Source organism: Delftia sp. NA_296.1 (assembly GCF_052692095.1).
In genome coordinates, this window is record NZ_JBQZGF010000003.1 from 112,844 (window position 1) to 224,395 (window position 111,552).

104 protein-coding genes and 6 tRNA genes (2 of these 110 only partly in view) are annotated in these 111,552 nt (G+C 67.6%); 73 read left to right on the top strand and 37 right to left on the bottom strand.

Annotation, left to right across the window (positions count from 1 at the left end; genetic code table 11):
• From ACUTR7_RS08340 to ACUTR7_RS08425, 18 genes are all read left to right on the top strand, one after another.
• Window positions 1-1,117 carry the 3' portion of a hypothetical protein gene (locus ACUTR7_RS08340; protein ID WP_445608585.1) on the top strand. It extends 71 nt beyond the left edge of the window, so only the last 1,117 of its 1,188 coding nucleotides appear in the window; its start codon lies beyond the left edge, outside the window; it ends in the stop codon at window positions 1,115-1,117.
• A gap of 4 nt (window positions 1,118-1,121) precedes the next feature.
• The gene (locus ACUTR7_RS08345; RefSeq protein WP_013803269.1) at window positions 1,122-1,514 is read left to right on the top strand and encodes a hypothetical protein; all 393 of its coding nucleotides are present in this window, start codon (window positions 1,122-1,124) and stop codon (window positions 1,512-1,514) included.
• Entirely contained in the window at window positions 1,511-1,930 is a 420-nt protein-coding gene (locus ACUTR7_RS08350) for a hypothetical protein (protein ID WP_017406048.1), read from the top strand. The genes ACUTR7_RS08345 and ACUTR7_RS08350 overlap by 4 nt, the downstream gene beginning before the upstream one ends.
• 4 nt (window positions 1,931-1,934) lie before the next feature.
• Window positions 1,935-3,833: a hypothetical protein gene (locus tag ACUTR7_RS08355; protein ID WP_445608586.1), complete on the top strand. Its 1,899-nt coding sequence runs from the start codon at window positions 1,935-1,937 to the stop codon at window positions 3,831-3,833.
• Window positions 3,830-4,066, top strand: a complete 237-nt coding sequence (locus ACUTR7_RS08360) for a hypothetical protein (RefSeq protein WP_445608587.1) — start codon at window positions 3,830-3,832, stop codon at window positions 4,064-4,066. Before ACUTR7_RS08355 ends, ACUTR7_RS08360 begins: the two co-directional genes overlap by 4 nt.
• Before the next feature lie 339 nt (window positions 4,067-4,405).
• Entirely contained in the window at window positions 4,406-5,716 is a 1,311-nt protein-coding gene (tig, locus tag ACUTR7_RS08365) for a trigger factor (RefSeq protein WP_012204528.1), read from the top strand.
• A 135-nt stretch (window positions 5,717-5,851) separates the two neighbouring features.
• A complete protein-coding gene (gene clpP / locus ACUTR7_RS08370) occupies window positions 5,852-6,460 on the top strand; it encodes an ATP-dependent Clp endopeptidase proteolytic subunit ClpP (RefSeq protein WP_012204529.1) in 609 nt (202 codons plus the stop codon).
• 107 nt (window positions 6,461-6,567) lie between these two features.
• Window positions 6,568-7,830 (top strand): ATP-dependent Clp protease ATP-binding subunit ClpX, encoded by a 1,263-nt coding sequence (clpX, locus tag ACUTR7_RS08375; protein ID WP_012204530.1) that lies wholly within the window; start codon window positions 6,568-6,570, stop codon window positions 7,828-7,830.
• 120 nt (window positions 7,831-7,950) lie between these two features.
• Window positions 7,951-10,365 carry an endopeptidase La gene (gene lon / locus ACUTR7_RS08380; protein ID WP_012204531.1) on the top strand — a complete coding sequence of 805 codons (2,415 nt, stop codon included), beginning with the start codon at window positions 7,951-7,953 and terminating at the stop codon, window positions 10,363-10,365.
• A gap of 103 nt (window positions 10,366-10,468) precedes the next feature.
• A tRNA-Gly gene (locus ACUTR7_RS08385) sits at window positions 10,469-10,544 on the top strand.
• 67 nt (window positions 10,545-10,611) lie between these two features.
• Window positions 10,612-10,687 (top strand) — tRNA-Gly (locus tag ACUTR7_RS08390).
• 59 nt (window positions 10,688-10,746) lie between these two features.
• Window positions 10,747-10,822 (top strand) — tRNA-Gly (locus ACUTR7_RS08395).
• A gap of 43 nt (window positions 10,823-10,865) precedes the next feature.
• Window positions 10,866-10,939, top strand: a tRNA-Cys gene (locus tag ACUTR7_RS08400).
• 382 nt (window positions 10,940-11,321) lie between these two features.
• Complete coding sequence (locus ACUTR7_RS08405; protein ID WP_043824220.1) at window positions 11,322-12,086, top strand: M48 family metalloprotease; 765 nt, start codon at window positions 11,322-11,324, stop codon at window positions 12,084-12,086.
• Between the two features lie 149 nt (window positions 12,087-12,235).
• Window positions 12,236-12,311, top strand: a tRNA-Gly gene (locus ACUTR7_RS08410).
• A 98-nt stretch (window positions 12,312-12,409) separates the two neighbouring features.
• Window positions 12,410-12,500 (top strand) — tRNA-Leu (locus tag ACUTR7_RS08415).
• Window positions 12,501-12,829: 329 nt separating this feature from the next.
• The gene (locus tag ACUTR7_RS08420) at window positions 12,830-13,456 is read left to right on the top strand and encodes a DUF6806 family protein (protein WP_013803265.1); all 627 of its coding nucleotides are present in this window, start codon (window positions 12,830-12,832) and stop codon (window positions 13,454-13,456) included.
• Window positions 13,457-13,488: 32 nt separating this feature from the next.
• Window positions 13,489-14,100, top strand: coding sequence for a M48 metallopeptidase family protein (locus ACUTR7_RS08425; RefSeq protein WP_088165324.1), 612 nt, complete (start codon window positions 13,489-13,491; stop codon window positions 14,098-14,100).
• A 1-nt stretch (window position 14,101) separates the two neighbouring features.
• On the opposite strand, the gene murI is transcribed toward ACUTR7_RS08425, so the two are convergent.
• The 4 genes from murI to ACUTR7_RS08445 form a co-directional block, all read right to left on the bottom strand.
• Window positions 14,102-14,992: a glutamate racemase gene (murI, locus tag ACUTR7_RS08430; RefSeq protein ID WP_088165323.1), complete on the bottom strand. Its 891-nt coding sequence runs from the start codon at window positions 14,990-14,992 to the stop codon at window positions 14,102-14,104.
• Between the two features lie 58 nt (window positions 14,993-15,050).
• Window positions 15,051-15,638, bottom strand: coding sequence for a GNAT family N-acetyltransferase (locus ACUTR7_RS08435; protein WP_088165322.1), 588 nt, complete (start codon window positions 15,636-15,638; stop codon window positions 15,051-15,053).
• Window positions 15,635-16,267 carry a class I SAM-dependent methyltransferase gene (locus ACUTR7_RS08440; RefSeq protein WP_445608588.1) on the bottom strand — a complete coding sequence of 211 codons (633 nt, stop codon included), beginning with the start codon at window positions 16,265-16,267 and terminating at the stop codon, window positions 15,635-15,637. The genes ACUTR7_RS08435 and ACUTR7_RS08440 overlap by 4 nt, the downstream gene beginning before the upstream one ends.
• A 100-nt stretch (window positions 16,268-16,367) precedes the next feature.
• A complete protein-coding gene (locus tag ACUTR7_RS08445; protein ID WP_034391754.1) occupies window positions 16,368-17,921 on the bottom strand; it encodes a fumarate hydratase in 1,554 nt (517 codons plus the stop codon).
• Between the two features lie 313 nt (window positions 17,922-18,234).
• Here ACUTR7_RS08445 and fumC point away from each other — a divergent pair, with 313 nt between their 5' ends.
• The gene (gene fumC, locus ACUTR7_RS08450; RefSeq protein ID WP_013803259.1) at window positions 18,235-19,626 is read left to right on the top strand and encodes a class II fumarate hydratase; all 1,392 of its coding nucleotides are present in this window, start codon (window positions 18,235-18,237) and stop codon (window positions 19,624-19,626) included.
• A 64-nt stretch (window positions 19,627-19,690) separates the two neighbouring features.
• On the opposite strand, the gene ACUTR7_RS08455 is transcribed toward fumC, so the two are convergent.
• The 4 genes from ACUTR7_RS08455 to ACUTR7_RS08470 form a co-directional block, all read right to left on the bottom strand.
• Complete coding sequence (locus ACUTR7_RS08455) at window positions 19,691-20,590, bottom strand: alpha/beta hydrolase (RefSeq protein ID WP_088165541.1); 900 nt, start codon at window positions 20,588-20,590, stop codon at window positions 19,691-19,693.
• Window positions 20,591-20,720: 130 nt separating this feature from the next.
• Complete coding sequence (locus ACUTR7_RS08460) at window positions 20,721-21,947, bottom strand: multidrug effflux MFS transporter (protein ID WP_445608589.1); 1,227 nt, start codon at window positions 21,945-21,947, stop codon at window positions 20,721-20,723.
• Between the two features lies 1 nt (window position 21,948).
• Window positions 21,949-22,458 (bottom strand): MarR family winged helix-turn-helix transcriptional regulator, encoded by a 510-nt coding sequence (locus ACUTR7_RS08465; protein ID WP_445608590.1) that lies wholly within the window; start codon window positions 22,456-22,458, stop codon window positions 21,949-21,951.
• A 150-nt stretch (window positions 22,459-22,608) separates the two neighbouring features.
• The gene (locus ACUTR7_RS08470) at window positions 22,609-23,295 is read right to left on the bottom strand and encodes a DUF3334 family protein (RefSeq protein ID WP_012204543.1); all 687 of its coding nucleotides are present in this window, start codon (window positions 23,293-23,295) and stop codon (window positions 22,609-22,611) included.
• A gap of 139 nt (window positions 23,296-23,434) precedes the next feature.
• On the opposite strand from ACUTR7_RS08470, the gene ACUTR7_RS08475 reads away from it, so the two are divergent.
• Entirely contained in the window at window positions 23,435-24,073 is a 639-nt protein-coding gene (locus tag ACUTR7_RS08475) for a ParB-like protein (protein WP_445608591.1), read from the top strand.
• Window positions 24,073-25,698 carry a SulP family inorganic anion transporter gene (locus ACUTR7_RS08480; protein WP_445608592.1) on the top strand — a complete coding sequence of 542 codons (1,626 nt, stop codon included), beginning with the start codon at window positions 24,073-24,075 and terminating at the stop codon, window positions 25,696-25,698. Before ACUTR7_RS08475 ends, ACUTR7_RS08480 begins: the two co-directional genes overlap by 1 nt.
• Before the next feature lie 21 nt (window positions 25,699-25,719).
• Here ACUTR7_RS08480 and ACUTR7_RS08485 read toward each other — a convergent pair whose 3' ends face one another.
• Entirely contained in the window at window positions 25,720-26,706 is a 987-nt protein-coding gene (locus ACUTR7_RS08485; RefSeq protein WP_445608593.1) for a LacI family DNA-binding transcriptional regulator, read from the bottom strand.
• 135 nt (window positions 26,707-26,841) lie between these two features.
• Between ACUTR7_RS08485 and ptsP the strand changes: the two genes are divergently transcribed.
• Genes ptsP through ACUTR7_RS08500 form a run of 3 tightly spaced genes read left to right on the top strand, consistent with a single transcriptional unit; the run spans window position 26,842 to window position 32,122 of the window.
• Complete coding sequence (ptsP, locus tag ACUTR7_RS08490; RefSeq protein WP_445608594.1) at window positions 26,842-29,385, top strand: phosphoenolpyruvate--protein phosphotransferase; 2,544 nt, start codon at window positions 26,842-26,844, stop codon at window positions 29,383-29,385.
• Window positions 29,382-30,347 (top strand): 1-phosphofructokinase family hexose kinase, encoded by a 966-nt coding sequence (locus ACUTR7_RS08495; protein ID WP_445608595.1) that lies wholly within the window; start codon window positions 29,382-29,384, stop codon window positions 30,345-30,347. The genes ptsP and ACUTR7_RS08495 overlap by 4 nt, the downstream gene beginning before the upstream one ends.
• Window positions 30,348-30,370: 23 nt before the next feature.
• Window positions 30,371-32,122, top strand: coding sequence for a PTS fructose transporter subunit IIC (locus ACUTR7_RS08500; RefSeq protein WP_445608596.1), 1,752 nt, complete (start codon window positions 30,371-30,373; stop codon window positions 32,120-32,122).
• 45 nt (window positions 32,123-32,167) lie between these two features.
• Here ACUTR7_RS08500 and proX read toward each other — a convergent pair whose 3' ends face one another.
• From proX to ACUTR7_RS08520, 4 genes are all read right to left on the bottom strand, one after another.
• Window positions 32,168-33,214, bottom strand: a complete 1,047-nt coding sequence (proX, locus tag ACUTR7_RS08505) for a glycine betaine/L-proline ABC transporter substrate-binding protein ProX (protein WP_088165310.1) — start codon at window positions 33,212-33,214, stop codon at window positions 32,168-32,170.
• 110 nt (window positions 33,215-33,324) lie between these two features.
• Window positions 33,325-34,524, bottom strand: a complete 1,200-nt coding sequence (gene proW / locus ACUTR7_RS08510; protein WP_207444569.1) for a glycine betaine/L-proline ABC transporter permease ProW — start codon at window positions 34,522-34,524, stop codon at window positions 33,325-33,327.
• A complete protein-coding gene (proV, locus tag ACUTR7_RS08515; protein ID WP_141834109.1) occupies window positions 34,521-35,843 on the bottom strand; it encodes a glycine betaine/L-proline ABC transporter ATP-binding protein ProV in 1,323 nt (440 codons plus the stop codon). The genes proW and proV overlap by 4 nt, the downstream gene beginning before the upstream one ends.
• 742 nt (window positions 35,844-36,585) lie before the next feature.
• On the bottom strand, window positions 36,586-37,194 hold the full coding sequence (locus ACUTR7_RS08520; RefSeq protein ID WP_012204594.1) for a TIGR00645 family protein: 609 nt from the start codon (window positions 37,192-37,194) through the stop codon (window positions 36,586-36,588).
• A gap of 231 nt (window positions 37,195-37,425) precedes the next feature.
• Between ACUTR7_RS08520 and acs the strand changes: the two genes are divergently transcribed.
• Both acs and ACUTR7_RS08530 read left to right on the top strand, forming a co-directional pair.
• Window positions 37,426-39,426, top strand: a complete 2,001-nt coding sequence (acs, locus tag ACUTR7_RS08525) for an acetate--CoA ligase (protein ID WP_013803247.1) — start codon at window positions 37,426-37,428, stop codon at window positions 39,424-39,426.
• A 175-nt stretch (window positions 39,427-39,601) separates the two neighbouring features.
• On the top strand, window positions 39,602-40,084 hold the full coding sequence (locus ACUTR7_RS08530) for a hypothetical protein (RefSeq protein WP_013803246.1): 483 nt from the start codon (window positions 39,602-39,604) through the stop codon (window positions 40,082-40,084).
• A 103-nt stretch (window positions 40,085-40,187) separates the two neighbouring features.
• On the opposite strand, the gene ACUTR7_RS08535 is transcribed toward ACUTR7_RS08530, so the two are convergent.
• Entirely contained in the window at window positions 40,188-40,493 is a 306-nt protein-coding gene (locus ACUTR7_RS08535; protein ID WP_034398318.1) for a c-type cytochrome, read from the bottom strand.
• A gap of 106 nt (window positions 40,494-40,599) precedes the next feature.
• Here ACUTR7_RS08535 and ACUTR7_RS08540 point away from each other — a divergent pair, with 106 nt between their 5' ends.
• Both ACUTR7_RS08540 and ilvD read left to right on the top strand, forming a co-directional pair.
• The gene (locus ACUTR7_RS08540) at window positions 40,600-40,848 is read left to right on the top strand and encodes a TIGR04438 family Trp-rich protein (protein ID WP_013803244.1); all 249 of its coding nucleotides are present in this window, start codon (window positions 40,600-40,602) and stop codon (window positions 40,846-40,848) included.
• A 189-nt stretch (window positions 40,849-41,037) separates the two neighbouring features.
• Complete coding sequence (gene ilvD, locus ACUTR7_RS08545; protein ID WP_043819478.1) at window positions 41,038-42,897, top strand: dihydroxy-acid dehydratase; 1,860 nt, start codon at window positions 41,038-41,040, stop codon at window positions 42,895-42,897.
• 338 nt (window positions 42,898-43,235) lie between these two features.
• On the opposite strand, the gene bfr is transcribed toward ilvD, so the two are convergent.
• Window positions 43,236-43,712, bottom strand: coding sequence for a bacterioferritin (gene bfr, locus ACUTR7_RS08550; RefSeq protein ID WP_013803242.1), 477 nt, complete (start codon window positions 43,710-43,712; stop codon window positions 43,236-43,238).
• Between the two features lie 264 nt (window positions 43,713-43,976).
• On the opposite strand from bfr, the gene ACUTR7_RS08555 reads away from it, so the two are divergent.
• The 9 genes from ACUTR7_RS08555 (at window position 43,977) to ACUTR7_RS08595 (ending at window position 55,860) form a co-directional block, all read left to right on the top strand.
• The gene (locus ACUTR7_RS08555; RefSeq protein ID WP_063326635.1) at window positions 43,977-44,816 is read left to right on the top strand and encodes a p-hydroxycinnamoyl CoA hydratase/lyase; all 840 of its coding nucleotides are present in this window, start codon (window positions 43,977-43,979) and stop codon (window positions 44,814-44,816) included.
• Window positions 44,817-44,886: 70 nt separating this feature from the next.
• Window positions 44,887-47,049 (top strand): acetate--CoA ligase family protein, encoded by a 2,163-nt coding sequence (locus tag ACUTR7_RS08560; RefSeq protein WP_445608597.1) that lies wholly within the window; start codon window positions 44,887-44,889, stop codon window positions 47,047-47,049.
• A 106-nt stretch (window positions 47,050-47,155) separates the two neighbouring features.
• Window positions 47,156-48,526, top strand: coding sequence for a spinster family MFS transporter (locus ACUTR7_RS08565; RefSeq protein WP_445608598.1), 1,371 nt, complete (start codon window positions 47,156-47,158; stop codon window positions 48,524-48,526).
• The gene (locus ACUTR7_RS08570; protein WP_445608599.1) at window positions 48,523-50,313 is read left to right on the top strand and encodes an acyl-CoA dehydrogenase; all 1,791 of its coding nucleotides are present in this window, start codon (window positions 48,523-48,525) and stop codon (window positions 50,311-50,313) included. Before ACUTR7_RS08565 ends, ACUTR7_RS08570 begins: the two co-directional genes overlap by 4 nt.
• Window positions 50,314-50,422: 109 nt before the next feature.
• Entirely contained in the window at window positions 50,423-50,887 is a 465-nt protein-coding gene (locus ACUTR7_RS08575) for a MarR family winged helix-turn-helix transcriptional regulator (protein WP_034391791.1), read from the top strand.
• Between the two features lie 61 nt (window positions 50,888-50,948).
• Window positions 50,949-51,794 (top strand): prolipoprotein diacylglyceryl transferase, encoded by an 846-nt coding sequence (lgt, locus tag ACUTR7_RS08580; protein WP_225614206.1) that lies wholly within the window; start codon window positions 50,949-50,951, stop codon window positions 51,792-51,794.
• Window positions 51,795-52,026: 232 nt separating this feature from the next.
• A complete protein-coding gene (locus tag ACUTR7_RS08585; protein ID WP_373785507.1) occupies window positions 52,027-53,472 on the top strand; it encodes a malonyl-CoA decarboxylase in 1,446 nt (481 codons plus the stop codon).
• Window positions 53,473-53,568: 96 nt separating this feature from the next.
• Complete coding sequence (locus tag ACUTR7_RS08590) at window positions 53,569-54,567, top strand: Bug family tripartite tricarboxylate transporter substrate binding protein (RefSeq protein ID WP_012204613.1); 999 nt, start codon at window positions 53,569-53,571, stop codon at window positions 54,565-54,567.
• Window positions 54,568-54,705: 138 nt separating this feature from the next.
• A complete protein-coding gene (locus ACUTR7_RS08595) occupies window positions 54,706-55,860 on the top strand; it encodes an esterase-like activity of phytase family protein (protein ID WP_445608600.1) in 1,155 nt (384 codons plus the stop codon).
• A gap of 12 nt (window positions 55,861-55,872) precedes the next feature.
• Here ACUTR7_RS08595 and ACUTR7_RS08600 read toward each other — a convergent pair whose 3' ends face one another.
• Window positions 55,873-56,589 (bottom strand): GntR family transcriptional regulator, encoded by a 717-nt coding sequence (locus ACUTR7_RS08600; protein ID WP_013803234.1) that lies wholly within the window; start codon window positions 56,587-56,589, stop codon window positions 55,873-55,875.
• Window positions 56,590-56,628: 39 nt separating this feature from the next.
• On the opposite strand from ACUTR7_RS08600, the gene ACUTR7_RS08605 reads away from it, so the two are divergent.
• The 4 genes from ACUTR7_RS08605 (at window position 56,629) to ACUTR7_RS08620 (ending at window position 61,331) form a co-directional block, all read left to right on the top strand.
• Complete coding sequence (locus ACUTR7_RS08605; RefSeq protein ID WP_445608601.1) at window positions 56,629-57,378, top strand: enoyl-CoA hydratase/isomerase family protein; 750 nt, start codon at window positions 56,629-56,631, stop codon at window positions 57,376-57,378.
• 182 nt (window positions 57,379-57,560) lie between these two features.
• Window positions 57,561-58,529 (top strand): Bug family tripartite tricarboxylate transporter substrate binding protein, encoded by a 969-nt coding sequence (locus tag ACUTR7_RS08610; protein ID WP_012204617.1) that lies wholly within the window; start codon window positions 57,561-57,563, stop codon window positions 58,527-58,529.
• Window positions 58,530-58,546: 17 nt separating this feature from the next.
• Window positions 58,547-59,734: a CaiB/BaiF CoA transferase family protein gene (locus ACUTR7_RS08615; protein ID WP_445608602.1), complete on the top strand. Its 1,188-nt coding sequence runs from the start codon at window positions 58,547-58,549 to the stop codon at window positions 59,732-59,734.
• Window positions 59,735-59,777: 43 nt separating this feature from the next.
• Window positions 59,778-61,331 carry a malonate--CoA ligase gene (locus ACUTR7_RS08620; protein ID WP_445608603.1) on the top strand — a complete coding sequence of 518 codons (1,554 nt, stop codon included), beginning with the start codon at window positions 59,778-59,780 and terminating at the stop codon, window positions 61,329-61,331.
• A gap of 108 nt (window positions 61,332-61,439) precedes the next feature.
• On the opposite strand, the gene ACUTR7_RS08625 is transcribed toward ACUTR7_RS08620, so the two are convergent.
• The gene (locus ACUTR7_RS08625; protein WP_012204620.1) at window positions 61,440-61,883 is read right to left on the bottom strand and encodes a universal stress protein; all 444 of its coding nucleotides are present in this window, start codon (window positions 61,881-61,883) and stop codon (window positions 61,440-61,442) included.
• A 116-nt stretch (window positions 61,884-61,999) separates the two neighbouring features.
• Between ACUTR7_RS08625 and ACUTR7_RS08630 the strand changes: the two genes are divergently transcribed.
• The 9 genes from ACUTR7_RS08630 to ACUTR7_RS08670 all read left to right on the top strand — a co-directional run bounded on the left by ACUTR7_RS08630 (window position 62,000) and on the right by ACUTR7_RS08670 (window position 70,357).
• Window positions 62,000-64,432: a heavy metal translocating P-type ATPase gene (locus ACUTR7_RS08630; protein WP_445608604.1), complete on the top strand. Its 2,433-nt coding sequence runs from the start codon at window positions 62,000-62,002 to the stop codon at window positions 64,430-64,432.
• A 170-nt stretch (window positions 64,433-64,602) separates the two neighbouring features.
• The gene (gene ccoS, locus ACUTR7_RS08635) at window positions 64,603-64,740 is read left to right on the top strand and encodes a cbb3-type cytochrome oxidase assembly protein CcoS (protein WP_013803228.1); all 138 of its coding nucleotides are present in this window, start codon (window positions 64,603-64,605) and stop codon (window positions 64,738-64,740) included.
• 63 nt (window positions 64,741-64,803) lie between these two features.
• Window positions 64,804-66,240, top strand: coding sequence for a cytochrome-c oxidase, cbb3-type subunit I (ccoN, locus tag ACUTR7_RS08640; protein WP_063326627.1), 1,437 nt, complete (start codon window positions 64,804-64,806; stop codon window positions 66,238-66,240).
• A 19-nt stretch (window positions 66,241-66,259) separates the two neighbouring features.
• A complete protein-coding gene (gene ccoO / locus ACUTR7_RS08645; RefSeq protein WP_012204624.1) occupies window positions 66,260-66,892 on the top strand; it encodes a cytochrome-c oxidase, cbb3-type subunit II in 633 nt (210 codons plus the stop codon).
• Window positions 66,893-66,903: 11 nt separating this feature from the next.
• Window positions 66,904-67,041 (top strand): cbb3-type cytochrome oxidase subunit 3, encoded by a 138-nt coding sequence (locus tag ACUTR7_RS08650; protein ID WP_012204625.1) that lies wholly within the window; start codon window positions 66,904-66,906, stop codon window positions 67,039-67,041.
• Between the two features lie 27 nt (window positions 67,042-67,068).
• Window positions 67,069-67,986 carry a cytochrome-c oxidase, cbb3-type subunit III gene (gene ccoP / locus ACUTR7_RS08655; protein ID WP_012204626.1) on the top strand — a complete coding sequence of 306 codons (918 nt, stop codon included), beginning with the start codon at window positions 67,069-67,071 and terminating at the stop codon, window positions 67,984-67,986.
• A gap of 77 nt (window positions 67,987-68,063) precedes the next feature.
• Window positions 68,064-69,518 (top strand): cytochrome c oxidase accessory protein CcoG, encoded by a 1,455-nt coding sequence (gene ccoG, locus ACUTR7_RS08660; RefSeq protein WP_013803227.1) that lies wholly within the window; start codon window positions 68,064-68,066, stop codon window positions 69,516-69,518.
• A gap of 57 nt (window positions 69,519-69,575) precedes the next feature.
• Entirely contained in the window at window positions 69,576-69,890 is a 315-nt protein-coding gene (locus tag ACUTR7_RS08665; protein WP_012204628.1) for a FixH family protein, read from the top strand.
• Between the two features lie 179 nt (window positions 69,891-70,069).
• Window positions 70,070-70,357 (top strand): hypothetical protein, encoded by a 288-nt coding sequence (locus ACUTR7_RS08670; protein ID WP_013803226.1) that lies wholly within the window; start codon window positions 70,070-70,072, stop codon window positions 70,355-70,357.
• A gap of 81 nt (window positions 70,358-70,438) precedes the next feature.
• Here the strand turns inward: ACUTR7_RS08670 and fnr are convergent, their stop codons facing one another.
• The gene (gene fnr / locus ACUTR7_RS08675) at window positions 70,439-71,158 is read right to left on the bottom strand and encodes a fumarate/nitrate reduction transcriptional regulator Fnr (RefSeq protein WP_034391808.1); all 720 of its coding nucleotides are present in this window, start codon (window positions 71,156-71,158) and stop codon (window positions 70,439-70,441) included.
• 162 nt (window positions 71,159-71,320) lie between these two features.
• On the opposite strand from fnr, the gene hemN reads away from it, so the two are divergent.
• The 4 genes from hemN (at window position 71,321) to ACUTR7_RS08695 (ending at window position 77,324) form a co-directional block, all read left to right on the top strand.
• On the top strand, window positions 71,321-72,703 hold the full coding sequence (gene hemN, locus ACUTR7_RS08680) for an oxygen-independent coproporphyrinogen III oxidase (RefSeq protein WP_445608605.1): 1,383 nt from the start codon (window positions 71,321-71,323) through the stop codon (window positions 72,701-72,703).
• Between the two features lie 5 nt (window positions 72,704-72,708).
• Window positions 72,709-73,425 (top strand): sulfite exporter TauE/SafE family protein, encoded by a 717-nt coding sequence (locus ACUTR7_RS08685; protein WP_012204632.1) that lies wholly within the window; start codon window positions 72,709-72,711, stop codon window positions 73,423-73,425.
• A gap of 69 nt (window positions 73,426-73,494) precedes the next feature.
• Window positions 73,495-74,841 carry an HD-GYP domain-containing protein gene (locus tag ACUTR7_RS08690; protein ID WP_071954957.1) on the top strand — a complete coding sequence of 449 codons (1,347 nt, stop codon included), beginning with the start codon at window positions 73,495-73,497 and terminating at the stop codon, window positions 74,839-74,841.
• On the top strand, window positions 74,838-77,324 hold the full coding sequence (locus ACUTR7_RS08695) for a bifunctional diguanylate cyclase/phosphodiesterase (protein WP_013803222.1): 2,487 nt from the start codon (window positions 74,838-74,840) through the stop codon (window positions 77,322-77,324). The genes ACUTR7_RS08690 and ACUTR7_RS08695 overlap by 4 nt, the downstream gene beginning before the upstream one ends.
• Here ACUTR7_RS08695 and ACUTR7_RS08700 read toward each other — a convergent pair.
• From ACUTR7_RS08700 to ACUTR7_RS08710, 3 genes are all read right to left on the bottom strand, one after another.
• On the bottom strand, window positions 77,288-78,106 hold the full coding sequence (locus tag ACUTR7_RS08700) for a sulfite exporter TauE/SafE family protein (protein WP_445608606.1): 819 nt from the start codon (window positions 78,104-78,106) through the stop codon (window positions 77,288-77,290). The two genes, ACUTR7_RS08695 and ACUTR7_RS08700, sit on opposite strands and share 37 nt — an antisense overlap.
• Before the next feature lie 386 nt (window positions 78,107-78,492).
• Window positions 78,493-78,894: a cell division protein ZapA gene (locus ACUTR7_RS08705; RefSeq protein ID WP_012204636.1), complete on the bottom strand. Its 402-nt coding sequence runs from the start codon at window positions 78,892-78,894 to the stop codon at window positions 78,493-78,495.
• A 32-nt stretch (window positions 78,895-78,926) separates the two neighbouring features.
• On the bottom strand, window positions 78,927-79,136 hold the full coding sequence (locus ACUTR7_RS08710) for a hypothetical protein (RefSeq protein WP_012204637.1): 210 nt from the start codon (window positions 79,134-79,136) through the stop codon (window positions 78,927-78,929).
• Window positions 79,137-79,452: 316 nt separating this feature from the next.
• Between ACUTR7_RS08710 and ACUTR7_RS08715 the strand changes: the two genes are divergently transcribed.
• The 6 genes from ACUTR7_RS08715 to ACUTR7_RS08740 are packed head-to-tail and all read left to right on the top strand — an operon-like array spanning window position 79,453 to window position 84,956.
• Window positions 79,453-80,853, top strand: a complete 1,401-nt coding sequence (locus ACUTR7_RS08715) for a cobyrinate a,c-diamide synthase (protein ID WP_445608607.1) — start codon at window positions 79,453-79,455, stop codon at window positions 80,851-80,853.
• Window positions 80,850-81,443, top strand: coding sequence for a bifunctional adenosylcobinamide kinase/adenosylcobinamide-phosphate guanylyltransferase (locus tag ACUTR7_RS08720; protein ID WP_428143015.1), 594 nt, complete (start codon window positions 80,850-80,852; stop codon window positions 81,441-81,443). Before ACUTR7_RS08715 ends, ACUTR7_RS08720 begins: the two co-directional genes overlap by 4 nt.
• Window positions 81,440-82,318 carry an ABC transporter substrate-binding protein gene (locus ACUTR7_RS08725; protein WP_445608608.1) on the top strand — a complete coding sequence of 293 codons (879 nt, stop codon included), beginning with the start codon at window positions 81,440-81,442 and terminating at the stop codon, window positions 82,316-82,318. Before ACUTR7_RS08720 ends, ACUTR7_RS08725 begins: the two co-directional genes overlap by 4 nt.
• Before the next feature lie 41 nt (window positions 82,319-82,359).
• On the top strand, window positions 82,360-83,343 hold the full coding sequence (locus tag ACUTR7_RS08730; protein WP_445608609.1) for a FecCD family ABC transporter permease: 984 nt from the start codon (window positions 82,360-82,362) through the stop codon (window positions 83,341-83,343).
• Window positions 83,340-84,143 (top strand): ABC transporter ATP-binding protein, encoded by an 804-nt coding sequence (locus ACUTR7_RS08735; protein WP_445608610.1) that lies wholly within the window; start codon window positions 83,340-83,342, stop codon window positions 84,141-84,143. The genes ACUTR7_RS08730 and ACUTR7_RS08735 overlap by 4 nt, the downstream gene beginning before the upstream one ends.
• Window positions 84,144-84,158: 15 nt before the next feature.
• Window positions 84,159-84,956 (top strand): aminoglycoside phosphotransferase family protein, encoded by a 798-nt coding sequence (locus ACUTR7_RS08740; RefSeq protein WP_445608611.1) that lies wholly within the window; start codon window positions 84,159-84,161, stop codon window positions 84,954-84,956.
• Here ACUTR7_RS08740 and ACUTR7_RS08745 read toward each other — a convergent pair.
• Window positions 84,953-85,831, bottom strand: a complete 879-nt coding sequence (locus ACUTR7_RS08745; protein ID WP_013803214.1) for a MurR/RpiR family transcriptional regulator — start codon at window positions 85,829-85,831, stop codon at window positions 84,953-84,955. The two genes, ACUTR7_RS08740 and ACUTR7_RS08745, sit on opposite strands and share 4 nt — an antisense overlap.
• A gap of 160 nt (window positions 85,832-85,991) precedes the next feature.
• Here ACUTR7_RS08745 and ACUTR7_RS08750 point away from each other — a divergent pair, with 160 nt between their 5' ends.
• From ACUTR7_RS08750 to ACUTR7_RS08800, 11 genes are all read left to right on the top strand, one after another.
• Entirely contained in the window at window positions 85,992-87,335 is a 1,344-nt protein-coding gene (locus tag ACUTR7_RS08750) for an aspartate aminotransferase family protein (protein ID WP_445608612.1), read from the top strand.
• A gap of 71 nt (window positions 87,336-87,406) precedes the next feature.
• On the top strand, window positions 87,407-88,324 hold the full coding sequence (locus ACUTR7_RS08755; RefSeq protein WP_445608613.1) for an amino acid ABC transporter substrate-binding protein: 918 nt from the start codon (window positions 87,407-87,409) through the stop codon (window positions 88,322-88,324).
• A gap of 113 nt (window positions 88,325-88,437) precedes the next feature.
• Entirely contained in the window at window positions 88,438-88,683 is a 246-nt protein-coding gene (locus ACUTR7_RS08760) for a DUF6364 family protein (RefSeq protein ID WP_445608614.1), read from the top strand.
• Window positions 88,680-89,117, top strand: a complete 438-nt coding sequence (locus ACUTR7_RS08765; protein ID WP_445608615.1) for a TA system VapC family ribonuclease toxin — start codon at window positions 88,680-88,682, stop codon at window positions 89,115-89,117. Before ACUTR7_RS08760 ends, ACUTR7_RS08765 begins: the two co-directional genes overlap by 4 nt.
• 33 nt (window positions 89,118-89,150) lie before the next feature.
• Window positions 89,151-89,807, top strand: a complete 657-nt coding sequence (locus ACUTR7_RS08770) for an aspartate/glutamate racemase family protein (RefSeq protein ID WP_445608616.1) — start codon at window positions 89,151-89,153, stop codon at window positions 89,805-89,807.
• A gap of 63 nt (window positions 89,808-89,870) precedes the next feature.
• Window positions 89,871-90,440, top strand: a complete 570-nt coding sequence (cobO, locus tag ACUTR7_RS08775; protein WP_013803210.1) for a cob(I)yrinic acid a,c-diamide adenosyltransferase — start codon at window positions 89,871-89,873, stop codon at window positions 90,438-90,440.
• Between the two features lie 41 nt (window positions 90,441-90,481).
• Window positions 90,482-91,213, top strand: coding sequence for a 5,6-dimethylbenzimidazole synthase (gene bluB, locus ACUTR7_RS08780; protein WP_445608617.1), 732 nt, complete (start codon window positions 90,482-90,484; stop codon window positions 91,211-91,213).
• On the top strand, window positions 91,210-92,304 hold the full coding sequence (gene cbiB, locus ACUTR7_RS08785; protein WP_445608618.1) for an adenosylcobinamide-phosphate synthase CbiB: 1,095 nt from the start codon (window positions 91,210-91,212) through the stop codon (window positions 92,302-92,304). Before bluB ends, cbiB begins: the two co-directional genes overlap by 4 nt.
• A complete protein-coding gene (locus tag ACUTR7_RS08790) occupies window positions 92,301-93,344 on the top strand; it encodes an aminotransferase class I/II-fold pyridoxal phosphate-dependent enzyme (protein ID WP_445608619.1) in 1,044 nt (347 codons plus the stop codon). The genes cbiB and ACUTR7_RS08790 overlap by 4 nt, the downstream gene beginning before the upstream one ends.
• Window positions 93,331-94,836 (top strand): cobyric acid synthase, encoded by a 1,506-nt coding sequence (locus ACUTR7_RS08795; RefSeq protein ID WP_445608620.1) that lies wholly within the window; start codon window positions 93,331-93,333, stop codon window positions 94,834-94,836. The genes ACUTR7_RS08790 and ACUTR7_RS08795 overlap by 14 nt, the downstream gene beginning before the upstream one ends.
• Window positions 94,837-94,978: 142 nt before the next feature.
• Window positions 94,979-95,410 (top strand): hypothetical protein, encoded by a 432-nt coding sequence (locus tag ACUTR7_RS08800; protein ID WP_445608621.1) that lies wholly within the window; start codon window positions 94,979-94,981, stop codon window positions 95,408-95,410.
• A 94-nt stretch (window positions 95,411-95,504) separates the two neighbouring features.
• On the opposite strand, the gene ACUTR7_RS08805 is transcribed toward ACUTR7_RS08800, so the two are convergent.
• Window positions 95,505-95,915 carry a type II toxin-antitoxin system VapC family toxin gene (locus ACUTR7_RS08805; RefSeq protein ID WP_445608622.1) on the bottom strand — a complete coding sequence of 137 codons (411 nt, stop codon included), beginning with the start codon at window positions 95,913-95,915 and terminating at the stop codon, window positions 95,505-95,507.
• The gene (locus ACUTR7_RS08810; RefSeq protein WP_445608623.1) at window positions 95,912-96,181 is read right to left on the bottom strand and encodes a hypothetical protein; all 270 of its coding nucleotides are present in this window, start codon (window positions 96,179-96,181) and stop codon (window positions 95,912-95,914) included. The genes ACUTR7_RS08805 and ACUTR7_RS08810 overlap by 4 nt, the downstream gene beginning before the upstream one ends.
• Window positions 96,182-96,437: 256 nt before the next feature.
• Between ACUTR7_RS08810 and ACUTR7_RS08815 the strand changes: the two genes are divergently transcribed.
• Window positions 96,438-96,809 carry an oxidoreductase gene (locus ACUTR7_RS08815; RefSeq protein ID WP_445608624.1) on the top strand — a complete coding sequence of 124 codons (372 nt, stop codon included), beginning with the start codon at window positions 96,438-96,440 and terminating at the stop codon, window positions 96,807-96,809.
• Window positions 96,810-96,827: 18 nt separating this feature from the next.
• On the opposite strand, the gene ACUTR7_RS08820 is transcribed toward ACUTR7_RS08815, so the two are convergent.
• The 7 genes from ACUTR7_RS08820 to ACUTR7_RS08850 are packed head-to-tail and all read right to left on the bottom strand — an operon-like array spanning window position 96,828 to window position 104,457.
• Window positions 96,828-98,705 carry a TRAP transporter large permease gene (locus tag ACUTR7_RS08820; RefSeq protein WP_445608625.1) on the bottom strand — a complete coding sequence of 626 codons (1,878 nt, stop codon included), beginning with the start codon at window positions 98,703-98,705 and terminating at the stop codon, window positions 96,828-96,830.
• The gene (locus ACUTR7_RS08825) at window positions 98,702-99,724 is read right to left on the bottom strand and encodes a TRAP transporter substrate-binding protein (RefSeq protein ID WP_445608626.1); all 1,023 of its coding nucleotides are present in this window, start codon (window positions 99,722-99,724) and stop codon (window positions 98,702-98,704) included. Before ACUTR7_RS08825 ends, ACUTR7_RS08820 begins: the two co-directional genes overlap by 4 nt.
• Before the next feature lie 53 nt (window positions 99,725-99,777).
• Window positions 99,778-101,448 (bottom strand): acyl-CoA synthetase, encoded by a 1,671-nt coding sequence (locus tag ACUTR7_RS08830; RefSeq protein WP_445608627.1) that lies wholly within the window; start codon window positions 101,446-101,448, stop codon window positions 99,778-99,780.
• Complete coding sequence (locus tag ACUTR7_RS08835) at window positions 101,445-102,611, bottom strand: acetyl-CoA acetyltransferase (protein WP_445608628.1); 1,167 nt, start codon at window positions 102,609-102,611, stop codon at window positions 101,445-101,447. Before ACUTR7_RS08835 ends, ACUTR7_RS08830 begins: the two co-directional genes overlap by 4 nt.
• 28 nt (window positions 102,612-102,639) lie before the next feature.
• Window positions 102,640-103,485 (bottom strand): SDR family NAD(P)-dependent oxidoreductase, encoded by an 846-nt coding sequence (locus ACUTR7_RS08840; protein ID WP_445608629.1) that lies wholly within the window; start codon window positions 103,483-103,485, stop codon window positions 102,640-102,642.
• Window positions 103,482-103,910, bottom strand: a complete 429-nt coding sequence (locus ACUTR7_RS08845) for a PPC domain-containing DNA-binding protein (RefSeq protein ID WP_445608630.1) — start codon at window positions 103,908-103,910, stop codon at window positions 103,482-103,484. Before ACUTR7_RS08845 ends, ACUTR7_RS08840 begins: the two co-directional genes overlap by 4 nt.
• A complete protein-coding gene (locus ACUTR7_RS08850; protein ID WP_445608631.1) occupies window positions 103,903-104,457 on the bottom strand; it encodes a PCC domain-containing protein in 555 nt (184 codons plus the stop codon). Before ACUTR7_RS08850 ends, ACUTR7_RS08845 begins: the two co-directional genes overlap by 8 nt.
• A gap of 143 nt (window positions 104,458-104,600) precedes the next feature.
• On the opposite strand from ACUTR7_RS08850, the gene ACUTR7_RS08855 reads away from it, so the two are divergent.
• Entirely contained in the window at window positions 104,601-105,512 is a 912-nt protein-coding gene (locus tag ACUTR7_RS08855) for a LysR family transcriptional regulator (RefSeq protein WP_445608632.1), read from the top strand.
• Here ACUTR7_RS08855 and otnI read toward each other — a convergent pair.
• The 6 genes from otnI to otnC all read right to left on the bottom strand — a co-directional run.
• Complete coding sequence (gene otnI / locus ACUTR7_RS08860; protein WP_445608633.1) at window positions 105,472-106,269, bottom strand: 2-oxo-tetronate isomerase; 798 nt, start codon at window positions 106,267-106,269, stop codon at window positions 105,472-105,474. The two genes, ACUTR7_RS08855 and otnI, sit on opposite strands and share 41 nt — an antisense overlap.
• Window positions 106,270-106,304: 35 nt before the next feature.
• Window positions 106,305-107,588: a 3-oxo-tetronate kinase gene (otnK, locus tag ACUTR7_RS08865; protein WP_216293605.1), complete on the bottom strand. Its 1,284-nt coding sequence runs from the start codon at window positions 107,586-107,588 to the stop codon at window positions 106,305-106,307.
• Window positions 107,585-108,505 carry an L-threonate dehydrogenase gene (ltnD, locus tag ACUTR7_RS08870; RefSeq protein WP_445608634.1) on the bottom strand — a complete coding sequence of 307 codons (921 nt, stop codon included), beginning with the start codon at window positions 108,503-108,505 and terminating at the stop codon, window positions 107,585-107,587. The genes otnK and ltnD overlap by 4 nt, the downstream gene beginning before the upstream one ends.
• Window positions 108,502-109,485, bottom strand: coding sequence for a D-erythronate dehydrogenase (gene denD, locus ACUTR7_RS08875; RefSeq protein ID WP_445608635.1), 984 nt, complete (start codon window positions 109,483-109,485; stop codon window positions 108,502-108,504). The genes ltnD and denD overlap by 4 nt, the downstream gene beginning before the upstream one ends.
• A gap of 43 nt (window positions 109,486-109,528) precedes the next feature.
• Window positions 109,529-110,860: an MFS transporter gene (locus ACUTR7_RS08880; protein WP_043819407.1), complete on the bottom strand. Its 1,332-nt coding sequence runs from the start codon at window positions 110,858-110,860 to the stop codon at window positions 109,529-109,531.
• Between the two features lie 114 nt (window positions 110,861-110,974).
• Window positions 110,975-111,552, bottom strand: partial view of a 3-oxo-tetronate 4-phosphate decarboxylase gene (gene otnC, locus ACUTR7_RS08885; protein ID WP_310637580.1) — the 3' portion only. It continues 61 nt past the right edge of the window; the window shows 578 of its 639 coding nt (coding positions 62-639); the start codon falls outside the window, past its right edge; its stop codon occupies window positions 110,975-110,977.

Here is a 111,552-nt window from a genome sequence, read left to right on the forward strand (position 1 = left end):
CTTGGCCGGCAGCAAGATTGCCGTGCTCGACGCTTGCCTGGTCACGGGTTTCGGCCTGCGCGCGGCGACGCGCATCACGGTGGCAGCCGGCGTTGCCACGGTGGAGTTTTCGGTGGGCGCATCGCAGCCCCCCACGCCCGACAGCGTGCTGCTGATCGCCGGCGCCGCTCAGACCCTGCTCAACGGCGAGCAGCGCGTGACCGAGTCGTCCAGCGGTGTGTTCAAGTTCCGCACGGCCGCGCCCGACAGCGTGGACAACGGCACGGGCATCACGTTCAAGTTTGCGGCGCTGGGCTGGGCCAAACCGTTTTCTGGGACCAACCAGGCCGTGTATCGGTCCACCGATCCGCAGAGCTTGGGCATGTACCTCTATGTCGACGACCGCACAACGACCGCTGTATCCATGCGCGGCTACGAAAGCATGTCGGCCATCGACGCGGGGACCGGACCGTTTCCCAGCGCTGCGCAGCGAGCTGACGGCGCCTGGTGGGCCAAGAGCAATTCAGCGAATGCCAGCCCTACACGCTGGACGATTGTGGGTGATAGCCGGATTTTCTTCGACAACTCGGCACCAGCATCGCCAATCTCACCTACGAATACGGCGGGCGGGACGAGGGTATTTGGTGACTTGCTGGCATTGCGCAAGGCGGGGGATGCATACGCCTGTCTGATCTGTGGCGGCGTATCCCAGTCAAACGTCGTGAACACTCCCAACAATGGATCCATTGATTCGGCATCCAGTGGTTGGTACTTCTTGCCGAGGGCCATTACAGGTTTGGGGGGCAGCGTAGCCCCAGAGCTCAGGAGCTTTGCGTCAACCGGCGCCCCAGGATCTGGTTCTGACTCTGCGTTTGGAAATTTTCCGAGTGACGTTGACGGTGAGTTGAAACTCGCGCAGCTGTTTTTGAGCAATATGCCGGTTTCCGCCAATACGCCGCGTGCTGTAGTGCCGGGATACAGGTATGTGCCGCAGACGCAGGTAGCCCAGTATTTCGAGCGTGACTCGACATTGATCGAAGCCGTAAGCGGTCGCCGCCTCCTGGCCCTTCCGCATAGCTCCTCTGCATCCTCCCCGGCAGGCTTTGGCTTCATCGATATCACAGGGCCTTGGCGCTAACGGTATGGCCGAGTTGTCTTATCCAACCAGCCTGTTCCAGCCCACGGCAGTCGTGGGCCTGGGTGGGCGAGAACTTTACCGGGGCGCGTATGTCGTCCAGCGGCCTGGAGCGAGCCAACTGGACTACGTGCTGGGCGGCAACGGCCTGGGCCGCGTGCGCGGCCGCACAGTCGAGCAGGAAGACAAGAACAGTCCCAAGGTGCCTGTCTCGCGCCGCGTGCGTCTGTACCGCGACCGCGACGGCCTGCTGGTCCGCGAGGCCTGGAGCAACGCCCAGGGCGACTACGAGTTCGCGCGCATCGACAGCACCACCGCATACACCGTGCTCAGCTACGACCATGAGGGCGACTTCCGCGCCGTGGTCGCCGACCGCGTCACGCCGGAGGCCATGCCATGACACAGCGCAGTGTTGAAATCACGGTGCAGGCCAACGAGGCCCGCTTGCAGGGCCTGCGCGATCTGCTGCTGGACGTGGGTCCGGGCACGGCCTGCGTGCGCTTCTTTGCGGACGCCCAGCGGCCCGCCTTCGGCGAGCCCTCGGCCCTGCCCATGCTGGTGGAGCTGCCGCTGGCCAGACCCTGTGGCGAGATCGTGGCCGGCCGGCTGCGGCTGCTGGCCCGTGATGCGGCCGGCGCCATGATCCTGGAGTCCGGCATCGCCACCTGGGGCCGCGTCGTCTCGGCCAGCGGTGCGCTGGTGCTCGACGCGGATGTGTCGATCGAAGGTGGCGAGGGTCAGATCCAGATCCCGGACAGCACCCAGCTGTACGCGGGCGGCTATCTGACGCTGGCGCCGACCAGCTACATCGAGTAGCGCCATGGCACGCATTGAGCTGATCTTCCATCGCCCACGGGCCGCTGGCTCACCCAGCCAGATGGTGTTCGGCAACGAGGACGATTCGGGCCCGGGCTCGACTCAGGACGCAGTCGCACGGATGGCCATCCGGCTGCCGGGGACGAGCGTGGCCATCGGTGCCTTGCGTCGCAAGACCGCTGGCGCCGGCATTCGCCTTCCTGGGGCGCGCATGGCGCTTGGAGCGGCGTACCAGACGCGCACCGACAGGCCGGCCGTGGGGGGCACATTGTCGGGATTTGAAGAGGCCGCCCCGGCACAGGGCGGCCTGGTGTCTGTCTACCAGCAGGCGGCCATTGCCGGCAGGGTCACGCAGATTCGCGGTTGGCGAGCGCTGCACGCAGGCGCGGCCGCCGTGCAGCGCTGGCAGGACTCGGCGCGCCTGCGCCTGACCACGCGCCAAGGCATGGGCTTTGCCATGGACGTGGGGGGACTCACGGCCCAGGCCTGGCAAGAGGGTACGCGCTTGCGCCTGGCCACGCGCCAGGGCCTGGCCAACGCACTGGCTGGCCAGGCGGTTGTGCTGCAGAGGTTCCATGAGGGCATCATTTTGCGCCGTGCCATGCGGCAGGCTTTCAGCGACGGCCTCTGCGAAGGTGCCTGGCACGCCAGCAGCATGGGCGATGCCCGGGTGCTGGGCATCGTGATGGGCGGTGCCCGCCATCAGGACGCCATGGCGCCGCTGCCCGGCGTCACGCCGGGCCGCCCTGTCGATCCGCCCAAGCCGCCACCGTGCTATCGGCCGCCGCCGGGTGGGGCCGTCGAGCTGGCGTTCTCGAGCGTCTGGAGCGAAAGCTCCGAACTCGTGTTCATCTGCTGCAGGCCGGGCACGGATCCCCAACCACCCCGCTATGTCATCCCGCAACTGAAGGTTTACATGACAGTACACACGATGGAGGCAGCCCTGCTGCCGGGCATGGAAGCCGTTGCGCTGAGCGATGTGACGATCGCCAGCGATGACGACGGCTTCGGATGGAGCTTTTCGGCCAATGGTCCGGAACACCTGCTGGATCAACTGGCCCCGTCCGGGGGACTGCCTGCACGGCTGCGTGTGGTGGTCGATGGCATCGACTTCGTCTTTGTCGTACAAAGCCTGAGCCGCACGCGCAGCTTCGGCAACCACCGCGTGGCCGTACAGGGCGTGAGTGCCACCGCCTTGCTGAGCAGTCCCTACATGCCGGAGCAGACCTGGTTGAACACGGCGCCTGCCACGGCGCAGCAACTGATCCGCAATGCGCTGGAATTCACCGGCGTGCAGCTGGACTGGAAGGTGTCGGACTGGCTGGTGCCGGCCGGCGCATGGAGCCATCGTGGCACGCCGTTGTCGGCCGTGATGCGTGTGGCTGCTTCGATTGGCGCGGTGGTGAGCAGCCATCGGACGCAGGAGCGCCTGATCGTCGCGCCGCGCTTCGCACATCTGCCATGGAAGTGGGCGGATGCGACGCCGGACGTGCGCATGCCGGCGGACGTCATCGTGACGGACGAGCTGCGGCCCGAGCCGCGTGCCGCCTACAACGCGATCTATGTCAGCGGCCAGGCGGGCGGCATCCTCGGTCACGTGCGCCGGGCCGGGACGGCTGGCAACAGGCTGGCTCCCCAGGTCACGGATGCCCTGATCACCGAGGCCGTGGCTGCACGCCAGCGTGGCGAGGCCGTGCTGGGAGCATCGGGCAACAAGCTGGTCCAGTCCATCACCATGCCCTTGCTTTCCGGTGGGACGGCACCAGGCCTGATCCGGCCCGGCCAATTGATCGAAGTCGTCGATACCGACGAATCCTGGCGCGGCCTGGTCCGTGGAACCCGTCTCAGCGCTGCCATGCCCGTGGTTCGGCAGCAGATTACCGTGGAGCGCGCAACCGTATGAGCACCGTCAATCTCTTCAAGCGTCTTGTCCAACTGCTGCCTGACGAGCCTGTGCTCACGGGGCGTATCAGTGCAGTGCATGGCGACGGAACAGCGACGGTCGATCTGCCTGGCAATGGCCAATTGCGCGTACGCAATCCCCTGGGCAGCCAGGAGGGCAGCAGCGTCTATGTCCAGGGGCAGGCGATCACGGGTGAAGCCCCTCAATTGACCTATGTGCTCATTGATATCTAGGGGGTGCGCCAGGGCTTCGATGCAGGGTGATCGGGCGATTGGGTCCTGCTGCGGGTAGGCGCGGTCCCCGCGCTGCCGGCGCACACTGAAAACCGAGGGCAAATCCCCAATGCGGCCTTTCTGATGGGAAAAGCGCCTCGTTTATAATACTTGGCTTCGCTTATCACGGGTTGAGCGAACCATGCGAGGTCCAGGCGGCCAGGCGCATGCGATGTAAGCCCTTGAAATCTGAGGTGCCGCGCGGCCGACTGGCTTCGGTCCGCGATGCACCGTGACTTTGCGCAATACGGTGCGGGCTGCATGGCAGCCGGCACGGTCCAATCCCTCATAGGAACAAACATGGCCGTTACTGTTGAAACCCTTGAAAAGCTCGAGCGCAAGATCACGCTGAGCCTGCCCCTGAACTCCATCCAGAGCGAAGTCGAGAACCGTCTGAAGCAGGTGGCGCGCACCGTGAAGATGGACGGCTTCCGTCCCGGCAAGGTGCCGATGAGCGTGGTGGCCCAGCGTTATGGCTACTCGGTGCAGTACGAAGTGCTCAACGACAAGGTTGGCGAGGCTTTTGCACAGGCTGTCAACGAAGCCAAGCTGCGCGTGGCTGGCCAGCCCCGCATCTCCGAAAAGGAAGGCGCTCCCGAGGGCGAGGCCCAGTTCGAAGCCATCTTCGAAGTGATGCCTGAAGTCAAGATAGGTGACCTGACCTCGGCCGAAGTCGAGAAGCTGACCGCCGAAGTGGACGACGCCGCCATTGACAAGACCGTGGACATCCTGCGCAAGCAGCGCCGCACCTTCGCACAGCGCGCCCAGGCCGATGTGGCCGTGGACGGCGACCGCGTGACCGTGGACTTCGAAGGCAAGATCGACGGCGAGACCTTCTCCGGCGGCAAGGCTGAAGACTTCCAGTTCCTGGTCGGCGAAGGCCAGATGCTCAAGGAATTCGAAGACGCAGTGCGCGGCATGAAGGCTGGCGAGTCCAAGACCTTCCCGCTGGCATTCCCCGCTGACTACCACGGCAAGGACGTGGCCGGCAAGACCGCCGATTTCCTGGTGACGGTCAAGAAGATCGAAGCCGCCAACCTGCCCGAAGTGGACGAGGCCTTTGCCAAGGCACTGGGCGTGGCTGAAGGCACGGTCGAAGGCCTGCGCGCCGACATCAAGAAGAACCTGGAGCGTGAAGTCAAGTTCCGCGTCCAGGGCCGCAACAAGCAGGCCGTGATGGACGCCCTGGTGTCCAAGGCCGAGCTGGAACTGCCCAAGGCTTCGGTGCAGGCTGAAGTCGCACGTCTGCTGGAAGGCGCCCGCGCCGAGCTGCAGCAGCGCGGCATCAAGGACGCCGAGAAGGCCGAGATCCCTGAAGACGTGTTCCTGCCCCAAGCTGAGCGCCGCGTGCGCCTGGGCCTGGTGGTGGCCGAGCTGGTGCGCGCCAACGAGCTGCACGCCACGCCCGACCAGATCAAGGCCCACGTGGAAGAGCTGGCCGCCAGCTACGAAAAGCCCGAAGACGTGGCACGCTGGTACTTCGGCGACCGCCAACGCCTGGCTGAAGTCGAAGCCGTTGTCATCGAAAACAACGTGACCGAGTTCGTTCTGGGCAAGGCCAAGGTCTCCGACAAGGCCGTGTCCTTCGACGAACTGATGGGCCAGGCCTGAGGGTTTGAGCACCGCCTGCCTGCCGCTTCGTGAGATCGGCGGGCGGGTTGGCATCTGCGGGGCTTGTGCTTTGGCGCACAAGCCCCATTTTCTTTCCGGATACGGCTAAAGTAGCCCCCTAGTACTGGAGAAAACATGAGCGCATTGGAAACTCAGGGTTTGGGCATGATCCCAATGGTCATCGAACAGTCCGGCCGCGGAGAGCGGTCGTACGACATCTACTCGCGCCTGCTCAAGGACCGGGTGATCTTCCTGGTGGGCCCTGTCAATGACCAGACGGCCAACCTCGTCGTGGCCCAGCTGCTGTTCCTTGAAAGCGAAAACCCCGACAAGGACATTTCGTTCTACATCAACAGCCCTGGCGGCTCCGTGAGCGCCGGCCTGGCCATCTTCGACACGATGAACTTCATCAAGCCCGATGTGTCCACGCTGTGCACCGGCATCGCAGCCAGCATGGGCGCCTTCCTGCTGGCCGCTGGCACCAAGGGCAAGCGCTTTGCGCTGCCCAACTCCCAGGTCATGATCCACCAGCCGCTGGGCGGCATGCAGGGTCAGGCCACCGAGATCGAGATCCACGCACGCGAGATCCTCAAGACCCGCGAGCGCCTGAACAAGATCCTGGCCGAGCGCACGGGCCAGCCGCTGGAAAAGATCCAGCACGACACCGAGCGCGACTACTTCCTGTCCGCCGAGGAAGCCAAGGACTACGGCCTGGTCGATCAGGTGATCAACAAGCGCTCCTGAAGTCCGGAGGCTGCATGAGAATGGGCGGCGTTTTCCCCCTACGGAAAACGCCGCTTTCCATTTGGTTATCATCCTTTTCCATATTTCTGTAACAAGGCACCGACCCCATGGCCGAGAAAAAAGGCTCCTCCAGCGAAAAAAACCTTTATTGCACCTTCTGCGGCAAGAGCCAGCATGAGGTCAAGAAGCTGATCGCGGGTCCGTCAGTCTTTATCTGCGACGAGTGCATCGATCTCTGCAACGAGATCATCCGCGACGAGCAGCCCAGCACCGAGGCCAAGGACGGCCGAGGCGACCTGCCCACGCCCGCCGAAATCAAGGCCAACCTGGACAACTACGTGATCGGCCAGGACCTGCCCAAGCGCACGCTGGCCGTTGCCGTCTACAACCACTACAAGCGCCTGCGTCACAAGGACAAGGCCGGCAAGGACGAGATTGAGCTGGCCAAGAGCAACATCCTGCTCATCGGTCCCACGGGCTCCGGCAAGACGCTGCTGGCGCAGACGCTGGCGCGCATGCTCAACGTGCCCTTCGTCATGGCCGATGCCACCACGCTGACCGAAGCCGGCTACGTGGGCGAGGACGTCGAGAACATCATCCAGAAGCTGCTGCAAAGCTGCGAGTACGACGTTGAGCGTGCACAGCGCGGCATCGTCTACATCGACGAGATCGACAAGATCTCGCGCAAGTCCGACAACCCCAGCATCACGCGCGACGTGTCGGGCGAGGGCGTGCAGCAGGCCCTGCTCAAGCTCATCGAAGGCACCATGGCCAGCGTTCCTCCGCAAGGCGGCCGCAAGCATCCGAACCAGGACTTCCTGCAGATCGACACGACCAACATCCTGTTCATCTGCGGCGGCGCGTTCGCGGGCCTGGAGAAGGTCATCGAGAACCGCACCGAGGCGTCCGGCATCGGCTTTGGCGCCACGGTCAAGAGCAAGAAGCAGCGCTCCATCTCGGAAGTGTTCCAGGAGATCGAGCCTGAAGACCTGATCAAGTTCGGCATCATCCCCGAGCTGGTCGGCCGCATGCCCGTGGTCACGGCCCTGGCCGAACTGGGCGAAGACGCCCTGGTGCAGATCCTGACCGAGCCCAAGAACGCCCTGGTCAAGCAGTACAGCAAGCTGCTGGCCATGGAGGGCGTGGAGCTGGAGATCCGGCCTGCCGCGCTCAAGGCCATCGCCCGCAAGGCGCTGGCGCGCAAGACGGGTGCCCGTGGCCTGCGCTCCATCCTGGAGCAATCGCTGATCGGCACCATGTACGAGCTGCCCAATGCCGACAATGTCGAAAAGGTAGTGGTGGACGAGTCCACCATCGAAGACGGAAAGGCGCCGCTGCTGGTTTACCGCGAAGCGGCCAAGAAGGCCTGATGCGCCGCCGCCTGCAAAGGTCCGGCAGCGCAAGTCCCTGCGTCCCGAAATCCTTTCGGGCCGCAGGGTTGAAATACACCGGTGTGCGGACCATCTTCCGCTGACAAACCGAGGATTCCCATGTCAGGACATACCCCTTTGCCTTCCACCCCCCTAGACCTGGCGCTGCTGCCGCTGCGTGACGTGGTCGTGTTCCCCCACATGGTGATCCCGCTGTTCGTGGGGCGCGCCAAGAGCATCAAGGCGCTGGAGCTGGCCATGGAGGGCGACCGCCGCATCATGCTGGTGGCCCAGAAGACCGCCTCCAAGGACGAGCCCACGGCTGCTGACATGTTCGATGTCGGCTGCGTCTCCACCATCCTGCAGATGCTCAAGCTGCCCGACGGCACGGTCAAGGTGCTGGTCGAAGGCCAGCAGCGCGCGCTGGTCAAGCAGGTCATGGACGAAGAGACCCACTTCGTGGGCTCCGTCGTGCCCGTGGCGCCCGAGGCCGAAACCCACAAGCCCAGCGAGATCGAGGCTCTGCGCCGCGCCGTGACGCAGCAGTTCGACCAGTACGTCAAGCTCAACAAGAAGATCCCGCCCGAGATCCTCACCTCCATCGCCAGCATCGACGATGCCGGCCGCCTGGCCGACACCATTGCCGCGCACCTGCCGCTCAAGCTTGAGAACAAGCAGGCCGTGCTCGACCTGGTGGACATCAAGGAGCGCCTGGAAAACCTCTTCGAGCAACTGGACCGCGAAGTTGACATCCTCAACGTCGACAAGCGCATCCGTGGCCGCGTCAAGCGCCAGATGGAGAAGAACCAGCGCGACTTCTACCTGAACGAGCAGGTCAAGGCCATCCAGAAGGAACTGGGCGAGGGCGAAGACGGCGCCGACATCGAAGAGATCGAAAAGAAGATCAAGCTGGCCCGCATGCCCGCCGAGGCGCGCAAGAAGGCCGAGGCCGAGCTCAAGAAGCTCAAGCTCATGTCGCCCATGTCAGCCGAAGCCACCGTGGTGCGCAACTACATCGACGTGCTCACGGGCCTGCCCTGGAGCAAGAAGACCAAGATCAAGCACGACCTGGCCAATGCCGAGGACGTGCTCAATGCTGACCACTTCGGCCTCGAAAAGGTCAAGGACCGCATCCTTGAGTATCTTGCTGTGCAGCAGCGCGTGGACAAGGTCAAGGCGCCCATCCTGTGCCTGGTCGGACCTCCGGGCGTGGGCAAGACCTCGCTGGGCCAGTCCATCGCCAAGGCCACGGGCCGCAAGTACGTGCGCATGGCGCTGGGTGGCATGCGTGACGAGGCGGAAATCCGCGGCCACCGCCGCACCTACATCGGCGCCATGCCGGGCAAGGTGCTGCAAAGCCTGGACAAGGTCGGCACGCGCAACCCGCTGTTCCTGCTGGACGAAATCGACAAGCTCGGAATGGACTTCCGTGGCGACCCGTCGAGTGCCTTGCTGGAAGTGCTGGACCCCGAGCAGAACCACACCTTCGGCGATCACTACGTCGAGGTGGACTTCGACCTCAGCGACGTGATGTTCGTGGCGACCTCCAACTCCATGAACATCCCGCCCGCGCTGCTGGACCGCATGGAAGTGATCCGCCTGTCGGGTTACACCGAGGACGAAAAGGTCAACATCGCCATCCGCTACCTGCTGCCCAAGCAACTCACCAACAACGGTGTGAAGGACGGCGAAATGCAGGTCGATGAGTCTGCCATCCGCGACATCGTGCGCTACTACACGCGTGAAGCGGGCGTGCGCTCGCTGGAGCGCGAGCTCTCCAAGATCTGCCGCAAGGTGGTCAAGGGACTGCAGCTCAAGAAGCTGGAGCCCACCGTCGTCGTCAATGCCGACAACCTCACCGACTACCTGGGTGTGCGCAAGTACAGCTACGGCCGAGCCGAGCACAACAACCAGGTCGGCCAGGTCGTGGGCCTGGCATGGACCGAGGTCGGCGGCGATCTGTTGACCATCGAAGCCGCCATCATGCCCGGCAAGGGCGTGATCTCGCGCACCGGCTCCCTGGGCGACGTGATGAAGGAATCCGTGGAAGCCGCCCGCACCGTGGTGCGCAGCCGCTCGCGCATGCTCGGCATCAAGGACGAGGCCTTCGAGAAGAAGGACATCCACGTGCACGTGCCCGATGGCGCCACGCCCAAGGACGGCCCCAGCGCGGGTGCGGCCATGACGACGGCCTTCGTCTCTGCGCTGACCGGTATCCCGGTGCGTGCCGATGTCGCCATGACTGGCGAAATCACGCTGCGCGGTGAGGTCACCGCCATCGGCGGCCTCAAGGAAAAGCTGCTGGCGGCCCTGCGGGGCGGCATCAAGACGGTGCTGATCCCCGAAGAGAACGTCAAGGACCTCCAGGAGATCCCCGACAACGTCAAGAGCGGCCTGGAAATCATCCCCGTCAAGTGGATCGACCAGGTCCTCAAGGTGGCGCTGGAGCGCGTGCCCGAGCCCTTGTCCGAGGAGGAGGCCGCAGCGCCGCCGCCAGCGGAATCCAAGCCTGTGGAGCCAGCCGTCAAGCACTGAAGATGAAAAAATGTAGCGTTTTTCCTGAACCCTCCAAGAACTACGCTACAATTCATCCCATCGCAGCAAACGACGTTGTAGAATGTCAGGCTTCGGTAGAAATGCGGGAATAGCTCAGTTGGTAGAGCGCAACCTTGCCAAGGTTGAGGTCGACGGTTCGAACCCGTTTTCCCGCTCCAGATTTTGAACATGCTTTCGGGTATGTTCGGTTCTGGTGGCGGTTAGCTGCCAGAATGGATGATTCAAGCGGGAATAGCTCAGTTGGTAGAGCGCAACCTTGCCAAGGTTGAGGTCGACGGTTCGAACCCGTTTTCCCGCTCCAGTTTTGGATGTGCCTAGTGCACATCCGATTCAGGTGACGGTTGGTTGCTTGAATTTTTTGCGGGAATAGCTCAGTTGGTAGAGCGCAACCTTGCCAAGGTTGAGGTCGACGGTTCGAACCCGTTTTCCCGCTCCAGTTTTAAAAACTGCAGCAATGCTGCATGTTTGATAGTGATCTTGGCGCGATAGCAAAGCGGTTATGCCCCGGATTGCAAATCCGGTTAGACCAGTTCGACTCTGGTTCGCGCCTCCAAAAATTCATTGCAGACACAGTGTTCAAAAGGCCCCTCGGGGCCTTTTTCTTTTTCTGCATCACGGATCGTTGTTGGTGCTTGGTGCCATGTCTCCGCAGCGGCCTCGACTTGGCTGGCGCATCTTCTTCTCTTCCGATTCAGTGCCGTGGCAGTGCTTCACGCTCTGTGCATCTAGAGCATGACTGCATGCCTGTTTTGGTCATTCATCGCTGATTTGGTGAATTTAATTGTTTCCATTTGTTTTAATAAGCAGTTGTCATTGAAATTTGGCATTGCTTATCCCTTGAGAAATTGCAAGAAATTGCAAATGGGTTGCCATTGCCGGTAGATTGAATTGGGGGGTCGTGGATATGATGCGCGCTTCATTTATCGGGAGGGATTATGAAGATCAAGCTATTGACGGCGATTGTTGCCAGCGGCGTGGTGCTGGCGGGCTGTAAAACCATGGAGTCTGCCGATGTGGGCGGGTTGCTGGATTCGGGCTCCACGGCCATGAAGGCCATGACGCTCACGGATGACGACGTGGTCACGCTGTCCAATGATTCCTGCGCAGCCATGGATGCCCAGAACAAGGTGGCAGATGCAAAGAGCAAGTACACGCTGCGGCTGAACAAGGTGATTGCTGGCATGCCGCAGGCTGTCAATGGGAAGAAGGCTGTCTACAAGGTCTATATGACGCAGGACGTGAATGCCTGGGCCATGGCCAATGGCTGCATCCGTGTCTACAGCGGCCTGATGGATCTGATGAACGATGATGAGCTGCGTGGCGTGATTGGCCATGAAATCGGGCACGTGGCACTGGGTCACAGCAAGAAGCGCATGCAGACGGCCTATGCGGCTTCGGCTGCACGCTCTATTGCGGCCAATAGCGGCAATTCGGCGCTGGCCTCGCTGTCGCGTTCGCAGGCGGGTGATCTGGGTGAGAAGTTCATCAATGCCCAGTTCTCGCAGTCGCAGGAGTCGGCGGCCGATGACTACTCCTTCGATCTGCTCACGGAAAAGAAGATGAGCCGCCAGGGGCTGGTCACATCGTTCCAGAAGCTGGCCAAGCTCAGCGCTGGCAGCGGCGGCAGCTCCATCCTGAGCTCCCATCCGCCGTCTGAACAGCGGGCCAAGCGCATGCAGGATCGCATCGATGGCAAGTAGGCGTCGACGGTGAAGCAGCCTGCCGACGCAAGGTGCAAGGCAGGCTGCGATCTGCCTTGGTGCAGATTTTTTGCGGGCTTCTTCCGAAGCGCCAAAAATCTGCGCTAGAATTCAAGTCTGCTCTGTGAAGCGCACAGCTTTACAGATATGCGGGAATAGCTCAGTTGGTAGAGCGCAACCTTGCCAAGGTTGAGGTCGACGGTTCGAACCCGTTTTCCCGCTCCAATTCAGAAAAAAGGGAAGCGGTAACGCTTCCCTTTTTCGTTGGTGCTGCAGTTGCAGGTGTGAGCAGTTCGCGCTGACCTGTGACGCTGCGGTGCAGGGCCCCGATGGTGAAATTGGTAGACACTGCGGACTTAAAATCCGCCGCTTCCGAACAGGGGCGTGCCGGTTCGATCCCGGCTCGGGGCACCACAACCCAATACGTACTAGGCATTGTTGCTATCTATACGGTAGCGGATTAAAGCAGCCAAGGCGCCTGCTGTTCCGCAAATTCAGGCGTCGTGCCGCAACGTGCATCGACGGTCCTGCCCGCTTGCTGCGCTGCACGGTGTCCATGCGTTGCCAAGACCTTGCCCGTTGGCATAACGTGCGAGAATCCATTCATCAGGCCCCGGGCTGCTTGCCTGGATGGCGCGGCTCGGGCAGACAGTGATGGCGATGCCTGCATGCGTTCCGTTGACATTGATCGTGGCACATGGTGCGGCGTGACAGGTGTGGCCAAACTCATCCCAGACGAGAACATGTCGAATTACAACGCTCCATTTGAAATCCACGTGCACGGCCAAGTGCTGCTGCGCCCCGACACGACCTACGAGCAGTTGCAGGAAGCGCTGGGTCCGCTGTGGAAGTATGCGGGGGCCCGTTCCCTGGCCGATGGCGCTGGCAGCGTCTATGAGGAAGAGCCAGGCATCCAGTTCGATACCAAGGAGCGCCTGCTCCAGGTGTGCTGGACCGTGCGTGGTGACGAGGATTTCCGCCAGTCGCTGGACGACATGTGCATGGGCATCAACGAGCTGGCCGAGCAGGGCGCGGCCATCGAGGTGACCTTCTACGACACCGAGTTCGACGAGGAAGAGGAGTCCGAAGAGGCCGAGTCGCGCGACGACTTCGTCATGCTCTTCGTGGGCCCGACGCCCGCGGCCATCATGCAGGTGCAGCGCGACCTGCTGGTGCAGGACGTGGTCAACCTGATGGAGCGCCATTTCGACGGCTCCGAGCTGGGTGGCGTGGTGCAGGAGATCGACAAGCTGTTCTCCCAGCGCTTCGACGCCCTGGTCAGCTCGCTGGAGATCGGCAAGCCGCCGCGCGGCATGGGCGGATCGGGTTCGGGCCACGGCGGCAACCGCCGCCCCCGCCACCTGCATTGAGCGCAAGGCGCTGCCCCGCGCAGCGTACAGCCATGGCGGCACAGGCCAGCACGCCCAAGTATTCCGGAGCAGTCACCGAGACCGTGCGCCGCCAGCGCGAGCAGCGGCGCGAGGTGGCCGGTGGCGCGCTGCCGCTTCCCTACCTGTCCGCCTACCCGGCCGCGCTGCAGTCACAGGTGCGTGGCTGGCTGGCCGATGACAAGGCCGAGGTCTGGCTGCTGCGCAAGCATCCCGAGGCCCATGCCGTGCGCACGGACAAGAGCCTCTATGACTACGTGGATGGCCTCAAGGGCCGGCACATGCGCAATGCCGGCACGCTGAACAAGGTGGCCTACGACGGCCGCATCCATGTGGTCCACAACGCCCTGGGCCTGCACACGCGCCGCACCGTGGTGCAGGGAAGCCGCCTCAATGCCCGGCATGAGATCCGCATCGGCGCACTGTTCAAGCAGGCGCCCGAGGCTTTCTTGCGCATGATCGTCGTCCACGAGCTGGCCCATCTGCGCGAGCCCGACCACGACAAGGCTTTCTACCAGCTGTGCACCCACATGGAGCCCGACTACCATCAGCTGGAGTTCGAGCTGCGCCTGTACCTGAGCTGGATGGACCACTCGGGCCGGCGCCTGTGGCAGGCGCAGCCCTGATTCAAGCGGCCGCTGGGACGGCGCTGGATTCTCCGACCTGAACGGACGAGCAGCATTGCGCGGGCAGCTCCAGCCAGCGCGATGCGGCCGATTGCAGGGCCTGCAGCGATCCCGTTGTCATCAACTGGACCTGGCCCTCTGCCGCGGGCAAGGGGCCTGATTCGCTGGCCAGGGTGCCCAGTCGGTCCAGTACGCGCCGCGTCTGGCGGGCTACCGGGGCACCTGTGTCGATGAACTGGATGTCCGGCCCCAGCAGCGTGCGCAACTGCTCGCGGGCGAATATGTAGTGGGTGCAGCCCAGCACCAGCGAATCCATCTCGCCCGTCTTCTGTCCGAAGCTGCCCAGGGCATTCACATACTTGGCGCATAGTTGCGCGACCTCGGTGGCCATGGGATCGGCGGGAACGGGTTGCTCCGTGCTTTCCTCGATGGCCTTGGCCAGTCCGTCGCAGGGCTGGACATGGAATTGCACGCGCTGGCCATGGTCGGCCACCAGGCGTGCAAAGCGTGCGCTGCTCACCGTGCCGCGTGTGGCGATCACGCCCACGTGGCCAGTCTGGCTCGACAGCGAAGCGGGCTTGATGGCGGGCTCCACGCCGATCAGGGGCAGTTCGGGCATTTCGGCGCGCAGCATGTCCACGGCCGCTGCCGTGGCTGTGTTGCAGGCGATCACCAGCACCTTTATCTGGTGCTGCTCGCGCAGATGGCGCGCAATGGTGCGCGTGCGCTGCTGAACGAAGGCATCGCCACGCGCATCGCCATAGGGTGCATTGCCGCTGTCGGCCAGGTAGACGAAGCGCTCATGCGGCAGTTCATGGCGCAGCGCCTGCAGGACGCTGAGGCCGCCGATGCCGCTGTCGAAGACGCCGATGGGAGAGGCCGGGGAGGTCATGTGGAGATGCGGATAAAGGCTTTTGGAGGCGGCGCCCAGTATGCCCGCTCGGGCGCGTTCATGCTGCGGCCATGGCTTGCTGCTGCAGCCATTGGGCATGTGTCAGGCGATACAGGCAATGCCTGCGCAGCGCATGGCCTGCCGGCACCTCCGGATGGTCGAAGTCATGGGCGTCGCGCTCCATGCCCAGGCGCTGCATCACGGCCTGCGAACGCAGGTTGGACAGCGCGGTGAACGAGACGATGGACTCCAGATGCAACGCGCCGAAGCCGTGCTCCAGCGCCGCCCGTGCGCCTTCGCTGGCCAGGCCCTGGCCCCAGAAAGGCCGGGCGAGCCGCCAGCCGATTTCCACGCAGGGCGAGAACGGCAAAGACGCGGCGGGAGTATGCAGCCCGATGAAGCCCATGAACTCGCCGCTGGCAAGATGCTCTGCCGCCCAGAAGCCCCAGCCGCGTTCCTCGATCAGTGCCTGGATCCTGTCTGCCATGGCATCGCTTTGTTCACGGCTGAGCAGTGCCGGAAAGTGCTCCATGACCTGTGGGTCGGCATTCAGCGCGGCAAAGGGCTGTCGGTCGCCGGTCCGCCACTGGCGCAGTATCAGGCGCGGTGTCCGCAGGGTTGCTACAGGGGAATGTGTGGTGGTCATGGTTGGAGAGGGCGCTGCAACACCAGCAGATACGCGGCTGCATGGCCGTGGAAGGAGTGGGGGATGAAGCCTGCCTCGCCTGCCAGCTTTTCCACGCTGGTGCGGCGCTGGAAATGCGGGTCGAAGACCAGCTCGGCCACGGCCAGCAGGCCGCCGGGGCGCAGGCTCTGGAACACGTCGGCCAGCGCGGCCTGGCGGTCCGGGATCTCTCCCAGCACGGCGGCCATCACGGCGCGGTCGTGCTGCTCGGCTGCGAGCTGCCCCTGGCCCAGCGCAGCCGCCTGGGTGCGCACATTCTCCAGCCCATGGGCGCGCGCCTTGGCCGCCACCTGTTCGAGCATGGCCGGCTGCAGGTCCACGGCCAGTACCTGTCCCTGCGCGCCGACGGCACGCGCCAATGGCAGGGTGACGCGGCCCGGGCCGCAGCCTGCGTCCAGCACCTTCATGCCCGGCTGGATCTGCAGTTGCCCGACGATGAAGGCGGCCTTGTTGCTGGCCGCGAAGGGGTTGTCAAGCTCGACCATCCAGCGCAGCCAGGACGGGCAGGGCAGGACATGGCGGCGGGAGGACAGGCGCCAGGCCAGGCTGGTCACGGCCAGCAGGGCGATGAGGACGAGCGCGATGGTCATGTTGAATGGGCTGTGTTGCAGGCAGCGGGCAGTCTGTCACAAATGCCCGCACCAATGAAAAGACCGCCCGAAGGCGGTCCCTTTGCGCTTGGTGCCGGCTTCAGGCCGAGGCGATCTCAATGGTCTTGAATTCGCCGGATGCAATGCGCTTTTGCCATTCGGCAGGGCCCGTGATGTGGGCGCTGGTGCCGCCGGCATCCACGGCCACGGTCACGGGCATGTCCACCACGTCGAATTCGTAGATGGCTTCCATGCCCAGGTCCTCGAAGCCCACGACCTTGGCGTTCTTGATGGCCTTGGACACCAGGTAGGCGGCGCCGCCCACGGCCATCAGGTAGGCCGACTTGTGGTTCTTGATGGACTCGATGGCCACCGGGCCGCGCTCGGCCTTGCCGATCATGGCGATCAGGCCGGTCTGCTCCAGCATCATGTCGGTGAACTTGTCCATGCGGGTGGCCGTCGTGGGGCCTGCGGGGCCCACGGCTTCGTCCTTGACCGGGTCCACCGGGCCGACGTAGTAGATCACGCGGTTGGTGAAGTCCACGGGCAGCTTCTCGCCCTTGGCCAGCATGTCCTGGATGCGCTTGTGGGCGGCATCGCGGCCCGTGAGCATCTTGCCGTTGAGCAGCAGGGTGTCGCCGGGCTTCCAGCTGGCCACTTCTTCCTTGGTCAGGGCGTTGAGGTCCACGCGGCGCGACTTGTTGTAGTCAGGCTCCCAGTCGATCTTGGGCCACAGGTCCAGCGAGGGGGCGTCCATGTAGACCGCGCCGGAGCCGTCCATCACGAAGTGCGCGTGGCGCGTGGCCGCGCAGTTGGGGATCATGGCCACGGGCTTGGAGGCCGCGTGCGTGGGGTACATCTTGATCTTGATGTCCAGCACGGTGGCCAGGCCGCCCAGGCCTTGCGCGCCGATGCCCAGGGCGTTGACCTTCTCGTACAGCTCCAGGCGCAGTTCCTCGACCTGGTCGAGCTTTTCTCCGCGCGCGGCCTTGGCCTGCAGCTCGTACATGTCCAGGTCTTCCATCAGGCTTTCCTTGGCCAGCAGTACGGCCTTCTCGGCGGTGCCGCCGATGCCGATGCCCAGCATGCCCGGCGGGCACCAGCCCGCGCCCATGGTCGGAACGGTCTTGAGAACCCAGTCCACCAGGTTGTCGCTGGGGTTCATCATGATCATCTTGGACTTGTTCTCCGAGCCGCCGCCCTTGGCGGCCACGGTCACGTCCAGCTTGTCGCCGGGCACGATCTGCACGTTGATGACGGCAGGCGTGTTGTCCTTGGTGTTCTTGCGCGCGAACAGCGGATCGGCCACGACCGAGGCACGCAGCGTGTTCTCGGGGTGGTTGTAGCCGCGGCGTACGCCTTCGTTGATGGCGTCTTCCAGGCCGCCCGTGAAGCCTTCCCAGCGCACGTCCATGCCCACCTTCAGGAACACGTTGACGATGCCGGTGTCCTGGCAGATCGGGCGGTGGCCGGTGGCCGACATCTTGGAGTTGGTCAGGATCTGGGCCATCGCGTCCTTGGCCGCCGGGCTCTGCTCGCGTTCGTAGGCGCGGGCCAGGTGGGCGATGTAGTCGGCGGGGTGGTAGTAACTGATGTACTGCAGGGCGCCTGCGATCGAATCGATCAGGTCCTGCTGGCGGATCGTGGTGGTCATCGGTGGGGTGTCTTTTTGATCGGGGGAACAGGGGAGGGGAATCCCGGGGGCGATTATCGGCGCTGCAGGGGGAAAAGTGCACGCAATGGGCGCAGTCTTGTACAAGAGTCGAGGGGTTTGCCTGGACAAGCCCGCCTCGGCGACACCTCGGTGGGGGACGGATGCGAGAGGTTCCCATTTACGGAGTTACCATGAGCGGGTTTTTGCCATTGCGGCCCTGCCAGCCAGATATCCCCGAGCCACGTCCTGCGCGGCCCGCCGACCTGCCTCCAGCCAACTGCGCCGCGTTGTTTTCACCAAGGAGTCCATACCAATGACCGCGACCCGCCAGGAAAAAGACACTTTCGGACCCATAGCCGTCCCCGCAGACAAGCTCTGGGGTGCGCAGACGCAGCGTTCGCTGCAGAACTTCGACATCAGCGGAGAGCAGCAGCCGCGCGAGATCATCCACGCGCTGGCCCAGGTCAAGAAGGCCTCGGCCACCGTCAACCACAAGCTGGGCCTGCTGGACGAGAAGAAGACCCAGGCCATCCTGGCCGCCGCCGACGAGGTGATCGCCGGCAAGCACCCGGACGAGTTCCCGCTGGTGGTCTGGCAGACCGGCTCGGGCACGCAGACCAACATGAACGTCAACGAGGTGCTGGCCAACCGCGCCAGCGAAATCCTCGGTGGCGAGCGCGGCGAGTCGCGCCTGGTCCACCCCAATGACGACGTGAACAAGAGCCAGTCGAGCAACGACGTGTTCCCGACGGCCATGCACGTGGCTGCCGTCACGGCCATCGAGCAAAAGCTGCTGCCCGCCATTGCCCTGCTGCGCAATACGCTGCAGGCCAAGAGCGAGGCCTATGCCGACATCGTCAAGATCGGCCGCACCCATCTGCAGGACGCCACGCCGCTGACGCTGGGTCAGGAAATCTCGGGCTGGGTAGCCCAGCTGGCCCATGGCGAAAAGCATGTGCGCGCCGCGCTGCCGCACCTGTACGAGCTGGCGCTGGGCGGCACGGCCGTGGGCACGGGCCTGAATGCGCCCAAGGGCTATGCCGAGGGCGTGGCGGCCGAGCTGTCCCAGCTCACCGGCTACCCGTTCGTGACGGCGCCCAGCAAGTTCGAGGCCCTGGCCTCGTGCGACGGCCTGGTCCACGCCCACGGCGCGCTCAAGACGCTGGCCGCCAGCATGATGAAGATCGCCAACGACGTGCGCTGGCTGGCCTCGGGCCCGCGCAGCGGCCTGGGCGAGATCTCCATCCCCGAGAACGAGCCCGGCTCGTCCATCATGCCCGGCAAGGTCAACCCCACGCAGAGCGAAGCCGTGACCATGCTGGCGGCCCAGGTCTTCGGCAACGACGTGGCCATCAACTTCGGCGGCGCCTCGGGCAACTTCGAGCTGAACGTGTTCCGCCCCATGGTCTCGCACAATTTCCTGCAGAGCGTGCGCCTGCTGGCCGATGGCATGAAGAGCTTCAACGACCACTGCGCCGTGGGCATCGAGCCCAACCGCGAGCGCATCACCGAGCTGGTGCAGCGCTCGCTGATGCTGGTGACGGCGCTGAACCCGCACATCGGCTACGACAAGGCGGCCTACATCGCCAAGAAGGCGCACAAGGAAGGCTCCAGCCTGCGCGAAGCCGCCGTGGCTTCCGGCCACCTGACCGGCGAACAGTTCGACGCCTGGGTGATCCCTGCCAAGATGGTCGGCAATCTGTAAGACCTGCTGATGCAATCAAAAAGGGGAGCCGATCGGCTCCCCTTTTTTTGCTTCATGGCCTGGCTCAGTTGTCCGCCTGCGGGCGGCGCACGGTGCGGAACACGTACTTGAGCGCGTCGCCGATGGTGCTTTCCCAGACCGGCCATTCATGCTTGCCGTTGACGATGCGCAGCTCGGCAGGCTGCTTGTTCCTGCGCAGCTGGGCGTAGAGCTGGGCGGCGTCGGACTCGATCATGAATTCATCGTCGTCGCCCGAATTGATGTACATGGGCACGCTGATCTTGCGGGCGAGAAAGCTGTCCCACAGCACAGGGTAGTTGTAGCTCTTCCAGACCGTGGTGCTGTACTGGCCGCCGGTGTTGGGTTCGGCAAAGACCTTGACCGAGCGTGCCGAGGAATCGGCGGGGGGCTCGGGGTTGTAGATGGCGGGGCTCAGCAGGGCGGCGGCCTGGAATTTCTCGGGGTACTTGAGCACGTAGCGCAGCGCTCCGTAGCCGCCCATGGACAGGCCGCCGATCACGCGGCCATCGCGGCTGGTGAGGGTGCGGTACTTCTTCTCGACATGGGGGACGAGGTCCTGGAAGAAGGCCGTCTCCATGGGCTCCTTGAGGTCCACGTACCAGGTCGTTCCCGCGTCGGGCATGACGATGATGGCGGGCGGAATCTCCCCGTTCTGGATCAGCTGGTCCACCGTGCGCAGCAGATTGCCCTTGACGGGCCAGTCGTTGCGCTGGCCGTCATTGCCGTGCAGCAGGTACATGACGGGGTAGCGCAGCCTGGACTGGGCGTCGTAGCCCGTGGGCAGGTAGACGTTGTAGGTCCAGCTGCGCTGCAGCGTGGCGCTCTTGAACTCGGCGGCCTCGATGGAGCCGGCATGGGCGGCCGGGCCGGCCAGCAGCGCGGCGGCCGCCAGCGTGCCGAAGGCGGCCTGGCGCAGGACGATGGAAAAGGAAAGTTGGCGCATGTTTTTTGTCTCCTGTGGGCCGTGGCGGCTGGCCACGGCTGCGCCAATGTAATCGAGGGCCTGTGCGCCTCGGGCCCGCATGCAGCCGGAGCGTCGCCTGGGGGACTGTGGCCCTCAGCCAGGGCGGCCCTCAGCCGGTCGCCCGCTGCGCGTGGCGCAGCGCGCTGCGAAAGCCCAGTTGCCCCAGCACGCAGGCCACCACCAGGGCCAGCGCTGCCGACAGCGCCGGGTTGCTGCCCAGGCTGGCGCCCAGCGTGCACAGGCCGCCCACGGCCATCTGGGTGCTGCCGTAGACCCCGGCGGCCGAGCCCGTGAGGCGCGGATGCACGCTCAGCGCGCTGGCCAGCGCCGCAGGGCTGGTCAGGCCCGAACCCAGCGCGAACAGCACCATCAGCCCCACCACGATGGCCGGTGTGAGCTGGTTGAACAGGGCCAGCAACAGCAGCATGGCCGCGCTGGCCAGGCTCAGCAGATTGCCGTTGAGCATCAGCCGCTCCAGGGGCCAGTGGCGTATCAACTGGCGGGCCAGCGCATTGCCCACGGCCATGCCGCCCATGAGCAGGCCCAGGTAGATGGCCACCTCATGCTTGGTGGAATGCAGTTGCTCGATGAAGACGAAGGGCGCCGCTGCCAGGAAGGCATAGATGGACGTGGTGGCGCAGCCGCCGCCCACGGCAAAGCCCACGAAGGCAGGAGAGCGCAGCAGGCTGCGGTAGTCGTCACGGATGGTGCCCAGGTGCAGGCGGCCCGTGGGCTGGCCGGTTTCGGGCAGCAGCTTCCAGATGGCGAAGGCCGTCACGCCGCCGACCACGGCCAGCGTGCCGAAGATGGCGCGCCAGCCCAGGGCGTCGTCGATGGCAGAGCCGATGGCCGGCGCGATGCCGGGGCCGATCATCATCATCAGGTTGAGCAGTGCCAGGCTGCCCACGGCGTTCTCGGGCGTGCTCGAATCGCGCGCAATGGCACGGCCCAGGGCCAGGCCCGCGCAGCCGCCCAGCGCCTGGAGCAGCCGCGCGCCGATCAGCCAGGGGGCGGACGGGGCGAGAAAGGCCGCCAGGCTGGCCAGCGCATAGAGGATGAGCCCGGCCAGCAGCATGGGGCGGCGCCCCAGGCTGTCCGACAGCGGGCCATAGATCAGCTGGCCCACGCCCAGGCCCAGGATGTAGACCGTGATGGTCAGCTGCATCTGGCTGGCGCCGGCCTGGAGCTGCCGTGCCGCATCGGGCAGGGCGGGCAGGAACATGTGCATGGCCAGCGTGCCGACGATGGTCACGATCACCAGCAGCCAAAGCGGCGCCTTGCGGCTGGCCGCTGTATGGCCCTGGGCGGGTGGCAGCGAAGAGTGCTCGGCCGCCATCTCAGGCAGCCTGCTCGTCGGGCAGGTCCGTGTCGCAGGCGGGCTCGGCGGCCATGGCCTCCAGCAGGCGCTGCAGCGTGGCATAGGCCGCGCCCAGTTCCTCGGGCGGCACGGCGCCCAGCACCTGGGCGCGCGCCTGCTGCAGCAGGCCCTGCACGGCCTCTACCTGGGCATGGCCGGCTGGCGTGAGCTGGATTTTCCTGACGCGGCGGTCGCTGTCGTCCACGCGCTCTATCCAGCCCTGGGCGGCCAGGCCGTCCACCAGCCGCACGACGGAGGAGCTGTCCAGCGCCAGGGAGTGGGCCAGATCCTTCTGGCGCATGGCCTCGGGCGAGCGCGCCAGGTGCATCAGCGGCATCCACAGTGCCTGGGTCAGTCCCATGGGTGCCAGCAGCCGGTCCAGAGTGCGGCGCCACTGCTTGTTCACCTGCCCCAGCGTGAACATGAAATGCCTTTGCACGGCGGCGGGCTCGGCCTGCGTGAGCGGGAAGGGGGCGGAAGGGGACGACATCGGATGGTATTCAAATAGTTGGCATCCCAATTATCTGTATATCAACGATGTCGTTTGCGGGGCCACCCTGATACATCCGCATGCATCAGGGTCTTGCCCGCGGTGCCGGGGTTGTGTGCCTGGGTTGTAAGCCGGGGCGTGTGCCGGCAGTTACATGCCCAGCGACTTGAGCAGTTCGTCGGTGTCGGTGCTGGCGGCCGGCGCGGGCGCTGCGGCCGGGGCGCTGGCGGCGGTCTGGGCCATGAGCGCATCGGGATCGGGGCGCTCCTGGGGCTCGAAGTCCACGACCTTGATGAACTCGGTGCGGTCCATGGCCAGTTCGAGATAGAAGATGTTGTTGTTGCCCGTGTAGAAGGTCACGCGGCGCGCCTCGGGGGAGTCGAGGTTGGCGTCCACGCTGAGGTTGACCTGCTTGTTCAGGCGGATCATCTTGGGCTGGCTCTGGGTGATGTAGGTCTGAAGCTCGCGCTGGACCTTGCTGGTGAAGTCGCCCACCACCTGGTTCATCAGCTCGCCCATGACGTTGCTGACATCGTCCGAGGTATAGGAGGTGGCCAGGTCGTCCTCGCCCATGCCCATGCTCAGCATGTAGCTGCGGTACAGCTCCATGGCGGCGGCGGCCGAGAAGTTGATGATCACCAGGCCCGAGAAGCCGCCGTCCACTAGGACAAAGCAGCCGATATCGGGCTTGAGGCTGGTCTTGGTGATGCGTTGCACCATGCCCGAATACTGGATCTGGCACTGCGTGGCCACCTGGAGCACGCGCGAGACGGAGTTGCAGAGGCTGATCAGCACGTCTTCCGTGCCATGGACGATGGGATGTTGGGGCTGGTTCATGAGGTCAACGGGACAAAATTGTGAGCGATTATGGGTGCAAGTCCGTTGTTGCGACCATTTGTAACTCCGAAGGCGTATTCTGGATGCCGGATCGGGCAGCCCGCCGGGTCCGCACCTTTGATGCAACGGAGGTTGGACGATGAGAGCGCAGCAGCATCTGACCCGGGTTTCGCTGGACGCACTGCGTCCCACGCAGATGACCATCGGCGCCGCCGAAGTGCAGACCAAGCGCGCCCAGTGGAGCCGCCTCAGGCGCAAGGAGCGCGAAGGCCTTCTGGCCTCGCACTGGTTTCTGGCCGTGCTGGGGCCGCGCGGCCTGCACTACATCGTTGACCACCACCACCTGGGGCTGGCGCTGACGCAGGAGTCCGTGGAGCAGGTCTGGGTCATGCAGCTGGCCGATTTCAGCGAGGCCGATCCGCTGATGTTCTGGCGCCTGATGGAGTTCCACCAATGGGCCCATCCGTATGACGAGCGCGGCCGCCGATGCGACTGGGCCAAGATGCCCGAGCAGCTGGACCGCCTGCGCGACGACCCCTACCGCAGCCTGGCCGGCGCCGTGCGCAAGGCCGGTGGCTATGCCAAGGACACGGCGCCTTTCGTCGAATTCCTCTGGGCCGATTTTTTCCGCACGCGCTTTGCACCCAAGGACCTGCGCAGTGGCAAGAGCGATGTCGCCTTGCCCGATCAGGCCCTGCATGAGGCCCTGGGCCTGGCGCACGGCGCCGAGGCGCGCTACCTGCCGGGCTGGTCCGGCGTCGTCGCTCCGCAATCCTGATGCGTGCGCCTGGCCTGCCTGCCTTGGCCGATTGGGGCGCCGGCCTGTCCATCGCCGGCCTGCTGCTGCCCGAGGCCGTGGCCTATTCCGGCATCGCCGGCCTGCCGCCGCAGGCCGGGGTGATTGCGCTGTTCGCCGGGCTGCTGGCCTATGGCCTGCTGGGGACCAGCCGCTTCGCCATCGTCTCGGCCACATCCTCCTCTGCCGCCGTGCTGCTGGCGGCCACGGCGTCCATGGCCGGCACCTCGCCGCAGCAGCGCATGCTTCTGGGCGTGGGCATCGTGCTGCTGACGGGCCTGTTCTTCGTGGTGGCGGGGCTGGCGCGGCTGGGCGCGGTCTCCAATTTCATTGCCAAGCCCGTGCTGCGCGGCTTTGCGCTGGGGCTGGCGCTGACCATCGTGGTCAAGCAGATCCCGCATGCCGTCGCCTTCCAGCCCGTGCATGGCGATCTGCCGCGCTTTGTCTGGGAGCTGCTGGCCGGCTGGCGGCACTGGAATGGAGCGGGTCTGGCCATGGCCGTTGCGGCGTTGCTGCTGATGCGTGCGCTGGCCCGCTGGCGTGCCCTGCCTGCGGCCTTGCTGGTGATTGCGGCCGGCATTGCGCTGGAAGCGGGCGGCTGGTGCGCGCGCTGGGGCATTGCGGCCGTGGGGCCGATACGGCTGGATTTCTCCAACCCCGGTATTCCCTCGCTGTCGCGTGCCGAATGGCTGCGCCTGGGCGAGCTGGCCTTTGCGATGGCGCTCATCCTCTATGCCGAGTCCTATGGCTCCATCCGTACCTTTGCGCTGCGCCACGGCGACCGCGTCGATGCCAACCGCGACCTGATGGCGCTGGGCGCGGCCAACCTGCTGTCGGGCATGTTCCATGGCATGCCCGTGGGCGCGGGCTACTCCGCCACCTCGGCCAACGAGGTGGCGGGCGCGCAAAGCCGCGCTGCAGGCCTGGTGGCCTGCGCCGTGGTGGGCCTGGCCGTCTGGCTGCTGCTGCCCTGGATAGAGCGTACGCCCGAGCCGCTGCTGGCCGCCATCGTCATCCACGCCGTGGGCCACACGCTGAACCCTGCCGCGCTGCGCCCTTACTTCGCCTGGCGGCGGGATCGGCTGATCGTGGTGTTGGCCTTCTTTGCCGTGCTGGCGCTGGGCGTGCTCGACGGGCTGCTGCTGGCCATTGCGGCCAGCCTGCTCATGCTGCTGCAAACGCTGTCGCGCTCGCATGTGAGTTGGCTGGGCAGGCTGGGGGACACGCATGACTTTGTCGATGCCGCACGCCACCCCGACGCGGTGGTGCCGGCCGGCCTGCTGATCGCGCGGCCCGAGGCGCCGCTGTTCTTCGGCAATGCCGACCCGGTGTTTGCGGCCATCCGGGAGCGGCTGCAATCCCTGCCTTCGCCCCGCGGCGTGGTGCTGAGCCTGGAAGATTCGGCCGATCTGGATGCCACCAGTGTCGAGGCGCTGTGCGACTTCGCGGCCCAGTTGCGGCAACTGGGCGTGCCGCTGGCCCTGGCCCGCGTCAAGGACCCCGTGCGCGACCTGCTGGCGCGCGTGGGCAATCCGGCCTTGCCGCGCGCCAGCTATGCGGGCTGGAGCGTGGACGACGCCGTGCGCCAGTTGCAGATCCCCGCGTGATCCCCGCCCCGGCGCAGCGCCTCAGCCCGCCGCCTGGGTGGACTCGCGCACGATGCAGCGCCCCTGCATGATCACCTTGCGCAGCGGCAGGTCGGGCGTGTGCAGCCGCTCCATGAGCAGGCCGAATGCGGCGCGGCCCATGGCCTCCACCGGCTGCTCGATCACGGTGATGGCGGGGGCCACCAGTTCTGTCCAGCGCTCGTTGTCGAAACCGGCGAGCGCCACGTCACCGGGGATGCGCAGGCCTGCGGCGCGTATGGCGCGCAGGCAGCCTTCCAGCAGCAGGCTGTTGCTGGCCACGAAGGCATCGGGCCGCTGCGGCTGGCGCAGCCATTGCGCGACCTCGGCCTCGGCGGCATCGCTGGTCGGGGGCAATTGGCGCAAGTCGGGCTCCAGGCCCGCATCGCGCATGGCGGCCAGATAGCCGTCGCAGCGCTCGCGCGCCGTGCTGCTGGTGCTGCCGAAGACGCCTGAAATGCGGCGGCGGCCCTGGTCCACCAGATGCCTGACCAGGGTGGCGCAGGCCTGGGCGTTGTCCAGCACCACGCTGTCATGGAAGGCCGGGGCGCCCGCCCGGTCCACCAGGACGACGGGGAACTCCAGCTGCATGCGCTCCAGCTTGTGCAGGCTGGCCTGGGTGGGCGCAAAGATCAGCCCCGCGATGCGCTCTTCCTGCATGAGCTGCAGGTACATGGCTTCGCGCTGCGGGTCTTCGTCGGTATTGCACAACAGCACGCGCCGGCCCTGGCGATAGGCCTCGGCCTCGACCGCGCGGATCAGGGCCGTGAAAAACGGGTTGCGTATGTCGGCCACCAGCACGCCCATGGGCCCTGCGTCGCGCGCGCGCAGCCGGCGCGCCATCAGATTGGGCCGGTAGCCCGTGGCCTGCACGGCGGCCGCGACCCGCGCCCGGACCTCCTCGCTGACCGAGCCGCCCGCCAGCGCGCGCGACACCGTCGATTTGGAAACCCCGGCCGCACGGGCCACATCGTTGATGCTGATGCTCAATGCAATCGTTCCCGTTGGTTATGGTCTGCCGCAGAGGATAACTCCAAAGAAATGCCGATTTATGGCCGGATTATGGCCGGGTTATGTTGCAGTGCAGATTGACTGATGGTTGGGAACGTTCCCACAATCCGCGCCATGATCAATGCCCATTCATCCCTCCCGGCGGTTGCAGCCACCGCTCCTGCGGGCCTGCAGATCGCCGTGCGCCTGGACGCCAGGGTGCGCGACAAGGCCGACGCCATTGCCCAGGCGGCCCGGCTGCTCCAGGACCTTGGCTGCGTGGCCCCTGGCTATGCCACCGGCATACAGGTGCGCGAGGCCCAGGCCGAAACCTTTCTGGGCCACGGCGTGGCCATTCCCCACGGCCGCGCCGAAGACCGGGCCCTGGTGCTGCGCGACGCGGTGGCCGTGCTCCAGGTGCGCGAGGGCCTGGATTGGAATGCAGGCCAGAACGTGCATCTGGTCGTGGCGGTGGCGGCACGCTCCGATGCGCACATCACCTTGCTGCGCCGCCTGGCCGGCCTGCTGCAGACACCCCGGCTGCAGGCGCTGTTCACCACCGGCGATGCGCAGCAGGTGATTGATGTGCTCCAGGGGCAAGCGGACCCGGCGCCGCCTACCGCCCGCCCTGCGGCAGCGGATCTGGCCGAGGCGCGCGAATGGAGCATTGCCTATCCCAACGGCCTGCATGCGCGGCCTGCCACGCGCTGGGCGGAGGCGGCGCGCGGCTTTACCTCGCGCATCCAGGTGCGCCATGGCGGCGAGGTGGCCGATGCGCGGCAGATGGCCAGCCTGCTGCAGCTGGGACTGCGCGAAGGCGACAAGGTCACCGTCTCGGCAGAGGGGCCCGATGCCAGTGCCGCGGTCCAGCGCCTGTGCGCCGTGGCCCAGGCCCTGGTGGCCCAGGAACGTGCCGATGCCGACGCCGCTGCGCGCAAGGCGGCCGAATCGCCCGCCACGGGCTGGCTGCCGCCGCTGGCGCGGCCTGCCTTTGTGGGCCTGGGCGCCAGCCCGGGGCTGGCCGTGGCCCGCATCCACCAGTGGCGTGTGGAGGCCGCCGAGATTCCCGACCTGCCCGAGCCGCTCAGCGTAGGCGGTGCGCGGCTGCATGCGGCACTGGCCGAAACACAGGGCCAGCTGCGCGCCCTGCATGACGACACCCGCCGCCGCCTGGGCGAAGGCGATGCGGCCATCTTCAGCGCGCAGGCCGAGTGGCTGGGCGACACCGGACTCATCACGCGCGCCTGCCAGCTCATGGTCCAGGGCCACGGCGTGGCCTGGGCCTGGGACCAGGCCGTGGAGGAAGGCGCTGCCCGTCTCCAGGCGCTGGACAACCCCGCGCTGGCCGCGCGTGCCGCCGACCTGCGCGACGTGGGCCGGCGCGTGCTCGTGCAACTGCAGCCCTCGCTGGCAGCGGCGGGACCGGAGGGCCTGCCGGAAGGCGGCTGCATCCTGGTCGCGGCCGATCTTTCGCCCTCGGAAACCGCCCGGCTGGACACGGCGCGCGTGTGCGCGCTGGTCACGGCGCAGGGCAGCCCCACCTCGCACACGGCCATACTCGCGCGCACGCTGGGGCTGCCGGCCGCCGTGGCGGCAGGCGGCGGCGTGCTGGGCATGGCCGATGGGGCCCTGGCCATCGTCGATGGCGCCAATGGCCGCATCTACCTTGATCCCTCGGAGCAGGACCTGGCTTCGGCGCGTGCCCACATGGCCGGGCAGCGGGCGCTGCAGGAACGCGTGGCCGCGCAGCGCAGCCTGCCTGCCATCACCACCGATGGCGTGCGCATCGAAGTCTGCGCCAACGTCAACCTGCCCGAGCAGGTGCCGCTGGCCCTGTCCCAGGGCGCCGAGGGCGTGGGTCTGATGCGCACGGAATTCCTGTTCCTGGAGCGCGGCAGCACGCCCGGCGAGGACGAGCAGTACGAAACCTACCGCGCCATGGCGCAGGCGCTGGAGGGCCGGCCGCTGATCGTTCGCGCGCTGGACATCGGCGGCGACAAGCAGGTCGCCCACCTGGAGCTGCCGCGCGAGGACAACCCCTTCCTGGGCGTGCGCGGCGCGCGGCTGCTGCTGCGCCGCCCCGACCTGCTGGAGCCCCAGATGCGCGCCCTGTACCGGGCGGCCCGCGATGGCGCAAGGCTGTCCGTGATGTTTCCCATGGTCACCAGCGTGCAGGAGCTGCTGGCGCTGCGCGCGGACTGCGAACGGCTGCGCGCCGAACTGGACGCCCCGGTCCTGCCGCTGGGCATCATGATCGAGGTGCCCGCCGCCGCCGTGCAGGCCGACGCACTGGCCCGCCATGCCGATTTCTTCTCCATCGGCACGAACGACCTGACCCAGTACGTGCTAGCCATGGACCGCCAGAACCCGCAACTGGCGGCCGAGGCGGACAGCCTGCATCCGGCCGTGCTGCGGATGGTGCGCGCCACCGTGCAGGGCGCTGCCACCCGCGCGCGCGCCGTGGGCGTCTGTGGCGGACTGGCCGGCGACCCGGTCGGCGCGCTGCTGCTGGCCGGGCTGGGGGTGGGCGAGCTGTCCATGACGCCCAACGACATCGCCGGTGTCAAGGCCGGCCTGCGCGCGGCCAGCCTGCGGCAGTTGCAGGCGCTGGCAGACAGGGCGCTCGGCTGCGAGGATGCCGCGCAGGTGCGGGCACTGGCCAAGGAGGTGACGGCATGAACGCCCCGCAAGCCATTACCGTGACCCTGAACCCGGCCATAGACCAGCTCGTGACCCTGGATGCGCTGCTGCCCGGCCAGGTGCAGCGCGCGCTGGGCAGCGTGCAGGCGCCGGGCGGCAAGGGCATCAATGTTGCCGCCGCCTTGGCGGGCCTGGGCGTTTCCACGGCCGCGCTGGGCGTGCTGGGCAGCGACAACGCCGGCATGTTCGAGGCCTTGTTCGCCCAGCGCGGCATTGCCGACGCCTGCCTGCGCGTGCCGGGCCAGACGCGCACCAACATCAAGCTGGTGGCCGATGGCGGACGCCAGACCACGGACATCAACCTGCCGGGCCTGGCCTTGGCCGAAGCGCATCTGCACGCCGTCATGGCCGCGCTGGCCCGGTATCTGCGGCCCGGCCTGGCCGTGGTGCTGTCGGGCAGCCTGCCGGCCGGCCTGCCTGCGGACAGCTGGGCCCGGCTCCAGGCCCAGGCCGTGGCCGCCGGTGCCGACGTGCTGCTGGACACCAGCGAGGCCCCCCTGGCCGCCGCCCTGGCGACGGCCCCCCATGCGGCCATGCCCTGGGCCATCAAGCCCAACCGGGAGGAGTTGCAGGCCGCCACAGGCCAGCGCCTGGACGGCCGCGACGCGCTGCTGGCCGCCGCGCGCAGCCTGCTGGACAGGGGGCTGGGACTGGCCGTGGTGTCCATGGGCGAGGAGGGCGCGCTGTTCGCCACCGCGCAAGGCGCGGTGATTGCGCGGCCGCCGCAGCGGGCACGCGGCAGCTCCGTGGGCGCGGGCGATGCCATGGTCGCGGGCATGGTGGCCGCGCGGCTGCGCGGACTGGATCTGGCGGACACCGCACGCCTGTCCACGGCCAGCGCGCTGGCCTGGCTGCAGGCCGCACCCGCACGCGAAGTCGATGCCAACCGCGTCCAGGCACTGGCTGCCAGCGTGCTGCTGGAGCCATGCCAGTGGCCGTGATCCCCCATTCTTCAGGAGCTTTCATGAACCCTCTTTTTGTGGTGATCGCAGCCGCCGGGCATGACGCCGAAGCGCTGCTGGCCGCCGAAGCCCTGCGCCATGCGGCCGGACAGCGTCCCTTGGCCGTGGAAGTGCGTGCCAGCGGCGGTGTGATCGGGCTGCATGCGGCCGATGCGGCCGCGCAGGCCGGGCAATTGCTGATCGTGGGGGATGCCGGCACCGATGACGATGCAGATACCGCCGCCGATGCCTCCCGCTTCGTGCAGGCCACCGTCGAGCGCTGCAGCCTGCGCGAGGCGCTTGATGATCCGGCCGGCGTGCTTGCACGCTGCGCTGCCGCCAGTCCCGCAGCACAGCGCACGGGCGAGAGCCTGGGCAAGCGCACGGGCAAGCGGATCGTGGCCGTCACCTCCTGCCCCACGGGCATCGCCCACACCTTCATGGCGGCCGAGGGACTGCAGCGCGGCGCGGCGGCGCTGGGCCACGCCATGCGCGTGGAAACGCAAGGCTCGGTGGGCGCGCTCGATGCGCTGACGCCGCAGGAGATTGCCGAGGCCGACCTGGTCATCATCGCCGCCGACCGCGAGGTCGATCTTTCGCGCTTCGCGGGCAAGCCGCTGCTGCGCAGCGGCACCAAGCCGGCCATACGCGACGGCTCGGGGCTGATCGCCAAGGCGCTGGCCGAAGCCACCGTGCATGGTGCCGCCGTGGGCGCTGCTGCAGGCGGCGCCGTGCCCACGCCGGCCCGGACCCAGGGCGGTGCCTATCGCCACCTGATGACCGGCGTGTCCTTCATGCTGCCCTTCGTCACGGCAGGCGGCATTCTGATCGCCATGGCTTTTGCGCTGGGCGGCATCTATGTCCATGACGATACCCACCAGGGCACGCTGGGATGGACGCTGTTCCAGATCGGCGCCAAGGGCGGCTTTGCGCTGATGGTGCCGGCGCTGGCCGGCTATATCGCCTATTCCATTGCCGACCGGCCCGGCATTGCGCCGGGCATGATCGGCGGGATGATCGCGTCCAGCATGGGCGCAGGCTTCATCGGCGGCATCGCGGCCGGCTTCATCGCCGGCTACGGCGTGGCCTTCATGGCGGCGCACATCCGGCTGCCGCAGGCGCTCAAGGGCTTGCTGCCCATGCTGATCCTGCCCGTGCTGGGCAGCCTGTTCACGGGGCTGCTGATGTTCTATTTGGTCGGTGCGCCCGTGGCCGAGCTGCTGCAGTGGTTGAGCGCCTGGCTGCGCGGCATGCAGGGTGCCAGTGCCTTGCTGCTGGGCCTGTTGCTGGGCGCGATGATGGCCTTTGACATGGGCGGGCCGGTGAACAAGGCCGCCTATGCGTTTTCCACGGGAATGATCGCGAGCCAGGTCTACACGCCCATGGCTGCGGCCATGATCGCCGGCATGACGCCGCCGCTGGGGCTGGCCCTGGCCACGCGCCTGTTTGCAGACCGCTTCACGCGCGAGGAGCGCGGCAGCGCCGCCTCGGCCGGCGTGCTGGGCCTGGCCTTTGTCACCGAGGGGGCCATTCCCTACGCGGCGCGCGATCCGCTGCGCACGATTCCGGCCCTGGTGCTGGGCTCGGCCGTGGCCGGAGCCGTGTCCATGCTGGCGGGGGTGGAGCTGAAGGTGCCGCATGGCGGCATCTTCGTCGCGCCCATTCCCAACGCCGTGACCCACGTGGCCATGTATGCGGTGGCGCTGGTGGCGGGCGTGGTGGTCACGGCCATCGCCCTGCGCCTGTTCAAAAGGCCCGCCGAAGCGGGCCTTTGAAGCGGGAAGCCGGGGGAACGCCTGTAGCGGCTCCCCCCGCAGCGTTCAGCGGGCTGCGGCGCGGGCCTGTTCCAGCCAGCCGTCGAAGGTCTTCTGGTGGGCCTTGATCCAGCCGTCCACATGGCGGTTGATGTCCGAGGGCTTGTTCTGGCCCTGGCTCATCATGTGGTTCTGCGCGCTGATGTCGCCCACGGGCAGTTGCATCAGCTCGAACAGCTTGCCGGCGTCGGGGTGCTTGTCGGTGAAGGCCTTGTTGGCCACGATCTGCTGCTTGTTCACCACGAAGCCGTAGTTCTTGCCGTTGGGCAGCTTGGTATCGAACTTGGCCTGCTCGCCGGGCAGCGAGGAGAAGGGCACCTCCAGCCACACCACGTCCTTGCCGGGCTTGAGCACGTTGCTCACCCAGTAGGGCGTCCAGGTGTAGTAGAGGATGGGCTTGCCGGCCTTGTAGCGCGAGATGGTGTCGGCGATCAGCGCCGAGTACGTGCCCTGCTTGTGGGTCACGGTGTCACGCAGCTTGTAGGCCGTCAGGTGGTGCTCGATCACGGCCTCGCAGCCCCAGCCCGGCGTGCAGCCGGTGAGGTCGGCCTTGCCGTCGCCGTCCGAGTCGAACAGCTTGGCGATCTTGGGGTCCTTCAACTGGCCGATATTGGTAATCTTGTATTCGTCGGCCGTCTTCTTGTCGATCAGATAGCCCTGGGCCGCGTTGTCCGAGTAAACGCCCTTGCGGAACAGCTTGGCGTCGCCGCCCGCGTTCTTGTAGTAGTCGGCGTGCAGCGGGTTCCAGTGCGTGGCCAGGAAAGTGGCATCGCCATTGGCAATCGCCACGTGGGCCGTGGGGTACTCGACTTCCTGGAAGGGCTGCACGTCGTAGCCCAGCTTCTCCAGGGCTTTCATGACGATCAGGGTCTGGAAGCTTTCTTCGGCGATGGAGCTCTTGAGCGGCGACACCTTCACGCCCTTGCCGGGCTGGTCGCTGGCGGCCGATGCGCCTGCGCAGGCCAGTGCGATGCCGGCAGCCATCGTGGCGGTGCGCAGCCAGTGGCTGGCAGTGGCAGTTGGCAGTCGATTGTGGTTCAGGGCTTGGTTCATCCTCGGGTTCCTCCGTTGTGTGATGAAAGGGGAGTGGGCGGCCAGCCTGGCTGGCCGCTTTTCGGGAAGGCGGCGCGGCAGTGGGCCCATCCGCGCCGCAGTGAAGGCATTCAGCTGGTGCTGCCGCGATGGACCGGCTTGTTGCCGGCGCCCAGCAGGCGGGCAATGCAGCCGGCGGGGCCGCTGTGCCACCAGCGCGCACCGCCACGGGTCGTCTGCCCCATGGCCTGGGTGATGCGGTCCAGCACGATGGCCAACAGCACGATGCCCAGTCCGCCCACGGTGGCCAGGCCCATGTCCAGGCGGCCGATGCCGCGCAGCACCATCTGGCCCAGGCCGCCCACGGCGATCATGGAGGCGATCACCACCATGGACAGCGACAGCATCAGCGCCTGGTTCACGCCCGCCATGATGGAGGGCATGGCCAGCGGCAGCTGCACCTTCCACAGCAACTGCCAGGGCGATGCGCCATAGGCGCGGCTGGCTTCGATCAGGTCGGGGCGCACCTGGCGTATGCCCAGGTTGGTCAGGCGGATCAGCGGCGGCAGCGCGAAGATGATGGTCACGATCACGCCGGGCACGTTGCCGATGCCGAACAGCATCACCACGGGCACCAGGTAGACGAAGGCCGGCGTGGTCTGCATGGCGTCGAGCAGCGGGCGTGTCCAGCGCTGCGCACGGTCGCTGGAGGCCAGCAAAATCCCCGCGGGCAGGCCGATGACCATGCAGAACACCAGCGAGGTCAGCACCAGGGACAGCGTCACCATGGCCTCGGGCCAGATGCCCAGCATGGCGACCACCACCAGCGAGATGGCGGCGCCAATGGCCATGGCGCGGCCCGCGAACTGCCAGGCCACCAGGGTCAGGATCAGGATCAGCAGCGGCCAGGGCAGGGCCAGCATGGCATCGGTGATGCCCGACAGCGTGCCGTCGATGGGCGTGCGCACGGCCTGGAAGAAGGGGCGGAAATGGTGGACCACCCATTCCAGGCCGCTGTTGATCCAGCCCTGCACGGGCAGGCCGTCGGTGGTCAATTGGTGCCAGAGGCTGGCATGGGCGTCGTCGGGAACGCCCGAGCCGGCCGAGGCGCCCAGCCAGTCACCGCCTGCAGCATCACCGCCGCTGGCGGCGCCCCAGGGATCGGCCGAGGCATCGGGCGCCGGCGTGGCGGCGGTGGCCCAGGGATCGGCGCTTGCAGAGGCTGCAGACGCTGCGGAATCGGTGGAAGCAGGGGCTGCGCTCGCATCGGCCCAGGGATCGGTGGCGGCAGCGGCGGTGTTCGGGTTCAGGCTGTTGGTTGCATCGCTCATGCGGCATCTCCTTGTCGTTGTTCAATCGGCTCCACGGTCGGCGCGACGGTGGGGGCGTTGGAGGCCGGGAAATGCGGGTTGAGCGTGACCGGCGGCACGATCTCCTGCGGCGGTGGCACGGGCGGCGTGTCGCGGTCCAGGAAGCGCAGCATGGTGGTGCGGCTGACCACGCCCATGAACTGGCCGTCGTCGCTGGTCACCGGCAGCGCGCAGGGCGCGGCGGCCACGGGGCCGAACAGCTCGGCCACCGGCGTGCCTGCGGACAGCGGCTCGACGTTGGGCAGGAAGGCGTGGCTCAGGCCCAGCATGCCCGGGCGGCCATGCAGTGCGTCGCGCAGCGACTGCGAGGACACCACGCCCAGGAAGCGGCGGCGCGCGTTGACCACATAGGCGTAGTCGCGGTCGGAGTCTTCCAGCAGACGCTGGGCTGCGCGGCAGCCGCGGTCGCTGTGCTCGGACACCACGGTCAGCGCCTGGCGCGCGATGTCGCCGGCCTTGAAGACCGAGGCCGCGTCCACGCCGCGCACGAAGCTGCGCACATAGTCGTCGGCGGGGCTGCGCAGGATCTCGTCGGGCGTGCCGACCTGGATCACCTGGCCGTCCTTCATGATGGCGATGCGGTCGCCGATGCGCATGGCCTCGTCCAGGTCATGCGAGATGAAGACGATCGTGCGGCGCTGGATCTGCTGCAGGCGCAGCAGCTCGGACTGCATCTCCGTGCGGATGATGGGGTCCAGGGCCGAGAAGGCCTCGTCCATCAGCAGGATGGACGGATCGGACGCCAGCGCCCGGGCCAGGCCCACGCGCTGCTGCATGCCGCCCGACAGCTCGTCGGGGTAGCTGGCGCCCCAGGCGCCCAGGCCCACCTGCTCCAGCGCGGCCTGGGCCTGTGTCTGGCGCTCGGCCTTGTCGGCGCCGGCCAGCTCCAGGCCGAAGGCCGTGTTGTCCAGCACCGTCATGTGCGGCATCAGCGCAAAGGACTGGAACACCATGGAGATGTCCTTGCGGCGCAGGGCGCGCAGGTCGCGCTCGCTCAGGGCGTTGATATCCTGGCCATCGACGACGATGCGCCCGGCCGTGGGCTCGATGAGGCGGTTGAGCATGCGCACCAGGGTGGACTTGCCCGAGCCCGACAGGCCCATGACGACGAAGATCTCGCCGGCCTCGATGGTGAAATTGGCGTCGAACACGCCGATGGACTGGCCCGTGCGCTCCAGGATCTCCTGTTTGCTCAGGCCCTGTTGGACGAGGTCGAGTGCGGTCTTGGGGTCGTCCCCGAACACCTTGAACACATGATCGATGATGATCTGCTTGGCCACTGTGGCGTTCTCCTTTTGGGTGAGATGGAACACAGTCCAGCGTCCTCGACAGGCGAAGACGCTGGCGCGCAAGCCAAAAATGAAGCCCTGATGCCGTTCGCTGCAGGGGACTGCCGTCCCCCGTTGCTGGGATTCAAACAGGTGCGAAAGCACCCGAGGCGGCTCGGATGGCACGCGAAGCGGTGCGCAAGAGCCAGAAGTCGAGAGCAGCCGGCGGCGAGGCGCGCGGTGTCTCAGTCGGGCATCGTGGCTGAAGATCAGCCAGCGCGATGCCCCACAACATCAGGACCGAGTTTCGGCCCGGTTGACGGGGCTGTACCGGAAGCACAACGATCCGCCGGGGTGTATCGGCAGGCCGTGAAGACGGTGCCGATGACCTGCTTGGCAGGTTGTAAAGAAGCCGAAATTATATAAAACAGGTTTTACTGCGTCAAAACGCATGAGCCGAAGAAGGCCTGTTTTGGGCTGTTTCAAGCCGTTGGGGGCTGCAATCCGGCCAGTATTTGCTCACTTAATGAGAGCATTAAAACCATGATTCGCAAGGCATATGCTGTCATCGATGAATAAAATCGGTCAAGCGTCAGCTTGAGGAAAGCTTCAGGCCCGATCTGCGGCAAAAAGCGTGCCTGGTGCGCTGGCCGGCCGGGCGCTGGCAGGTGACCGACCCGTTGCCTGCGCCCGCCCATGAAAAAAGCCCCGCAGCGGCTGGCGCTGCGGGGCTTCGGTGCGGGATGCCGCCGGCTCAGTGGTTGCTGGCCGTGCTGTTGATCAGCTTGTCGGTGTAGGCGATGGCCAGGGCGCTGGCCAGGAAGGTGACGTGGATGATGGTCTGCCACATCAGCACCTTGACGTCGTAGCTGCCTGCGTTGATGAAGGTCTTGAGCAGATGGATGGAGCTGATGCCGATGATGGACAGGGCCAGCTTGACCTTGAGGATGGAGGCGTTCACGTGGCCCAGCCACTCGGGCTGGTCGGGGTGGCTGTCCAGGCCCAGGCGGCTGACGAAGGTTTCGTAGCCGCCCACGATGACCATGATCAGCAGGTTGGAGATCATCACCACGTCGATCAGCGCCAGGACCACCAGCATGATGATGGTTTCGTTGAGCGCTCCGATGGGCGCATCGTGCTTGTAGCCGATGCTGGTGATCAGCGCCTGCAGCGCTTCCTGGTTGCCGAAGGCGGCCTCGATCAGGTGCCACAACTCGAGCAGGAAGTGCCAGACGTAGACGCCCTGGGCAGCAATCAGGCCCAGGTACAGCGGCAGCTGCAGCCAGCGGCTGGCGAAGATCAGGGAGGGCAGGGGACGCAGGGGGGAGCCGGGGGCTCGATTGGAGTTTTGCTGGCGGGCCATGGTGGTCGGTCGCGCTTGTCTGGTGTGGGGGCGTGGATGGGAGGGGACAATGGCCGTGGAAAACGGGCGCGCGATTTTAGCGGCGAAACAGGCCATTGCCAGTGACAGCCAGGAACTGCGGGGAATCCCCAGGTAGACGCGCCCGAGGGGGTTTCAGTCAGTGGCATGTAAGACCGGCCCCCGACAGTCACACCACAATTTTTATTTGGCCAGCCCAGGAGACAAGCAAGCATGAGCACCGCAACAGCATCCCCCATTGAATCGGTCCTGGTGGAGAACCGGGTCTTCCCGCCGCCGGCAGACTTCGCCGCCAAGGCCCGCATCTCCGGCATGGAGCAGTACAAGGCGCTGTGCGCCGAGGCAGAGAACGACTACCAGGGCTTCTGGGCCCGCCTGGCGCGCGAGAACGTGGTCTGGTCCAAGCCCTTCACCCAGGTGCTGGACGACAGCAATCCCCCGTTCTTCCGCTGGTTCGCCGACGGCGAACTCAACGCCAGCGCCAACTGCCTGGACAAGCACATGGGCACGGACGTCGAGCACAAGACGGCCATCATCTTCGAGGCCGATGGCGGCGAGGTCACCAAGGTCAGCTACCGCGAACTGCTGGAGCGCGTCTCGCAGTTCGCCAACGCGCTCAAGGCCCAGGGCGTGCAAAAGGGCGACCGTGTCCTGATCTACATGCCCATGACCATCGAGGGCGTGATCGCCATGCAGGCCTGCGCGCGCATCGGCGCCACGCACAGCGTGGTGTTCGGCGGCTTCTCGGCCAAGGCGGTGCAGGAGCGCATCGTGGACGTGGGCGCCGTGGCCGTGATCACCGCCAACTACCAGATGCGCGGCGGCAAGGAACTGCCGCTCAAGGCCATCGTGGACGATGCGCTGGCGCTGGGCGGCTGCGAGGCCGTGCGCCATGTCTTCGTCTACGAGCGCACGGCCACGGCCTGTGCCATGACGGCAGGCCGCGACAAGACCTTCGGCGAGATCCTGGCGGGCCAGAGCACCGAGTGCGCGCCCGTGGCCGTGGATTCCGAACACCCGCTGTTCATCCTCTACACCAGCGGCTCCACGGGCAAGCCCAAGGGCGTGCAGCACTGCACGGGCGGCTATGTGCTGTGGGCCAAGCAGACCATGGAGTGGACATTCGACCTCAAGCCCAGCGACGTGTTCTGGTGCACGGCCGACATCGGCTGGATCACCGGCCACACCTACGTGGCCTACGGCCCGCTGGCCGCTGGCGCTACGCAGATCGTGTTCGAGGGCGTGCCCACCTTCCCCAACGCGGGCCGCTTCTGGCAGATGATCGAGCGCCACGGCTGCACCATCTTCTACACGGCGCCCACGGCCATCCGCTCGCTGATCAAGGCCGCCGACGGCGATGCCGCCGTGCATCCGAAGAACTCGGACCTGTCCAGCCTGCGCCTGCTGGGCAGCGTGGGCGAGCCCATCAATCCCGAGGCCTGGATGTGGTACCACCGCAATGTGGGCGGCGAGCGCTGCCCCATCGTGGACACCTTCTGGCAGACCGAGAACGGCGGCCACGTGATCGCCCCCATGCCTGGCGCCACGCCGCTGGTGCCGGGTTCGTGCACGCTGCCGCTGCCGGGCATCATGGCCGCCATCGTCGACGAGACGGGCCATGAACTGCCCAACGGCGCAGGCGGCCTGCTGGTGGTCACCAAGCCCTGGCCGAGCATGATCCGCACCATCTGGGGCGACCCCGAGCGCTTCAAGAAGAGCTACTTCCCGGCCGAGCTGGGCGGGCAGACCTATCTGGCCGGCGACGGCGCCGTGCGCAGCGAGGACCGTGGCTACTTCCGCATCACGGGCCGCATTGACGATGTGCTCAATGTCTCGGGCCACCGCATGGGCACGATGGAGATCGAGTCGGCCCTGGTGTCCAAGACCGACCTGGTGGCCGAAGCCGCCGTGGTGGGCCGCCCCGATGACCTGACGGGCGAGGCCATCTGCGCCTTCGTGGTGCTCAAGCGCTCGCGTCCCACGGGCGAGGAGGCCAAGCAGATCGCCAAGGAACTGCGCGACTGGGTGGCCAAGGAAATCGGCCCCATCGCCAAGCCCAAGGACATCCGCTTTGGCGACAACCTGCCCAAGACGCGCAGCGGCAAGATCATGCGCCGCCTGCTGCGCTCGATTGCCAAGGGCGAGGCCATCACCCAGGACACGAGCACGCTGGAGAACCCGGCCATCCTCGACCAGTTGGCCGAGACGAACTGAGGGCTGACACGCCCGCCATGAAGAACCGGAGCACAGGCTCCGGTTTTTTCTTGGCTGGACTGCGGGCGGCGCGCTGTCTTGCAGTCCTATTTTGTGTGGGCCGACAGCTCAGGCATGATGGTTGCAGTACAACCGAAGCTGTTGTTTTCACCACTGCCGAGGGAGGCGTTGCACCATGAATCTGAGAACCCTGTCGCTGCTGATCACCGTGGCCCTGATTGCGCTGCTGGCGGCATTCAACTGGAACACGCTGGCCGCGCCTTCCGTCGTGTCGCTGGGCGTGACCGAAGTCCAGGCGCCGCTGGGCGTGCTGATGCTGGCGCTGACCTGCCTGCTGGGCGTGTTCTTCGTCGCCTATGTGCTGTGGCTGCAGGGCTCGGTACTGATGGAGGCGCGCCGCCACGCCAAGGAAATGCAGGCCCAGCGTGACCTGGCCGACAAGGCCGAGGCTTCGCGTTTCACCGAGCTGCGCACCGTGCTGGAAGACCTGCATGCGCGTGACAAGGAAGTGCTGATGGCGCGGCTGGACGGGCTGGAGGCGCACCTGGTGCAGCGTGCCCAGGAGTCGGACAACAGCACGGCCGCCTATGTGGGGCAGCTGGAGCAGCAGGTTCGCCTGTACCAGCAGCCCGGCGCAGGCGCACCGGACTACAGGTAGGCGGCCCCCGCCCGGATTCACGGGAGGACCATGAAAAAAACCGCGCGACTTGCGTTGCGCGGTTTTTTTCGTTGCGGGCCCCGAGGCGGGAGGCCGGCGGAACTTACTTCAGCGACAGTACCCAGGCGGCCAGCTTCTTGGCGTCGGCATCGTTGACCTGGGGGTTGGCGGGCATGGGAACCGGGCCCCAGACGCCGCTGCCGCCCTTCATGATCTTGGCAGCCAGCTTGTCCACGGCGTCCTTCTGGCCTGCGTACTTGGAGGCCACATCCTTGTAGGACGGGCCCACCAGCTTCTTGTCCACGGCGTGGCAGGCCATGCAGTTCTTGGAGGCGGCAAGAGCCTGGTCGGCCATGGCGGGAGCCACGGTGACGACGGTCAAGGCCAATGCGATCAATGTCTGCTTCATCATGAGTTCCTGGGGGTTGTCGGGAATAATTATGCGAAACATTGTAGTGGGCGCGCATGCCTGATGCGTTACCTCGTGTGAAGCACCGTCTGGTGAAGGAGAAGTTATGTATCTGTTGGGAATCGCGGTCTTGCTCACCCTGCTGAAGTTGGCCGATATCGAGCCTGTGGCCTCCTGGTCCTGGTACGTCATCCTGGGCGCCTATGGCGTGACGGCAGCCTGGTGGGCCTGGGCCGACACCTCTGGCTACACCAAGCGGCGCGCGGCCGACAAGATCGAGCAGCGGCGCTTGAAGCGCATCGAAAAGAACAAGGAAGCCATGGGCACGGGCACGCGCTCGCGTTCGCGCCGCTGAGGGGCCTTGAACGGCGGCGCAGGCTTCGCGGCAGGCGATGCCTGGGGTCTGCAAAGGGGCGGCCCATGCCGGCCGGGGCATTCCTGTGCCCCAGCGGTGCGGCGGGCGCTGCGCCATAATCTTCGCCCAGACCCTGGCCTTCCCCACAGGACCAGGGATGGACCGAGACGACAGACAACTGGATTCCCCATGCCCGCATACCGTTCCAAGACTTCCACCGGCGGCCGCAACATGGCCGGTGCGCGCGCCCTGTGGCGTGCCACCGGCATGAAGGATGGCGACTTCGACAAGCCCATCATCGCCATCGCCAACTCCTTCACGCAGTTCGTTCCGGGCCACGTCCACCTCAAGGACCTGGGCCAGCTGGTGGCGCGCGAGATCGAGGCCGCAGGCGGCGTGGCCAAGGAATTCAACACCATCGCCGTGGACGACGGCATCGCCATGGGCCACGACGGCATGCTGTACTCGCTGCCCAGCCGCGACATCATCGCGGACTCGGTGGAGTACATGGTCAACGCCCACTGCGCCGACGCGCTGGTGTGCATCTCCAACTGCGACAAGATCACCCCCGGCATGCTGATGGCCGCCATGCGGCTGAACATTCCGGTGATCTTCGTCTCCGGCGGCCCCATGGAAGCGGGCAAGACCAAGCTGGCCAATCCCAACACGCACAAGCTGGAGTTCAAGAAGCTGGACCTGGTCGATGCCATGGTGATCGCGGCCGACTCCAACTACACCGACGAGCAGGTCGCCCAGGTCGAGCGCTCGGCCTGCCCGACCTGCGGTTCCTGCTCGGGCATGTTCACCGCCAACTCCATGAACTGCCTGACCGAGGCGCTGGGCCTGTCCCTGCCCGGCAACGGCACGGTGCTGGCCACGCATGCCGACCGCGAGGAACTGTTCAAGCGCGCCGGCCGCCGCATCGTCGAGCTGGCCCGCGAGTACTACGAGCAGGAAGACGCCTCCGTGCTGCCGCGCTCCGTGGGCTTCAAGGCCTTCGAGAACGCGATGACGCTGGACATCGCCATGGGCGGCTCCACCAACACCATCCTGCACCTGCTGGCCATTGCCCGTGAAGCCGAGATCGACTTCACCATGGCCGACATCGACCGCCTCTCGCGCTCCGTGCCCCAGCTGTGCAAGGTGGCGCCCAACACGCAGAAATACCACATCGAGGATGTGCACCGCGCCGGCGGCATCTTCGCCATCCTCGGCGAGCTGGCCCGCGCGGGCAAGCTGCACACCGACGTGCCCACCGTGCACGCCAAGACCCTGGGCGAAGGCCTGGCGCAGTGGGACATCACCACCACCCAGGACGAGGCCGTCAGGCACTTCTACCTGGCAGGCCCGGCCGGCATTCCCACCCAGGTGGCCTTCAGCCAGAACACGCGCTGGCCCAGCCTGGACCTGGACCGTGCAGAAGGCTGCATCCGCTCCTACGAGCACGCCTTCTCCAAGGAAGGCGGCCTGGCCGTGCTGACGGGCAACATCGCCCTGGACGGCTGCGTGGTCAAGTCGGCCGGCGTGGACGAAAGCATTCACGTGTTCGAAGGCACGGCCCACGTGACCGAGTCGCAGGACGAGGCCGTGCAGAACATCCTGGACGACAAGGTCAAGGCCGGCGACATCGTCGTCGTGCGCTATGAAGGTCCCAAGGGCGGCCCCGGCATGCAGGAAATGCTCTACCCGACCAGCTACATCAAGTCCAAGGGCCTGGGCAAGGAGTGCGCACTGCTGACCGACGGACGCTTCTCGGGCGGCACCTCGGGCCTGTCCATCGGCCACTGCTCGCCGGAAGCTGCCGCTGGCGGCGCCATCGGCCTGGTGAAGAACGGCGACCGCATCCGCATCGACATTCCCAACCGCAGCATCAACGTGCTGGTCTCCGACGAGGAACTGGCCCGCCGCCGTGCCGAGCAGGATGCCAAGGGCTGGAAGCCCGCCGAGCCGCGCCCGCGCAAGGTCTCGGCCGCGCTCAAGGCCTATGCCAAGCTGGTGATGTCGGCCGACAAGGGCGCCGTGCGCGACCTGTCCCTGCTGGACGACTGACACCGGGCTGCACCGCCGCCCGGCGGTGTGCACCCGATGAAAATGAAAAGGGATGGAAGGCCTTGCGGCTTTCCATCCCTTTTTCTTTTCTCTTCTCTCAGGCCCTTGAGGGCTCTTGTTTCATCGCGGGGCGACCGGCTTGCCGTTTCATCGTGGCTGCCGGTTCGGGTTTTCATCGTGGAGCAAACAGCCCACTCTCATTTATGGGAAGTGCCTGAAAAACTGGCGCGGCCAAAACAAGGGACAGCGAGCAAGGGCCGCCCCGCCGCGAGGCTGTCGTCCCCCTCCCGCGAAGCGAGAGAGGGGGAAGGCGCGAAGCGCCTCAGGGGGAGCTTCATTCAGGCCGGCTCGCCCATCTTGCTTTGCAGGTAGTTGGGCAGACCGATCTTCTCGATCAGGCCCAGTTGCTTCTCCAGCCAGTAGGCGTGGTCTTCTTCCGTGTCGCGCAGCTGGGCCAGCAGCAGGTCACGGCTGTTGAAGTCGCTGTGGCGCTCGCACAGGGCCATGGCCGAGCGCAGGCTGTCACGCACGCGGTATTCGGTGGCCAGGTCCTTGCGCAGCATCTCTTCGACGGTCTCGCCGGGTGTGAACTCATGCGGGCGCATGTCGGGGCGGCCGCCCAGGAACAGGATGCGGCGCAGGATGGCGTCGGCGTGCTGGGTTTCCTCTTCCATCTCATGGCCGATGCGCTCGAACAGGCGCAGCAGGCCCTGGTCTTCGTACTGGCGCGAGTGGATGAAGTACTGGTCGCGCGCGGCAAGCTCGCCGCGCAGCAACTCTATGAGGCATTCGATGACTTCTGGTTGGCCTTGCATGTTCTTCTTCTCCTGACTGTGTGAACGCCGCAAGTATCGCGTGAACCGGCCCTTGGGCCAAAGCGCGCGCTGCAATTCCCCGTGGACGGCGCATTGCATGCATGCGCGACGCAGAAGCATTCGCATCGCGGCAGGCTGGCGGGGGGGTGGGGGCTAGGGTAAACGCTGTATTGCGGGCTTTAATAATAGTTATTTATCATAACGATTATGGAGCCGAAGCATCGGTGTCCAAAACCCCATTTCCCCTTTGCACAAGGAAGCGCAATGAGCACAGAACGTACCGAAGAACAGACCGTGTCCTGCACCGTCACAGGCCGCGTGGCCTGGGTGAAATTCAACCGTCCCGAAAAGCGCAACGCCATGAGCCCCCAGCTCAACCGCCAGATGATGCGTGTGCTCGACGACCTGGAGTTCCGTGACGACGTGGGCGTGGTCGTGCTTGCAGGCGAAGGCACGGCCTGGACTGCCGGCATGGACCTGAAGGAATACTTCCGCGAGACCGAGGCCACCGGCCTGGCCGGCACCCGCAAGGCCCAGCGCGAGAGCTATGGCTGGTGGCGCCGCCTGCGCTGGTTCCAGAAGCCGACCATTGCCATGGTCAACGGCTGGTGCTTCGGCGGCGGCTACGGCCCCCTGTTCGCCTGCGACCTGGCCTTTGCCTCGGATGACGCCAAGTTCGGCCTGTCCGAAATCAACTGGGGCATCCTGCCCGGTGGCGGCGCCTCCAAGGTGGCCGTGGAGCTGCTGTCCTTCCGCCGTGCCATGTACCACGCCATGCTGGGCGAGAACATCGACGGCCGCACGGCCGCCGAGTGGGGCCTGGTCAACGAGTCGCTGCCGGCCGATCGCCTGCAGGCCCGCGTCACCGAAGTGGCCGAGGCCCTGCTGCAGAAGAACCCCAGCGCCCTGAAGGCCACCAAGGACGCCATCCGCCGCGTGCGCGACATGAGCTACGACAACGCCGAGGACTACCTGGTGCGCGCCCAGGAAGCCGCCAACAGCTACGACAACGAAGGCCGCAAGGAAGGCATGCGCCAGTTCCTGGACGACAAGACCTACAAGCCCGGCCTGGGCACCTACGACCTCTCGAAGCAAAAGTCCTGAAGACCCGCACATCCTGAGTGGCCGCGCCCTCGCTGCTAGGGCGCCTGCCGCCAACCCATTGGAGACAAGAATGACAACGACAGAGATGGCGGCCGCCCTGCGGCCCGACATCGGCAGGCTGCTGAGGCCGCGTTCCATCGCCATCGTCGGCGCCTCGGCCACGCCGGGTGCGCTGGGCGCATCGGTGCTGGGCAATCTGGAGCGCAACGGCTTCGCCGGCGACATCCACCTGATCAATCCCAAGCGCAGCGAGATCGCCGGGCGGGCCTGCCTGGCCTCGGTCGATCAGCTGCCCGAAGGCGTGGATGTGGCCGTGCTGGCCATCCCCCAGCCCTTTGTGCTGGACACGGTGCGCGCATTGGCGGCGCGCCGCGTGGGCGCGGCGGTGATCTTCTCGGCAGGCTTTGCCGAGGCGGGCGAGCGCGGCATGGCCGAGCAGCGCGAGATCGCACGCATTGCCGCCGAGGCCGGCATGGTGGTGGAAGGCCCCAACTGCCTGGGCTGCATCAACTACCTGCAGCGCGTGCCGCTGACCTTTGTCGAGGTGAATATCGACGCGCAGCAGGTCGATGCCGCGCGGCCCGCGATCGGCGTGGTCTCGCAAAGCGGCGCCATGATGACCGTGCTGTGCACCACGCTGGCCAGCCGCGCGCTGCCGCTGTCGCACGCCATCTCCACGGGCAACGAGGCCGCCAGCCATGCCGAGGACTATGTGGACTTCCTGCTGGAGCAGCCTTCCACCCGCGTGGTCGCCATGATCGTCGAGCAGTTCCGCCAGCCCGCGCGCATCCTGGCCGCCGTGGCCCGTGCGCGCAGCCTGGACAAGTCCGTTGTGCTACTGCATCCGGGCAAGAGCAGTGCGGCGCGCGCCTCGGCCGCCACGCACACCGGCGCCATGGCCGGCGACTATGCGCTGATGCGCACCAAGCTGGAACGCGCAGGCGCCGTGTTTGCCGAGACACTGGAGGAGCTGGGCGACATCGCCGAGATCGCCATCCGCTGCCCCGTGCTTCCATCGGCTGGTGCGGCCGCTGCAGCGGGAGTTGCCGTGCTGGGCGAGTCCGGCGCCTTCAAGGCGCTGACGCTGGACTGGGCCGAGGAACTGGGCCTGGCCCTGCCCGCCATCGGCGACGACGACTCGCCCGCGCTGCGTGCGGCACTGCCCGAGTTCGTGGGCGTGAGCAACCCGCTGGACCTCACGGCCCAGGGCCTGGTGGAGCCGGACCTGTATTTCCGCACGCTGGATGCGCTGTTTGGCGATGCGCGCTTTTCCACCGTCCTGGTCGGCCTGATCCAGGGCGATCCGGTGACCTGCGGCATCAAGATGCCGCCCGTGCTGCGCGCCGTGCGCGAGCTGCGGCCGGCCAAGCCCGTCATCGTCGCGGGCCTGGACGAGGGCGCGGCCGTGCCTGCCGAGTTCATCGCCGAGATGCGTGCGCTGGGCGTGCCGTACTTCCCCAGCACCGAGCGTGCCCTGCGCGCCGTGCAGCGCCTGACCGCCTTCAGCCAGCGCAGTTTCGAGCGCACCGATGCCCAGCCCGTCGCCCTGGACCTGCCCGCAGGCCGCACGGTGGTGCCCGAGTACGAATCCAAGGCCGTGCTGGCACAGGCCGGCATACCCTTTGCGCGCGGCCGGCTGGCCACCTCGGCCGAGCAGGCGGTGGCGATTGCGTCGGAGATCGGCTGGCCCGTGGCGCTCAAGGCGCAGTCCGCCGACCTCAGCCACAAGAGCGATGCGGGCGGCGTGATCCTGAACATTGCCGACGCGCAGGCCATGGGCGAGGCCTGGGGCCGGCTGCATGCCAACGTGGCGGCCTATGACAGCGCCATTGCGCTGGACGGCGTGCTGATCGAGGCCATGGGCCAACGCGGCCTGGAGATGATCATCGGCGCGCGCAACGATCCGCAGTGGGGCCCGGTGATCCTGGCCGGCCTGGGCGGCGTGACGGCCGAGATCATGCGCGATGCGCGCCTGCTGGACGCCGACCTGTCCACCGGCGAGGTGCTGCGCGAGCTGGACCGGCTGCAGGGCGCGCCGCTGCTGCACGGCTACCGGGGCGCTCCGGCGCTGGACCGCCAGGCGCTGGCCGAACTCATCGTGCGCCTGGGCCAGGTGCTGCGCGGCACGCCGGCCATCCGCGAGATCGACCTCAACCCGGTCATCGTGCTGCCCGAAGGGCAGGGCGTGGTCGCGCTCGATGCGCTGATGCTGGTCGAGCACAGCGCCGGCTGATGCCCGCGCAAGGGTTGGCGCGGTGCGCCGGCCCTTTTCATGCGCAGCCCTGTCTCGCTTTCCCGCTTTCTTTTTTCCGCTTTCCCTTCCTCCACAGGAGGTCTCCATGAGCCTGCCTTACCCGCCGGGCCGCGTGTCCACGCCCGCGCCGGCCGAGTCGAACGGACTCGGCTATGCCTACTACGTCGCCATCATCCTGCTGCTGGCCTACACCCTGTCCTTCGTGGACCGCCAGATCCTGGGCCTGCTGGTGCAGCCCATCAAGAAGGATCTGCAACTGTCGGACTGGGTGTTCAGCATCGTCCACGGCTTTGCCTTCGCCATCTTCTACACCTTCGTCGGCATCTTCCTGGGGCGCCTGGCCGACCGCTGGAACCGCCGCAACCTCATCGTCATCGGCATGGCGATCTGGGTGGTGGCCACGGCGGCCGGTGGCTATGTCACGGGCTTTGTCTCGCTGTTCGTGGCGCGCATGTTCGTGGGCGTGGGCGAGGCGGCGCTGTCGCCGGCGGCCTATTCCATGCTGGCCGACTACTTCCCGCCCGAGCGCCGCGCGCGCGCCATGAGCATCTACACCTCGGGCGTGTACATCGGCTCGGCCACGGCCTTCATCGTGGGCGGCCTGGTCATCCAGGCCACCAGCCAGGCCGGCGAGGTGGTGTTCCCGCTGCTGGGCAGCTTCAAGCCCTGGCAGGCGGCCTTCATCTTCGTGGCCCTGCCCGGCATTCCGCTGGTGGCGCTGATGTACACCGTGCGCGAGCCGGTGCGCCGCGGCCTGCAGGCGGCAGGCGCCTCCGCCAGGGCCGCCGCTGCAGCAGGCCCCGCGCCCGATCTGTCCCATGTGTTCCGCAACAAGCGCGCCTTCCTGCCGCTGCTGCTGGCGCCGGGCATCACGGCCATGATCACCTTCGGCGTCACGGCCTGGCTGCCGGCCACCTTCATCCGCCAGTGGGGCTGGACGCCCGGCGAGATCGGCCCCGCCTACGGCGTCATCATCCTGACCTTCGGCATTGGCGGCATGCTGCTCAGCGGCTTCCTGGCCGACTACCTCACGGCGCGCGGCAAGCAGGTGGGCTCGATCGTCATCTCGCTGGTGGCCACCGGCGTGCTCATCATCACCGGCCTGGTGCTGGCCTTTGCGCCTTCGCCCACGGTGGCCCTGGTGGCCGTGGCGGTCACCACCTTTTTCCTGGGCATGCCGGTGGCACTGGCGCCGCCCATCCTGCAGGCGGTCACGCCCAACCAGCTGCGCGGCCAGGTGACTTCCATCTACCTGCTGCTGATCAACCTGATCGGCCTGGGGCTCGGCCCCTTCCTCGTGGCCTTTTTCACGGACTTCGTCTTCCATGACGAAAAGCTCGTGGGCCTGTCGCTGGGCCTGGTGTCCGCCCTGGCCGCGCTGCTGTCCGTGCTGTGCCTGGCCAGCGCCATCGGCCCCTACCGCCGCCTGGTCGCGGCCATGGAGGGCCGGGCATGAGCGCGCAGGCATCGCATTGCTCGCATTACCAGCCGCCGCTGCAGGACATCCGCTTCGTCCAGCAGCACTGGCTGGGTGCAGAGGCCGACTGGCGCCGCATGCCGGCCCATGAAGCCCTGGACCAGGAGACGGCCGACATGGTGGTCGAGGCGGCCGGGCGCTTTTGCGCCGACGTGCTGGCGCCGCTCAACGGCCCGGCCGACCTGCAGGGCTGCCGACTGGAAGAGGGCAGGGTGCGCACGCCCGACGGCTTTCCCGAGGCCTATGCGGCTTTCGTGGAAGCCGGCTGGCCGGCCCTGGCCTGCGCGCCCGAGACCGGCGGCCAGGGCCTGCCCCAGCTGCTGGATGCCGCGCTGCACGAAATGCTGGCCTCGGCCAACCATGGCTGGACCATGTACCCGGGCATCCTGCACGGCGCCTATGCCTGCCTGCACGCGCATGGCGACGCGCACCTGCGTGCCACCTACCTGCCGCACATCGTCAGCGGGCGCTGGCTGGCCACCATGTGCCTGACCGAGCCCCAGGCTGGCTCCGACCTGGGCCTGCTGCGCAGCCAGGCCCGGCCCCGGGGCGATGGCAGCTACCGCCTGGACGGCAGCAAGATCTTCATCTCGGGCGGCGACCAGGACATGAGCGAGAACATCGTGCACCTGGTGCTGGCGCGGCTGCCCGATGCGCCGGCGGGCACGCGCGGGCTGTCGCTGTTCCTGGCGCCGCGCGGCATTCCCCAGGACGGCGGCGGGTTCCTGCCCAACGCCATTCACTGCGACGGCATCGAAAAGAAGATGGGCATCAAGGGCAGCGCCACCTGCGCCATGCGCTTCGAGGGTGCGCAGGCCTGGCTGGTCGGCCAGCCCCACCAGGGCCTGGCCGCCATGTTCGTGATGATGAATTCCGCCCGCCTGCACGTGGGCCTGCAGGGCCTGGGCCATGCCGAGATGGCCTGGCAACTGGCGCGCGCCTATGCGGCCGAGCGCCGCCAGATGCGTTCCCAGCCCCGTCCCGCCGATGCGCAGGGCCCCGCCGACCCCATCGCCCTGCAGCCGGCCGTGCAGCGCATGCTGGCCGACCTGCGTGTGTGGACCGAAGGCATGCGCGCCATTGCAGGCTGGGTGGCCCACCAGCTGGACCTGGCCGAACAGGCGCCGGATGCCGCAGAGCGCGCCCAGGCCCACGCACTGGCCTCGCTGCTCACGCCCGTGGTCAAGTCCTTCTTCACCGAGCGGGGCTTTGCGCTGGCCAGCGAGGCGCTGCAGGTCTTCGGCGGCTATGGCTATGTGCACGAGTACCGCATAGAGCAGACGCTGCGCGATGCGCGTATCGCCATGATCTACGAGGGCACGAACCAGATCCAGGCGCTGGACCTGCTGCAGCGCAAGGTGGCGGCCAGCGGCGGGGCCGCGCTGGCACCGCTGCTGGCGGCACTGCGCGAGGAGGCCGCTGCCTGCGAGGCGGCGGGCATGGAGCCCGGCCTGGCCGGCGCGCTGCGCAGCTGGAGCGATCGCACCGAAGCGCTGACGGGCGCGCTGTGCGCCCGCGCCGCGGGCGACGCCCCGTTGCTGGCGCGCTGCGCCGAGGACTATCTGCGCCTGGTCGGCACGCTGTGCATGGCCTTTGCCTGGGCGCGCGCGGCGCGTGTCAGCCAGCCGCTGGCCGATCCGGCGCTGCGCCGCTCCAAGGCGGACAGCGCGGCCTGGTTCTTCGCGCATGGGCTGCTGGATGCGGAGCACTGGCTGCGCCGCACCGAGTCCGCCGCCCGCACGCCGCTGCCGGCTGCCGTGGCCTGAGCGGGCAGCCGGGGCTTTTATGATGGAACGCCGCACCGGCCCTGAAGATCCGCAGGCGCCGGGGCGGCTTTGCCTCGGTGTGCCTTCTTCCTCTTCCAGATCCGTGTCCATGGACAGCTCCTCCGAACCCGCCGTCGATCAGTCGCGCCTGCAGCGTTTCCTGGGCTACCGCCTCACGCGCGCGGAAATCCACATCCACAAGCTGTTCGCACGGCGCGTGGCCGAACTGGACCTCAAGCCCAGCGAGTTCTCCATCCTGGTGCTGATCCACTCCAATCCCGGCATCTACCTGCGCCAGCTGGGCGAGGCGCTGGACATCTCGCCCTCCAACCTGGTGCCGGTGGTCGAGCGCCTGGTGCAGCGCGGGCTCATCGGGCGCCAGCCCGATCCGCGCGACCGCCGGCTGCAGCAGCTGCACATGACGGCCGAAGGCAGCGCGCTGCAGGCGCGGGCCGAGGGCGTGGTGGTGCAGCTGGAAGACGAGCTGGAGCAACTGCTGACCTCCACCGAGCAGCGCCATCTGTTCGCGGCCCTGGACAAGCTCATGGCCATCCAGGAAAGCCAGCCGGGCTGAACCGCCGCGCCGCCAGCTTTCCAACCCCTGGCCGGCGCCGGCCATGCGGCGCTGCGGCACAATGCCGACCATGCTGATGTACCCGCAGATCGATCCCGTGGCCCTGCAGATCGGGCCCCTCGCCGTGCACTGGTACGGCCTGACCTATCTGGCCGCTTTCGGCCTCTTCCTCTGGCTGGGAACGCGCAGGCTGCGCCACCCGCCCTTCGTGCGCATGCAGGGCGACCGCGCCTGGACGCGCAAGGACGTGGAAGACATTCTTTTCCTGGGCGTGCTCGGCGTGGTCGTCGGCGGCCGGCTGGGCTACTGCCTGTTCTACAAGCCGGGCTACTACCTGAGCCACCCGCTGGAGATCTTCTATGTCTGGCAGGGCGGCATGAGCTTTCATGGCGGCCTGGTCGGCGTGATCGCCTCCATGGTCTGGTTCGCGCGATCGCGGGCCCGCTCCTGGCTGGAGGTGGCCGACTTCGTCGCGCCCTGCGTGCCCACGGGCCTGGCGGCCGGCCGCGTCGGCAACTTCATCAACGGGGAACTGTGGGGCCGCTTCGCCAGCCCCGAGCTGCCCTGGGCCATGGTCTTCCCGCAAAGCGGCTCCATGCTGCCGCGCCACCCCTCGCAGGTCTACCAGTTCCTGCTGGAAGGCCTGCTGCTGTTCGTGCTGCTGTGGCTGTATGCGCGCAAGGAGCACAAGCCGGGCCAGGTGGCGGCGGTCTTCCTCGTCGGCTACGGCGCCTTCCGCTTCATTGCCGAGTACTTCCGCGAGCCCGATGACTTCCTGGGCCTGCTGTCGCTGGGCATGAGCATGGGCCAGTGGCTGTGCGTGCCCATGGTGATCGGCGGCATCGCCATGTGGTTCTGGGCCGCGGGGCGCCCGGCCTATCCTGCCCAGGCGGGCAAGCCGGCCTGAGGCCGGCGGTACGCACGGATACGAAGCGGGCCTGGTGCCCGCTTTGTTTTTTTGTGCAAGGTTGACGCGAGAGGGGACAGGGGCATGCATGGGGATAGCCCGAAGACAAGAACGCGACATCGGCGTACACGGTCTGCCGTGCAGACTCTCATAATGTGAGCAGCAAAAGATTGTCATTGGCCGATTGGCGGCATGACAGTCCCGTGACCGCTTGACATGGAGGAACTTCTGAATGGGTCTGGCTACTGACTGGATTGCCCGCAATGTGTCCCGCTTTCGCAGCACCGATGCGGCTGCGCCTGCAACAAAGTCCGAGGGCGAGGCAGCCAAGGGACCCGCGCCGCGCGGCACGGCACAGCGCCTGCAGGCCACCCTGCGGCGCGGCCAGGAAGTGCTGTCCCCGCGCGAGCTGCGCAAGCTCATGGAAGACCTGCAGGCTGCCGCCGACGCCGGCCTGAGCGATGTCGAGGGCGGCCGCCATGCGCAACTGCTCATGGACTGGTACGCCCAGGCCGAGCTGCCTGCGCACAAGGATTTCTGGGCGCTGATCGTCGAGCAGTTCGGCCCCGATACCGAAGCCCTGATGGCCGCGCGCAAGCGCTATGACACGGCGGCCAGCGATGCCGAGCGCGGCCAGGCCGAGATGGACCTGCGCCGCGCGCTGATGTCGCCGCGCACGCGGCTGCTGCAGCGCTTTGCCCAGCCCCAGGGCGGCATGGGCTTTCTGGTGGACCTGCGCGCCGAACTGCTGGCCCTGCCCAAGGCGGAGCAGCAGCGCTTTTCCGCGCTGGACGCCGAGCTGGAGCATCTGTTTGCCAACTGGTTCGACGTGGCCCTGCTGGAGCTGCGCCGCCTGAGCTGGGACTCGCCGGCCTCGCTGATCGAAAAGCTCATCCAGTACGAGGCCGTGCACGACATCCGCAGCTGGGCCGACCTCAAGAACCGCCTGGACAGCGACCGTCGCTGCTACGGATTCTTCCACCCGCGCATGCCCACCGTGCCGCTGATCTTCGTGGAGGTGGCGCTGGTGGACAAGATGTCCGACAGCATCGCCCCGCTGCTGGACGAGACGGCGGCGGCCGCCGACCTGGGCCGCGCCACCACGGCCATCTTCTACTCCATCAGCAACACCCAGGCCGGCCTGCGCGGCGTGAGCTTTGGCGACTCGCTGATCAAGCATGTGGTGGAGACGCTGACGGGCGAGTTCCCCCGGCTGCGCCATTTCGCCACGCTGTCTCCCATTCCGGGCCTGCGTGCCTGGATCGCCAAGCACGGCGATGCCATCCTGGAGAAGATGGACGAGCGCCAGCGCAAGGCCTTCGAGCTCAAGGCCGGCGGCATGGGCGCCGAGCACCTGCTGGCGGCGCTGGACGCGCCGCAGGATCTCAAGCCCGACGCACCCGTGCGCCGCGCACTGCTGTTCTGCGCTGCCCACTATCTGGGGCGCGAGACGGCCAAGGGCCGGCCGCTGGACCCGGTGGCGCGTTTTCACCTGGGCAACGGCGCGCGCGTGGAGCGGCTCAACTGGGCGGCCGACCTGTCGGCCAAGGGACTCAAGCAGTCGCTGGGGCTGATGGTCAACTACCTCTACGACCTCAAGCGCCTGGACAAGCATCGCGGCCTGCTGGCGCAGGGCCGCATACCGGTGTCCTCGGACATCGAAGCCCTGTGCAAATGAAAAGGGGCGCGGCGCAGGCCGTGCCCCTTTTCTTGCACAGGGACTGCTGCGCCTGACAACGAAGACAGCCTCAAAGAGGCGACAAGGAGACAAGTCATGCAAGCTTCCCACCCCACGGGGCGGCGCGCGGTGTTGCGCGCAGCCGGGGCCTCGATGGCCGCGCTGGCCCTGCCCATGGCAGCCCGCGCGGCGGCGGACTGGCCGTCCAAACCCGTGAACCTGGTCGTGCCGTTTCCGGCCGGCGGGGGCACCGATGCCTTTGCCCGGCCGTTCTCGGCCCAGTTCGCCAAGAGCGCGGGCAAGACCCTGGTGATCGACAACCGCGGCGGCGCAGGCGGCACCCTGGGCGCCAGCTACGCAGCCAAGCTGGCGCCGGACGGCTACAACTTCTTCATGGGCGGCACCCACCATGTGATTGCGCCATCCATGTACCCGCGCCTGGACTATGACCTGGAGCGCGACTTCATCGCGCTGGCCCTGCTGGCCAGCGTGCCCCAGGTGCTGGTGGTCAACCCGCGCAACGTGCCGCACAAGACCGTGCAGGAGCTGCTGTCCGACCTGCGCAAGCGGCCGGGCAAGCTCAACTACGCCTCGGCGGGCGCGGGCACCTCGCACCACCTGGCCGGCGAGCTGTTCAAGCTGCAGACCAATACCTTCATCACCCACATTCCCTATCGGGGCGCAGGCCCGGCGCTGCAGGACCTGATCGCCGGCAATGTGGACATGATGTTCGACGGCCTGGGCTCGTCGGCCCAGCACATCAAGAGCGGTCGCATCCGCGCGCTGATGGTCTCTGGCGACAAGCGCAACCCCGCCTTCCCGGACGTGCCCTGCGCGGCCGAGTCCGGCCTGCCCGACTACACGGTCACGACCTGGTACGGCCTGTGGGCGCCCAAGGGCACGCCGCAGGCCGTGCAGGCCCAGGTCATCGACCAGGTGCAGCGCATAGGCTCGGCCGAAGAGATCAAGTCCATCTGGGCGCGCAACGGCGCCGACTACGGCGGCATGAACCAGCAGCAGTTCGCGGCCATGGTGCATGGCGAGATCGCGCGCTGGGCGCAGGTGGTCAAGGCCTCGGGCGCCAAGCTGGAGTAGCGGACGAGGGGCTGGTCAGGGCAGGGGCAGGGCAGGGGCAGGGCAGGGGCAGGGCGGCGGCATGCGCGTGCATGTCACCACCCTGTCACGGGCCTTCGCTACGGTCCATCCCTTCTGAGATCCATCCTGGGAGGGAATATGAACAAGGCAGACAAGGTCCGCTCGCCCGCATCCGTGCTGCTCGCGCTGGTCCTGGCTTTCGGCACGGCCACGGGCCTGGCAGGCTGCGGCGGCAGCGACGACGGCCCCGAGACCATCGGCTCGCTGCGGCTGATCGGCGACTACAGCATCAGGACCAAGACACTGTTCGACGGCGTGGAGTTCGGCGGCATCTCCGGCCTTGACCGCGCGCCCGATGGCAGCTACTGGGCCATCTCCGATGAGCGCGGCGGCGAGCGTGGCACGCCGCGCTTCTACAACCTGGGCATTCAGTTCGATGACAAGGCCATCCAGGCCGTGACCATCCGCAAGATGGTCACGCTCAAGGGCCGCGACGGCCAGCCGCTGCCCAGCACACGCCGCACCGTGGACCCCGAAGGCATCCGCGTGGCGCCCAACGGCAACCTCTACGTGTCCAGCGAGGGCAACTTCAGCACCGACCCCGCCAGCCTGTTCCAGCCCTTTGTGCGCGAGATCAAGGTCGACGGCAGCTTCGTGCGCGACTTCGAGACGCCTGCGGCCTTCAACTACGTGGACAACACCACCAGCGGAGGGCGCAACAACAAGCTGTTCGAGGCCCTGGCCGTCACGCCCGACGGCAGCGTGTTCACGGCCAACGAGGATGCGCTGGTGGAAGACGGCCCCCTCACCACGCTGGCAGCGGGCAGCGTCATCCGCGTCCTCAAGCTCGATCCGGCCACGGGCAAGTCGGGCGCGCAGTATGCCTACGCATTGCCGAAGATTCCCCTGGACAAGGCCGCCAGCGGCAGCTTTCCGCCGGACAACGGCCTGCCCGAGCTGCTGGCGGTCTCCAACAACGAGTTCATCGCCATCGAGCGCGCCTTTGCCGATGGCGTGGGCAACACCATCCGCCTGACGCGCGCCACCATCGAGCCGGACACCACCGACGTGCGCAGCTTCAAGAGCCTGGTGGGCGCCAGCTACAAGCCCATGAAGCGCGAGCTGCTGCTGGAAATGCCCGTGACCTACCAGGGCGTCAAGCTCGACAACATCGAAGGCATCTCCTGGGGTCCGCGCCTGGCCAACGGCAACCGCACCCTGGTGCTGGTGGCCGACAACAACTTCGCGGACAACCAGGTCACGCAGTTCCTGGCCTTTGAAGTGCGGCCCTGAGCCCTCTTCGGGCTACCTTGACTTGCGCGGGCGTTCGTAGCCCGCCTGCGCGGGCGCGCCCAGCACCATGTCGGTGAAGGCGCTGCCGCCTGCGCAGATGTGCTGGCGCATGGCCTCGGCGGCCACCTCCGCCTGGCCTGCGCAGATGGCGGCCACCACGGTGGCGTGCTCCTGCTGCGAGCGCGCAAGCCGGCCGGGCTTCTCGAACATGCGGCCCCGGTAGGGCGTGATGCGCAGCCGCAGCAGCCGCGTCTGCTCCACGATGAAGTCGTTGCCGCTGGCCTCGTATATCAGTTCGTGCAGCTGCATGTTGGCCTGCACATAGCCTTCGGCATCCTGCGCCTGGGCGCAGGCGGCGGTGTGTGCCAGCGCCGCCTGCAGCCGCTCGCGCAGCTGCGCATGGATGCGCGTGGCAGCCAGCCGGGCCAGCACGCCTTCCAGCTCGGCCAGGCCTTCCATCATGGCCACCAGCTCGCGCGCATCCAGCCGCCGCACATAGATGCCCGAGCGCGGAACGATCTCCACCAGCCCCTTGGCCACCAGCAGCAGCAGCGCCTCGCGCACGGGGGTGCGCGAGGCTCCGAAGCGTTCGCACAGGGCCGGTTCGTCGATGGCGTCGCCGGGCCGCATGGCGCCCGAGCGCAGCTCGTCTTCCAGCGATTGCCGTATACGCTCCTGCAGGCTGGACGTGGCCGGGGTTTTCTCCAATGGCTGCTTGGCTGGAAGCATTTTCTAATTCAAATATATCTGATTGACTGACTGATACATATGACACCCAGACTCGACATCCAGGATCACCTGGCCACCATCACGCTGCAGCGTCCCGAAGCGGCCAACAAGCTGGCCCCGGAGGACCTGGGCGCGTTGGTCGCGCACATGGAGCATATCAACCAGCGCGACGATGTGCGCGTGGTGGTGCTGCGCAGCGAAGGCAAGTACTTTTGCAGTGGTTATGATATATCAGAGATCCAGGGCAGCCAGACCGAGGGCAGCAGCTTCGGCGAGATGGTGGACGCCATCGAACAATGCCGCGCCGTGACCGTGGCGGCCATCCACGGCGGCGTCTACGGCGGTGCCACGGACATGGCCCTGGCCTGCGATTTTCGCGTGGGCAGCACGGCGGCCGAGATGTTCATGCCGGCCGCGCGCCTGGGCCTGCATTTCTACGCGGGCGGGCTGGAGCGCTATGTCTCGCGCCTGGGCCTGGACACGGCCAAGCGGCTGTTCCTGACCTGCGAGCGCATCCAGGCCCCGGAGATGAAGGCCTGCGGATTCCTCACCCATCTGGCCGATCCCGCCGCCTTCGCCGCGGCCGTGGAGCAGCTCACCGGCACGCTGGCCGCCATGGCGCCCATCCCCCTGTTCGGCATGAAAAAGCACCTGAACCTGATCGCGCGCGGCCGCCATGACGTGGCCGAGATCACGCGCGAGGTGCAGCGCAGCATCGCCTCCGAAGACCTGCAGGAAGGCGGCCGGGCCTGGCGCGAGAAACGCAGTCCGGAGTTCAAGGGGCGCTGAACCGCATCCTCCCGCATACACGCAGATTGCCCGTGGTGCTGCCTACCGCCCACAGCCCACGGAACCGGCGCGGCCCAACTCGGGGACACCGAGGAAGGGCCTCTCCCGCACCGAGGGTGTCGTCCCCCTTTGGGGGAAGGCGCGCAGCGACTCAGGGGGTATCAATAAACAGGAGACAAGCCATGTTCAAGCGTTTTGCACTGTCGTTGCTGCTGGCCGGATTGGCCGGTGGCGCGATGGCCCAGTCCTACCCCGCCCGGCCCGTCACGCTGGTCGTGGGATTTCCGCCCGGTGGCGGCGCCGACGCGGTGGCGCGCATCGTGGCCGACAAGGTCGGCAAGATCCTGGGCCAGCCCCTGCTGGTGGACAACCGCCCGGGCGCCGGCACCACGCTGGCCTCCGAGCATGTGGCGCGTGCAGCGCCCGACGGCTACACGCTGCTGCTGGGCAGCGCCAATATCTATGGCTCGGACCAGCTGCTCTACAAGAGCGCGCGCTATGACGGCGCGCGCAACTTCACGGGCATCACGCGCTGGAGTTCGGCCCCCATGCTGCTGGCCGTGCGCAAGGATTTTCCGGGCCAGGGCGTGGGCGACCTGGTGGCGCTGGCGCGCAGCCAGCCCGACAAGCTCAGCTATTCCTCCTCGGGCGCAGGCGTGATCACGCACCTGGCCACGCTGTCGTTCGCGGGCGCCAGCGGCGGGCTGCGCATGCTGCATGTGCCGTTCAAGGGCGGTGCGCCATCGATACAGGCCGTGGCCGCCGGCGATGTGGACCTGACCTTCGGCACGCCGCCCTCGGTGCTGCCGCTGGCCCAGGCGGGCAAGCTGCGCATGCTGGCGGTGAGCACGGCCGAGCGCTCCCCGCTGTTTCCCGAGCTGCCGGGCATGAAGGAGTCCGGCGTGCCGGGTTTTGACTACACGTTCTGGTTCGGCCTGTTCGCCCCGGCGGGCCTGCCCGAGGAGGTGGCCAGGAAGCTGTTCGATGCCAGCACCAAGGCCCTGGAAGACCCCGATGTGAAGGCCAGGCTGGCCAAGCAGGGCAATCTGGCAGCGCCCTCGGCATCCCTTGAGGAATTCCGTGCCTGGGCCTTGAAGGAAGGGCAGGAGTCCAAGGCCTTGACCCAGCGTTCCGGCGCCGGATTGCAGTGAATATGAATGAGCAAACCATGAATGAACAAGCCACGGGCCTGCCGCTGGAAGGCCTTACCGTCATCGACCTCACGCGCGTGCTGGCCGGACCCATGTGCACTCAGATGCTGGCCGACCTGGGCGCGCGCGTGATCAAGGTGGAGCAGCCCGGCACGGGCGACGATGCGCGCGGCATCGGGCCGTTTGTGGACGGGGGCTCGGCCTATTTCCTGTCGGTGAACCGCAACAAGGAATCCATTGCGCTGGACCTCAAGCAGCCGCAGGACCGCGAGGTCTTCGAGCGCCTGCTGCAAGGCGCCGATGTGCTGGTCGAGAACTTCCGCCCCGGCACCATGGACAAGCTCGGCTATGGCTGGGAGACCCTGCATGTGCGCCATCCCCGGCTGGTGATGACGTCGGTCTCTGGCTTTGGCCAGACGGGGCCCTACAGCGGCTTTCCTGCCTACGACATGGTGGTGCAGGCCATGAGCGGAATGATGAGCGTGACCGGCCACCCGGGCGCCGGGCCCTGCCGCGTAGGCGTGTCCATCGGCGACCTGGGCGCGGGGCTGTATGCCGTCATCGGCACGCAGGCTGCGCTCATGCGCCGCGCCCGCACGGGGCAGGGCGAGCGTGTCGATGTCTCCATGCTCGACTGCCAGGTGGCCCTGCTGGAGAACCCCGTGGCGCGGCTCGGTGCGCTGGGCAGCGTGCCGGGGCCCATGGGTACGCGGCATCCGTCCATGGCACCCTTCGATGTGTTCGCGGCGCAGGACGGCTGGTTCGTCATCGCCGTGGGCAGCGATGCGCTGTTCCGCAAGCTGTGCAGCCTGCTGCAATTGCCCGAACTGGCCGGGGACGCGCGCTTTGCCGGCAATGCCCTGCGCTGCGAGCACCAGGCCGAACTCAAGGCCGCGCTGGAGGCGCGCCTGCGGGACAGTCCCAGGGCGCATTGGCTGCGCCTGCTCACTGATAATGGCATCCCGGCGGGGGAGTACAACAGCGTGGCCGATGTCGTCGAGCACCCCCAGGTGCGCGAGCGCGGCATGCTGGCCCAGGTGCAGGCCCCCGGTGGCCAGACGCTGCGCGTGGCGGGCAACCCCTTGCTGGCCGCGTGCGATCAGCCCCTGGTGCGCAGGCAGCCGCCCGCGCTGGACGCGGACCGCGAGCGCATCCTGCGCGAGCTGTCCGTGGCGCAGCCTTCGCCCAACCATGAACGTGCCTGAGATTTCCCTGCTTCCCGCGGACTCTTCCTTCTTCTTCACAGCCATGACCAACCGCAATCTGTTCGCTGCCTTGCGCGCCGCCTTTCCCCAGGATCTGCAGAAGTGGGCCGTAGAGGCCATAGGCGCGGACGGCGCCAGCCTGTTCTACAGCTGGGCCGACCTGGACCGTGGCAGCGCGCGCATGGCCAACCTGCTGCAGTCGCTGCAACTGCCGCCCGCCAGCCGCATCGCCGTGCAGGTGGAAAAGTCGGTCGAGGCGCTGATGCTCTATCTGGCCACGCTGCGCAGCGGCCATGTCTTCCTGCCGCTGAACACGGCCTACCAGAGCGCCGAGATCGAATACTTCGTGGGCAATGCCGAGCCCGCCGTCGTGGTCTGCGCGCCGGGCAATTTCGGCTGGGTCTCCAAGATCGCCTTCACCTCGGGCGTGGCCCATGTCTACACCCTGGGCGACGACCGCAGCGGCACGCTGCTGGAACGCGCGGCCCACCATGGCGACGAGCATGAGGTGGTGGAGCGCAGCGAGGACGACCTGGCCGCCATCCTCTACACCAGCGGCACCACGGGCCGCAGCAAGGGGGCGATGCTCACGCACGGCAACATGCTGTCCAACGCCGAGACGCTCAAGGACTACTGGGGCTGGCAGGACGGCGACGTGCTCATCCACGCGCTGCCCATCTTCCATGTGCACGGCCTGTTCGTGGCCATCCACGGCGCGCTGATCAATGGCAGCCCCATGATCTGGCTGTCCAAGTTCGAGCCCGGCACGGTGATCTCGCGCATGCGCGACGCCACCGTCTTCATGGGCGTGCCCACGCTCTACGTGCGCATGCTGGCGGACGCGCGGCTCACGCGCGAGGCGGCGGCCCACATGCGGCTGTTCATCTCGGGCTCGGCACCCATGCTGGTGGAGACGCACCGCGACTGGCAGGAGCGCACCGGCCACGTCATCCTGGAGCGATACGGCATGAGCGAGACCATCATGCTGACCTCCAATCCCTACCGCGCCGACGCGCACAACGGCGGCCAGTCCGAGCGCCGCGCCGGCACCGTGGGCTTTGCGCTGCCCGGCGTGGGCGTGCGCATCGTGGACGACGCAGGCGAGCAGGTGCCCGTGGGCGAGATCGGCAACATCCAGGTGCGTGGCCCCAATGTGTTCAAGGGCTACTGGCGCATGCCCGAGAAGACGGCCGAGGAGTTCACGGCCGATGGCTGGTTCCGCACGGGCGACGTGGGCAAGCTCGACGAGCGGGGCTATGTGAGCATCGTGGGCCGCAGCAAGGACCTGATCATCTCGGGCGGCTACAACGTCTATCCGGCCGAGATCGAAGGCTTCATCAACGAGCTGCCCGGCGTGGCCGAAAGCGCCCTGATCGGCGTGCCGCACCCGGACTTCGGCGAAGTGGGCGTGGCCGTGGTCGTGCCGCGCCCCGGTGCCGCCCTGGAGCCCCAGGCGGTGGTCGATGCGCTCAAGGGCCAGCTGGCCAATTTCAAGATTCCCAAGCGCTGCTTCGTAGTGCAGGAGCTGCCGCGCAACACCATGGGCAAGGTGCAGAAGAACCTGCTGCGCGACGAACACAAGCAGCTGTTCGCCTGAGTTGGCGCCAGGGTGCGGATTGCGCCCTGGCCTGATTGAAAAAGCAAAAGGCATCGGCGCCGCCGATGCCTTTTTTTGTGTGGCGGCCGCCGAGGCTGCCGCTACCCTTCAACGCAGGACGAGCACGGGGATATGGGTGTGCGTGAGCACATGCTGCGTCTCGCTGCCCAGCAGCAGGCGCTGCAGGCCCTTGCGTCCGTGCGAGGCCATGACGATGAGATCGCAGTCGCGGCGCTTGGCCACGTCGATCACGCTTTCGGCGACCAGGTCGGACTTGACGATCTCGGTGGTCACGTTGACCTTCAGAGCCTGTCCCTTGGCATGGATGGCATCCAGCACGGTCTGCGCGTTGGAAGTCCACTGGCCTTCGATGCGCTCGATCTGCTTGAGGTCCACGGTCTCGCCGCCCTCGAAGTAGCTGCGCGGATAGTGTTGCACCACCTGGACGACGACGACGCTGGCGCCGCACAGCGCGGCAAGGCCTAGCCCGCTGTCCACGGCCTTGTCGGAAAGCTCGGAACCGTCGGTGGCGATCAGGATGCGGTTGTACATGCGTGCTCCTTTCGTGTGTGCTGATGGATGGGATGAAGTCAGCATAGACCCAACCATGAGTTAACGGTTGATTAATGTCAATACGCTTATCATGCGGCCCGATTACGCTAAGAACCATGCCCCACACCACGATAGCCCCATCCAGCGAGGCGGCAGTGGCGGCGCTTGATTCAGGCCCCTCGCCCTCGCAGCAGGCCACCGCCCGGCTGCTGGATGATCCGCAGGAGTGGAGTTCGTTCGGACGGCCCGCAGGCCCCGCAACTCCCGCCGACCCTTCCAAGGAACCCACCGACTTTCCCGCCTGGGATTCGCACGTCGTTCTGGAAGGAATGCACTGTGCCGCATGCGCCCTGACCATCGAGGATGCGCTGCGTGCCGTGCCCGGAGTGGAGAAGGCCGAAGTCAGTGCTGCCACGCGCCGCGCCCGTGTCACCTGGCGCCACGCGCAGGTGCTTCCCTCCGAGTGGATGGAGGCCGTGCGGCGCGCCGGCTACCAGGCGCTTCCCGCACGCGATGCCTTTGCGCGCGAGCGTCGCCAGGCCGAGAGCCGCCGGGCGCTGTGGCGCTGGCTGGTGGCCGGCTTTTGCATGATGCAGGTGATGATGTATGCGTGGCCCGCCTACGTGGCCCGCCCCGGCGACCTGTCGCAGGAGATGGAGACGCTGCTGCGCTGGGCCTCCTGGGTCATCTCGCTGCCCGTGGTGCTGTTTTGCTGCGGCCCCTTCTTCTCCAGCGCGCTGCGCGACATACGCCAGCGCCGCGTGAGCATGGACCTGCCCGTGGCCCTGGGCATGCTGATCACCTTCGTGATCAGTTCGCTGGGCACCTTCGATCCTTCGGGGCCCTTCGGCGAGGAAGTCTTCTACGACTCGCTGACCATGTTCGTCTTCTTCCTGCTGTCCGGCCGCTGGCTGGAGTTGCGCCTGCGCGACCGCACGGCCGGCGCGCTGGAAGCGGTGATGAACCGCCTGCCCGATGCCGTGCTGCGCGAGAACGCAGCCGGCCATTTCGAGCGCGTGGCCACGCGCCGCCTGCGGGCGGGCGACCGGGTGCGCGTGCTCAGTGGCGAGGCCTTCCCGGCCGACGGCACCATCGTGCGCGGCCGCACCCATGCCGACGAGGCCCTGCTCACCGGCGAGTCCACGCCCGTGCTGCGTGCCGAGGGCGATACCGTCACGGCCGGCAGCTACAACCTGGATGCCGTGGTCGATGTGCGCGTGGATGGCGTGGGCGCCGATACGCGCTTCGCCCAGATCGTGGGCCTGATGGAAAGCGCCTCGCTGCAAAAGCCGCGCCTGGCCCAGCTGGCCGACAAGGTGGCGCGGCCGTTTCTCGTCGTGGTGCTGCTGGCTGCGCTGGGCGCCGCCATCTGGTGGTGGCCCACCGATCCCGGCAAGGCCATGATGGTGGCGGTGGCCGTGCTCATCGTCACCTGCCCCTGCGCGCTGTCGCTGGCCACGCCCGTGGCCATGCTCACCGCCGCCGGCACGCTGGCGCGCAGCGGCGTGCTGGTGCGCAACCTGCAGGGCCTGGAGGCGCTGGCCGCCGTGGACACCCTGGTGTTCGACAAGACCGGCACGCTCACGCGCGATGGCCTGGCCCTGTCGTCCTTCGAGCCTGCTGCGGGCGAAGATGCCGACGAAGTGCTGGCACTGGCGGCGCTGCTGGCGCGCCAGTCCATCCACCCGGCCTCGCGCGCCATTGCGCAGGCTGGCGCCGATGCCGCCACCGACTGGAAGCTGGACACCATGCAGGAAATGGCCGGCCTGGGCCTGGACGCCTGGGTGCAGCGCCCCGGCGCGCGCCGCCATCTGCGGCTGGGCTCGGCCCTGCACGCAGGCCTGGCCGGGGAGCAGCCCGTGCAGGGGGTGCTGCTGGCCGAGGAGACCTCGCAGGGCTGGCACACGCTGGCCCGCTTCGTCCTCAGCGAGGACGTGCGGCCCGAGGCCGCCGCCGTGGTGCAGGCGCTGCACCGGCATGGCGTGCAGGTGATGCTGCTGTCCGGCGACCGCGAGGACGCGGCCCGCGCCATGGCGGCGCGCGTGGGCATCACCCAGGCCGAAGGCGGCTGCAGCCCGCAGGACAAGCTGGAGCGCCTGCAGCAGGCGCAGGCTGCCGGCCACCAGGTGGCCATGGTGGGCGACGGCCTCAACGACGGCCCAGTTTTAGCTGGAGCGCATGTCTCTTTTGCTTTTGGTAGAGCAGTGCCCCTGGCACAATCGCGCGCAGATTTCGTTGTTCTGGGTGACAGCCTGGAACTGGTACTCCAGGCATGCCTGTTGTCGCGCCGCACGCTGCAGGTGGTGCGCCAGAACATGGCCTGGGCAGCCGCTTACAACGCGGTGTCGATTCCGCTGGCCCTGGCGGGCTTCATGCCTGCCTGGGTGGCCGGCCTGGGAATGGCACTGAGTTCGCTGCTGGTGGTGATGAATGCCGCGCGCCTTGCGCGCAGCCTGCCACTGGCTGCAACGAAACACACGGGCACGCCTGCTGCGCCCGCAGCGTCCGTCGCGATGAAGACGGGCTCCACCGCAACGGTGGGGAGGTAGAACTTGAAACACCCCCTGAGCGGCTGCGCCGCTTCCCCCTCTCTTTCTCGCTTCGCGAGGGAGGGGGACGGCGCCCTCGCTGCGGGGCGGCCCTTGCTCGGCGCCCTTTGTTGGCGGGGCGCCGGTGTTGGGCGCAGTGGGTGGCGCGTCAGCGCCACGGGGAACTGACCATGGATATTTTGTATTTGCTGATCCCGCTGTCGGTGGTGCTGGTGCTGGCCATCCTTGCGGCCCTGTGGTGGGCCGTGTATCGCGGGCAGTTCGAGAGTGTGGAGCAAGAGGGTGAGCGCATTCTTCGGGACGATTGACGTGGGTCAACACGCCCGGGAGCGAAGAACGTAACACTTTGATAGCAATCTAAGGGGTGCACGATGGATAGTTCAAATAAAAACGCTGTCTATTACGACGATTCCGTCGTAAGGCAGTTCTCTATCATGGCCGTCGTCTGGGGGGTGGTAGGCATGGCTGTCGGGGTGTTGATCGCCTCGCAGCTGGCCTGGCCGGAACTCAACTTCGGCATTCCATGGCTGAGCTACGGGCGCCTGCGTCCGCTGCACACGAACGCCGTGATCTTTGCCTTTGGCGGATCGGCGCTGTTCGCAACCAGCTACTACGTGGTGCAGCGCACCTGCCAGACGCGGCTGTTCATGCCCAAGCTGGCCAGCCTGACCTTCTGGGGCTGGCAGATCGTCATTCTCGCCGCCGCCATCAGCCTGCCGCTGGGCTACACCCAGGGCAAGGAGTACGCCGAGCTGGAGTGGCCGATCGACCTGCTGATCGCCGTGACCTGGGTCTCGTATGCCATCGTGTTCTTCGGAACCATCGGCATCCGCAAGGTCCGTCACATCTACGTGGCCAACTGGTTCTTCGGCGCCTTCATCATCGCCGTGGCGCTGCTGCACATCGTCAACAGCGCAGCCATTCCGGCCGGCTGGATGAAGAGCTACTCGGCCTACGCCGGCGTGCAGGACGCGATGGTGCAGTGGTGGTACGGCCATAACGCCGTGGGCTTCTTCCTGACCGCAGGCTTCCTGGGCATGATGTATTACTTCATCCCCAAGCAGGCTGGCCGTCCGGTCTACAGCTACCGCCTGTCCATCGTCCACTTCTGGGCGCTGATCTTCACCTACATGTGGGCGGGTCCTCACCACCTGCACTACACCGCGCTGCCCGACTGGACGCAGTCCGTGGGCATGGTGTTCTCGCTGATCCTGCTGGCTCCCAGCTGGGGCGGCATGATCAACGGCGTGATGACGCTGTCGGGCGCATGGCACAAGCTGCGCGACGACCCCATCCTGCGCTTCCTGATCGTGTCGCTGTCGTTCTACGGCATGTCCACGTTCGAAGGTCCGATGATGTCCATCAAGACCGTCAACGCGCTGTCGCACTACACGGACTGGACCGTGGGCCACGTTCACTCGGGCGCCCTGGGCTGGGTGGGCCTGATCACCATGGGCTCGCTGTACTACCTGATCCCGCGCCTGTTCGGCAAGACCAAGATGCACTCGGTGGGCGCCATCGAACTGCACTTCTGGATGGCCACCATCGGCATCGTGCTGTACATCGCCGCGATGTGGATCGCCGGTGTGATGCAGGGCCTGATGTGGCGCGCCGTCAATCCCGATGGCACGCTGACCTACACCTTCGTCGAAAGCGTCAAGGCCAGCTATCCGTTCTACGTGATCCGCGTGGCCGGTGGCCTGCTGTACCTGGGCGGCATGCTGGTCATGCTGTGGAACACCTGGAAGACCGCGATCTCGGGCCGTTCGGTGAAGGTGGCCGTGCCTGCCGTCGTGGCCCACGCCTGAGCGTCTAGGAGCATTACTCATGTCCGATCACAACAATAGCGCTCCCAAGAGCTTTTCCCACGAGAAGGTGGAAACCAACAATTTCCTGCTGATCGTGCTGACCCTGCTGGTGGTCGCCGTCGGCGGCATGGTGGAAATCGTTCCGCTGTTCTTCCAGAAGTCGACCACGGAAGCGGTGGCGGGCCTCAAGCCCTACACGCCGCTGCAGCTGATGGGCCGCGACGTCTATCTGCGCGAGGGCTGCTACAACTGCCACTCGCAGATGATCCGCCCCTTCCGCGCCGAGACCATGCGCTACGGCCACTACTCGGTGGCTGGCGAGTTCGTCTATGACCACCCCTTCCAGTGGGGTTCCAAGCGCACGGGTCCCGACCTGCACCGCGTGGGCGGCAAGTACAGCGACGAATGGCATCGCATCCACCTGAACAACCCGCGCGACGTGGTGCCCGAGTCCAACATGCCTGCCTACACCTGGCTGGAAAAGAACAAGGTGGATGACACCGTGGTCGCCCAGCACATGAGCGCGCTGCGCAAGGTGGGCGTGCCCTACAGCGACGAGGAAATCAGCGGCGCTGCCGAGCAGGTCAAGGGCAAGACGGAAATGGACGCCGTCATCGCCTACCTGCAGGTCCTGGGCCGTTCGGTCAAGTAAAGGAGAGCGACATGGACATCACCACCATGCGCATCGTGGCCACGCTGGCCTCGCTGGCCTGCTTCATCGGCATCTGGTGGTGGGCGTTCGCCCGCCGCAACCAGGCCCGTTTCGACGAGGCCGCCCAGCTGCCGTTCGAGCAAGACTGAGTCCCTCCACCAGAACGAGAACTTCCCATGAGCGATTTCGTAAACAACTTCTGGTCGATCTATGTCACGGCGATCACGCTGGGCGGCATCATCGGCTGCCTGCTGCTGCTGTATCTCACCGCACGCAAGAAGGTGGTCCCCTCGGCCGACAACACCACGGGCCACGTCTGGGACGAGGACCTGCGCGAGCTGAACAACCCCATGCCCAAGTGGTGGATGTGGCTGTTCATCATCACCTCGGTGTTCGGCTTCGCCTACCTGGCGGCCTATCCGGGCCTGGGCTCGTTCGCGGGCAAGCTGGGCTGGACGCAGCTGGGCGCCTATGAAAACGAGATGGCCAAGGCCCGCGCGGACCTGGAGCCGCTGTACGCCAAGTTCACGAGCATGAGCACCGAAGACATGGCCAAGGATCCCCAGGCCATGGCCATCGGCGAGCGCCTGTTCATGAACAACTGCGCACAGTGCCACGGCTCGGATGCACGCGGCGGCAAGAGCTTCCCCAACCTGACCGATGGCGACTGGCTGCATGGCGGCACGCCCGAGAAGATCAGGGAAACCATCACGGGTGGCCGCATCGGCATCATGCCGCCCATGGCCGCTGCCGTCGGCACGCCCGACGATGTGCGCAACCTCTCGCACTATGTGCTGAGCCTGTCGGGCAGCCCGCACGACTCGCTCAAGGCCTCGCTGGGCAAGTCCAAGTTCACGGCCTGCGCAGCCTGCCACGGCATGGACGGCAAGGGCAACCAGGCTCTGGGCGCGCCCAACCTGACCGATGACATCTGGCTGCACGGCTGGGGCGAGGCCGCCATCACGGCCATGATCAACAACGGCAAGCACAACGAGATGCCTGCCCAGAAGGACAAGCTGACCGAGGCGCAGATCGCGGTGCTTGCTTCCTATGTCTGGGGCATGTCGCACAAAGACGGCGCAGTCCGTCAGTAAGCACAGGGGCGGCGCTGCGGCGCCGCCTTTTTGCGTTTTGAGTTTTCAGATATTTCAAAAAAACAAAGGAACCCACCATGAAGCCCGAGAGCGGGGATGACACCGGGAAGCCTCCCCGCAAAGTCATTCCGATCACGCCGGCCACGCCTGATCCGGGCGAGCTGGTGTCGATGTTCGAGTCGGAAAAGAAGGTCTACCCGCGCTCCATCAGCGGTGTCTTCGCACGCTGGCGATGGGCCCTGGTGTTTCTCACCCAACTGGTTTTCTACGGCCTGCCCTGGCTGGAGTGGGGCCAGCGCCAGATGGTGCTGTTCGACCTCGGAACGCGGCGCTTCTATCTCTTCGGGCTGGTGCTGTACCCGCAGGACTTCATCTACCTGGCTGGCCTGCTGATCATCTCGGCGCTGGCATTGTTCCTGTTCACGGCCGTGGCCGGGCGCCTGTGGTGCGGCTTCTCGTGCCCGCAGACGGTCTACACCGAGATCTTCATGTGGGTGGAGCGCAAGGTCGAAGGCGACCGCAGCGCGCGCATGCGGCTGGACAAGAACGGCTGGACCTTCGAGAAGGCCTGGAAGAAGTCGCTCAAGCAGTTGCTGTGGATCGCCATTGCGCTGTGGACCGGCTTCACCTTCGTGGGCTACTTCGTGCCCATCCGCGAGCTGGGCGGCGAGCTGCTGGCGCTGCAGGGCAGCTGGCAGATGTTCTGGGTGCTGTTCTACGGCTTTGCCACCTATGGCAACGCGGGCTACATGCGCGAGCAGGTCTGCAAGTACATGTGTCCCTATGCGCGCTTTCAGAGCGCCATGTTCGACCGGGACACCATGATCGTCAGCTACGACACGGGCCGGGGCGAGCCGCGTGCACCGCGCACCAAGAAGGTGGACTACAAGGCCCAGGGCCTGGGCGACTGCATCGACTGCAAGATGTGCGTGCAGGTCTGCCCCGTGGGCATCGACATCCGCAACGGTCTGCAATACGAATGCATTGGCTGCGGCCTGTGCATAGACGCCTGCAATTCCATCATGGACAAGATGGAGTACCCGCGCGGCCTGATCCGCCTGACCACGCAGAACGCCATGGCCGGCCTGTGGCGGCGTGCCCAGGTGCTGCGCCGCATCTTCCGTCCGCGCGTGCTGATCTACTCGGCCGTGCTGATCGGCTTGAGCGTGGCCATGATCGTGAGCCTGGCGCTGCGCCAGTCGGTCAAGGTGGACGTGATCCGCGACCGCGCCTCGCTGTCGCGCATCGTGGCGGGCGGCAAGCTGGAGAATGTCTACCGCCTGCAGATCATGAATGCCACCGAGCAGGCCCAGCGCTACCGCATCAGCGCCCATGGCCTCGATGGGCTGGAGCTGGCGTCCGAGCAGGAAGTCGAGGTCGGCCCGGCCGAGACGCGCGGCATTGCGGCGCGCCTGCAGATTCCCTACGGTTCGGCCGAGCCGGGCTCGCACACCGTATTCTTCGATATCGATGCCGTGCATTCGGGCGCGGGACGCGCGTCCGAAAAGGCCGTCTTCCTGGTGCCCCGGTGATGTTCCTGGCAGGCGCGGCACGGTCCGCGCCTGCCGCCTGAAAGAAAGAGGTTTCCCATGTCTTCCAGTCCCGCAGTGTCCGCGCCCGCGCAGGCTCCCTCGCACCCCGACGCCGGCAAGCCCTGGTGGAAGTTCGGCCATGTCTGGCTGGTGGTGGCCGGCCCGGCGGCCGTGGTGGTCGCTGCCGTGATCACGGCCATCATCGCCATCAACGGCGCCGATCCCGTGATCGATCCCGACTACTACCGCAACGGCATCACGATCAACGAGCGTGCCGATGGCGTGCGCGAAGTGCCCAAGAGCATGGCGCCCGCCGTCACCGGCCGCAACCATGCGGCCACGCCCGCGCACGATCACCCCACGGACCGCTGATCGCCGTGCACCCCTGCAAGAGGCCGCAGTCGCGGCCTTTTTGCATGGCGGATCGCATCTCCGGCATGCGCGACGGGTGAGGGTTTCCTACAGGCGTGCAGGGCGCTGCGGGGCTTGGCGCCATGCGTTGGCGCGGCGCACAATGAAGTCGACCCCTCGACAGCACAAGGAGATCGCTGATGTTGGCCCAACGCTGGATGTGGATTGCCTGGCCTGCCTTTCTGGCAGCCGCCGTGATGGAGATGCTGGTTTTTGCCTTTGTGGACCCGCTGGAGCTGCATTGGCTCGGCGACCTGGGCTGGTCGCGCCAGGGCATTTACACGCTGGCCTTCTTCGCCTTCTGGGGCGTGACCATGCTCTCCAGCCTGATGACCACCATGCTGGGCCGCTCGGCCCGTGATCTCAATGACGGCGTGGTCTCCGAGCCCGACCCGGACCTGGCCATGCAGGGGCTGGGGCGGGACTGATCGAGAGCCCGCCGCAATGAACAAGGCCCGCGACAGCGGGCCTTGTTCATTGGCGGATGAATGCTTACTGCCCTTGCAGCCTCACTGGCACTGCTGGCTGTTGACGATGCGCTTGAGCGCCTCCGTGTCCAGGATGCGCAGATGGCGCTGGCGCACCTCGATGATGTTGTCGTCCGCGAACTTGGAGAAGGTGCGGCTCACCGTCTCCAGCTTCAGGCCCAGGTAGCTGCCGATTTCCTCGCGCGTCATGCGCAGTACCAGTTCGGACTTGGAAAAGCCCCGCGCATGCAGGCGCTGCACCAGGTTGAGCACGAAGGCGGCCAGGCGCTCCTCGGCGCGCATGCTGCCCAGCAGCAGCATCACGCCGTGCTCGCGCACGATCTCGCGGCTCATGACCTTGTGCACATGGTTTTGCAGGGCCGTGACCTCGCGCGACAGGTCTTCCAGCTTGTCGAAGGGCATGACGCAGACTTCGGCGTCTTCCAGCGCGACGGCATCGCAGGTGTGGTGGTCGTTGACGATGCCGTCCAGGCCGATGATCTCGCCGGCCATCTGAAAGCCTGTGACCTGGTCGCGTCCGTCCTCGGTGGCCACGCAGGTCTTGAAGAAGCCGGTGCGGATGGCGTACAGCGAGGTGAATGTCTCGCCGTTGCGAAACAGCAGGCCTCCGCGCTTGACCTTGCGGCGCGTGGCCACGATGTCGTCGATGCGCTGCATCTGCTCGGCATCCAGGCCCATGGGCATGCACAGTTCGCGCAGGTTGCAGTTGGAGCAGGAGGCTTTGATGGTCTGAAGGTTCATGGAGTGATAAACATCAGCGGCACACAGCGTGCCGGCGGTGACCTCGTGGATTGCGATGAGTTGGATCAAATTGTCGCAGCAGTCCCTCAAACAACTCTTGATATGAGTCAAGGACATGACCGATGTGCTGCGGCACAGTCGAGGTATTAGAGGAAAAAACCCATGACCGCTGTCACCCCAGAGCTGCTGCGTCGCTTTGACGTACCGGGGCCCCGATACACCTCGTTCCCTACCGCCGACCGCTTTGTCGAGGCCTTTGGTGCAGAGGACTATATCCTGGCGCTGCAACAACGCAAATCGAGTACCGCAGCGCGTGCCATGCCTTTGTCGCTGTATGTGCACGTGCCCTTTTGCGAGTCGCTTTGCTACTACTGCGCCTGCAACAAGATCGTGACGCGCCACCACGATCGCGCCGCCGTCTACCTGGACTACCTGGCGCGCGAGATGGCCTTGCACACGGCCCATTGCGGCAAGGGCCAGACCGTCAGCCAGCTGCACCTGGGCGGCGGCACGCCCACCTTCTTCTCCGACGACGAGCTGCGCACGCTGATGGGCCTGTTGCGCGAGCATTTCAAGCTGGAGCCGGGTGGCGAGTACTCCATCGAGGTCGATCCGCGCACCGTCAGCGTCGAGCGCCTGGCCGTGCTCAAGGAGCTGGGCTTCAACCGCCTGAGCTTCGGCGTGCAGGACTTCGACGAGCAGGTGCAGATCGCCGTGCACCGCGTGCAGCCGGCAGAGCAGGTGTTCGAGCTGGTGGCGGCCGCGCGGCAGCTGGGCTTTGCCTCCATCAACGTGGACCTGATCTACGGCCTGCCCAAGCAGACGCCCGAATCCTTCGAGCGCACGCTGGCCCAGGTCAACGCGCTGCGGCCCGACCGCATCGCGCTCTATGCCTATGCCCACCTGCCCGAGCGCTTCAAGCCGCAGCGGCGCATTGCGGCCGAGGATCTGCCCCAGGGGGCCGACAAGCTGGCCATGCTGTCGCGTTCCATCGCCGCGTTCATGGACGGTGGCTATGTCTATGTGGGCATGGACCACTTCGCCCTGCCGGAGGACTCGCTGGCCGTGGCCAAGCGCCAGGGCCGGCTGCACCGCAACTTCCAGGGCTACAGCACCCAGCCCGACTGCGACCTGATTGCGCTGGGCGTGTCGGCCATCGGCAAGGTGGGCGCCAGCTACAGCCAGAACGCCAAGACGCTGGAGGAGTACTACGACGCCATCGACGCCAGCCACCTGCCCGTGGTGCGGGGCCTGGCGCTGTCGCGCGACGACCTGGTGCGCCGCGCCGTCATCATGGCCATCATGTGCCAGGGCGCCGTGCTGTTCGAGCCCATGGAGCAGGCCTGGCTGCTGGGCTTTCGCGAGTACTTCGCGCCCGAGATGGCGGCCCTGGAGGACCTGCAGGTCAAGGGCCTGGTGCAGATCAGCGACGAGGGATTCCAGGTCACGCCCATGGGCTGGTACTTCGTGCGCGGCGTGGCCATGCTGTTTGACCGATATCTGCAGGCGGACAAGAACCGGGCGCGGTTTTCGAGGATCATCTAGGCCCCATGCTGTTGTCGCTGCTCTGGACCGCTTTGATCATGGGGCTCGTCGGCGGGCCCCATTGCCTTGCCATGTGCGCTGCGCCCTGCGGCGTGGTCACGGGCGGGGCGGGGCAGGGCGGCGGCTCGCAGGTGGTGGCCGTGCATGGATTGCAAAGCCGGCTGTGGCTGCGCACGGCGCTGTTCCACGGCGGCCGTCTGGCCGGCTATGCCAGCCTGGGCGCTGCCTCGGCCCTGGCCATGGAGAGCCTGTCCTGGCTCACCAGCCAGACCACGGCGCTGCAGCCGTTCTGGACACTGACCCATGTCGCCGTGATGGCCTGGGGCCTGGCCATGATGGTGCAGGCCCGCCAGCCCGCCTGGCTGGAGTCTGCCGGCCGCGCTGCCTGGCGGCGCGTGCAGCCCTGGGTGTCGGCGCCGGGCGGCACGCTGGCGGCAGGCTATGCCTGGGCGCTCATGCCTTGCGGACTGCTGTATTCGGCCGTGCTGGTCGCCGCGCTCAGCGGCGGCCCGTTGCAGGGCGCGCTGGCCATGGCGGCCTTTGGCGTGGGCAGCGGGCTGTGGCTGGTGGCCGGCCCCTGGCTGTGGCGGCTGGGCCGGCAGCGCCTGAACGGCCTGCGCGCCGAATGGGGCACGCGCCTGGCCGGCCTGATGCTGGTGGGCGTGGCCGTATGGGCGCTGTGGATGGACCTGATCTACAAGCCCAGCCTCTGGTGCCGTTGAGCAACAGCTGAGGCCAGACTTGGCACCTGGGGTCGCGGATTGGCTGCGAGGCCCTCAGAACTGGAGATAATGCCCGAATCATCGGCTTACATATTGCCGATTCCTTCAGCCTCGGGGCCGTTGCCGCGCGTGAACCATTCCGTCCTCATCGATATCCGAGACCTCCGTCCGGGCATGTTTGTCCAGCTCGATGTTGGGTGGCTGAACCATCCCTTTCCGGTCAGCAGCTTCAAGATCACCTCCAGCGCACAGATCCAGACCCTGAAATCCCTGGGCCTGGAGGTGGTGCGCTGTGTCCCGCACAAAAGCGACACCTGGCCCGCCGAGGTGCGCACCCCGCCGCCGCAGGAGCTGCCGCCCGTCGTGGTGGCCCCCGAGCCTGCACCCACCGAACCTGCGCCAGCACCGCTGCTGCTGTCCGTGCCCGACTGGCGCGGCCGGCTGGAGGACTGCAATGCGCGCTTTCAGAAGGTGGAGCGCGGCTATGTGGCCATAGAGACCACCATCGCCAGCGCGCCCGAGCAGGCGCGCATGCCCACCGAGGCCCTGGTCGATGGCTGCCTGGCCGAACTGGCGGGCCCGCAGGACGTGGCCATTCACCTGCTGTCCGATGGCGTGGGCAGCAGCCAGAGCGTGCATGCCGTCAACGTGACCGTGCTCAGCCTGCTTCTGGGCCGGGCCCTGGGCCTGCAGGAATCGCTGCTGCGCGACCTGGGCTTGGCGGCGCTGCTGCATGACGCGGGCAAGCCCGTGGCCGGTGTCGAAGGCATGCACGGCCTGGCCCTGGAGCCTTCCGTGCCCGACGCCCTGCGCGAGCGCTACGAGCGCCATGTGGGCGAATCCGTGGCCATTGCCATGCGCATGGGCCTGTCGGCCCAGGTCACCACAGCCATCGCCCAGCACCATGAATGGGCCGACGGCACGGGGTTCCCGCTGAGCCTGGTGGCCGAAGACATGGAACTCACGGGCCAGATCCTGGCCCTGGTCAACAGCTACGACCGCCTGTGCAACCCCGGCGATGCACAGACGCCGCATACGCCGCACGAGGCCCTGTCCATGCTGTTCAGCCGGCTGCGCGACAAGTTCGCCGCGCCCGTGCTCAATGGCTTCATCCGCATGATGGGTGTGTTCCCCCCGGGCTCGGTGGTGGAACTGACCGACGGGCGCCATGCCATGGTCATGTCCGTGAATGCATCACGCCCGCTCAAGCCCTCGGTGATGGTGCACGATGCCGGCGTGCCGGCCGCGCAGGCGCCCGTGCTGGCGCTGGAGCTGTTTCCCGAGCTGGGCATACGCCGGGGAGTGGCGCCCGCGCAGCTGCCGCGCGATGCGCTGGACTACCTGTCGCCGCGCCGGCGTGTCTGCTATTACTTTGAACGGGCGGTGGAGTTGGATCCACCGAAGGTGGCGTCTTGAACAAGCAAGCGCTCAACCGCGCCTGGCCCCGCCTGCTGGATGCACTGCAGGAGGCCCTGTGGCTGATCGATGCGCGCACCCTGAAGGTGCTGCGCGCCAACGCCGCCAGCGAATCCGTCACCGGCTATGAGGCCGATGCGGCCCCGGGCCTGCCCGTGCAGGTGCTGGCCGCCACGCCGCAGCAGCAGGCTTTCTGGAGCGATCCCTTCAACTGGCAGGCCGGAGCCCAGTTCATTGCCGAGGTGCGCCGCGCCGATGGCCAGCTGGCGCCCGTGGAGATGCGCGTGCGCGCGCTCGACGGCGAGGTGCTGCTGGTCAGCATGCTGGACCGGCGCGAGCAGGCCTTGCACGAGGCCGAGTTCGAGAGCCTGTTGGGCGAGCTGCGCGCCACGCTGGAGTCCGCGGCCGACGCCATCCTGGTCTGCGATCCCGATGGCCGCATCCGCGCCTTCAATCACCGCTTTGCCACGCTCTGGGGCATTCCCGAGGCGCTGCTGGTGCGCCGCAACGACGTGGCCATCCTCGACCACCTGGCCAGCCAGGTGCGCGATGCCGAATCCTATGCGCGCCAGTTGAAGCTGCTGTCGGCCCAGCCCCTGATGGAGGCGGCCGACGTGCTGGACCTGCGCGACGGGCGCATCCTGGAGCGCCGCGCCGTGCCCCAGCTGCGCCGGGGCCTGCCCATGGGGCGGATCTTTTCCTTTCGCGACATCACGGCCGAGGCCCAGACCCAGGCGGGCCTGGAGCTGGCCGCGCGCGTCTTCGAGTCCAGCCTGGACGGCATCTTCATTGCCGACGGCTACATGGATGTGGCCCGCACCAACCCGGCCTGCGAGCGCCTGCTCGGCGGCATGCCCGTGCAGGGGCGCACGGTGGAGTCGCTGTTCGAGGCCTCCGAAGGCCAGGCCGACACCCTGGGCGACCTGGCCCGCATCCAGTGGCACCAGGGCGGCTTCTGGGAGGGCGACCTGTGGCTGCGCCAGGCCGGCGGCGCGCGCTGCGCCGTGCGCCTGTCCTGGGTGCCGCTGCGCAACGCGCAGGGCGACGTGGTGCAGAGCATCGGCTTCATGCGCGACCTCACGCAGCAGCGCGTGGCCCAGCAGCGCATTGAACAGCTGGCCTATAGCGACGCGCTCACCGGCCTGCCCAACCGCCTGAACCTCACGGAGCGCGTGGATGCAGCCATCGAGGCCGCGCGCGCAGGCGGCACGGTGTTCAGCATCCTGTTCATCGACCTGGACCGCTTCAAGATCATCAACGACTCGCTGGGCCACCAGTTCGGCGACCGCGTGCTCAAGCTGGTCGCGCAGCGCCTGAGCGACTGCATGCGGCCCGTGGACATCCTGTGCCGCCTGGGTGGCGACGAGTTCGTGCTCTATCTGCAGGGCTGCAACGCCGAGCTGGCCGCGTCGGTGGCCAAGCGCATCCTGCAGGAGATGGAGCGCCCCTTCCTGCTCGACGGCCTGGGCTTTTCCGTGCAGTGCAGCATCGGCGTGGCCCAGTACCCGGCCGATGGCCTCACGCTGGATGAGCTGATCCGCCAGGCCGACACCGCCATGTACCGCGTCAAGGAGCGGGGCCGGGGCCATTTCAGCTTCTACCAGCCGCAGATGAGCGCCGGCCTGCTGTCGCGCATGAAGCTGGAGCACGCCATGCGCCAGGCGCTGGAGCATGGCCGCATGGCGGTCTACTTCCAGCCCCAGGTGCACATAGACAGCGACCGCATCGTCGCCGCCGAGGCGCTGCTGCGCTGGACCGATCCCGAATTCGGCGTGGTCTCGCCGGGTGTCTTCATCCCGCTGGCCGAGGAGTCGGGCTACATCGTCACGCTGGGCGCCTGGGTCATGGAGCAGGCCGTGCAGGAGGCTGCACGCTGGCAGCAGCAGGGCATGCCCATCAAGGTCTCGGTCAACGTGTCGGCGCTGGAGTTCCGCCAGTCAGGCTTTGTCGAGCGGGTGACCGAGCTGCTGCGCAGCTACGGCCTGACACCCCAGCTGCTGGAGCTGGAGCTGACGGAAAGCATCTTGCTGCAGGACGCCCAGGACATGGCGCTGCGCGTATGCCAGATCGCCGATCTGGGCGTGGGCATGGTGATTGACGACTTCGGCACCGGCTACTCCAACCTGGCCTACCTGAAGAAGCTGCCCATCTCCAAGATCAAGATCGACCAGAGCTTCGTGCGCGGCCTGCCCAGCGACGAGGGCGACCAGGCCATCGTCGGCGCCATCATCAGCCTGGGTTTGGCGCTGGGCGTGGAGATCGTGGCCGAGGGCGTGGAAACGCACGAGCAGCTGACGGCCATACACCGCATGCAGGGCCACTACTTCCAGGGCTTTCTGTGTGCCCCGGGCCTGCCGCGCGAGCAGTTCGGCGAATGCCTGCAGGCGCAGCGCGCCGGCATTGGCGCCATCGCCTACCGGCAGAGAATGGCCCAGGCCGCGAGCGCTCAGCTGCCTGCGCTCAAGCCCTTCCAGAGCATGTAGGCCGCCAGGCCGAACAGCAGCGTGGCAAAGATGCGCTTGAGCTGGCCCACGGGCAGCCGGTGCGCGGCCCGTGCCCCCAGCGGTGCCGTCAGCACGCTGCAGCAGGCCAGGGCCAGCAGGGCCGGCAGCCACAGGTAGCCCAGCGAGTATTCGGGGCGCCCCGCGTCGCCCGCGCCGGTGAAGATCAGGCCCGCCGCATTCACCACGGCAATCGGAAACCCCAGTGCCGCGCTGGTGCCCACGGCCATGTGCATGGGCACCGAGCAGCGCATCATGAAGGGCACGCTGATGAAGGCCCCGCCCGCACCCACCAGCCCCGAGATGAAGCCCAGGCCCGTACCCGCGCCGTACAGCCCCAGCGGGCCGGGCAGGGCGCGCGTGGCCGTGGGCTGGCTGTTGCTGCGCAGCATGCGCAGCGCCATGTAGCCGATGAATACGCCAAAGAACAGTGCCAGGTACTTGCCGCGCAGCAGCGCGAAAACGCCCAGGCTGGCGAGCAGGCCGCCCGTGATGATGCCCGGCGCCAGGCTGCGCACGATGTCCCAGTGCACGGCGCCGCGCCCATGGTGGGCGCGCAGGCTGGAGATCGAGGTGAACACGATGGTGGCCATGGCCGTGGCGATCGCCATCTTCACGGACAGATCCGGGCCGACTCCGCGCTTGTCGAGAAAGTAGGTCAGAAACGGCACGAGCACCATGCCGCCGCCCACTCCCAGCAGGCCGGCCAGGAAGCCGGAGCACAGGCCCAGCAGGGCCAGTTCGAGAAACAGCAGGTCAGGCATGCGGCAGAAGATCGGTAGTGGAGGGGCGGGGAGGGCAACAAAAAACCCGGCGCACCGTGGAGGTGCGCCGGGTTGGAATCAGGTGTCTGCAAAGACCACCGGGCCGTCATCCTGAACCGGGGTTCAGGGGGGCAAGGGCAGCCAGACGTTGGGTTCATCTAACGCGAGACGATCACGCTCGAATGGCAATGTACCAAGCCCGGGCTCATAGAGCATTGGTCCAAGGAACTATAAAGCCCGGCGGGTTTGCAGACGCCTCCATTCTACGGCGATTGAGCAGGCCCGCAATCAAGTTCTTTGAACGGCATGGGCTTTCCATTGACATGGCCGATGCCATGAAAAACGGCCTCCGAAGAGGCCGTTGGATAGACGGGGAGTGCAGCGGCTCAGAGCAGCCGAGCATCGCTTTCCAGGGCCTGGTCCAGGCGCAGAACCAGCTGCTCGGCAAGGGCCTGCTGGCGCTGGCGCTCGGCCAGTTCCTCGGGGCTGGGCTCGGGCGGCAGGGACTGGGCGGCATGCTGCGAAGTGACCTCGTCATGCAGGGACTGCATTTCGGCCTGGGCCGTGGCCATGGCGCTTTCCTGCGCTTCGCGGTCCAGCACGTCGAAGGCCATGTTCAGCGCGGACAGCACGGCCACGCGCTCGCGCGAGCGGACCTTGCCGCTGTCGCGGATCCGGGTCATGGCCGTGTCCACACGGCGCACGGCCTCGAGCAGACGCTCTTCCTGGCCATCGGGGCAGGTCAGCACATAGCTTTGCTGCAGGATTTGCACTTCGATCTGCTTCATGGGCGTTCGGGCGTCGGCGGTTGCGAAGGGGGTCAAGCCCCTTGGTTGGAGGGCAGGCGCTCGATCAGGGCATCGACGCGGGCCCGGGCGGCGTTGAGCCGCGAGCGCAGTGAATCACGCTCCTGGGTCAGGGCCGCCACCTGTTCGGCGAGTAGCGCATTCGTGCGTTGCAGTTCCTCGTGGCGAACCAGCAGGCGCTCCACGCGCTCTGCAATGTGGTCGAGGGAAGTCTGGGAGGTCATAGACGCTGAGATTGTAGGACGTGCGAACGAAGTGAGCGCATTCCGTGGAAGTATCCGAGGAAACCTGATAGCAAGGGGGCTTAGAAGGCTTGACGTCAGCGCCGTGCTCAGGTATTCGAGCGCAGGCGGCAGACTGTCTCACAAAATCGTAGCGCCATGTGTAGGACGCGTCTGCTTCGGCGGGGTGTAATGCGTAAGCATTGGTTGCGGGCGCGGTGCGGGTCGGGTGCGGATACGGCGGGGGTGCGCACTACAATGCGCCGCGTTGGCGGAGCGGCCGGTTCCAGGCAGCGTCGCACGGAGCAAACAAATACACATGAATATTGACCTTGGCCGGGGCGGGGCACGCTGCCCGGCGCTGCTGATCACTTCCACGGCCTCGGGCCAGGGCAAGACCACGCTGACGGCTGCACTGGCGCGGCTGCATGCGCGCCAGGGGCGCCGCGTGCGCGTGTTCAAGTGCGGCCCTGACTTCCTGGACCCGCACTGGCACGAGCTGGCCAGCGGCGCGCCCGTGCACAGCGTCGATCTGTGGATGACGGGCGAGGCCGACATGCGTGAGCGCCTGCACGCTGCCGCCTGCGAGGCCGACCTCATCCTGGTGGAAGGCGTCATGGGCCTGTTCGACGGCACGCCCTGCGCGGCCGATGTGGCCGAGCGGCTGGGCCTGCCGGTGCTGGCCGTGATCGACGCCTCGGGCATGGCCGGCACCTTTGGCGCACTGGCCCATGGCCTGCAGCACTACCGGCCCGGCCTGCGCTGGGCCGGCCTGCTGGCCAACCGCGTGGGCAGCGCCCACCATGCCGACCTGCTGCTTGCCGGCCTGCGCGAGCCTTCGCTGTGGCTGGGCGCGCTGGCGCGGGTGCAGGGTGCAGGCGCCACCTCGCTGCTGCCCGAGCGGCACCTGGGCCTGGTTGCCGCGCATGAGCTGGACGATGCCCTGCAGCGCCTGGACGTGGCCGCCGATGCGCTGCTGGCCACGCCGCTGGGCCAGTTGCCCTGGCAGGCCGAAGCCGGGCAGGGCGCCAGCTGGCAGGACTGGTCCGTGGACTTTGAACCGTGCCCGGAACCTGCCGAAGCCGTGCAGCCCTGGCTGGCGGGCCGCACCGTGGCGGTGGCGCGTGATGCGGCCTTCAGCTTCATCTACCAGGCCAACCTCGACTGCCTGCGTTCCATGGGTGCGCGGATTGCCTTCTTCTCGCCCCTGGCCGCAGAGCGCCTGCCGCAGTGCGATGCGCTGTGGCTGCCCGGCGGCTATCCGGAACTGCACCTGGACGCGCTGGCCGCCCATGCCGCGCTGCGCGGTGACATTGCCGCCCACGTGGCTGCCGGCCGCCCGGTCTGGGCTGAGTGCGGCGGTATGCTCGCGCTGTGCGAACGACTGACCGACACTGCGGGCCGGACCACGGACCTCTGGGGCCTGTTGCCCGGCCATGCGCGCATGCAGCCGCGCCTGGCCGGCCTGGGCATGCAGCAACTGCCCACGCCCTGGGGCCTGTTGCGCGGCCACACCTTCCACTACAGCCGGCTGGACACGTCCATGGCCGAGGCCGGGCGCAGCAGCCGCCCCGGCCAGGCTCCCCAGCCCGACCGGGGCGAGGCGCTGTACCGCCAGGGCAGCGTGCACGCCAGCTATTTCCATGCCTGGTTTGCCTCGCAGCCGCGCGCCGTGGCGGCGCTGCTGGGCGCTGACATTCCCGCAGGCCAGGCGTCATGACCGACCAGATCTCCACCTATTCGCTTGCGCGCAGCCAACTCATTCTGGGCGGCCAGAAAAGCGGCAAGTCGCGCCGTGCGGAATTGCTGGCCCGCGCCTGGCTCGATGGCGCCCTGGACCGCGAGGCCGCGCTGATCGCCACCGGCCAGCCCTGGGACGAAGAAATGCGCGAGCGCATCGCCCGCCACCGGCGCGACCGCGCCGAGCGCGTGCCCGGCATGGCCACGCTTGAGGAGCCGCTGGACCTGGCCGCCATGCTTGCGCGGCACAGCACGCCGCAGCGCCTGCTGGTGGTGGACTGCCTGACGCTGTGGCTGACCAACTGGATGATGCCGGCCCAGCCTTCCGAGGAACTGGCGCGCGGATGGGAGGGCCAATGCACGGCCTTTCTGGCCGCCTTGCAAGCTGCGCCCGGCCCGGTGATCCTGGTCGGCAACGAGATCGGCCTGGGCGTGATCCCGCTGGGATCGCAGGTGAGGGCCTTTGTGGATGCGCTGGGTGTGCTCAACCAGCGTGCGGCGCAAAGCTGCGAAACCGTCACGCTGATGTGCGCCGGCCTGCCGTTGGCGCTCAAGGGCCCGCAGCCGTGAGGCCATGGCGTCTCGCCCTGTGGGGCCTGGCGTTGGCACTGGCGCTGTCTGCGGCGCAGTCTGCCATCCGGGTCACGGACGGGCGGGGCGTTCCGGTGGAGCTGCCACAGCCGCCGCAGCGCATCGTCAGCCTGCTGCCCTCGCTGACCGAGACCGTGTGCGAGCTGGGCGGCTGCCAGCGCCTGGTCGGCGTGGACCGCTATTCGAACTGGCCGGCCCATGTGAAGACTCTGCCCGTGGTGGGCGGCGGAATCGATCCCAACATCGAGGCCATCGTCGCGCTCAAGCCCGATCTGGTGCTGGTGTCCATGGCCTCGCGCTCGGTGGCGCGGCTGCAGGCATTGGGCCTCAAGGTCGTGGCGCTGGAGCCGCGCACCCATGCCGATGCGCAGGCCGTGCTGCGCACCGTGGGCCAGTTGCTGGACCTGCCGCCCGCGCAGGGCGCCGACCGTGTCTGGTCCGCCATCGAGGCGCGCATGCAGGAGGTGGAGCGCAGCATGGCCCCCGCGCTGCGCGGGCAGACCGTGTATTTCGAGGTCAACCGCGGCCCCTTTGCCGCAGGCGAGTCTTCGTTCATCGGCGAGACCCTGGCGCGCCTGGGCATGCGCAACATCGTGGGTGCGCAGCTGGGGCCGTTCCCGCGCATCAACCCTGAATTCGTGGTGCGCGCCGATCCGGACTTCATCCTGGGCGGCGACCGCAGCCTGGGCACATCGGGCGAGCCCTATCCGGGCTGGGGCCGCATGCGTGCCATGCAGGCCGGGCGCGTCTGCCGCTTTGTGCCGGCCGAGCTGGACGTGCTGGTGCGCGCCGGCCCGCGCATGGCCGAGGGCGCTGCGCTGATGGCGCGTTGCCTGAACGGGGCCGCACGGTGAGGCAGGCCCGCAGGCACCACAGCGGCCTGGCTGCGCCCTGGATGGCACTGGCCCTGCTGGTCGTGAGTGCCCTGCTCATGCTGCTGGGGGCGGGCGTGGGCAGCACGGGCTGGGAGAGCGTGTGGGCGGCGCGCAGCGATCCGCTGTCCTGGCAGATCGTCACCGAGATCCGGCTGCCGCGCACGGCGGGCGCGTGGCTGGCCGGCGGCCTGCTGGGGCTGGCCGGGGCCGTCGCCCAGGGCGTGTTCCGCAATCCGCTGGCTGATCCCTATCTGCTGGGCAGTGCCTCGGGCGCCTCGCTGGGCGTTGCATTGAGCATGGCGGCGCTGGGCGCCTCGCCCTTCGCACTGGCGGGCCTGGCGCGCCTGGGTGTCACGGGCGCGGCCTTTGCGGGCGCGGCCCTGGCCGTGCTGCTGACCCTGGTGCTGGCCCAGGGCGTGCACAACACCATGCGGCTGCTGCTGGCCGGCGTGGTGGTGGGGGTGGTGTTGGGCGCGGCCGCATCGCTGGTGCTGCTGATGAACCCGGACATCATGCAGGCCATGCAGGCCTTCATGCTGGGCAGCACCTCCTTCATCGGCTGGGGCGCCTGCGCGCTGATGCTGGCCGTGCTGCTGGCCACCGCCCTGGGCGCCTGGTGCCTGGGCCGCGTGCTCGACGGCCTGTCCCTGGGCGAGGCCACGGCCCACAGCCTGGGCCTGCCGCTGGCGCCGCTGCGCATGGTGCTTATCTTGCTGCTGGCCCTGGCCACGGGCACGGCCGTGGCGCAGACCGGGCTGATCGCCTTCGTCGGCCTGGCCGCGCCGCATCTGGTGCGCTCCATGGTGCGGTCCATGCACCGCTGGCTGCTGGTGCTCAGCGCGGGCATGGGCGCTGTGCTGCTGCTGGCCGCCGACCTGCTGGCGCGCTGGCTCATCGCCCCTCAAGAGCTGCCCGTGGGCGCGCTCACGGCCCTGCTGGGCGGCAGCTACCTGCTGTGGCTCATGCACCGCCGCCACGCCCTGCGCGGCGGGGAGGGCGCATGACGGCACTGGCCCCCGCCCTGCAAGCGCGCGCCCTGAAGGTTCGCCTGGGCGATCGACAAGTCCTGAGCGGCCTGAGCCTGGCCCTGCCCGCCAGCCGCTGGACCGCCATCGTCGGCCCCAATGGCGCCGGGAAATCCACGCTGCTGCGCGCCCTGGCAGGCATGGAGTCCGGCGCTGGCGTGCAAGGGGAGGTGGAGCTCCTGGGCCGCCCGCTGCGGCAATGGAGTGCGCGCGAACGGGCCTGCTCGCTCGCCTGGCTGGGCCAGAACCAGCCCGTGGCCGGCGACATGCGGGTCCGGGACGTGGTCATGCTGGGCCGCCTGCCGCACCAGGGCTGGTTGGCTGCGCCCAGCCAGGCAGATCATGCCGCCGTGGAGCAGGCCCTGCGCCAGACCCAGGGCTGGGATTGGCGCATGCGCAGCGTGGGCAGTCTCTCTGGCGGCGAGCGCCAGCGCGTGCTGCTGGCGCGCGCCCTGGCCGTGCAGGCCCGCGTGCTGCTGATGGACGAACCCCTGGCCAACCTCGACCCGCCGCACCAGGCCGACTGGCTCGAATGCGTGCAGGCCCTGGTCGCCCAGGGCCGCACCGTGGTCAGCGTGCTGCATGAGATATCGATGGCCTTGCAGGCCCAGGAACTGGTCATTCTCGACAAGGGGCAGGTGCTGCACCAGGGCGCCTGCGCCGACGCGGCCACGCATGCGGCGCTGGAGGCCGTGTTCGAGCACCGGCTGCGCATCCGCGCCATCGACGGGCAGTGGCTGGCCCTGCCACGGCTGCGGGGGCAAGCCGCGGCGCCTTGATTGCCTTTCCAAAAAATGTCTCACTACGAGCCGTATCTGAGCCGCTGGGCTCTGACCATCGATGGCCAGCCCCTGTCCACGCCGCGCGGTGTGTTGCTGCCCGTGCGCCAGGGCGGCACGCCCGCCATGCTCAAGATCGCCCTGGAGCCCGAGGAAGTGGCTGGAGCCCAGCTGATGGCCTGGTGGAATGGCGATGGTGCCGCGCCCGTGCTGGCCCAGGAAGGGCCGGCCTTGCTGATGCTGCGCGCCACAGGACCCGAATCGCTGGTGGAGATGGCCCGTGGCGCGCGCGATGAGCAGGCCACGCGCATCCTGTGCACCGCTGCCAAGCGCCTGCACCTGCCGCGCGCCAAGGCGTTGCCACCCCTGGTGCCGCTGACGCAGTGGTTCCATGCATTGCTTGCACAAGGCCATGGAACCGCCAGCCTGCTCGGCCTGTGCGCCACCACGGCGCGCGAGCTGCTGGCCGCACCGCGCGACGTGACCTTGCTGCATGGTGACCTTCACCACGGCAATGTGCTGGACTTCGGCCCCCTGGGCTGGCTGGCCATCGATCCCAAGGGCCTGCACGGCGAGCGCGGCTTTGACTACGCCAACATACTGAGCAATCCCGACCGCGCCAGCGCGCTGGCGCCGGGGCGCTTTGCGCGCCGCATGGCCACCATTGCCGAAGTCTCGGGCATAGAGCAAAGGCGCCTGTTGCAATGGGCGCTGGCCTGGTCGGGACTGTCTGCGGTCTGGAGCATGGAAGACGGCGACGATCCTGGCGCTGCGATGGCTGTGGCGCAAATGGCGGCTTCGGCCTTGGGCTAGTCGCGACCGGTTTTCCTCGACCGAGGTGCCTCCAGATACGCCCCGCTGGCAAACAATTGCTCCTCGGCCTGGTCGATGCGCTGCACCACGCCCTTGCCTGCGCGGCTGGCCAGCAGTTCCACCAGGGCCTCGGACAGCGCCACGGCCGAGGTGATGGAGGGGAAGAACGACGGGCTGTGCAGCGAAAACAGCAGCGTGGCGTCGGCCAGCAGCGCCAGGGGCGAGGCGGGGCTGTCGGTCAGCGCAACGATGCGGCAGCCCGCATCCCTGGCGGCCTGGGCCACGGCCAGCGCCTCGCGCGAGTAGGGCGCAAAGGCGACTACCAGCAATGCGTCACCGCGCTCCATGGCGCGGCACTGCATCTCCAGCGTGCCGCCCTGGCCGTCCAGCAGGTGCACGCTGGCGCGCAGCAGCCGGTACACATAGACGAAGGAAAAGGCCACGGGGTAGCTGGCGCGAAAGCCCGCCACATGCACGCTGCGGGCCTTTTCCAGCAGTGCGCAGGCCTGCTGTAGCGCATCGCCCAGGCGCCGCTCGGTGGCCTCCAGATTGCGGCGGTGCACCTCGAAGGTCTCGCCCACCAGGTCGTGGTCGCCTGCGCGGCCCACCAGGGCCTTGGCGCGCTGGCCGTAGGCCTCGTCGCTGCCCAGGCCCATGTCCTGCGCGAAGGCCTGCTTGAGCTGCGGCCAGCCGTCGAAACCCAGCCACTGCGCAAAGCGCACCAGCGTGGCGGGCGGGCTGCCGGCGCGCGTGCCCACGCTGCGCATGGAGGCCGTGACCACATCGTTGGGATGCTCCAGCACGAAGCGGGCCACCTGCTGCAGGGCAGGGCTCAGCTCGGCAAATCGCTGGCGGATGTCGTCTTGAACGGACATGGGTTTTCAGGAGAAAGGAGGGGAAAAGGGCGGTGTTGGCTGCGCCGACTGTAGCCCAGGCACGGGCCGGCTTGGAACGGCTGTTGTTGAAGTCTCTGTTGACGGAACAAATGTTCCGTCAAATAATGCGATGAAACATTTGTTCCTTGAAAGAACTGCCATGAGCCATGTGTTCCATCGTCACTTGCACCACACGCCCCCCGTCGCCGTCGCCGCCAGCGGCCTGGAAATCCGCGACGCGCAGGGGCGCAGCTATATCGATGCCTCGGGCGGCGCGGCCGTGTCCTCGCTGGGCCACGGGCATCCCGATGTGATCGCCGCCATGCATGACCAGATCGACCGGCTGGCCTATGCCCACACCAGCTTCTTCACCACTGCGGTGGCCGAGGAACTGGGCCAGGAACTGGTGCGCGGCGCGCCCGAAGGCACCAGCCACGCCTACCTGGTCAGCGGCGGCTCCGAGGCCGTGGAGGCCGCGCTCAAGATGGCACGGCAGTACTTCGTGGAGATCGGCCAGCCCGAGCGCACGCATTTCATCGCGCGCCGCCAGAGCTACCACGGCAACACGCTGGGTGCGCTGGCCGTAGGCGGCAATGCCTGGCGGCGCGCGCCGTTCGCGCCCCTCCTGGTGCCGGCCACCCATGTCTCGCCCTGCAACGCCTACCGCGACCAGCGCGACGATGAAATCCCTGAGCAATACGGCCAGCGCCTGGCCGACGAGCTGGATGCGGCCATCGGCGTCCACGGCCCGCGCAGCGTGATCGCCTTCGTGGCCGAGACCGTGGGCGGCGCCACGGCCGGCGTGCTCACGCCCGTGCCCGGCTACTTCAAGGCCGTGCGCGAGGTGTGCGACCGCCACGGCGTGCTGCTCATCCTGGACGAGGTGATGTGCGGCATGGGCCGCACGGGCACGCTGCATGCGTGCGAGCAGGAAGGCGTGGTGCCCGACCTGATCACCGTGGCCAAGGGCCTGGGCGGTGGCTACCAGCCCGTGGGCGCGGTGCTGGCGCAGGGGCGCATCGTCGATGCCATGTCGCGCGGCAGCGGCTTCTTCCAGCACGGCCATACCTACCTGGGCCACCCGGTGGCCTGCGCGGCGGCGCTGGCCGTGCAGCGCGTGATACGGCGCGACGGCCTGCTGGACAAGGTGCGTACCGATGGCGAAGCCTTCGGGCAGATGCTGGCGCAGGCCCTGGGCAGCCACCGCCGCGTGGGCGAGCACGTTGGCGACATTCGCGGGCGCGGCTTCTTCTGGGGCGTGGAAATGGTGGCCGACCGCGCCGACAAGACGCCCTTCGATGCAGGCCTGAAGCTGAACGTCCGCATCAAGGCCGAAGCCATGCAGCGCGGCCTGCTGTGCTACCCCGGCGGCGGCACGGCCGATGGCCGTGCGGGCGACCACGTGCTGCTGGCTCCGCCCTTCATCGCCACGCGGGAACAGCTGCAGACCATAGCCACGCGCCTGGCCGAGTCCATCGAGACCGCACTCGCCCAGGTTCTCTGATCCGTTCCTGCGCTCGCGCGCACTTCCACGCTTTCCCATGCTTTCCCCAACCCCGCCACAGGAGTGTCCCCATGACCCCATCCCGCCCGACCCTGAAGCGCACGGCCCTGGCCGTGGCGAGCGCCCTGATCGCCGCGCTGCTGCCGCTGGCCGTCAGCCATGCCCAGGACAGCGGCACGCTCGCCAAGATCCAGCAGGCCGGGGCCATCACGCTGGGCTACCGCGAGTCCTCCTTCGGCTTTTCCTACCTGGATGGCGACCTCAAGCCCGTGGGCTACAGCATGGACATCTGCCGGCGCATCGTGGACGAGGTCAAGGCCCAGCTCAAGCTGCCCGCACTGCAGGTCCGCTTGCAGGCCGTGACCTCGGCCAACCGCATCCCGCTGGTGGCCAACGGCACGGTGGACCTGGAGTGCGGCTCCACCACCAACCTGGTGGAGCGGCAAAAGCAGGTGGCCTTCTCGCCGGATATCTTCCGCTACAACGTGCGCATGCTGGTGCGCGCGGACTCGGGGCTGCGCTCCGTCGCCGACCTGCAGGGCAAGACCGTGGCGACGACGGCGGGCACCACGTCCTTCCGCCTGCTGCGCGAGGCAGACCGGGGCCGCAACCTCGACATCACCAACCTTTCGGGCAAGGACCATTCGGACTCCTTCATGCTGGTGGAGAGCGGCCGTGCCCAGGCCTTCGTGCTGGACGACATCCTGCTCGCCGGCCAGATCGCCAATGCCAAGAACCCGCAGGACTACCTGATCACCGGCGAAAGCCTGCGCACCGAAAACCAGGCCCTGATGCTGCGCAAGGACGATGCCGGCTTCAAGGCCATCGTGGACCGCGTGGTGACGGGCATGATGCAGTCCGGCGAGATGGAAAAGCTCTACAACCGCTGGTTCATGTCGCCCATCCCGCCCAGGAACATCAACATCAACTACCCGCTCAACGCCGAGACGCGCGAGGCCTTCGCCCATCCCTCGTCCAAGGGCATCTGAAGGGCGCAGGCCGGCCTGGTTGCCCTGCCGGCAGAATTTTTCTAACATACAGAAATCTGTACGAGAAAATCTCTGCGAGAAATCTGTACGAAATTCCTGCTCCGGGGGCCGCCATGAAGACCACGCTTGACCTCAACGACGCATTGCTGACCGAGGCGAAGACCTATGCGGCACAGCAGCACACCAGCCTGACGCGCCTGATAGAAGAGGGCCTGCAATTGCGTTTGCGCAAGGCCCAGGCGCCTGCCCGGCGCGTGCGCCTTCCCGTCTACCACGGCCAGGGCGGACTGGCACCGGGGCTGGACGCACTGAGCAACCGCGCGCTGCTGGATGCCGCCGATCAGCAGGAACAACCATGACGCCCGATGTCAACCTGCTGGTGGCGGCATCGCGCAGCGACCACCCCCATCATTCGGTGGCCCGCGACTGGCTGAAGCAGGCCATGGCCGATGCCAGCCAGGGCGTGCTGCTGAAATTGCAGCCCATGGTGGTGGCGAGCTTTCTGCGCCTGGTCACGCATCCGAAGATCTTCGTCAACCCGACTCCCATGGCCGAGGCTTTGCGCTTCATCGACGCATTGCTGGCATCGCCCGGTGTTGAGCAGGCCGTGCTGGGTGCCGAATGGCCGGCGTTGAGGCAACTGTGCGCCGACAAGGCGCTTGCCGCCAATGACGTGCCGGACGCTTGGCTGGCCGCCGCCGCCATCCACCAGGGCGAGCATGTGGTCAGCTTCGATGCCGATTTCAAGCGCCTGCTGCCGCGCTCCCAGTTCACCCGGCTGGCGCCCCAATAGTTTCTTTACTTTCCTTTCCAGACTCCCCCATCCATGACCCGCATCGCCCTCATCCACGCCCTCAGCCATTCCGTCGCTCCCATCAACGAAGCCTTTGCGCGCGACTGGCCCGAGGCGGTTCGCATGAACCTGCTGGACGACAGCCTCTCGGCCGACCTTGCGCGCAACGGGCGCGGGCTGGACGCCGCCATGCACGAGCGTTTCCAGCGCCTGGCGCAGTACGCCGTGGACACGGGCGCGCAGGGGATCTTGTTCACCTGCTCGGCCTTTGGCCCCTGCATCGAGGCCGTGGCCGCGCGCCATGCGCCGCTGCCCGTGCTCAAGCCCAACGAGGCCATGATCGAGGAGGCCGTGCAGGGCCAGCAGGGGGCCTTGGGTTTGATCTCCAGCTTCGCGCCCACGCTGCAGTCCATGCCGCCGGAGTTTCCGGCCGGCATCGAACTCGTGCCCGCCCTGGCCGATGGCGCCATGGACGCGCTCAACCGGGGCGACACCGCCACGCATGACCGCCTGGTGGTCGAGCAGGCCAAGGTCCTGGCTGCGCGTGGCTGCACGCGCATTGCACTGGCCCAGTTCAGCATGGCGCGTGCCCGCGCCGCCTGCGAGGCCGCCACGGGCCTGCCCGTGCTCACCACGGTGGACAGCGCCGTGCGTGCCCTGCAGCGCCGGTTGGGCGTCCGCCTCGGTTAAAGTGGCGCTCCGCTGCGGCGCATGCCCGCCGCAGCGTGTGCAACTTTTGAGGATGACAGACCCATGCAGATCGAACAGGCCCCGACGGAAAAGCCCTATGAAAAGCCCGAAGGCGAACGCCGTGGCCTGGTGCTGGTGAACACCGGCGACGGCAAGGGCAAGAGCACGGCGGCCTTCGGTCTGGCCCTGCGCGCGCATGGCCGGGGCAAGTCCGTCAAGATCTTCCAGTTCATGAAGGTGCCCACGGCGCGCTTTGGCGAGCACCGCATGTTCGAGCAGCTGGGCATGCCCATCGAGGGACTGGGCGACGGCTTCAGCTGGAAGAGCCAGGACCATGAGCGGTCGGCCCAGATCGCGCGCGAGGGCTGGGAGCGTGCGCGCACCGCCATCCTCTCGGGTGATCACTTCCTGGTCGTGCTCGACGAAATCACCTATCCGCTGATCTATGGCTGGCTGCCGCTGGAGCCTGTGCTGCAGGCCCTGGCCGACCGACCGCGCCACGTGCACGTCATGCTCACGGGCCGGCGCTGCCCCGAGGAAATCATCGCCGTGGCCGATACCGTCACGCGCATGGAACTGGTCAAGCACGCCTTCCAGGCCGGCATTCCCGCCCAACGCGGCATTGAGGATTGATGCCGCCCGCAGGCCTGCAGCCTGCGGGGGACAATGGCGGCATGAGCAGCGAACAGCATCCGCCGGAATCTCCGGCATCCTCGCCTTCGGCACCAGAGACCATTGCCGCCCATCCCTTTGCCGAGGCCGATCGGGCAGCCGTCTACCGCGCCATCCATGAGCGGCGCGACATGCGCCACTTCTGCGGCGGCGAGGTCGCGCCCGACGTTCTGCTGCGCCTGCTGCGCGCGGCCCACCATGCGCCCAGCGTCGGCTTCATGCAGCCGTGGCGCTTCATCCGCGTGCGCGATGCGCAATTGCGCCAGGAGATCCATGCCGTGATCGAGCAGGAACGCCTGCAGACCGCGCGTGCGCTGGGCGAGCGCGAGGAAGACTTCATGCAGCTCAAGGTCCAGGGCGTGCTGGACGCGGCCGAGGTGCTGGTGGTCGCCATGCCGCCGGGGCGCGAGGCCCATGTCTTCGGCCGTCGCACCCTGCCCGAGATGGACGTGGCCTCGGCCGCCTGCGCCATCCAGAACCTGTGGCTGGCCGCGCGCGCCGAAGGCCTGGGCCTGGGCTGGGTCTCGCTGTTCGATCCCGAAGTGCTGGCCGCGCTGCTGCAAATGCCCGTGGGCAGCCGGCCGCTGGCCGTGCTGTGCCTGGGCCCCGTGTCCGCCTATTACGCCGAACCCATGCTGCAGCAGCAGAAATGGGCCAGCCGTGCGCCGCTGCAGGACATGCTCTACGACGACTTCTGGGGCCAGCGCGCCGCCGGTCCGCAGCCGCAGGCATGAGCGACAGCCCTTCCTGGCAACTGCTGGGCGCCGCGCTCAGCCCGCTGTGGTGGTGCTGGCAGGCGCTGTCGCAGCCGCAGGCCCAGGTCCAAGCCGAACCCTGGGCGCGCCACGCCCTGGCCGCCGCGCTGGCCGTGCCCGTGGCCCTGCTGATCGACCGGCTCTGGGGCGAGCCCCCCGTGTGGATGCACCCCGTGGTCGCCATGGGCCGGCTGCTGGGCGCGGCCGGGCGGATGGTTGCCCCGCGCCAGGAGCATGCGCGCGACTGGCCGCGCTTTGCCCTGGGGGCCATCGCCTGGTGCCTGCTGGCGCTGCTGTTCTTCTCCATTTATGCGTGCATCCAGTGGCTGCTGCCGCCCATGCCCTGGTGGCTGGGGGCGCTGGTGCTGGGTGTGCTGCTCAAGCCCTTGCTGTCCTGGCGCATGCTGCGCGACGAGGTGCTGGCCGTGGAAGCCGCGCTGCAGCAGTCGCTGCCCGCAGGCCGCGAGCGGCTGACCTGGCTGGTCAGTCGCGACACGGCACGGCTGGACGCAGGCCAGGTGCGCGAAAGCGCCATCGAAACCCTGGCCGAGAACCTCAGCGACTCCGTGCTGGCGCCGCTGTTCTGGTTCGCCGTGGCCGGCCTGCCGGGCGCGGCCCTCTATCGCCTGGCCAACACGGCCGATGCCATGTGGGGCTACCCGGGCTGGCGGGGGCAGGGCGATGACATGCGCCACTGGCAATGGGCCGGCAAATGGGCGGCGCGTGCCGATGACCTGCTCAACTGGATACCGGCGCGCCTGACCGCGCTGCTGCTGGTGCTGTCCGGCCTGGCTGCTGGCCGGGGCAGGGGATGGCGCGGCCTGCGCCAGGATGCGCGCGCCACCCCTTCGCCCAACGGCGGCTGGCCCATGGGCGCCATGGCAAGGCTGCTGGGCGTGCGCCTGGGCAAGCCCGGCGTCTATGTGCTCAATCCCGAAGGCCGCGTGCCGCAGGCGGCCGAGCTGCAGCAGGCCGTGGCGCATGCGGGCTGCGTGGTCGCCATGCTGGTGGCTGCAGGGGCGGCCCTCGCGCTGGTCCTTGGATGGGTGATGACGGGGCAGACACGATGAAACCAATGACAGTCACCCACGGTGGCACGGATGCGCTGGGCGTGCCCGCGCACGATTTCTCCACCAATCGCAATGCCTGCGGACCCTGCCCGCAAGCGCTGGATGCGCTGTCCCAGGCACACGCGGCCCAGTACCCGGACCCGCACTACACGGCGTTGCGCGTACGGCTGGCGGATTTTCATGGTGTGCCGGCCGAGCGCATCGTCATCGCGGCCAGCGCCAGCGACTTCATCCACCGCATCACCATGCATGCGGCGCGCGAGGGCGCTGCCGTCGCCAGCCTGCCGGCCCACCATTACGGTGACTACGTCCACGCGGCCCAGGTCTGGCGCCTGCCGCTGGCCGCGCGCGACGGCATCGCCGAGGCCGGTCCCGGCCTGCACTGGGCCTGCGCACCATCGAGCCCGCTGGGCCAGCCCGAGGATGTCTGGCCCCTGTGGAGCGAGCACGCACCGCCCGGCACCTGGCGCGTGATCGACTGCGCCTATGCGCCCCTCAGACTGGAGCTGGGCATGGAACCCGCCGTACCCTCCCAGGTGCGCGATGCCTGGCAGATGTGGACCCCCAACAAGGCCCTGGGCATGACCGGCGTGCGCGCGGCCTACGCCATTGCGCCCGAAGGTGTGTCGCATGACGAGATCGAGGCCTTGCGTGCCCTGTCCCCATCCTGGCCCGTGGGCGCCCATGGCGAGGCCATGCTCACCGCCTGGACCGCACCGGCCACCCGGCAATGGCTGGCGCAAAGCCTGCAACGGCTGCGCGATTGGAAGGCGCAGCAGCTCGATCTGGTGCAGTGCCTGGGCTGGCAGGTACTGCCCGGCTCGCAGGCCAATTACTTTGTGGCGCGCTGGCCGCAAGCCCAGCAGGGCGACGCCATGCAGACGCGTCTGGCCCAACTGCGCGCGCAGGGCATCAAGCTGCGCGACTGCGACAGCTTCGGCCTGCCCGGCTGCGTGCGCATGGGCGTGCTGGCGCCTGCATCCCAGAACGCATTGCTGGCCGCCTGGCAGCCAATGGAGAAACACCATGCAATCGAATGAACCCGCTGCCGTGAATCTGCCCCTGCCCACCCCCGGCCAGCGCCCTGCGCTGTGCGTGATGGTGCTGGGCACCAGCAGCGGCGCCGGCAAGAGCTGGGTGGCCACCGCGCTGTGCGCCTGGTACCGCGCCCAGGGCTACAAGGTGGCGCCCTTCAAGGCGCAGAACATGAGCAACAACGCGCGTGTGGTCAGCGCACCGGGCGGTGCCTGGGGCGAGATCGGCACGGCACAGTACCTGCAGGCCCTGGCCGCAGGCTGCGCGCCCGATGTGCGCATGAACCCGCTGCTGCTCAAGCCCGAGGCCGACATGCGCAGCCAGGTCGTGCTGCTGGGCCGGGTCAGCGAGGAGCTATCGGCCTTGCCCTGGCGCGGCCGCAGCGCCCGCGTGTGGCCGCAGATCGCCGAGGCGCTGGACAGCCTGCGCGCCGACAACGATGTCGTCGTCATCGAAGGCGCCGGCTCCCCCGCAGAAATCAACCTGCATGCCAGCGACGTCGTCAACATGCGCGTGGCGCGCCACTGCGGCGCGCACTGCCTGCTGGTATCCGACATAGACCGTGGCGGCGCCTTTGCCCACCTCTACGGCACCTGGGCGCTGCTGCCGCCGGAAGAACAGGCGCTGATCCGCGGCTTTGTGCTCAACAAGTTCCGGGGCGACGCCAGCCTGTTGGCACCCGCCCCGCAGATGCTGCAGGAGCGCACCGGCGTGCCCACCGTGGCCACCATCCCCATGCAGTTCCAGCATGGCCTGCCGGAGGAGGATGGCGTCTTTGACGACCGTGGCTCTGGAGGAGGGGTGGGGCGCTCCGTGCACACCACCATCGCCATCATTGCCTACCCGCGCATCAGCAACCTCGACGAATTCCAGCCCCTGCTGCAGGTGCCGGGCCTGCGCGTGGCCTGGGCGCGCACGCCGGCCCAGCTGGCAGGCGCCGACTGGATCATCCTGCCGGGCTCCAAGGCCACGGCCGCCGATCTGGCCTGGATGCGGTCCCAGGGCCTGGATGCTGCCGTCGCCGCCCACGCTGCGGCCGGCCGGCAGGTGCTGGGCATCTGCGGCGGCCTGCAAATGCTGGGCGAGGCGCTGATCGACCTGCACGGCGTGGACGGCAACGCGGCCGGCCTGGGCCTGCTGCCGCTGACGACCCTGTTCGCGCCCGGCAAGACCGTGCTGCCCGCCAGCGTGCAACTGCCGCCGCTGCCGGGTGCGCTGGCGCCGCTGTCCGGCGTGCAGGCCCGGGTCTATGAAATCCACCACGGCCAGACCAGCGTGCGCCCCGACATGGTGGCTGCCGGCAGCGCCGTGGCCGAGCCTGTGCCGGGCCTGCTGTGGCACAGCCCTGACGGCCGCATCGCCGGCTGCTACTGGCACGGCCTGTTCGAGAACGCGGACGTGCTGCACGCCCTGTGGGGCGCCGAGGTCCCCACGCTGGACAGCGTCTTCGCGCGCATGGCCGAAGGCGTTCAGCGCTGGTTTGCCACACAGGCTTGACCCAGGTCGGGTACCGCTCACGCGGCGCGCGGCAATATGTAGGCCATGGACTGCATGCGCAGCCGTGCTGTACCGATAAAAGGCGAGCTGGAAAACACGCATGCTTGGGCCTTGACTTTTTCACGAGGAATGGAGTGAAGCTATGAAGAATCCATGGATCCGTCCCCTGCAGCTGTGTATTGGCGCCGCCGTCCTGGGCATGGCCGGCCTGGCCACCGCCCAGCCCGCCCCTGGCCCTGATGGCGCGCCGCCCCCGCCTCCCGCTGCGGAAAAGGCCAAGCCCCATCACCACCACAAGAAGCACGCCGAGCCCAAGCGGACCGCCAAGCGCGGCTATGACCGCCGCGACCCGGCCCAGCACGAGGCCGCCGCCGTCCAGGAGCAATCGCGCCGAGGCGGCGTCCAGTCGGGCGACAACTTCCAGCGCAATGCCGTGGCCCGCTGCGATGTCTTCAAGAACGAAGGCGACCGCCGCTCCTGCGTGGAGCGCGTCAAGGACGGCCAAGTCAGCGGCTCCGTCGAAGGCGGCGGCGTGCTGCGCGAATACACGGAGCAGGTTCCTGTAAGGCAATAACAGCGTCTGCTGTTGTTCACCTGAGAAAACCCGCCGGGCCACGAAGCCGGCGGGTTTTTTTGTGGGCGAATGCAGGCGGCAGCGGCAGCTGCATTCAGGCCAGAAGCACCACGTTCAGGCAATGAACCCTCTGGAAGGCAGCGTCCCCCGTCAAGAGCGTGTGGTGTGGTCCCAGTTGCAGGCAACTGGCGGCGTGCAGGGCATCGGGGGTCCGCAGTCCATGCCGCGCGCGGATCGCGGTGGCCAACTCCACCACCTCGCGGCTCAGTTCCACCCAGATCAGGTCCGCCCGGGCAAAGAAGGTGTCGAAGACTGCCAACGCGGCCGAGTCATTCGACTTCAGGGGGCCGGTGCGGCATTCCAGCCAGGACAGCCGGCTCACAGCGGATGCCATGCCCGGATAGGCCGTATGCAGCGCCTGGAGCTCGGCCCGGGCACGGCTGGCAAAAGGCTCTCGGGCCTGCAGCAGGTAGATCAGTGCGCTGGCATCAAAAAAGGCGATCACCAGTCGCGCTCCCCTGACAGGAATGCATCGATCTCCGCCTTCTCGCGGGCGCCTGTGGTGGGTTGCGACAGCAACCATTGCACCGCTGTCATGCCGTGGTGCGGCTGCGGAGCCTGCTCCAGCAGTTTCCGGTACTCCTTCTCGGACAGCACCACCGCGGTTGCCTGGTTGCGCTTGATCAGGTGGACAGGGCCATGCCGGAGTCCATCCTCAATGGCTGCCATGCCGCGGCGCTTGAGTTCTGCGGCAGTCAAGGTGTTGTGCACGGTCGCTCCTTATTGGCATCGATGTGTTGAATGGTACTGAAGTCAGTATCGAATCTCAACCGCGGATACCTGACCAAGGGCGGTGCCTGCGCTGCGGCGCGGATACCGCTGATGTGGGAGGGTCCGCCACCACGCCCCTGTCCACCGGATTTGACCTGGGTCATACAAACCCATTCCACCCGCCCCGGACCGGCGCGCACCGGCAAGGCATTTCTATGATGGCGCCGTACTTCCCATATGGAAAAGGATTCAACCCATGCAAGCCTTCCGGATCGTGGTCATTGGTGCGGGGCAGACCGGCACTCCCTTGCTGCAGCAATTGCTGGACGCGCCTTTCGTGCAGTTGCTCGGAGTGGCCGACCTGGACCTGGACCAGCCCGGCATCGCACTGGCGCGTGCGCGTGGCGTGCCGGTCACCACACGGTTCATGGATCTGGTGGATGCGGCGGTGGACATCATCATCGACGTGACCGGCTCCCCCCAGGTGCGCGAGTCGCTGCGCAGCAAGATGGTGGAGACCGGCAACACGCACACGCTGATCATGCATGAGGGGATTGCGCTGCTGATGATGTCGCTGTCGGCCGGCCGGCTGGTGGTCGGCAAGCACAGCGATCTGGAATATTCCTGATCGCGGGCGGCCGCGCTTCTACAGGAATCCGATCGACAGCCAGGGCACGGCCGCCACTGCCACCGTGCCCGCCAGCAGCGCCAGCAGGTAGCCCACGATGGGCCGCAGGCCCTTGTCCGGGTGGATCCGGCCTATGGCGCAGGCTGCGTAGTAGCCCACGCCCAGCGGCGGGGCGAACAGGCCCAGGCCCATGGCGAGCACGACGACGATGGCGTAGTGCACTTCGTGGATGCCCAGGTCGCGTGCGATGGGAAACAGCAGCGGGCCGAACAGCACGATGGCCGGTATGCCTTCCAGCACCGAGCCGAGGATGACGAAGAGCAGCAGCGAAACCGCGACAAACGCGGGCGCCCCGCCGGGCAGGGCGGCCATCGCCTCGGCCAGCGAGCGCGAGAAGCCCGATTGGGTCAGTCCCCAGGCCATGGCCGTGGCCGTGCCGATGATGAGCAAGATGGCGCCCGACAGCGATGCCGTGGCCACGAGCATGGGCCCCAGGCGGCGCCAGTCGAACTGGCGGTAGATCAGCAGGCCGGCAATGGCCGCGTAGGCAATGCCCAGCGTCGAGACTTCGGTGGCCGTGGCCACGCCCTCGACCACGGCCGCGCGGATCACGAAGGGCAGGGCCAGCGCCGGCAGGGCGATGAGACCCAGCCGTGCGATCTGCGTCCAGGGCTGGCGCTGCGCCTGCGGCGGCCGGTCATGGCGCGAGCGCCACCAGACGACCACGCACAGCGACAGGCCCAGGACCAGCGCCGGCAGCAGTCCGCCCGTGAACAGCGCTGCAATGGACACGCCCGTGACCGAGCCGATGGTGATCAGCACCAGGCTGGGCGGCACGGTTTCCGTCTGCGCGCCCGTGGCCGACAGCAGGGCCACCAGATCGCCTTCGTCCGCGCCGCGCTTGCGCATTTCGGGAAAAAGGGCCGGAGCCACGGCCGCCATGTCGGCGGCCTTGGAGCCCGAGATGCCCGAGACCAGGTACATGGCCCCCACCAGCACATAGGACAGGCCGCCGCGCACATGGCCGAGCAGGCCCGCGAGAAAAGCCACCATGGCGCGCGCCATGCCCGTCATCTCGATCAGCAGCCCCAGGAAGACGAACAGCGGAACGGCCAGCAGGATGAGGTGGGACATGCCCTCGTCCATGCGGCCGACGATCACGGGCAGGGCGGTGTCCGTGGCCAGGGCCAGATAGCCGAGCGTGCCCAGGCCGAAGGCAAAGGCAATGGGCACGCCGCTGAACACGCAGGCCGCGACCACGCCGACGAAGAAGACCAGCAGGTTCAGGCGCCCCAGGTCCTCGAAGATGCCGAAGATGCCGTTTGCCAGCACGAACGCCGCCATGATGGCGCCCACCACGGCCAGTGCCGTCCAGGCCGCCGCCTTTTCGCCGCTGCGCACCAGGCGCAGCACCGAGAAAACGGCCATCAGCACGATGCCGGCGGGCAGTGCCGCAGCGCGCCAGATGTTGGAGATTTCCAGCGCGGGCGTGGTGATGAAGCGCTCGTCCGCTGCCCATTCCCAGGCGGGCCAGGCCACCAGGGCGAGAAAGGCCAGCGTGGCACAGGTTCCGATGGCGTCGAACAGGGCCCGGCGCGCAGGCGACAGGCGCGAGAGCAGGGCCGTCATGCGCATGTGCTCGGCGCGCCGCAGGGCGATCACGGCACCCAGCATGGCCAGCCAGATGAAGAGCATGGAGGCCAGTTCATCCGCCCAGACCAGTGGCTGGTGGAAGGCAAAGCGTGCCACCACTCCCGCAAACAGCACGGCGATATCGGCCAGCACCAGCAGGCCTGCCGCGCAAGCCACGGCCGCGCCCATCCAGCGGTCGATGCGGTCCCATGCGGTCCAGGCATTGTGCGGGGCATGGGCGGGCTTGTCCTGGGGTGCAGTCATGCCAGCGCCCCGACGCTGCGCTCGAGGACGGCCCAGGCCTGGTCACCGTACTTGCGCTTCCATTCGGCGTAGAAGCCGGCCTTGCGCAACCGCGCACGGAAGGCGGCGGTGTCGGCGGTGTTGAAGGCCAGGCCCTTGGCGGCCAGCTCCTTTTGCAGGCCGGCGTTGAGCTCGGCGACATCGTCGCGTTCGCGCAGGCCTGCGGCATTGATGTGTCGTGCCACGATGTCGCGCAGGTCGGGGGGCAGCTTCTCCCAGGCACGGCGGTTGGCCAGGAACCAGAAACCGTCCCACATGTGGTTGGTGAGCGAGCAGTATTTCTGCACCTCGTAGAGCTTGGCCGTGGAGATGATGGCCAGCGGGTTCTCCTGCCCGTCCACGATCTTCGTCTGCAGCGAGGAATAGACCTCGGCAAAGTTGATGGACGCGGGCGCGCTGTCCAGCGCCTTGAACATCGAGGTCCACAGCGCAGAGACGGGCACGCGGATCTTGAAGCCCTGGAGGTCGGCGGGACCCGCGATGGGGCGCGTGGACGAGGTGATCTGCCGGAAACCGTTGTCCCAGATGCGCTCCATGGCCACCAGGTTGGCCTGGGCGATGCGGGCGCGGATATGGGCGCCCAGTTCGCCGTCCATGGCCTTCCAGACACTGTCGTAGCCGTCGAAGGCAAAGCCCACGCCGCTGATGGAGGCCGCCGGCACCAGGGTGGACAGGATCAGGCCCGACAGCGTGAAGAACTCCACGCCGCCTGAGCGCAGCTGGCCCAGCACGTCGGTGTCCGCGCCGAGCTGGCCGTTGGGAAAGACCTGGATGTCCACCCGTCCCCCGGTCTCGGCCAGGATGGCCTGCGACATCTGCAGTGCCCGGATGTTCATGGGATGCGTGGCGGGCAGGTTGTTGGCGTACTTGTAGCGAAATTGCGCCTTGCTGGCAAAGGCTCCGCGGTGTGCAAGGGCCATTGGCAGGGTGCAGGCGGCGGCTGCGGCACCGTGCAGCACGTGGCGTCGGGAAAGGGTCATGGCTTGTCTCCTGGGCGTTGTCTTTGTGTCGTGCGGGCCGGGGTGGATCTGCGTCACGTGGGCTGGATGGCCTGCTCTTTTCCCTGCCTCGTGTCCTGCAGCAGGCGTTCGCGTATGTCCTTCTTGGCCACCTTGCCGTAGCCCGAGCGGGGCAGGGCGTCCCAGAAGTGGAACTGGCGGGGCCAGCGGTAGCGGGCGCAGCGGCCCTCCAGGTGCGCCAGCAGCGCCTCGGCCGTGAGTCCTCCTGCGGCGGCATCGGCGTTCCCGTGCGCGACCACCACGGCCACGCCGATCTCGCCCCAGGTGGCGTCGGGCATGCCGAGCACGGCGACCTCGGCCACGGCGGGATGGGTCAGCAGCGCCTCTTCGACTTCACGCGGATAGACGTTGGAGCCGCCCGAGATGTACATGTCCGATTCCCGCCCCGTGATGTAGAGCAGGCCCCGCGCGTCCAGCCGCCCGAGATCGCCCGTGTGGAACCAGCCGCCCCGCAAGGCCTGGGCCGTGGCCTCGGGGTTGTCGTGGTAGCCCGCGAAAACGGCGGGGCCGCGGCAGCAGATCTCGCCGATGGCGCCCGTGGGCACGGGCTGGAGCTGGTGGTCGAGGATGGCGACCTCCATGCCCGTGCGCGGGCGCCCGCAGGTGCCGATCAGTGTGTCGGCGGGACTGGCGCTGCCGTCGCCATCATCCAGAAGGTGCATGCAGGGCGTCAGCACGGTGATGCAGCCCGTCACCTCTCCCAGGCCGAAGTACTGCACCAGCACCGGGCCCAGCTTGCGCAGCGCGCGCTGCTGGTCGGCGTGGTACATGGGCGCGCCCGCATAGACCACGTAGCGCAGCGAGCCGTGGTCGAAGCGGTCCACCGCAGGGTCCTCCACCAGCCGCTTGACGATGGTGGGCACGGCGAAGAGGTTGGTGACCCGGTGCCGTTGCACCAGCTCCCAGACCTCGGCAGGGTCCAGCCTGTCGGCGGTGGGCAGCACGGTGGCCGCACCGCGCGCCACGTTGAGCAGGGCATGTATGCCTGCGCCGTGCGACAGCGGTGCCACGGCAATGGAGCAGTCGTGCTCGTCCGTGCCCGGGATCAGGTCGGCGAGGTGGTTGACCACCACGAAGGCGATCTGCCCATGCGTGAGCATCGCGGCCTTGGGCCTGCCCGTGGTGCCGGAGGTATAGAAGAACCACAGCGGCGTATCGGCATCCACGGGCGCCGCCGCCGCAGGTGCACCCGCGTTTTCCTCCAGCAACTGCTCGTAGCCATGCTCGCCATGGGCCTGGCGCGGCCGGCCGATCGTGATCACCTGCCGCAGCCCTGGCGAGGCGGCGCGCACGGCGTCCACATGGCTGGCGAATTCTTCTTCGGCCAGCATGGCGGTGGCGCCGCTGGCGTGGCCCAGCCAGGCCACTTCGGATGGTGTAAGCCGGAAGTTGACCGGCACCCAGACGGCGCCGAGCCGGAAGGCGGCCCAGCAGCTCTCGAACAGGGCGATGCCGTTGCGCGACTGAACCAGCAGGCGGTCACCGGCCTGCATGCCCAGCGCGCGCAGGCCTTGCACCAGCGCATTGACGCGCGCATCGATCTGCGCCCAGGTCCAGCGGCGATCGCCCTGGATCAGGCCGGGCCTGTCGGGAAACAGGGCGGCCGTCTGGGACAGCAGCAGCGACAGGTTGGCGGCCTGGGGCGCGGGGACTGCAGCGATGTTCGCAGGTGCAAGCCTGTTCATGCGGCCTCCAGGATGCTCAGGTAGTTGGCCACGGCCGCGCCGCCCATGTTGAAGACGGCGCCCAGCCGGGGCGCGGTCAGTTGCATGGCCCCGGCCGAGCCTGACAGCTGCATGGCCGCCATCACGTGCTGGGAAACGCCTGTCGCGCCTATGGGATGGCCGCGCGACTTCAGGCCTCCCGACGGGTTGACGGGCAGCCGCCCGTCGCGGCATGTGCTGCCGTCGAGGATGGCGCGCGCGCCCTGGCCATGTGGAGCCAGGCCCATGGCCTCGTATTCCAGCAGTTCGGCCATGGTGAAGCAGTCGTGTGTTTCCACGAAGCCCAGGTCGGCCAGCGTGGCGCCTGCATCGGCCAGCCCGCGCTGCCACGCCAGCGCGGCGCCCTCGAAGCGCGTGGGGTCCCGCCGCGACAGGGGCAGGAAGTCGTTGACCTGGGTGCGCGAGCGCCAGCGCACGGGCGCCACGCTGGCGTTGCCGCAGGCCTGGCGCGAGATGACCAGGGCCGCCGCGCCGTCGGATACCAGCGAACAGTCCGAGCGCTTGAGCGGGCCCGCGACGAAGGGGTTCCGGTCCGAGGCGTGGCGGCAGAAGTCCAGGCCCAGGTCACGCCGCATGTGGGCGAAGGGGTTGTGCACGCCGTTGGCATGGTTCTTGGCCGCGATGGCTGCCAGCGCATCGCTCTGGTCGCCGAAGCGTTCGAAATAGCGGGTGGCGATCTGCCCGAACACGCCTGCGAAGCCCGCCGGGGTGGCAGCTTCCTCCCTCACGCAGGAGCAGCGCAGCAGGATCTCGGCAATCTTGTGCGCGGGCTGGGCGTTCATGATCTCGAAGCCCACCACCAGCGCGCAACGTATGCGGCCGGACTGCACGGCGTCGAGCGCAGCCCAGATGGCAGCCGAGCCGGTGGCGCAGGCGTTCTCGCTGCGCGTGGCGGGCACATGGCGCAGTTCAGGCACGGCCAGGGCCACCAGGCTCGCGCTGAAATCCTGGGGCAGGAGGCCGCCGTTGAAGTGGCCCACGAAGATGCCGTCGATGTCCCGGGGCTCCAGGCCGGCGGTTTGCAGTGCCGGGTCGATGGCGTCACGCAGCAGTTGCTCGGCATCGGCTGCGGCATGCTTTCCGAAGGGCGTGTGGCCCCAGCCGATGATGCGGGGTGGGTTCATGGCGTGGCTCCTGTGGTGCGGGCGGTGTTCAGGAATGCGCGGACTGCACCGTGGCCGGTGCCTCGGCCAGGCGGCGGCGCAGCGTGGGCAGACCCACGCCTGCGGCATCGAAGCCGCCGTCGACGGCCAGCACCTGGCCGTTGATGAAGCTGGCCGCGTCGCTGCACAGAAAGCCCACGGCCTCGGCCATTTCCTCTGGCGTGCCGTAGCGGCCCAGCGGGATGGCGTCGTGGTAGTCGGAGCGTATGGCGACGCTGTGCACGAGCTTGGCCATCTCGGTCTCCACCGGCCCCGGCGCGATCACGTTGACGCGCACGCCCAGGTTGCCCAGTTCCACCGCATGCTGGCGCGTCATGTGGATGAGCGCGGCCTTGCTCGTGCCATAGGCCACGCGCAGGGTGCTGGCCCGCAGGCCCGAGATGGAGGCGATGTTGACGATGGCTCCCCTGCCGCCGCTGTGGCCTTCGTTGCGGGCCATCCGGGCACCGAAGGCCTGCGTGCAGAGAAAGGCACCATCGAGGTTGGTGGCCATGACCGCCCGCCACTCCTCGAACGATGTCTCCAGCACGGGCTTGAAGACCGCCACGCCGGCGTTGTTGACCAGCGCATCCACGCGGCCCCAGCGCGCCATGACGGCGGTGGCGGCATCGTCCACCTGCTGCGGGTCCGAGACGTCGCAGCGCTGGCACAGCAGCCGGGCCGGGCAGTCCATGTCCTGCGCCGTGCGCTCCAGCGTTTCACTGTCGATGTCCAGCAGCGCCACGCGCCAGTCCCGCTGGAGAAACCATTCGCCGATGGACCGGCCTATGCCGCGCGCCCCTCCGGTGACCACGGCGACGCGTGCGGGGGATGGATGGGAATCTCGTGGGTTCATGGACAGGCTCCTGAATCTGGGGTCGCAGGCGAGGGAGGGTGGGGAAGCCACTCTTCGAGGGTCAGCTCGAAGGTGATGCAGACGGGATTGGCGCCGGCCACGAAAGGACCGCCATGCACCTGGCCGGTGGTGTCGGCGACCACGCCGCTCAGGGATGCACGCAGCGAGCCGTCGTCCTGGCAGCGCACCTCGCCGGCGAGGCTGACCACCTCGATGGCCGGCCCGCGCAGCAGCAGGCAGCCACCATCGGCGCGTGCCAGGCAGGCATCGACCAGGCTGCCCAGGGCGCCGCGCACGAACGCATTGCGAAAGCCCTGTGCCGCGCAGAGCTTTTCCACGCTCAGCACCAGGTCCTCGTTGGGGGCGATACGCGCATAGGCGACGCGGCCCATGCGGCCCGACTCGACCATGCGGGCCTCAGCCATGGCGGACCTGCGCGGTGGCCGGGCGCATCAGGGGCATGCGCGTTTCGGGGTCGTAGGCGATGCGCAGTCCGAACCCCTCCAGCGAGGTCGCCAGGGCGCTGATGGGTGCATTGGCGATGCGGCAGCTTTGCGTGAGCACATGGCCGCCGAGCAGTTGGCCCTGTGCGCTGGAGAAGACGGCATGGCAGTGCACGGCCGGGGTGCCTGTTTCGGCCCGCCCCAGCGTGGCGTTGCCGAACAGCAGCCTGGCGGACCGCAGTGTCGCGGGCGGGCCGTAGGTGGCCACGGCATGGCCGCTGCGGTCGGGCGGCGCCACGCAGAAATCCAGGTCTTCAAGATCGCCTTCCAGCAAGGTCAGCGAGGCGCTCTCGACGCTGGCCGATGACAGTGCGCCGACGATGGCTTCGAACAGCGTCAGCCCGGGCGCCAGGGCCAGCCGCAGGTGGCGCGCCGCAGGCGCTTGCCGGTGGTCCAGCCGCACGACGCTGCAGGGGCCGGGGTGTATGAGGGTGCGCGGCCTGGGCAGGCCCGCGAGGCGCTCTGGCATGTCTGTCTCCTGCTGCTGCTTTGTATTCAGCTTGTGTTGTCCTGGGCGCGGGATGGTGCGTACAGGCCTGCAGCGCAGTCTAAGGATCTGGTTCAATGCAAGGAAATTTGCAATTCATATGGATCGATTTGCGGAGGCTATGAATGGACATGCGACACCTGCGCTGCTTCGTGGCCGTGGTCGAGGAGATGCACTTCGGCCGCGCGGCCGAGCGCCTGCACCTGACCCAGCCCCCCGTGAGCCTGGCCATCAAGGAACTGGAGGAGGAACTGGGCGTGACCCTGCTGGAGCGCACGTCGCGGCGCATCGTGCTCACGCAGGCGGGGGAGGACGCGCTGCGCGACGCCCGTGCCGTGCTGGCCGCTGCCGACACCATGCGGCGCCGCGCACGCGAGACCTCGCAGGGGCTCATGGGCTCCATGTCCATCGGGTTCATCAGCCTGCCGGCCTACTCCTTCCTGCCGGACACGCTGCGGCGCTTTGGCGAGGACTATCCGCAGGTCCGGCTGTCGCTGCAGGAGGGCACGACCGACCAGATCGCACATGACGTCGAGAGCGGGCGGCTGGACATCGGCCTGGTCTTTCGCACGCCGGACCTGCCCGCGTCACTGGACTCGGTGCTGGTGCGCAGCGAGCCGCTGGTGATGGCCCTGCCCGAGTTCCATCCACTGGCCCGCAACCGGCGCATCGCGCTGGAGAAACTGGCCCAGGAGCGCTTCCTGGGCTTCGAGCGCCACCAGGGGCCGTTGATGTTCGATGCCATCGTCTCCACCTGCATGCGCCACGGCTTCAGCCCCCGGCTGTTCGCGGCGCGGCAGATGCATACCATCGTCAGCCTGGTCTCTGGCGGTTTGGGCGTGGCGCTGGTGCCCGCCTGTGTGCAGGCCCTGCACCGTGAAGGTGTGGTCTACCGGCCCTTGCTGGGGGAAAGGACGGCCGTGGAGACGGTAGCCGTCTGGCGGTGTGCCGATGATTCGCCGCTGGTGCGCGCGCTGCGGGAGTATCTGCCCGGGCCTACAGCCACTCCTTCATCCACCCCAGCCCCTCGCTGGTAGCGTGCGCAGCCGCACCGCGCGCGGGGCGGTATTCGCAGCCTATCCAGCCGTCGTAGCCCAGCTGGTCCAGCAGGCGGAACAGGTAGGGGTAGTTGACCTCGCCCACGTCGGGTTCGTGGCGTTCGGGCACGCCTGCGATCTGCACATGCCCCACGCGGCCCGTGGGCAGGTACTGGCGGATCTTCATGGCGAGGTCTCCCTCGACAATCTGGCAGTGGTAGAGGTCCATCTGGACCTGGACGTTGGACTCTGCGATGTCGGCCAGCAGCGCGTGGGCCTGGTCCTGGCGGCTCAGGAAGAAGCCTGGCATGTCCCGGCCGTTGATGGGCTCCAGCAGGATGGCGATGCCGTGGGGCGCGGCCAGCCGTGCGGCATGGCGCACGTTGGCGATGTAGGTGGCGCGCAGGATGTCATCGCTGGCGCCTGCGGGCTTGAGCCCGGCCATGACGTGGATGCGCGGGCAGCCCAGGGCCCGGGCATAGGCGATGGCGCGCTCCATGCCCTGGGCGAATTCCGCCTCGCGCCCGGGGATGCAGGCCAGGCCGCGCTCGCCCGCGTTCCAGTCGCCGGGCGGGGCGTTGAACAGCACTTGCTGCAGGCCGTTGTCCTGCAGTCGCCGGGCCAGTTGCTCGGGGGCGAAGTCGTAGGGAAACAGGTATTCGACGGCCTGGAAGCCGTCGCGCGCGGCGGCCTCGAAGCGGTCAAGAAAGTCCAGGTCGTTGTAGAGCATGGACAGGTTGGCGGCGAAACGGGGCATGAAGGCTTTCCTGAAAACGGAGGCTGAGTGTGGCATCAGGCGCGCTGCAACGCGCCGAAGGCCTTGGTGAAGAAGTCCGTGGTGCCGAAGTTGCCGGACTTGAGCGTGAGGTGCAGGCCCTGCGGCGCCAGGGGCGAGGCGGCATGGCACCAGGGTACGCCAGGGTCGATCTGCGGCCCTATGCGCATCTGCTCGATGCCCAGCGCCTGCACGCAGGCGCCCGAGGTTTCGCCACCGGCCACGATGAGCTGGCGCACGCCCATCTCGACCAGCCCCCGGGCGATGGCGGCGATGGTCTGTTCGACCAGTGCGCCGGCCTGCTCCACGCCCAGGCGGCCCTGCACGGCCTTGACGGCCGCGGATTCGGCGGTGGAGTAGATCAGCACGGGGCCGCTGGCGATGTGCTGACGGGCCCAGGCCAGGGCCTTGCCGGCTTCGTCCTCGCCGGCAGCGATGCGCAGGGGCTCCAGCGCCAGGGCAGGGCGCCCCGAGGCGATGAAGTGCGCCACCTGTGCATTGGTGGCCACCGAGCAACTGCCCGAGACGACCGCCTGCAGGCCGGTGGCGGTTGGCAGGGCAGCGGCCTGGGCCGTGGGCTGGATGCCGAAGTTCGCGGGCAGGCCGATGGCCACGCCCGAGCCCGCTGTGACAAGCGGCATGCCGGCCAGGGCCGGGCCCAGGCGCAGCAAGTCGTCGTTGGAGACGGCATCGACCACGGCCATGCCCACGCCCTCGGCCTGGAGTGCGGCGATGCGCGCGCGGATGGCCGCCTCGCCCTGCGCGACGGCCACATGGTCGATCAGCCCCACCTTGCGCCGTGTCTGCGCCTGCAGCACGCGCACCAGGTTGGCATCGGTCATGGGGGTGAGCGGGTGGTTGCGCATGCCGCTGTCGCTGAGCAGCACATCGCCCACGAACAGGTGGCCCTTGAAGACGGTGCGCTGGTTGTCGGGGAAGGCCGGCGTGGCGATGGTGAAGCCACAGCCCAGCGCGTCCATCAGCGCATCGGTCACGGGGCCGATGTTGCCCTGCGGCGTGCTGTCGAAGGTGGAGCAGTACTTGAAGTAGATCTGCGGCGCGCGGCCATTGGCGCCCTGGGCCTGCAGCCATTCGAGGGCCTGCAGCGATTGCGCAATGGCATCGGCCGGCGCGATGGTGCGCGACTTGAGCGCGACCACGACGGCGTCCACGCCCTCGTCCACCGGGCCGGCGGGTACGCCAATGCTTTGCACCACGCGCATGCCTGCGCGCACCAGGTTGTTCGCCAGATCGGTGGCGCCCGTGAAGTCGTCGGCTATGCAGCCCAGAAGAAGGGTCATGGGGATTCCGATGAAGCCGGGGGCAGGGTGATGCCCGGGAAGATCTTGATGACGGCGCTGTCGTCCTCGCGGCCATGGCCGGCGGTGGATGCCTGCATGAACATCTGGTGGGCCGTGGAGGCCAGGGGCAGCGGGAATTTGCTGTGGCGCGCGGTGTCCAGCACCAGGCCCAGGTCCTTGACGAAGATGTCCACGGCCGACAGCGGGGTGTAGTCGCCGGCCAGCACGTGGGCCATGCGGTTCTCGAACATCCAGCTGTTGCCCGCGCTGTGGGTGATGACCTCGTAGAGCGCGGCTGCGTCCACGCCTTCGCGCAGGCCCAGGGCCATGGCCTCGGCCGCTGCCGCGATGTGCACGCCGGCCAGCAGCTGGTTGATGATCTTGACCTTGCTGCCCGCGCCCGCGCTGTGGCCCAGGCGGTAGACCTTGGCGGCCATGGCGTCGAGCACGCCTTCGCAGGCGGCATAGGCCTCGGGGCGGGCGGCCGTCATCATGGTCATCTGGCCCGACGCTGCCTTGGCCGCGCCGCCCGAAATGGGCGCGTCGATGTAGTGCGCGCCCTGCGCCTGCAGCCTGGCCTCCAGCGCCACCGACCAGTTGGGGTCCACGGTGGAGCACATGACGAAGACGGAGCCGGGCTGCAGCGCGGGGGCGATGCCGCCTTCGCCGAACAGCACGGCCTCGGTCTGCTGGGCGTTGACGACCACGCTGACGATGATGCGGCAGGCAGCGGCCATGTCGGCCAGCGTGGCGCAGGCCGTGCCGCCTTCGGCGGCGAAGGCGGCTGCGGCCTCGGAGCGGATGTCGTGGACATGCACGTGGTGGCCGGCGCGGCGCAGGCTTTGCGCCATGCCGGCGCCCATGGCGCCCAGGCCGATCACGCCGACGGCGCGGGGTATGGCAGTGGTGTGGTTCATGGCTGGCGTGGGGGTGTCAGGTCATCGGCGATGTAGGCGCGCACGATGGCCGCAAAGTCCTCGTCGCCGCGCAGGCCCAGCTGGTTGGCGCGCGCGGTATCCCAGCGGCCGGGCCAGCTGCCGACGATGCGCTCGACCTTGTCGTCGGGCTGCCAGCTCACGCGGTTGGCCACTTCGTCGCCAGCCACTTCGCGCAGCGCGCGCACCATGTCGCCTGCGCTGACGGACACGCCGGGCAGGTTGATGGGGCGGCGGTCGGCGACGGCGCTGGCATCGAGTTCGCAGCCTGCGACCAGGGCCTCGACGGCGCGGCGCGGGGACAGCAGCCACAGGCGCGTGGTGGCACCCACGGGGCAGTTGGCCGCTTCGCCGTTGAGGGGCTCGCGGATGATGCCGCTGGCAAACGACGAGGCGGCCGCATTGGGCCGGCCAGGGCGCACGCTGATCGTGGGCAGGCGCAGCACGCGGCCGTCGACAAAGCCGCGCCGCGTGTAGTCGGCCAGCAGCAGCTCGGCAATGGCTTTTTGCGTGCCGTAGGAGGACTGCGGGTTCAGGGCGGTGCCGTCCAGCACGGTGTCGGGCAGGTCGCCCCCGTAGACGGCCACCGAGCTGGTGAAGACCACGCGCGGCATGTGGCCCACGGCGCGGCAGGTCTCCAGCAGGGCGCGTGAGGCATCGAGGTTGATGCGCATGCCCAGGTCGAAGTCGGCCTCGGCCTGGCCGCTGACCACGGCGGCCAGATGGAAGATCACGGCCGTGTCCTGGTCTATGGCGCCGCGCAGCACCTGCGGGTCGGCAATGTCGCCCACCAGGGAGCGCACGCGCGTGTCGTCAATGGCCTGGGTGGCCACCACGTCGAGCAGGTCGATCTGGTGGATGGGCCAGCGGGTGCCGGCCAGCGTCAGCGCGCCCTGTTCGAGCAGCTTGCGGGCCAGGCGCTGGCCCAGGAATCCGGCGCCGCCGGTGATCAGTACTTTCATGTGTCTTGGGGCTTGGAGCTTGAAGGATGGGAAGAAAGGCCGGTCAGCGGTTGACCATCTTTGCGGGGGTGAGCCAGACCGCGATGGCGCCCACCACGAGCACCCCCGCCAGCACGAACATGCCGGCCTGCGTGGACTGGGTCAGGTCCTTGAGGTAGCCGATCATGTAAGGGCTGGCGAAGCCCGCGAGGTTGCCAACCGAGTTGACGATGGCAATGCCCGCCGCCGCCGCCGTGCCCGATAGGAAGGCCGTGGGCAGCGACCAGAACAGCGGCGCGCAGGTCAGCACGCCGGCTGCGGCCAGCGACAGGAAGATCAGGGAAAGAACCGTGTTGTCGGCGAAGAAGGCCGTCATCGCAAAGCCCACGGCGCCCATCAGCGCGGGCACGATCAGGTGCCAGCGGCGCTCGCGGCGCTTGTCGGCGCTGTGGCCCATGAGGTTCATCACCACGATGGCGCACAGGAAGGGGATGGCACTGAGCAGGCCGATGTTCAGCGCGCCCGTGACGCCCGTGGACTTGATCAGCGTGGGCATCCAGAAGGTCAGGCCGTACTGGCCGGCGACGAAGGCGAAGTAGATCAGGCACATCCACCAGACGCGGCGGTCGGCGAAAACGGCCTTGAGCGAATGCTTCTGGGCGCCTGAGTGCTGCTGGTCCAGCTCGATCTCGCGCGCCAGCAGCTGCTTTTCGGAGGCCGTCAGCCACTTGGCGCTGGAGATGCCGTTGTCCAGATAGAAGATGGTCACCACGCCGATCACCAGGGCGGGGATGGCCTCGATCAGGAACATCCACTGCCAGCCGTGCAGGCCATGGTCGCCGTGGAAGGCCTGCATGATCCAGCCCGACAGCGGGTTGCCGAAGATGCCGGCCACGGGGATGGCCGACATGAACAGCGCCACGATCTTGGCGCGCCGGTGGGCCGGGTACCAGTAGGTCAGGTACAGGATCACGCCGGGGTAGAAGCCCGCCTCGGCCAGGCCCAGCAGAAAGCGCAGGATGTAGAAGCCCGTGGGCGTTTCCACATACATGAACATGGCCGACAGAATGCCCCAGGTGATCATGATGCGGGCGATCCAGACGCGCGCGCCCAGGCGGTGCATGAGCAGGTTGCTGGGCACCTCGAAGAGGAAGTAGCCGATGAAGAACACGCCTGCGCCCAGGCCGAACACGGTCTCGCTGAAGCCCAGGTCCTGGGACATCTGTAGCTTGGCAAAGCCCACGTTCACGCGATCGAGGTAGGCGATCACATAGCACAGCATCAGGAACGGCACGAGGCGCCAGAACACCTTGGCGTAGGCGCGCGCCGTCTCCGGAGAGTCGGCCTGGGCAGGGTGGGCCCCGGCCTGGCCGGATGCGATATCCGTTGTCGTCATTTCAAGTCTCCCTTGGGTTCGCCGCTTGATTCGCCGCTTGATGCGCCGCCTGGCGGCTGCGCGGCTGTGGATGGGCTGGGTGGTGGAATGCGGCCGTGGGCGCCGCGGTGCAAATCAGTAGCGCGCCCCGAAGGTGGTGCGCAGCTCGTCGATGGCGGCCGCGTCCAGGGGCTGCGGCCGGGGATGGGTCATGAGCCAGAGCCTTGCGGTTTCCTCCAGCTCTTCCAGCACATGGCTGGCCTGCTCCACCGAGCGTTCCCAGACCACGGGGCCCAGGCGCTCGAACAAGGCGCCGCGCACCTGGCCGGCCAGCGCGGCCACCTCGGCGGCGGCCTGCGGATCGCCGGGCCGGCGGTAGCGGATCAGCGGGATGCGGCCCACCTTCATGACCTGGTAGGGGGTGATGGGCGGCAGCACCTCGTCCTCGCGCCAGACGCCGGACAGCGTCAGCGCCACGAGATGGGTGGAATGCGTGTGGATGACGGCGCGCGCTTCGCCGTCATTGCCGTAGATGCCCCGATGCAGGACCAGGGTCTTGGAGGGCTTGGCGCCGCTGACCCACTGCCCGCCGGCATCGACCTTGGACAGCTCGGCCGGGTCGAGCCGGCCCAGGCAAGCGTCGGTGGGGGTGATCAGCCAGCCGTCATGCAGGCGCGCGCTGATGTTGCCGGCAGCGCCGACGGTGTAGCCGC

Coding starts and splice junctions, on each gene's coding strand:
- ACUTR7_RS08345 (WP_013803269.1), top strand. CDS start 1,122: ATGGCCGAGTTGTCTTATCCAACCAGCCTGTTCCAGCCCACGGCAGTC.
- ACUTR7_RS08350 (WP_017406048.1), top strand. CDS start 1,511: ATGACACAGCGCAGTGTTGAAATCACGGTGCAGGCCAACGAGGCCCGC.
- ACUTR7_RS08355 (WP_445608586.1), top strand. CDS start 1,935: ATGGCACGCATTGAGCTGATCTTCCATCGCCCACGGGCCGCTGGCTCA.
- ACUTR7_RS08360 (WP_445608587.1), top strand. CDS start 3,830: ATGAGCACCGTCAATCTCTTCAAGCGTCTTGTCCAACTGCTGCCTGAC.
- tig (WP_012204528.1), top strand. CDS start 4,406: ATGGCCGTTACTGTTGAAACCCTTGAAAAGCTCGAGCGCAAGATCACG.
- clpP (WP_012204529.1), top strand. CDS start 5,852: ATGAGCGCATTGGAAACTCAGGGTTTGGGCATGATCCCAATGGTCATC.
- clpX (WP_012204530.1), top strand. CDS start 6,568: ATGGCCGAGAAAAAAGGCTCCTCCAGCGAAAAAAACCTTTATTGCACC.
- lon (WP_012204531.1), top strand. CDS start 7,951: ATGTCAGGACATACCCCTTTGCCTTCCACCCCCCTAGACCTGGCGCTG.
- ACUTR7_RS08405 (WP_043824220.1), top strand. CDS start 11,322: ATGAAGATCAAGCTATTGACGGCGATTGTTGCCAGCGGCGTGGTGCTG.
- ACUTR7_RS08420 (WP_013803265.1), top strand. CDS start 12,830: ATGTCGAATTACAACGCTCCATTTGAAATCCACGTGCACGGCCAAGTG.
- ACUTR7_RS08425 (WP_088165324.1), top strand. CDS start 13,489: ATGGCGGCACAGGCCAGCACGCCCAAGTATTCCGGAGCAGTCACCGAG.
- murI (WP_088165323.1), bottom strand. CDS start 14,992: ATGACCTCCCCGGCCTCTCCCATCGGCGTCTTCGACAGCGGCATCGGC.
- ACUTR7_RS08435 (WP_088165322.1), bottom strand. CDS start 15,638: ATGACCACCACACATTCCCCTGTAGCAACCCTGCGGACACCGCGCCTG.
- ACUTR7_RS08440 (WP_445608588.1), bottom strand. CDS start 16,267: ATGACCATCGCGCTCGTCCTCATCGCCCTGCTGGCCGTGACCAGCCTG.
- ACUTR7_RS08445 (WP_034391754.1), bottom strand. CDS start 17,921: ATGACCACCACGATCCGCCAGCAGGACCTGATCGATTCGATCGCAGGC.
- fumC (WP_013803259.1), top strand. CDS start 18,235: ATGACCGCGACCCGCCAGGAAAAAGACACTTTCGGACCCATAGCCGTC.
- ACUTR7_RS08455 (WP_088165541.1), bottom strand. CDS start 20,590: ATGCGCCAACTTTCCTTTTCCATCGTCCTGCGCCAGGCCGCCTTCGGC.
- ACUTR7_RS08460 (WP_445608589.1), bottom strand. CDS start 21,947: ATGGCGGCCGAGCACTCTTCGCTGCCACCCGCCCAGGGCCATACAGCG.
- ACUTR7_RS08465 (WP_445608590.1), bottom strand. CDS start 22,458: ATGTCGTCCCCTTCCGCCCCCTTCCCGCTCACGCAGGCCGAGCCCGCC.
- ACUTR7_RS08470 (WP_012204543.1), bottom strand. CDS start 23,295: ATGAACCAGCCCCAACATCCCATCGTCCATGGCACGGAAGACGTGCTG.
- ACUTR7_RS08475 (WP_445608591.1), top strand. CDS start 23,435: ATGAGAGCGCAGCAGCATCTGACCCGGGTTTCGCTGGACGCACTGCGT.
- ACUTR7_RS08480 (WP_445608592.1), top strand. CDS start 24,073: ATGCGTGCGCCTGGCCTGCCTGCCTTGGCCGATTGGGGCGCCGGCCTG.
- ptsP (WP_445608594.1), top strand. CDS start 26,842: ATGATCAATGCCCATTCATCCCTCCCGGCGGTTGCAGCCACCGCTCCT.
- ACUTR7_RS08495 (WP_445608595.1), top strand. CDS start 29,382: ATGAACGCCCCGCAAGCCATTACCGTGACCCTGAACCCGGCCATAGAC.
- ACUTR7_RS08500 (WP_445608596.1), top strand. CDS start 30,371: ATGAACCCTCTTTTTGTGGTGATCGCAGCCGCCGGGCATGACGCCGAA.
- proX (WP_088165310.1), bottom strand. CDS start 33,214: ATGAACCAAGCCCTGAACCACAATCGACTGCCAACTGCCACTGCCAGC.
- proW (WP_207444569.1), bottom strand. CDS start 34,524: ATGAGCGATGCAACCAACAGCCTGAACCCGAACACCGCCGCTGCCGCC.
- ACUTR7_RS08520 (WP_012204594.1), bottom strand. CDS start 37,194: ATGGCCCGCCAGCAAAACTCCAATCGAGCCCCCGGCTCCCCCCTGCGT.
- acs (WP_013803247.1), top strand. CDS start 37,426: ATGAGCACCGCAACAGCATCCCCCATTGAATCGGTCCTGGTGGAGAAC.
- ACUTR7_RS08530 (WP_013803246.1), top strand. CDS start 39,602: ATGAATCTGAGAACCCTGTCGCTGCTGATCACCGTGGCCCTGATTGCG.
- ACUTR7_RS08535 (WP_034398318.1), bottom strand. CDS start 40,493: ATGAAGCAGACATTGATCGCATTGGCCTTGACCGTCGTCACCGTGGCT.
- ACUTR7_RS08540 (WP_013803244.1), top strand. CDS start 40,600: ATGTATCTGTTGGGAATCGCGGTCTTGCTCACCCTGCTGAAGTTGGCC.
- ilvD (WP_043819478.1), top strand. CDS start 41,038: ATGCCCGCATACCGTTCCAAGACTTCCACCGGCGGCCGCAACATGGCC.
- bfr (WP_013803242.1), bottom strand. CDS start 43,712: ATGCAAGGCCAACCAGAAGTCATCGAATGCCTCATAGAGTTGCTGCGC.
- ACUTR7_RS08555 (WP_063326635.1), top strand. CDS start 43,977: ATGAGCACAGAACGTACCGAAGAACAGACCGTGTCCTGCACCGTCACA.
- ACUTR7_RS08560 (WP_445608597.1), top strand. CDS start 44,887: ATGACAACGACAGAGATGGCGGCCGCCCTGCGGCCCGACATCGGCAGG.
- ACUTR7_RS08565 (WP_445608598.1), top strand. CDS start 47,156: ATGAGCCTGCCTTACCCGCCGGGCCGCGTGTCCACGCCCGCGCCGGCC.
- ACUTR7_RS08570 (WP_445608599.1), top strand. CDS start 48,523: ATGAGCGCGCAGGCATCGCATTGCTCGCATTACCAGCCGCCGCTGCAG.
- ACUTR7_RS08575 (WP_034391791.1), top strand. CDS start 50,423: ATGGACAGCTCCTCCGAACCCGCCGTCGATCAGTCGCGCCTGCAGCGT.
- lgt (WP_225614206.1), top strand. CDS start 50,949: ATGCCGACCATGCTGATGTACCCGCAGATCGATCCCGTGGCCCTGCAG.
- ACUTR7_RS08585 (WP_373785507.1), top strand. CDS start 52,027: ATGGGTCTGGCTACTGACTGGATTGCCCGCAATGTGTCCCGCTTTCGC.
- ACUTR7_RS08590 (WP_012204613.1), top strand. CDS start 53,569: ATGCAAGCTTCCCACCCCACGGGGCGGCGCGCGGTGTTGCGCGCAGCC.
- ACUTR7_RS08595 (WP_445608600.1), top strand. CDS start 54,706: ATGAACAAGGCAGACAAGGTCCGCTCGCCCGCATCCGTGCTGCTCGCG.
- ACUTR7_RS08600 (WP_013803234.1), bottom strand. CDS start 56,589: ATGCTTCCAGCCAAGCAGCCATTGGAGAAAACCCCGGCCACGTCCAGC.
- ACUTR7_RS08605 (WP_445608601.1), top strand. CDS start 56,629: ATGACACCCAGACTCGACATCCAGGATCACCTGGCCACCATCACGCTG.
- ACUTR7_RS08610 (WP_012204617.1), top strand. CDS start 57,561: ATGTTCAAGCGTTTTGCACTGTCGTTGCTGCTGGCCGGATTGGCCGGT.
- ACUTR7_RS08615 (WP_445608602.1), top strand. CDS start 58,547: ATGAATGAACAAGCCACGGGCCTGCCGCTGGAAGGCCTTACCGTCATC.
- ACUTR7_RS08620 (WP_445608603.1), top strand. CDS start 59,778: ATGACCAACCGCAATCTGTTCGCTGCCTTGCGCGCCGCCTTTCCCCAG.
- ACUTR7_RS08625 (WP_012204620.1), bottom strand. CDS start 61,883: ATGTACAACCGCATCCTGATCGCCACCGACGGTTCCGAGCTTTCCGAC.
- ACUTR7_RS08630 (WP_445608604.1), top strand. CDS start 62,000: ATGCCCCACACCACGATAGCCCCATCCAGCGAGGCGGCAGTGGCGGCG.
- ccoS (WP_013803228.1), top strand. CDS start 64,603: ATGGATATTTTGTATTTGCTGATCCCGCTGTCGGTGGTGCTGGTGCTG.
- ccoN (WP_063326627.1), top strand. CDS start 64,804: ATGGATAGTTCAAATAAAAACGCTGTCTATTACGACGATTCCGTCGTA.
- ccoO (WP_012204624.1), top strand. CDS start 66,260: ATGTCCGATCACAACAATAGCGCTCCCAAGAGCTTTTCCCACGAGAAG.
- ACUTR7_RS08650 (WP_012204625.1), top strand. CDS start 66,904: ATGGACATCACCACCATGCGCATCGTGGCCACGCTGGCCTCGCTGGCC.
- ccoP (WP_012204626.1), top strand. CDS start 67,069: ATGAGCGATTTCGTAAACAACTTCTGGTCGATCTATGTCACGGCGATC.
- ccoG (WP_013803227.1), top strand. CDS start 68,064: ATGAAGCCCGAGAGCGGGGATGACACCGGGAAGCCTCCCCGCAAAGTC.
- ACUTR7_RS08665 (WP_012204628.1), top strand. CDS start 69,576: ATGTCTTCCAGTCCCGCAGTGTCCGCGCCCGCGCAGGCTCCCTCGCAC.
- ACUTR7_RS08670 (WP_013803226.1), top strand. CDS start 70,070: ATGTTGGCCCAACGCTGGATGTGGATTGCCTGGCCTGCCTTTCTGGCA.
- fnr (WP_034391808.1), bottom strand. CDS start 71,158: ATGAACCTTCAGACCATCAAAGCCTCCTGCTCCAACTGCAACCTGCGC.
- hemN (WP_445608605.1), top strand. CDS start 71,321: ATGACCGCTGTCACCCCAGAGCTGCTGCGTCGCTTTGACGTACCGGGG.
- ACUTR7_RS08685 (WP_012204632.1), top strand. CDS start 72,709: ATGCTGTTGTCGCTGCTCTGGACCGCTTTGATCATGGGGCTCGTCGGC.
- ACUTR7_RS08690 (WP_071954957.1), top strand. CDS start 73,495: ATGCCCGAATCATCGGCTTACATATTGCCGATTCCTTCAGCCTCGGGG.
- ACUTR7_RS08700 (WP_445608606.1), bottom strand. CDS start 78,106: ATGCCTGACCTGCTGTTTCTCGAACTGGCCCTGCTGGGCCTGTGCTCC.
- ACUTR7_RS08705 (WP_012204636.1), bottom strand. CDS start 78,894: ATGAAGCAGATCGAAGTGCAAATCCTGCAGCAAAGCTATGTGCTGACC.
- ACUTR7_RS08710 (WP_012204637.1), bottom strand. CDS start 79,136: ATGACCTCCCAGACTTCCCTCGACCACATTGCAGAGCGCGTGGAGCGC.
- ACUTR7_RS08715 (WP_445608607.1), top strand. CDS start 79,453: ATGAATATTGACCTTGGCCGGGGCGGGGCACGCTGCCCGGCGCTGCTG.
- ACUTR7_RS08720 (WP_428143015.1), top strand. CDS start 80,850: ATGACCGACCAGATCTCCACCTATTCGCTTGCGCGCAGCCAACTCATT.
- ACUTR7_RS08730 (WP_445608609.1), top strand. CDS start 82,360: ATGGCACTGGCCCTGCTGGTCGTGAGTGCCCTGCTCATGCTGCTGGGG.
- ACUTR7_RS08735 (WP_445608610.1), top strand. CDS start 83,340: ATGACGGCACTGGCCCCCGCCCTGCAAGCGCGCGCCCTGAAGGTTCGC.
- ACUTR7_RS08740 (WP_445608611.1), top strand. CDS start 84,159: ATGTCTCACTACGAGCCGTATCTGAGCCGCTGGGCTCTGACCATCGAT.
- ACUTR7_RS08745 (WP_013803214.1), bottom strand. CDS start 85,831: ATGTCCGTTCAAGACGACATCCGCCAGCGATTTGCCGAGCTGAGCCCT.
- ACUTR7_RS08750 (WP_445608612.1), top strand. CDS start 85,992: ATGAGCCATGTGTTCCATCGTCACTTGCACCACACGCCCCCCGTCGCC.
- ACUTR7_RS08755 (WP_445608613.1), top strand. CDS start 87,407: ATGACCCCATCCCGCCCGACCCTGAAGCGCACGGCCCTGGCCGTGGCG.
- ACUTR7_RS08760 (WP_445608614.1), top strand. CDS start 88,438: ATGAAGACCACGCTTGACCTCAACGACGCATTGCTGACCGAGGCGAAG.
- ACUTR7_RS08765 (WP_445608615.1), top strand. CDS start 88,680: ATGACGCCCGATGTCAACCTGCTGGTGGCGGCATCGCGCAGCGACCAC.
- ACUTR7_RS08770 (WP_445608616.1), top strand. CDS start 89,151: ATGACCCGCATCGCCCTCATCCACGCCCTCAGCCATTCCGTCGCTCCC.
- cobO (WP_013803210.1), top strand. CDS start 89,871: ATGCAGATCGAACAGGCCCCGACGGAAAAGCCCTATGAAAAGCCCGAA.
- bluB (WP_445608617.1), top strand. CDS start 90,482: ATGAGCAGCGAACAGCATCCGCCGGAATCTCCGGCATCCTCGCCTTCG.
- cbiB (WP_445608618.1), top strand. CDS start 91,210: ATGAGCGACAGCCCTTCCTGGCAACTGCTGGGCGCCGCGCTCAGCCCG.
- ACUTR7_RS08790 (WP_445608619.1), top strand. CDS start 92,301: ATGAAACCAATGACAGTCACCCACGGTGGCACGGATGCGCTGGGCGTG.
- ACUTR7_RS08795 (WP_445608620.1), top strand. CDS start 93,331: ATGCAATCGAATGAACCCGCTGCCGTGAATCTGCCCCTGCCCACCCCC.
- ACUTR7_RS08800 (WP_445608621.1), top strand. CDS start 94,979: ATGAAGAATCCATGGATCCGTCCCCTGCAGCTGTGTATTGGCGCCGCC.
- ACUTR7_RS08815 (WP_445608624.1), top strand. CDS start 96,438: ATGCAAGCCTTCCGGATCGTGGTCATTGGTGCGGGGCAGACCGGCACT.
- ACUTR7_RS08820 (WP_445608625.1), bottom strand. CDS start 98,705: ATGACTGCACCCCAGGACAAGCCCGCCCATGCCCCGCACAATGCCTGG.
- ACUTR7_RS08825 (WP_445608626.1), bottom strand. CDS start 99,724: ATGACCCTTTCCCGACGCCACGTGCTGCACGGTGCCGCAGCCGCCGCC.
- ACUTR7_RS08830 (WP_445608627.1), bottom strand. CDS start 101,448: ATGAACAGGCTTGCACCTGCGAACATCGCTGCAGTCCCCGCGCCCCAG.
- ACUTR7_RS08835 (WP_445608628.1), bottom strand. CDS start 102,611: ATGAACCCACCCCGCATCATCGGCTGGGGCCACACGCCCTTCGGAAAG.
- ACUTR7_RS08840 (WP_445608629.1), bottom strand. CDS start 103,485: ATGAACCCACGAGATTCCCATCCATCCCCCGCACGCGTCGCCGTGGTC.
- ACUTR7_RS08845 (WP_445608630.1), bottom strand. CDS start 103,910: ATGGCTGAGGCCCGCATGGTCGAGTCGGGCCGCATGGGCCGCGTCGCC.
- ACUTR7_RS08850 (WP_445608631.1), bottom strand. CDS start 104,457: ATGCCAGAGCGCCTCGCGGGCCTGCCCAGGCCGCGCACCCTCATACAC.
- ACUTR7_RS08855 (WP_445608632.1), top strand. CDS start 104,601: ATGGACATGCGACACCTGCGCTGCTTCGTGGCCGTGGTCGAGGAGATG.
- otnI (WP_445608633.1), bottom strand. CDS start 106,269: ATGCCCCGTTTCGCCGCCAACCTGTCCATGCTCTACAACGACCTGGAC.
- otnK (WP_216293605.1), bottom strand. CDS start 107,588: ATGACCCTTCTTCTGGGCTGCATAGCCGACGACTTCACGGGCGCCACC.
- ltnD (WP_445608634.1), bottom strand. CDS start 108,505: ATGAACCACACCACTGCCATACCCCGCGCCGTCGGCGTGATCGGCCTG.
- denD (WP_445608635.1), bottom strand. CDS start 109,485: ATGAAAGTACTGATCACCGGCGGCGCCGGATTCCTGGGCCAGCGCCTG.
- ACUTR7_RS08880 (WP_043819407.1), bottom strand. CDS start 110,860: ATGACGACAACGGATATCGCATCCGGCCAGGCCGGGGCCCACCCTGCC.